Here is a 112,905-nt window from a genome sequence, read left to right on the forward strand (position 1 = left end):
ACCTCGTCAAAGCCTACCAGATCACCATGGGAGACAACCCGCTTGCCCTCGGCGGCTACATCGAGATCGAAGACGACGCAGGCAACCCGAAGACCGTCAACCTGACCCGTATCCATGTCGAGGAAGACCCCGGAAGACTTGTTCACATGGGCAACAAGGAACGCGGGCACTACACCCTTGTTGACTATAACAGATCCGGTATCCCCTTAATCGAAATGGTCACCGAGCCGGAGCTTTCCTCCCCCAAAGAAGCCCGCCGCCTCTTAAACAAACTGCGGGCAACCCTTGAATACCTCGATGTATTCGATCCCGAAAAGGAAGGTTCCATCCGTGTGGATGCAAACATCTCCATCAAAGGTCATGAGCGGGTCGAGATCAAAAACATCTCCTCCTACAAAGGTGTCGAAAAGGCACTGACCTTTGAGATCACCCGGCAGAAGAACCTCATCCGCCGCGGAGGAATCATCGTGCGCGAGACCCGCCACTTCCAGGAAGGAAAGGGAACCACCACCAGCGCACGGTCCAAGGAAACCGCAACCGACTACCGCTACTTCCCTGAACCGGATCTGCCGGTCATCCGTGTTGCGGATTGGGTCAAAGATATTGTCCTTCCCGAACTGCCGGATGCACGGCGCGACCGGTTTATGCAGCAGTACGGCATCGCCGTCAACCATGCAAGAACGCTTACCGGCGACCTCCGGCTTGCCGAGTTCTACGAAACCGTTGCGGACGTTGGTGCAGCCCTCGCCGCATCCTGGATTGCCGACATCCTGATTGGTGAACTCAACTACCGCGACATGAGCCTGAGCGCAGTTGCTGCCCATACACCGGAGTTCAAAGACCTCATCGTACTCGTCCGCGACAAAAAGATCACCGACAAGGCAGGAGTCGAAGTCCTCCGTGTCTGGCTTGACGACCTCCATGCAGGAGAAAAGAAGGAAACCCCGGCACAGATCGTCGAACGACTCGGTCTTGCCCGCGAGTCCGGCGAGTCCTTCCGCGGCATCGTCGAACATATCTTAGCTGCCAACCCGCAGGCGGTCGCCGACCACAAAGCCGGAAAGAAAGGTGCTCTTAACTTCATCGTCGGACAGGTCATGAAGGAAACCAAAGGCAAATCCGACCCGCGTGAAATCCACGCCATGATTGCAGAGCTTGTAGGGGAGTAACCATGCATCTTATCATCGCCGAAAAGAACATCGTCGCAGAACGCATCGCAGCATTTCTGGCAGGAAAACAGAAAGTGCACACCAAACGCGACGGCGCGGCAACCGAGTACACTTTTGGCGATACGGTGGTAATGGGTCTTCGCGGCCATGTGGTTGAACTTGACTTTACCAAAGGTTACAGCAACTGGCGAAGCGAAGAACACCCGCCGCGTTCCCTCATCAATGCCGATATCGAAAAGCATCCGACCGAAAAGAAGATCGTCGCTCTCATGCAGAAGCATGCGAAAAAAGCCGACCGCATTACTATCGCAACCGATTACGATACCGAAGGAGAACTCATCGGCATGGAAGCCTATGAGCTAGTCCGTGCCGTCAACCAGAAGGTGACGGTTGACCGTGCCCGGTTCTCGGCAATTACCAAAGATGAGATCACCAAAGCAATCGCCGATGCACAAGAGATCGACTTCAATCTTGCCGCAGCCGGTGAGACCCGGCAGGTCATCGATCTTGTCTGGGGAGCATCCTTAACCCGGTTCCTCTCCATCGCTGCCCACCGTGGTGCAGACAGTATTCTTTCCGTCGGCCGCGTGCAGAGCCCGACGCTCGCCATGATTGTTGATCGCGAAAAGGAGATAGAAGCCTTTGTTCCGGAAAAGTACTGGATGCTTACCCTCACCGCGAAGATTGCGGGTGAGGAGGTATCCGCCCGCCACGTCCACGGCCGGTTCACCGTGAAGGAAGAGGCTGACGCAGCCCTTGCCGGAACACGCGATCCGGTCACGGTGCGGGAAGTCATTACCGGCAAAAAGACCGACAAAGCCCCGACCCCGCTGGACACCACCGCCTTAATCGTCGGTGCGGGACGGCTTGGTCTCTCCGCCGCATCCGCGATGAACAAGGCAGAGGATCTCTACATGCGGGGATTCATCTCCTATCCCCGTACCGACAACACCGCGTATCCCAAAAGTCTCAATCTCCGCCAGCATCTCAAAATGTTTGCCGGCGGCGAGTTTGAACGCGATGCAAATCATGTGCTGGCAAACATGCGGGCAGTCCCAACCCGCGGCAAGAAGGAAACCACCGACCACCCGCCAATCTACCCGACCTCCAAAGGCACCCGTGCCGAGATCGGCGACGACGCCACATGGAAACTGTATGAGTTCATCGTCCGCCGGTTTTTTGCCACGCTTTCCCCCGACGCCGAGTGGAAGACGCTCAAGGTCAATCTGACCGCGGATACTGAGCCTTATACCATCACCGGCGGACGGCTGATTGTTCCCGGCTGGCGTACGGTGTACCCCTACAGCAAAGCCGAAGAAGCCATCCTGCCGGAGTTTGCGGTTGGTGACCGGCTCACCCTTACCGATAAAAACTGTGAGGAAAAAGAGACCCAGCCTCCGGCCCGCTACTCGCAGAGCAGACTCATCCAGAGAATGGAAGAGCTGGGTCTCGGCACCAAAAGTACGCGGCATGAGGTCATCAGCAAACTTATCGGCAGAAAGTACATCGAAGGAAACCCGATGAAGCCGACCATTGTCGGCCGTGCGGTTACTGAGTCACTGGAAAAGTTTGCGGATACCATCACCGCCCCCACGATGACCAAGACCCTCGAAGAGTCAATGGAGAACATCGCCGCGGGGACCAAGACCATGAACGCGGTGCTGACCGAGTCGAAGACCATGCTCTCCTCCATCTTCGATGATCTGGAGGAGAACAAGGAAGCGATCGGTCAGGACCTCATGGACCGCACGCGGGAGGAGCAGACGGTCGGTCAGTGTCCGGTCTGCGGTGCACCGCTCCGGATCCGGCGTGCCGGAAACTCCCAGTTCATCGGCTGTTCCGGCTACCCGAAGTGTACCTTCAATACCAGCCTTCCGCCGGCGACCTGGGGCAATGCAGTTAAAATGAATGAGGTCTGTCCCATCCATCAGCTCAACCATGTTCAGCTGCTCCGCAAAGGTGCTCCGGCCTGGAAGATCGGCTGTCCCCTTTGTTCCCACATCAAAACAAACGCCGAGGCGTTTAAGATGCTGCCCGGCATGACCGATGCAGGGATTGAGAGGCTGAACAGTGTCCACATCTATGCAATCTCCGAACTTGCCGGAATCTCCGCAGATGATCTGATGTTCCGGCTCAATACATCCCGGGATGAAGCGGATAAAATGATTCAGGATGCGGAAACGGTTCTGGGGCTGCTTCGCAAGAGAACCGAACTCAAGAAGTTCATCTCCTCGCATGTCGCGCCCCGCCGCGGACGCGGCCACTCCAAGGTCAGTGCCGCCTTCATCGGCAAGGGAATCGTGGACATTGCAAGTCTTGCCGGTGCAAAAAAGAGTGATGTGATGGCGGCCGGCCTCTCCGAGGCAGAGACCGACACGCTTCTTACGGAGGCAAAGCGCGTCGTCAATATCGCCACGATGAAACAGTACGGGGTGCCGGCCATTACCCTCAAGAAGTATGTTGCCGCCGGATATGAAGATCCGAAGGCCTTTGTTGCGGCGCACCCCGCAGGTCTTTCCCTTGCGACCGGTGCGTCGGTGACAACCGTCTGTAAGCATCAGAAGATGGTGGCAGAACAGATCGGTGCCGAGCCGCCGAAATCACTCAGCAAGGCAGCGTTTGATGACGGTATTGCAAGTCTGACACCGCTTGAGATTGAGCCGGAGCACCTGACCGCTCTTGCGTTTGCAGGAGTGTACAGCTGTACGCTTCTGAAGGGTGCTGCGGTTCAGACACTGTCGCGCCAGACCGGTATCGACAGGGAACAGCTGACCGAATACAAGAACAAAGCCAAAAAGGTGTGTGGAAAATGACGAACTGGAAAGAATGGAGACATATTACCAAACTCGATCCTGATAAGGTTCTGGGTGACGGTGCAATTGCAGAGATTGCAGCAAGCGGAACGGATGTTCTGATGCTGTCGGGAACACTGGATGTGACGCCGGAGAAACTTGCAGACCTCTACGATCAGGTACGCGACTCCGGTCTGCCGGTGGTTGTGGAACCGGCAGATCCGACCGGTGCACGGTTCGAGGGGATGGACCTGGTGTTTGTGCCGACGGTTTTTAATGCGGCCCACCCGATGTTTGTTACGGGTCTTCACAAGGAGTGGGTGCAGCACTTCCCGATTGTCTGGGACAAGGTAATCGGGGAGGCGTATGTGGTACTGAACCCTGCTTCGTCGGTCGGGAAACTGACGCATGCGAAGTGTGATCTCACTCCTGAGGAGGTCGCAGCCTATGCGGTTGTTGCGGAGAAGTACTACCGCATGCCGGTCTTCTACATTGAGTACAGCGGAACCTACGGAGATCCTGCGGTCACAAAGGCAGTCAGCGAGGCGGTGGACGATATTCAGATCTTCTACGGCGGAGGCATCAACAATGCCGAGAAGGCTGCGGAGATGGGACAGTATGCGGATGCGATTGTCGTGGGAAATGCGGTGTACGATGCAGGCCCTGCAATTCTCAAAGAGACGGTGAAGGCGGTCAGACGGTAAATGCCGCAGATCGATATCGTACTCGTTGAGCCGCTGTATGAGGGCAACATCGGGTTTGCCGCCCGGGTTATGAAGAACTTCGGGTTTCATAATATGGTTCTGGTCAACCCGCCGAAGATGACGGTGGAGGCAACCGCACGGGCGTCGCATGCGAAGGATGTTCTTGAGGCGGCGGAGGTTGTAACGCTTGATGAGGTGTTCGCCCGCAGCAATCTTGCGGTTGCAACGACCGGCGGTCTGTCGAAGTCGGTGTCAAACCCGATGCGGATGCCCTACTACTCACCGGCGGAGCTGCGGGAAATGATTCATGATGTGGACGGCCGTATCTCGATTCTGTTCGGGAGGGAGAACTGGGGCTTAAACAACGAGGAAATCCGCCGCTGCGATATTGTGGCAACGATTCCGACCTCACCCGAGTATCCGATTATGAACATCTCGCATGCGATCGGGGTGGTCTGCTATGAGCTTGCGCATCTGCCCCGGGGTGAGTATATGCTTGCCAGCCGGGTCGAGATGGATGCACTTTACGCGCACTTCGAGCGGTTCCTGGAAGGGATCGGTCATCCGGTGGAGAAGCGGGAGACCACGATTCTCCTTGCAAAGCGGGTTCTCGGGAGAACGAACCTGACGGTCCGCGAGGCGAGTACCATTCACGGGATTCTCCGCCGTACCGAGTGGCATCTGAAGCATCCGGGCGTGGCCTACGATGATAAGGGCCGCGAGTACTGGGACGGGGAAGAGTAAGTTTCCTTTTTTTGCAGGACGGCAACGTGCCTGCGTTCGTTTATTGACTGTTGTTGTTCGTCATCGCACATCCGTTCATCTGCAACCCGTCCAGAAACGAAAGACTCCGCTCCACGTCCTCAAACCGCATAACCTCCACAATCATCGTTGCAGACCCCGCCGCCGCAAGTACTGGAGCAAAATCAATCGTTCCCGATCCGCACGCCGCATGCTCATCCCACACCCCGCAGTTATCGTGCAGATGCAGATGATCCGGCCGCTTGGTAAGAAACGCTTTAAGTGTCCCCGTCAGATTTGCATGCCCCACATCCAGCACAAACGACAGACCGCACTCCCGGATACATGTAAGAAGATCCGGTGCCTGAAACCTGCAGCAGTCCCAGCTCCCGAGATTTTCCACCGCAAACCGGATGGAAAACTCCTCCTGCATCTCCCCGAGCTCTGCAAAACTCCGCAGCATTGCCGCAGTTGATGCATCCCACTCGTCCGGATACAGACAAAACCCCGGATGAATCACCAGTGTCTCCGCACCGATCCGATCTCCGGCTTCCGCAGTCTCGCGGATCACCGCAATACTTGCCCGCCGCATCGGCTCAAATGCAGATGCAATATTTCCGTCTCCCGTCGGTGCATGAATCGTGTACCGCAGATCAAACTCCCTGCAGGCATCCTCATACCCAAACAGCGAGTGCTGTGCATCGCACTGAATTTCCACCAGATCACATATCTCCGAAAGCCGCATCAGAGCATCCGCAAGCGGCTCTGCCATCAGACAGTTCGTCGAAACACCAAACCGCCTCATGGGAGAATCCGCCGCATCAGGTCCGCAGCCGAGACCACCGCAACCGCCCCGTCCCCGGCAAGCTCCGCAAAAAGAGCATCCGCCTCTCCTCCGGTATAATCCTCGCATCGTCCAAGGAAATACACCGGCACATCAGCACCCTTCAGGACCGACAGATTTGCCAGATTCCCCGAGCCGACCGGCATCCCCGCAACCACCACGGCATCCGCCTTCGCAACCAGACCACGCAGCTGTTCAACCGCTGCAGCTGACACCGCCGCAAACGGCGGCTCAACCACCGCTTCAATTCCGAGTGCCGCGGCTGCCGCCGCATCAGAATCATTCGCCGCAAGTACCCCCGCGGTAACCCGGCACCCGTGCAGAAGCAGCAGGTGATACAGCTCCGATCCGGACCCCCCGCCCGAGATCACATGTACCCGGACACCGTCTGCAACCGCCGCAACATCATACGCCGGAACCAGATACGGCTTCCCCGTCAGAGGATGCATATGTACCAGCATCCTCACCGAAAAACTCTCGGAGATCCGTTCCTCCGTCAGTACCTCCGCAGGAGTTCCCGCCGCCACGATCTGTCCTCCGCTCATCAGAATCAGCCGGTCACAGAAATAGGACGCAAGATTAAAATCATGAAACACCCCCACCACCGTAATCTTTGGTGTCAGCTCCTGAATCAGGCTCAGAATCTCCAGCTGATGATTAATATCAAGATGTGACGTCGGCTCATCCAGCAGCAGGATCTTCGGCTGCTGTGCAAGCGTCCGTGCAATCAGTACCCGCTGCCGCTCACCGCCCGACACCTCCGTAATCAGTTTATCCGCCAGATGCAGCGTATTCGTCCGCCGCATCGCCTCATCTGCAACCGACAGATCCACCTCTCCCAGAGGTGCAAGCCTCCCGATATGCGGATGGCGGCCCATCAGCACAATCTCGCGGACCGTAAACGGAAACGCAACATCCGTCTCCTGCCGTACGCATCCGAGGATCCGTGCAAGTTCCCGCGTATCATACGTCGCAACATCCAGCCCCTCAATCATCACCGCCCCTGCATCCGGTGCAAGAATTCGCGACAATGTCCGCAGAAACGTGGTCTTCCCGCACCCGTTCGGCCCGAGAATACCAATGAACCGTCCTTCCTCAACCGCAAGTGAAAGATCCCGGAGAACCGTATGGTCCCCGTAACTCACCGACAGCTGCTCCGCAGAAATCACCGGCGTCATACCTGAGTCCTCCTCCGCAGCAGGTAAATAAAGAACGGAGCACCCAGAAACGCGGTAATAATACCCACCGGAATCTCAACCGGCAGTGTCCGTGCAGCCGTATCCGCCCACATCAGAAGAATTGCACCTGCCATCATCGACGCGGGCAAAAGAATCCGGTGATCCGGTCCTGTCAGAATCCGCATAATATGGGGAATAATCAGACCCACAAACCCGATGCACCCCGCAATCGACACCGCAATACCGGTGATAAAGGAAGATACCAGCAAAAGAATCCGTTTCGTCTTCTCGATATTCACTCCCAGATGCACCGCCTCCTCTTCTCCCAAAGCCATCACATTCAGATCGCGGGAGAACACAAATACCACTACGCATGCTGCAGGAATCAAGAGACCCAGAATCACATCATCCCAGTACACATTCCAGAACCCGCCCATCATCCAGAACATAATCTGATGCAGGGAATTTCCCGAAATATACATGAGAAATGACAGCATCGCGGATAAAAACAGCGACACCGCAATACCCGACAAAAGCAGCGTCTCCACCGCCACCCGTCCGTGCCGGAGAGAGATAAGATACACCACAATCGTGGAAAGTGTCGCTCCGGCAAACGCAAGAACCGGCAGAAACAGTCCGCCGAGAAACACAATCGCAAACGCAGCGCCGAGTGCGCCTCCCGATGATGTCCCGATAATATAGGGATCCGCCATCGGATTACGGAACAGCCCCTGCATCGCACATCCCGCCGCAGCCAGCCCGAGCCCGACCAGCACCGCACCGCATACCCGGGGCAGCCGGACCTCAAACAGCAGCTTCTGAATCATCGCCGTATCAAAATTCCACAGCGACAGACCGGACACCCCGATACAGGTCGTAACAAAAATACTTACAATCAGCAGCAGCAAAAGAACCGGGAGAATGAGAACAGGACGACGCAACATAGATGTTGCTAACTATATTGTCTTATGTCAAATAAATTATATCTCCTGGAGTGCATCCCCGGCACACTCTGCAACCTTTGCCGAACGGGTAGTCAGAATAATATTTGTCCGTTTCCCTGCCTCCTGTACAATCTGCATCAGTGCCGCAATGTGGCTGTCATCAAGTGCTGTTTCAATATCGTCGATAACAACTGCTTCCGGCAGTTCCGGTGAAGAAAAGAGCACCGCATAGGCAAGCAGCCGCAGTGTTCCTTCAGAAAAATACTGGTAGGGAATAAGCATTGCCCGGCTCTTTGACTCCCACATCAGCCGGTTGTGGCCATCCTCGGTCACAATCGCAAACCGGACAAACTCCGGTTCAACCGCTGAAACAGCAGCTTCCACGGCAGAAAACGCCTCAGGCATACTCGCTGCAAACCGGAGAAGACATGCCTCCAGATTTCTGCCGGTCGGATACAGCCGTCTGCCTGTATCGTTTGTCTCCGGGTTTCGCATCGCGGACGGGACAAGATGACCGATCCACCAGCGGCTCATCTCCTGCATGATCCGGTACACATCGCGCGGTTCAGGCTCCACGGGGACCCCGAAGATGCTCTCCCGCTCGCCGGTCCGGACCTCGATCTTTTCCAGCTGCGTATCATCCTTTTGATCCTGAATTACCAGCTGCTCGCGGGCGAGGATCAGCCGCTCCGCATCCTTGGGATCCCGCACAAGAACCGCACGATACGATTCGCGGCCCCGCTCCACACAAAGAACAATTTCCCGGGTACACTCCGGTCCGAAATGAAACAGTGCCCCGCAGTTCCCGAACACCTCGGTCCAGTCGCCAAGGGAACGCCCTGCAACTGCCGACAACATCTCAAACGCCGTGGCAACCGAGGATTTTCCCGCACCATTCTTCCCGTAAAAGACCAGAAGACCTTGCACCGGCACCACATACCCGGCAAAATGCCGCAGCCCGGAAATAGAAACTTTGAGCATATTCTCCATCAATGCGAGGGATGGGATTCGAACCCATGAACTCCTTGAGACAGGGTCCTAAGCCCTGCGCCGTTAACCTGGCTTGGCAACCCTCGCGCCTTATTTAGCCCTATGCTCTTATTATGTGGAACGGATATATGATGAACTTTCTTGTACAGTGCCGCAAAATGTGCGGACCGGAACGACGTTTCTTCGTTTACATATCTGAACGTACAAAAAAGAAAAAAAATTAGATTGCTTTGATCTTATGCAGACTCGTAGAGCTGGCCAAAGAACCGTGCTTCCCAGATTAAGAACAGCGGAGCAAGGATCAGAAGCAGAATCCAGCCGATAATCGGAATGATCAAGAGAATACCCATGATAACACCAAGAACGATCATCAGCACAATCCAGGACAGGATATAGTGAATCCAACCGATCTTACCGACGATCTTAAAGATTTCGCCGAACTGGAATGCTGCACCAAGTTTCTCTTCCTTTGCAAACCGGACAATAGCCATTGTGGCCATAATACCAAAGATGATGGAAACAATCAGGGTAATGATCAGACCAATGATACTGACTCCCGTCACGGCTGCTGCTGCTGCATTGGGGTCCATCATGGCCATCGGATTCATCAGTGCGGCACCGCCGAAGATGAACAGGACAATCATCGGCACAATGCCATACACAATACCAATGATCCACATCAGGATACCATCGATCAGCATCTTAACCCATTCACCGAGTTTCGCCTCGCCGCCGCGGTACACGCGAACGGCGAAACCCATCAGAAGTATCCATCCGATGATCGGAATGATACACAGAATGATAAGAATAATCCAGTCAACCCAGTTGCCGACCAGACGCGTTTTGGCAAAGTCAAACGACTTGCCGATATTTTCGGTAATACCAATAGACATAAAGTTCCACCTCTTTTTGTGGATATAAATACATTTGCGTCTTTCCATATATAACTATCTCATAGTTTTGTCGGACAACGATTGAATTTCGGTCAGTTTCGTAAACAGATGAATTTTTTCGTGATTTTCCCATTCAGAAATATTGGGTCAAAAAATACCGGAAAACAGAACCATTTCAAAAAATCCCCAGAATATGAGGGAAAATTCGGCAATTGACAAACAACAATTCGTCCAAATGCCGGAAATGCGCGGAGGAAAAAATGGGTCCGGGAAAAAAGCCGCACGGACAGCGGTCCCTGACCTACGGATCTCCTGCACCGTTATGCGGACTCGTACACATTTGTGTAGTAGCGGGAAAACCCGGGTGCCGGGAACGGCGTCAGAAGTACCATAATCAGCCAGCCGATCTTACCAATCTTCGCGAAAATTGCACTAATCTGGAACACATCGCCAAAGATTATCTTTGCAGCAGCAGCGCAAACAGCATGCTGTCTATACCCGAAGATATGGACAGCGCCCGGATGGACAAAACACTGCGAAAGAAAAAAAGAGGATTACTCCTCTACAGCCGCAGGTGTGGATGCAGCAACCGCCGACTCATACAGATTGGCATAGAACTTTGCCTCCCAGATGGCCAGAAGCGGCGCAACAACGATTAACAGAACCCATCCGACCACCAGAATCACCAGCAGAATGGCATAGATAACCAGAAGGACAAGTCCGATAACAATAATATTGCCCAGATACCGCAGCCAGCCGATCGTTGCAATAACGTTGAGCAGCTCCTTTATCTGGAACGCAGCACCAACCCGCTGCTCCTTGGCAAACCGGATAAGTGCCATGATCAGCACCATGGAAGTGATCAGCAGGACAACTAACCGGATGACCATTGCTGCAAGAACAAACGCCGCATTATCCATAGGGCCGAACATCAGCAGAACAGAGATCACAATATACGGAATAAAGTACACAAGCGAGATGATCGTTGCCAGCAGACCATCAAGGAACATACTGCCCCAGGCACCAAGTTTCAGCTCGCCGCCGCGGTACACACGCAGGATAAAACCTGTCCACAGAATACTGAAGATGAGGGTAAGAACCGCACCGACCAGGAGAGCAGCCAGCGAGAATGCCCCTGCCAGTCCGGCAAACGGAATGCTCTCTGGGATTGCAGCCGATGCTCCCGGAACAATCGTCTCAATGGATGTTACCACAAACCCCATCAAGCCAAAGACCATCAGGGCAATACCTGCCAGCATCAGCAGGCTGATCGTGATCAGAATAATCCAGTCGCTGAAGGAGTGCAGTGCCTTATTTGCATAGTCATACGAACCGCGCAGGTTCTCTACAATACCAATAACCATATTTTTTCGTTCACCTCTTTTCAGATGGGGAATAGTGCGCCGCAAAAGTATATACAGATTGTGTAGTCAGTTAAAAAAAGATGGTTAATGCCGGAAATGGCGGGTGCCGGTAAAGACCATGGCAACACCCAGTTCATCGGCACGGGCAATAACCTCGGCATCGCGGATCGAACCTCCCGGCTGAATCAGGGCGGTTGCTCCGGCAGCTGCTGCAACCTCCAGCGTATCCGGGAACGGCAGGAACGCATCCGACGCCACAACCGTATCCTTCATCGTTCTGCCGAACTCCGCCGCCTTCATCACCGCAATCTTTGCAGAATCCACCCGGTTCATCTGACCGACGCCGATACCCACCAGCTCGGTCGCATTCGAGTACACAATCGCATTGCTCTTTGCATACTTCACAATCTTCCAGGCAAATCTCATCGCCGCAACCTCCGCCTCGGTCGGTGCACGCTTCGATACAACCGTCCAGCCCTCCTCATACTCCGGAGTTCTCTGCACCAGCACCCCGCCGTCGATCGTCCGCAGCTCATCTGCCGGAACCTCGGGCGGGAGAACCAGAAGCCGCATGTTCTCCTTCTTCTTCATAATCTCCCGTGCCTCCTCGGTAAAGGACGGGGCAATCAGCACCTCCACAAACGTGGAACAGATCTCCTCTGCAACATCTTTTCCGACCGGACTGTTCATTGCCACAACCGAACCGTACGCAGAAACCGGATCCACATCCCGCGCCTTAAGATACGACTCAAGCTGGGTCGCGCCCACCGCAACCCCGCAGGGATTGTTGTGCTTTACAATAACCGTTCCCGGAGACGGCAGCTCGCGGCAGAGACTGACAGCTGCATGCACATCCAGATAATTGTTGTAGGACATCTCCTTGCCCTGCAAAGCGGTCTGACCGGCAATACCGGACGTTCCATACACCGCAGCTTTCTGATGCGGATTCTCGCCGTACCGGAGGTGGCGGCCGTTGGCAAACTGCACCGTATAGGTTGACGGGAACTCAGAACCGATACCATTGAGATAGTTCGAGATTGCTGCATCATATGCCGCAGTCCGGGTAAAGGCCTTTGCGGCAAGACTCAGCTTCTGCTCATACGTGAATCCTCCGCCGTTGACCGCATCAATCACCATGGGGTAGTCGTCTGGGTCCACCACCACGGCGACATCCTTAAAGTTCTTGGACGCGGCGCGGATCATCGCCGGACCGCCGATGTCCACAAACTCGATCAGTTCGTCAAGCGGCAGATTCTTTTTTGACATCTCCTCAAACGGATACAGATTGACGCAGAGGATATCGATGCCTTCAATGCCATGCTCCTGCATGACCGCATCGTCCGTTCCGCGGCGGCCGAGAAGACCTCCGTGCACCTTCGGGTGCAGCGTCTTCACGCGGCCGTCCATCATCTCGGGAAAACCGGTGTACTCGGAGACATCCTTAACCGGGATTCCGGCGTCACGAAGAGTCTTTGCGGTTCCGCCGGAACTGAGAATGCCGATATTTTTTGCTGCCAGGGCTTTGGCAAGATCAATGATGCCGGTCTTGTCCCAGACCGACAGGAGTGCGAGAGTCATAACACATGTATATGGTTGGAAGAAGGTAATTAAGGGTTCGGGATATTTCTGTACCCCGTTTGACCGGAGTTGGGGATCGGATCACAACCCGTCCCGCAGTCCCTTGATCCTGTCCCGGAGTTCAATTGCCCGCTCGAAATCCAGTGAACCGGCAGCCGCCTTCATCTCCGCCTCAAGCTCGATGATGAGGTTTGGAATCTCCGACTTTGGCAGATGTTTGGTATCTTTGATATCAACTTCCTTCTCTCGTACCGGTTTTTTGATCGTCTTCGGGACAATCCCGTGTTCCGCATTAAACGCAATCTGCATCTCGCGTCTGCGGGAAGTCTCAGACATTGAAACCCGCATCGACTCGGTGATGTTGTCGGCGTAGAGGACAACGCGTGACTCGGCGTTCCGTGCTGCACGGCCGATGATCTGAATCAGACTGCGGGAGTCACGGAGGAATCCCTCTTTGTCGGCATCAAGAATACCAATGAACCCGACCTCCGGGATGTCAAGACCTTCCCGCAGCAGATTGATCCCGACCAGTACATCAAACAGACCAAGCCGCAGCTGGCGGATCAACTCGGTACGTTCCAGTGCCTGAATCTCCGAATGGAGATAGCGTGTCTTAATTCCCTGCTGTGCAAGATACTCGGTCAGCTCCTCGGCGAGTTTCTTGGTCAGGGTGGTAACAAGCGCCCGGTCACCGCGTTCAATCACCGCATGAATCTCTTTGATGATGTCGTCCGTCTGTCCTGCAATTGGTCTGACCTCCACAACCGGATCCACAAGACCGGTCGGCCGGATAATCTGTTCCACAACACCGTCCGAGTGGGATAGCTCGTACTCGCCCGGCGTTGCCGAGACGAAGATGACCTGATGCATGTACTTCTCAAACTCCGGGAACTTCAGGGGCCGGTTGTCAAACGCGCTCGGCAGCCGGAACCCGTACTCAACGAGGGACACCTTCCGGGAATGGTCGCCGTTGTACATGCCGCGTACCTGCGGCAGCGACTGGTGACTTTCATCGATGACCATGAGAAAATCATCGGGGAAGTAGTCCAGAAGACAGAACGGTTTTTCCCCTGCGGCACGGCCGTCAAAGTGACGCGAATAGTTTTCGATTCCCTTGCAGGACCCGGTCTCCTCAATCATCTCAAGATCATACTGTGTCCGCTGTTTTAAGCGGTGTGCGGAAAGGTCGTCGAGGTTTCCCTCGGCGAGCACGGAATCAAGTTCGGCACGAATTGAAGCAAGACTCCGCTGCATCTCCGACTCAGGCGTAACGAAGTGGCGGGCCGGATACACGTAGAAGTAGTCCAGCCGCTCCTTTTCTTTACCGGTGTTTTTGTCAACCTCTGCAATGCGGTCGATCTCATCTCCGAACATCTCAATTCTGATGATATCGTTGAAGTATCCCGGAATAATGTCGATGGTATCGCCCTTGACACGGAACCGTCCCGGCATCAGTTCAAGATCGTTTCTTTCAAAGAGGATGGCAAGCAGTTTTTCCATGATCTCACGGCGGGAGATCTGCTGACCGCACCGCAGTTCAAATCCGAGGTTGCGGAAGTTCTCCGGATTGCCGAGACCATAGATACAGGAAACTGAGGCAACGATGATGGTGTCGCGGTGCGAGAGAAGCGACGCCGTTGCCGCAAGCCGCATCATCTCGATCTTCGGATTGATCTGGGCATCCTTTTCGATGTACTGATCCTTTTTGGCGATGTAGGACTCCGGCTGATAGTAATCATAGTAGGAGATGAAGTACTCCACGTGATTGTTCGGGAAAAACTCCTTGAACTCATTGTAAAGCTGGGCAGCCAGGGTTTTATTGTGGGCGAGAACAAGCGTCGGCTTCTGAACGTTTTGAATAACATTTGCAATCGTAAAGGTCTTGCCCGACCCGGTCACGCCCAGAAGTGTCTGATACTGTTCGCCGTCTTCGACTCCTGCCGTCAGCTCGGCAATTGCCTCCGGCTGCGAACCACGCGGGGCAAAGGAGGAACTGAGTTCAAACGTTCCTGACATCAGTGGTAATGATGTTGGCGCGGGACGGTATTAGTGTGTGGGGATGCGGCATGCAGGGGGGAAGGACCGGTGTTGCAAAACTGCGGGGAGATACTTCTGCGGCTACTCCCGCCCCGTCGCAAAAAAGAAAAAATATTCAGAGCAGAGACACAAGATCCCGCAGAACCGCCTCGGGATCCTTTGCCTTCACCACACTTGACGCAAGAAGCACACCGTCGGCGCCAAGCGACACCGCGGTCTTCACACACTCGCCGGACTGAATCCCCGCACCGCACAGCACTTTCACATCCGGGTTAATCCGCTGCACCGCATCAACCGTTCCTTTGATAATTTCAGGATCTGCCTTTGCAACCGAGATGCCGGACCCGATCAGTTCCGGCGGCTCAACCGCGATATAGGTCGGGGCAAACGAAGCCGCGGCAGCAGACACTGCCACATTATTTGTACAGACCACCGACTCCAGATGATGGAACTTTGCCGCAGCAACCGTCGCCTCAATATCCGCGATCGACAGACGGCGCTCCGAGTGATTGATCAGCGCTCCCGTGCATCCTGCGGCGCGGACCGTAAACGCCGGGATGCGGCCGGTAAACGCGCCCTCAACCGGATCGATGTGCTGTGCATACACCGGAATTTCATAATGTCTGCAGAACGGATGCAGCTCGGTAAACTGCGGGGCAACACCGATGGTCACGCCCGACTCCTGCATCACAATCTCTGCCGCAGACCCGATCTGGCCCGCATTATTGCCTGCTCCTTCCCGGTACGACTTGAAATTAATAAGGATAAGTGGGGATGCCATGATCGATTCGTCCCGCTTACTTCCGTTTTACCTGCAGAACATCGCCGAGCGTTGTTGCCGCAACGCCCCCCTGTTGGAGCGCATCGGCATCTCCGCCGGTATCCAGAAGCTCAATGCCAAGCTCTGCTTCCAGCTTCTTCCGCTCCGCCTCGGTCGGTTCCCGCTCGCCGCGTTCCAGTTTCTTAATATCTCCTTCCTGCATCTTCAGAACAAAGGCAAGATCCTTCTGGGAAAAACCCTTGGCCTGACGCGCTGCCGCAATGCGCTTGGGGAAATCCTCAACAATGTCACCTTCCATATAATCAAACATATCCCGCTTGCGTGATGCAGCGGCTGCCGGGACCTGCGCAGATCCTTTGCGCACAATCGTCGGCCTGCCAAATCCCGCAGATGCAGGTCTTGGTGCCTGGACCTCTGTGCCGAGTTTGGCACATTTATCGCAAACCTTCATCGGCTTGGCACCTTCAATCTGCACCAGTCTTCCTTTTTTGGTGAGAGGTGCCCCACATAACTCACAGTATTCTGTTTGCATGATAAATTCGACCTACTCTATTTTTTGTTTCTACCACATTAACAATTCGGATATCGATACTTTTTGGAAAGAAATTATTCCGAACCGTAATAATCCGACACCCGTATGGGAAGCTATTTTACCCATATACACTGATATACCCGTAAGTTGCCATGTCAGAAACACCGGACATCATCTCACCATGTGCCGGAGAACCAAATTCCGTCGACACAATCGGGGAGAAAAACCCGCACCCAAAGGAAAACGAACTTGCTGTTCTCCGCAAGACAAACATTGCTCTTGAGAGCAGAAACTTTGAACTTCGCGAGCAGGTACGGCAGCTCCGGCTCCAGACCGCGGCAGCAGAATCACAGCGTGATCAGTACAAGCGCGAGATAAAGAAACTGCGCGATGAACTCAACGACTACCGCAGCCCGCCACTGGTTCTCGGAACGATCGAGTCGGTTATTGATGAGACGCATGTCGTGGTCCGAAGTACCACCGGCCCGCAGTTCCTTTCCCGGGTCAGTGAACATCTGGATCCAAAAGATATCATGCCCGGCACGCTTTGTGCCATGCATCTGCAGTCCTTCAGCATCGTGGATATTCTGCCGCCGAAGTACGACAGTCAGGTATCCGCAATGGAAGTCATGGACACACCGGACGTTACCTATGACGACATCGGCGGTCTTGAGGAACAGAAGCAGCTGCTCCGTGAATCGGTGGAACTGCCGCTCAAGTCCCCGCGTCTGTTTGAGACGGTCGGTATTGCCCCGCCCAAAGGCGTTCTGATGTTCGGCCCGCCCGGGACCGGCAAGACGCTTCTTGCAAAAGCGGTTGCGCATCATACGAAAGCCTCGTTTATTCATGTGGTCGGGTCAGAACTCGTCCAGAAGTACATCGGCGAAGGCGCACGGCTGGTACGCGAGCTGTTCCAGATGGCCCGGGAACGCTCACCGGCCATTATCTTCATCGATGAGATCGATGCCATCGGTGCGGCACGCGGAAACGACAGTTATTCTCCCGGTGACCATGAGGTCAGCAGAACACTCATGCAGCTGCTTGCCGAGCTGGACGGATTTGACAACCGCGGTGATGTGAAGGTTATCGGTGCAACCAACCGTCCTGACATCCTTGACAAAGCCCTGCTCCGTCCCGGACGATTTGACCGTATCATTGAGTTCCCGCTGCCGGATGAGGAGGGACGAAGAACGATTCTTGAGATTCACACAAGAAAGATGAATCTCCGGAAGACCGTGTCACTTGCAGAGATTGCAGGGGAGACTGAAGGCATGAACGGTTCGGAACTTATGGCGGTCTGTGTGGAGGCGGGAATGAACGCTATCCGCAAACGGCGGACGATGATTAACTCCGAGGACTTTGCCAAAGCACTTGCCGCAGTAAAGGCCGGACGAACCGGGATTGTGGTCCAGCAGCCGGACGCAATGTTCTCCTAATTTTTTTGCGGTGCACGATCGCTTCACCACGTACCCGCAGGCAGTTTTCCGAATATCTCTCTTCAGCACAGGTGCAACGCCGTTTGGGACAAAGTCTTGATACGTTACGATGACCTATAGGTATGCTATTATGATGCTGACTGATGAGGTGACTCCGGATGAGATTGGCGATAGTTGGGCGCCGGGTGTTTTCGGAGTACGAGGAGTTTCTTACTGGCCTCTTCACGCTCTTAATTAGTGTCAGTTTATCGTTTATTGCGGGAATTTATCTGGGTTCGGTGAATGAGGTTCTTCTGCTGATCCCAGGCTTGATGGTGCTGGTTACCCCGTCGATTAATATGCGCGGAGCGATAGCGGGCATTCTGACGTCGCGGTTGTCGTCGTCAATGCATCTTGGTGCGTTTGAGGTGCGGTTTTCGCGCGGGACGGATCTGGGGGATAACCTGCGTGCGTCGATTCTGCTGACGGTGATTATTTCGGTGCTTCTTGCGGTGTTCGGGAAGATCATCTGCGTTCTTACGGGGACGGAGGTTATCGGTCTTGTTGACATGGTGATCATTTCAGTTGTTTCCGGAACAATTGCGGGTCTGATTGTGACGATGATTGGTGTTGTGACGTCGATTGTGTGCTACCGCCGGAGCTGGAATCTGGATATGGTGGGTGCACCGGTGGTTACGACGTTCGGGGATATGATGACGCTGCCGTTTCTGGTGGTTACGGCGGTTCTGATGATGGGGGCGCCTATGGAGCTGAAGCTGGTTCTGGGTATTGTTGTGCTGGCGATGATTGTGTGGGCGGTTGTTTCGATGGGCCGGGCGACTGAGACAGTGCGGGATGTGCTGCGGGAGGGTGTGCCGTTGCTTGCGCCGCTGTCGCTTCTGGGGATTGTTGCGGGTGTGCTGTATACGGATGGTCTGGAGAGCCTGATTGCTGCGGCGGCAGTTCTGATTCTGATGGCGCCGTTTATGAACGGGTGCGGGTCAATTGGGGGTATTCTGACGTCACGGGTTGCAACGGAGATGCACATGGGTCTGGTGGATGCGGACTTAGTGCCGTCCCGGACGGTGCTGTGGCATTTTGTGGAGAATTATGTGTATGCTCTGTTGATTCTGCCGCTGATGGGGGTGGTGTCGCATTATGCTGCTGCTGCTATCGGGATTACGACGCCGGGTCTTCTGCCGATGGTGCTGCTGTCGGTTGTTGCGGGGGTGCTGGTGATTACGGTGATGAATCTCTTGGGGTATTATACGGCGGTGTTCAGTTACCGGATGGGGTATGATCCGGATAATTTCGGGGTGCCGGTGGTGACGAGTTCGATTGATCTGGTGGGGGCGACGGCACTGCTGCTGGTGATGATGGTGGTGGTGGGGTGATCCGGTATTGTATCTCGTCGGTTTTCTGAATCGCTTCGAAGAGTAGCACGAGTCAATACCAAGTTCACCCTTTTGTTACGGGTGTTTTTTTCTCAGGAGGATGCCGGCTGCGATCAGTGCGGGAAGCAGGCCGCTGATCGGAGACGGGGCCTGGGTCAGGGTAGGGATGGTGTCTGCGGCGGTGGTCTGCACTGTTGGTGAAATAGTGGCGGAGGCAGATACGGTCGGCAGGGTTGGTGAGGTGGCGGCTGCTGTTGCCGGGATGTTTGTGACGGACGGCTCGACTGGGGCCCAGCCGGCATAGAGTGTCATGTCGCCGGGGATTGGTGCGGAGAAGTTCCATCGTGTGGTGAGTGCGGTGTCTTTGTACCAGCCGAGGAAGACGGCGTCCGTTTTGACCGGGTTTGCGGGTTGGGTGATGCGGTCCCCGTAGGAGAGGCCGGTTTCCGGGTTGATACTGCTGCCGCCGTTGGTGTCGAAGAGGACGCGGAAGGCGTTGTCCATGTTGCCGCCGGAACTGCTGCTCTCGCCTGGTGTCTGTGTTGCGGTGGGTGCCTGGGTTACGGGGCGTGTCGGAGGTATGGTTGTTGGTTTTGTTGTGACTGTTGCTGTGGGTAGTGGGGTTGAAGTAATTTTAAATCGGGCGGTGATTGCTACGTCTTCTGCCGGCATGGTGTAGGTGGTGACCGGGCTGTCCGGGTTTTCGAAACTGCCGCTGCTGACGTTTGCGGTCCAGTTTTCAAATGTCTGCCCTGCTGGAACAATGGCGCTGACGGATACGTTTGTTCCCGTTGCATAGCTGCCGCTGCCGGTTCCACCGGTTACCGTGAGGTTGTATCCTCTGGTGAGTATGAGTGATTTGCTGGAGGAGTCATCCTGATAGGCGAGAGCGAAGCCGGGAAGGGAGGGGGAGAGCCTGAAATTGTTGAGGTCTGCGGCGGTTGCATCCTGAGGAAGTTGTACTATTTTTGTTCCGGGGGAGACAGCAAGATCAAGAGGGAGGGGAGGATGAATGTCTGTTTTATTTATATAGAGATCCTCTATATGGGATATGGTTGTCTGGTGGGGGCGGAAGGGAGTGATGTTTGCGACGTTTCCGGTAAATGCGGACGGGACGGTGATGTAGTTTGCATCTCCGCCGAAGAGCATGGTGGTGTCCGGGCCAATCTGTACATTGCCGGAGAGATTGAATGTGCCGAACAGGTAGCAGACTTCGCCGCCTTCCGTTGCTGCACTATTGCTGGTGATGGTACCTCCGGAGACTGCGGCATCGCCGAGGTTATACACGCCTCCGCCGTAATTTGCCGTGTTCTCGCTGATGGTTCCGCCGGTCATGGTGAAGGTGCCCGCGTTATAGACTCCGCCGCCGTAGTAACGTGCGTTGTTTTCGGTGATGGTTCCTCCTGACATGATGAAGGTGCTGCGGTCGTTATGTACGCCGCCGCCGCCGTAGTTGTCTGCATGGTTTGCGGTGATGATGCCGCCATCCATGGTGAAGGTGCCGCTGTTGTTGAGGTATATCATCGATGTGATACTGGCGGGAACACCGGTCCGGTTTCCGTCCAGAGTGAGGACGCCTGCGGTACCGTTGTTTTTGAGGGTGAGGTTTCCGCCGGTTACGAGGAACATGCCGTTGCCGCCGGTTTGTGCGCCGGTCCGGTAGATTTTGTGCGGGGCGGCATCGGTTGTGAGGGTGATATTCTGTTTTGCGGCAATGGTGAAGATGTCGGAGGTGTTTGATCCGACAGGGATGTCCTGGGTGATGAGAATGGTGCGGACGCTGCCGTCGGTGGGGGCCGTGGAAATGGCGGTGTGGAGTTCATCAAATGTGCCTGCGGTCAGGGTGTCTGCGGCCGCAGTTCCGGCGAGTGCGATGCAGAAGAGGAGAAGTATGGCGAGGGGAATGGTTCGTACCAGGCGCAGGTATTCTGCGGTTCCGTGATGCTCTGGTATGTGTGTTTGTCCGGTGCTGCGGGTATGATGGTTGTGTGGGAGATTCAGGGAGTTTTTTGGAGGATACATGGTTCTGTCTGAGGCAGAGTGTCTGCCGGATTTCCTGAGGATGTTTTGTACCGGCTGTTCTGCGGTGATAGTATGTTTTGTGTGAGGTCTGTTAAAGGTAGAGATAGTGCCAAAAATAGTTTGGAATGCCGATTGTCGTTTGTATATTAGTATTTTCTGTTTGTGACCAATCCGGGGATCTCATGCAATGATGTCGCGGTTTTTTCCCGGGAACTGTCGGTGTCTGTGGAGAAATTATTTTAAAATAATTTCTCCACAGACACCGACAGCTTTTGCCGCCGAAGAATCCCCGCACAAACCCGCCTGAAAAAATTATGCAAATGCCGGATAGACAACCTCTCCGGCGGACACGTTCAGACCAAACCGCGTATTGTACTCATCCAGCACGGCCCGGACACTCAGATGTGCCGCTGCCTCGGGATGCAGCATCTTTGCTACCGCCACCGCCCCGGCAAACGTCCGGGGGCCGTAGGCAATGTCGTTACGGATCATGTAGGTCCGGTTTTCGGAAACCGCATCCAGATGGGAAAATCCGCTCCTGCCGGTAAATGCGGCATACTGATCCGCGGCGTTCTCCATACTCTTCACCGAAAGCACCTTGATCATTACATCGGGATTTTCTGCAATCAGCCACTCAGGCGAGACCTTCGGGGATGTTGCGCCCATCTCCTGCGTGAGCACATTTCTGCCGCCGGCATGTTCTATCAGCAGATCCATGCCGGACCCCTTCGCCTGGCCGGAGTAGTCCGTGTATCCCTCGCAGTACACCGACGGAGAGAACGAGACAGGGGCAGTCGCGTTTGCCGCAGCATCCATCACACCATTGTAGAACGCAACAAACTCCTCCGCCTTTCCGGAGTTGCCGGTGAGGACGCCGAGCGCCGCAACATCCGCCGGCATCGTGGTCGGCTTATAGCAGTCAATGTAGCAGATGGGAATTCCTGCCGCTTCAATAGCATCGGCGTTCAGCGGTTTTGACGTGGAGAATGCAATCACCACATCCGGTGCCAGGGAACTGATCGTCTCGATGTCGGGAACATCCCATTTGCCGACGCTCACTGCATGCACAAAGAGAGGACCAAGCTCCGCGTGATCTGCAATCGACTGTGACACTCCGACCACCCTGTCTGCGGCACCCATAACATACAGCATCTCCGCAGCGTTTGAGTTCATCAGAACAATCCGTTCCGCCGGATGATCCAGCGTGAACGCATCACCGTTTGTCTGGGTGACCACCACCGCGCCCGCGGGAGCATCGGTTGTCACACAGCCTGCCGAACAGAGAACCGCGGCCACCGCAGCGAGGCAGAGAAGGAAAAGAAAAGATTGTTTCATCATTACACACTCTGACTAAACGTAGTCCGACACGCTATTTCAGTGTTACGATAGAGAAATCTTCTCACACATCGGACGGCGCATAGGAGAGAATAAATTTGCCGTGGGAGTTCTCCACAACCTCCGCACATACGCCGTACACATCCCGGACCGCATCCTCCGTCAGAACCTCTTCAGGTGTCCCGCAGGCGTGGATTCTACCGCATTTCAGCATCACCACTTTATCCGTATACCGCAGAGCCAGATTGAGATCATGCAGGGCGATAATCATACAGGAGTTTTCCTCATGGACAATTCGCTGCATCGTTGACACGGTCTCCAGCTGGTGACGGAGGTCAAGCGAACTCGTCGGCTCATCGAAAAGATAGAACGCCGGCTGTTGGGCAAGGGTTCGTGCGATGAACACCCGCTGCCGCTGACCGCCGGACAGTTCGTTCACGAACCGTCCGGCAAGATCCGTGACATGCATCGCTGCAAGACTTTTGTCCACCGCCGCAAGATCCTCATCGGTGACCGACCAGCTCATGTAGGGCCGCCGTCCGATCAGCACTGTGTCAAGCACCGTGGTGAATGGTGTGTAGTGGAAGTACTGCGGCACGTAACCGATCAGTTTTGCCCGGTCGATAGGATCAATTGCGGATGCATCAACTCCGTCGATCAGAACTTTTCCGGATGCGGGCGGGAGAATGTCGGCAATGGTTTTGATCAGCGTTGACTTGCCCGACCCGTTCGGCCCGAGCAGTGCAACGACCTCACCCGCATCCGCGGTGAAACTGATGTCGTGCAGAATCGGCACGCTGCTGTACTTCTGCGCAACAGCTTCCGTCTCAATTCTCATCCGAGATACCTCCCGTGTCCCCGCGTGATAAGGTAGAGGAAGAAGAGACCGCCGAGGATGTACATGATGACGCCGACCGGAATCTCAACCGGTGAGAAGAGGCTGCGGGCCGCTGTGTCGGAGACGAGGAGGATCAGTGCACCCATCACCGCGGAACAGGGAAGGAGGTACCGGTAATCGTTTCCCACAATCATTCGGCAAATATGCGGCGCCATGAGGCCGATGAACCCGATGACACCGGTAAATGCAAGACAGGCGGACGCAGCGAAGCTGACTATCATAAGCCCGTGTATCCGGAACCGGGGAACGTTGATGCCGAGATTTTTTGCGACATCATCGCCGCCGGAAAGTGTGTTGAGGTCCCATGCCCGCCGTTCGACCAGGAAAAAGCAGAGGAGCACAATCGGCAGAAGAACGATGACCGCCTGCCAGTTTGCGCCCCACATACCTCCCATGAGCCAGGTGACGATGTCGCGCAGAGCGTCGTCGTCGGAGATGTACTGGAGTGCAAGCAGGCCCGCCTGAAAGAGGTAGCCGATGACGACGCCTGCAAGGATCATGATGGCCTGTGAGGTCTGCTTTGTGCGGGAGATGAGATACACCAGAACAACACTCATCCAGCCGAACAGGAATGCAGAGAGGATCAAAAGGCCGGTGTCGAGGGAGAAGGTGATGCCTGCAACGGTTACGGCGCCGGCGAATGCGGCGCCGAAGAGGACCGGGCCGAGGACGATCATGAACGCGGCACCAAAGGATGCCGCAGACGACAGACCGAGGGTGAAAGGACTGACGAGCGGGTTGCGCAAAAGCCCCTGCATCACCGCCCCGGCAACGGCTAAGCTCACGCCGGCAAGAACGGCGAGCAGAATGCGGGGGAGCCGGTAGCCGGTGATGATGAATCCGGCGTTGGCCGTTGCGGGTGCGTCGATGAGGCCGGGCAGAACTGCGTGACCAAAAGCGGCGAGGACATCAGCTGGAGGAATGGCAACGGTACCGATACCGCAGGCAATGACTGCGGCGATGCAGAGCAGGAGGAGGAGTGCACCGAAGATGAGGAGCTTACGCTTCTGCGTGGTGCGGTACAACTCAGCGATCTTCTGTTCGGGCATAGATCACGTCCGCAGAAACATCGCCGCAAGCCGATCTTTCGTCAGCACGATCGTCGTCGGTCTGCCGTGCGGACACGTGTACGGCGACCGCGTTGCCATCAGCTGACGGAGCAGACGCTGCATCTGTTCCGTCGTCATCGGGGTTGCCCCTTTCACCACTGAACGGCAGGCCGCCGTCTTCAGCACGCGGTCAAGCACACTCTCCTCACCGCCGGAGGAACTTTTATCCAGCGCCCGGGCAATGATCTCGTGAATCACCGCCGGATCGCCGAGCGACGACGAGACCACCGGAACGGTACGCACCATCCAGATGTCCTTCCCGAACGGCTCAAGCGTGTAGCCTGCATCCGCAAGCACCGGGAGCAGGTCGGGAACTGCCGCCGCCTCTTTTTTCGTGAGCTTCAGCTGCACGGGAACGATCAGCTCCTGCCCGGCCAGCCCCCGTTCCTGCCGTGCAAGCAGGAGATCATACATCACCCGCTCGTGCGCTGCGTGCTGATCGACCACCACCAGATCGCCGGTCTCGTTCCGGGCAAGAATATACGTATCCGCAATCTGTCCAAGAACTTCGGGAACAAACTCCGTCGTCTCCGGCGGTTCAAAACTCTCTGTCCGCCGCAGCTGTTTGTCCGTCTGCCGGAGTGCCGCAGCCGCGGGAACCTTGGGGGAAACGGGGTCTTTCATCTGCGGAGATATCCGCCGCTCATACGGAGATGCCGCCTCCCCCAGAACCGAGAGCGGCAGCATTGCCGCTGTCGCTGCCGTTCCGGCTGACCCACTGCCGCCCGCATCCCGGGGAGGTTCCGGAATCTCTGTGCCTGCCGCAGCCGCAAACACCCGCGTCTCATGCAGGGCACAATATACCGCGTCCTGTACCCCCGTCTGCACGTCCCTCTCGCGGGACAGCCGCACCTCTTTTTTCGTCGGATGCACATTCACATCCACGTCAGCAGGGTTGATCTCCAGATCCAGAAATGCCGCAGGATACATCCCCTTCGGCAGAAGCGTACCGTATCCCTCCCGCACCGCCCACTGGAGCGGGCGTGATGTCACCTGCCGCCGGTTAATCGAAAGATAAAACCTGCTTGGTGTGCTTTTCATCTCACAGCCCGGACGGGTTACGAACCCGGCGACCTTCACAATCCCGTAGGTCCCCGCGACCGGCACCAGATCTCTGGCAAACGTCTGCCCGAACACCGCGGCGATCACATCCGTAAAATTGCCGTTGCCGTAGGTACGGAACCGCTCTTTTCCCTGATAGGACAGCACAAACGAAATCTCGCGGTGCGCCAGTGTCAGCCGCTCCACCATATCATAGATATGGGCAAGCTCGGTTGCGACCGTCTTCTGAAACTTCCTCCGGGCGGGCGTGTTGTAGAACAGTCCCTCAACGACCACACTCGTCCCTTCCGGCGCACCGGTTGCCGCATGCTCCACGAGCTCTCCGCCGTGAATCACTACGCGGGTCGCCTCCGGACGTTCAGAACCCCGCCTTTTGGTGGTCAGTGTCACCTGCGAAACCGCGGCAATGCTTGCCATTGCCTCGCCCCGGAACCCGAGCGTTCCAATAGCTGCAAGATCTTCAGGCCGGGAGATTTTGCTGGTTGCATGCTGGCGGAACGCAAGCAGTGCATCCTCATGTTCCATACCGCATCCGTCGTCTGTTACCGCAATGCGGGTCACGGCGGTTTTGTCCGCCGCAAGATCGATTCTGATACGGTTGGCCCCGGCATCAATCGCGTTTTCCACCAGCTCTTTTACCACCGATGCCGCCCGTTCCACCACCTCTCCTGCGGCGATGTGGCTGATTGTCTCCTCGTCAAGAACCGTGATTACGCCCATTACTTCCTCTCCAGCATCGACTTGAGTTCATTGATGAACATCAGTGCCTGCATCGGTGTCATCTCGTTGATGTTCGCCTCACGGACCCGTTCCTCAACCGCCGAGACTGCGGGCGTCAGCGGTTCGGACGCCGTGTCCACGAGAAGCATCTGCGTATAGTACTTTCTGCCGCCGGAACCTGCATCTTCGCGGAGAGCCTGATTCAAAATAGCTTCTGCACGGGTCAGGACTTTTTTCGGAACGCCCGCAATCCGCGCCACATGAATACCGTAACTCCGGTCAGTTGCGCCCGGAATCAGTTTCCGCAGGAACGTAATATCGTGCTGATCCTCTTTTACGGCGAAGTGATAGTTCTTCATGCGGCGGAACTCCTGTTCCATGCCGATAAGCTGGTGGAAGTGTGTGGCAAACAGTGTCCGGGGGCCCTTCGCCCCTTTTCCATGCAGATATTCCAGCACCGCCCGGGCAATGGAGTAACCGTCCACCGTACTTGTCCCGCGCCCGATCTCGTCCAGAAGAATCAGGCTTTTGTCGGTTGCGTTGTTGAGAATGTTGGCCAACTCCAGCATCTCCACCATGAACGTGCTCTGCCCGCCGGCAAGATCGTCGGATGCCCCGACCCGGGTAAAGATCCGATCCACAATACCTATCTTTGCATAGCGTGCCGGAACAAAACAGCCGATCTGCGCCATGATGCAGATTAAGGCAACACTTCGCATGTAGGTTGACTTTCCGGCCATGTTTGCACCGGTCAGGATCAGAATCTGATCGCCGGATGCGTTCATCTCGGTGTCGTTGGGGACATAACCGCCCGGAACCGAGTCTTCGACGATGGGGTGACGGCCGTCGCGGATGAGGAGTTCTTCTCCTGCGGAGAACGCAGGCCGTACATACCGGTTCGCCGATGCAAGTTCCGCAAACGCAATCAGCATATCAATGGTGCCGATCCCTTCCGCCGCCTCTTTGAGGTCGGGCACTGAGTCGCGCAGTGTTGCGAGCAGGGATTCGTAGAGCGCAACCTCAAGTGCAAGAATGCGGTCGTCCGCCTGTGCCATCAGCGCTTCGCGTTCGCGGAGTGCCGGAAGGGTAAACCGTTCGCCGTTTACGGTGGTCTGCTTGCGTTCGTATTCGGGCGGGACTTTGCCTGCGTTTGCCCTGGTTACTTCGATGTAGTAGCCGAAGACGTTGTTGTAGGCGATCTTCAGCGATTTGATGCCGGTCCGGTCCCGTTCGCTCTGCTGAAGTTCTGCGATCCAGTCCCGTCCGGTTGCAACCACCGTCCGGAGCTGGTCGAGGTCGGCGTTGTATCCCGAGCGGATTACATTGCCGTTGCGGTACACGACCGGCGGGTCGTCGATGAGTGCGGAGGTGATTAATCCGGCAACCTCGGTAAGGTCCGGGATACGGGCAAGCTGTTCTGCCAGCAGGCCTGAGGGTGTGCCTATCTCTTTTCCGATCTCCGGCAGCAGGGCAAGGCTTGCGGCAAGCGACAGAAGGTCGCGGGGAGACGCATTGCCGTAGGCAATGCGTCCTGCAATCCGCTCAATATCAGCGACTTTTGCAAGCACGCTGTCCAGTGTAGTACAGAGTACCGGCCGGTTGGTGAAATATTCCACGGCGTCCAGCCGCAGATTGATTGCGTCCGCGTCAAGCAGCGGCACGGTTACGGTATTTCGCAGGATCCGGCTGCCCATGGGGGTTTTGGTGCGGTTCAGGAACCCGAACAGGGTGGTATCATTCCGGTCTCCCCGCAGGGGAGACAGGATTTCCAGGTTGCGCAGGGTGATTGCATCCAGGACCATTGCGTCGCCCGCATGTCTGCGGGAAAAGCCGCTGATGTGGGGGAGCGCGGTCTTCTGGGTCTCCTTTGCATACCGGAGTGCGGCGGCGGCCGCACTGATGCAGAGCGGGGAGTCGGCGCAGTCGTAGCCGTCAAGCGATGCAACGCCGAAGGCGGTACAGAGCGCCGGTTCCCCGTCCGTGAAGAGATCGGCGCGTCCGGGGGTGATTACCCGGCCGCATCCGGCAAGGAAGCTGATGAGATCTGCCGGAATCTGCTGCGGCACTAAGATTTCTGCCGGGGTGTAGCGTTCTATCTCGGTTGCAAGCGAGGCGTTGTTCTCTTCGAGAGGAATTTCCTCGACGAAGAACTCGCCGGTGGTAATATCCAGAAACGCAAGACCTGCATGTGCCTTTGCGTCCACCGCAAGCGCGAGTAGGTAATGTGCCGCGCTGGTATCCACGATACCGGTATCGATTGCCGTTCCCGGCGTGACCACGCGGATAACATCCCGTTTCACACAGCCTTTTGCGGTTTTGGGATCTTCTATCTGTTCGCAGATGGCAACCTTGTAGCCTTTGCGAACCATCCGGGGGAGATAGAGATCAAGGGCGTGATAGGGAATGCCTGCGAGGGGAATCGGATTTCCTTCCGGGTCTTTGGACCGCGAGGTCTGGACGATGTCAAGTTCACGTGCACAGATTTCCGCGTCTTCCCAGAAGGTTTCGTAAAAGTCGCCCATCCGCATAAAGAGGATGCAGTCCGGGTACTGCTCCTTAAACATCCTGACCTGTTCCATTGCGGGAGTGAGTTTCTTCTGGGGGGTCATAGGTGAAAATATATTGGTTTCTTTGCTATTGAAGGGTTGTTTTTTGTGGGTGGTGCCGGGTGACGGGGCGAAGAAGATATGGGTGGTTTGGGGAGGGAAATATTCGGTGCAGGGCCATCATTGTTCCTGAGATACTGCAAGACTGTTGCGGAGAGATGAACCTGTGGATGTTGTGGGGGTTGATGACACTGACAGATACACCGAAAAATTCCAAAATATTAATAATATTTTCTTGGTTTCAGCTGTCATACTCCGGAACACTCACAAGAAAGGAGGGGGTCATCAGAGATCATTTCAGTTCAGGACATCATACCATCTGTGCCCGATACCGAATAAATCCGAGAGAAAGAAGATCATCTCGGATGTATACGAGGTATTTTTGGAGATGCTCAACTATTATAGTCGCCGGAAACACTCTGTTGGAATACCTCCTGAAATGCGTGGACATGCAAGGATGAGAATGAATTTGTGTTCATTCATGATGTCTTTCCCCCAGTATGGCTTGCTTATGCTTGCTTATATTTCTCGTCATTCCACTGTATGCACATATCCTCACAATATAATTCGTGAGAATCAGGGACAAGGTAAACATGAGGAGGATGTACATTTTGATCCGTATAACCGAATGACTTATAAAGATCTGCCACATTCTCTGAGAGGACGTATTTCTTTCCATCTCGAACCTCTTTGCCTGAGATTTCCTCACCGGCTTGGAAGATAAATGTCTGTTTTGCGAAGTTACCATGACTGTCAAATTTACCATCCCATTTACTGACTTGATCTCCTGGACGACCAAACACTAATGAAGTATCAGGAACATCAGTTACCCATGATATCCCCACAGATGACGTACTCAGTGAACATGACATCTGTGTTCCACTGCCGCTTCCTTGCGGCTGTTCATTGTTGGAATGTACGTATGGAATAGCCGGTGTCCAAGGAGTAGGGTGGTTGGCATCTATTTTAAGGGTGAACTGTATATTTTTGTAATCACTACTGCCGAGATATTTTCCCGGTGTCATTTTTAGATAACTCGTAGTAAAGAAATAATCTTTGTCAGGAATATCTTCTATACTATCCCAATACCACTTGGAGGTAAATTCGATCCTCCCGTATACCTCATTCGTTTTATCCGACTTGTAGGAGTAGTCTAGATATGACTCACCAATTAACTTCGGCGGTGAAATTGGTGGCATATCTGCTGCTAAGGCAACAAGGGATTCGCTCGCAGACTTTGTTTTTTCCTTCAATGTGGTGTTCACCCATTTGTTCAGGTTCTCTCTCGCTGCTGCATAAGCCGTGTTGCTTGCATCCGCGGAAACGGCAGACGCATACATCATGGTTTGTCCGGTGGGTAGAACCCGGAAAGCATAAGCAGCGAGTTTTTTACCCTCAGGTAGTTTCACACCCGGGATACCCACATACCCATCTGGTATTGGGGATGCAAATAATGCGTTCTCGGATACGGTCTTCCGTTGTGATAAGATATTGGACGACAGGAAAGAGTTGGGCAAGGCAACAGGTGCCACGCTATTTCCAAAGAGCGCGGTGTAGTTGCTCAGGGTGGCATTTGCTGTTTCGAACAGATCTTCTGGTGAGAGATCGGGGCCGAACGCAGTAATGGTAAAATCAGCGGGATCGTAGATGGCCCCTCTGTAAATCGTTCTCATTGAAGTCAGGGGGATGTCTCCATTCACTATGTCGTCATCAACCAAGCTGAGGACCGCATTGTCCTCTGCATCCTGAATCCAGACCTCTCCGCTACTGAACTCATCGTGGACATCGGCGGCAACAGGTGCGATACAGAAGACAGTGGCAAACACCACCGTCGCAAGCAAGACGGCAAAACAGGTATAACACCGGTTTTGTGTCTCACACTCTAATAATTTCATGTAGTTTACCTTTAGAATTGATAATGGATAATAGTGTTGATCATAGACTCACATGGTGCCGTATATTCTCGTTTTTTCACGGATTTTTCTAAAAATACCGCGGATAAAATACAATCAGATCGATTCCCTCTTCCAAAACCAAGACCGGAATTGAAAAAGGATACCCGCCTGATTGAGCGGGGATTTGACTACTACTAATTTTTTCCGGGGGACAACCACTCCCCTGCCGAAAAAGAATTTTTGTGATTTTTTCGTAGAAGAATTGCGCGGTGCAGAAGATACCACCCAACAGTACAACAGTGCTCCAAAAAGAAAATACACCGCGGAACTGCTATTCTGAAAAAAATCCATGCGGGCATCCCCCAGCCGGACGGGAGAAACCTCATCCAAGACCTCCGGCGACCTGTCCGTCAAACGGTCTCCCGCAGTTTCGGCATCTTCCCTCAGCCAGTCCCGGCATTTTTGTAACGTATCCGGCCCGTAATATCAGCAGTTCCCCGCACGCAGGGCACCGGGTTTGCGAGCCTGCGGCATGCATGATATTGCCGATATACGGATAAGCAAGTCCGTGTTCCTTTGCCTGGGCAAATATTCTGTCCAGTGTCTCCTTCGGTGTGGGCTGGGCATTTTCCATCCGGTACATCGGAGAAAACCGGGTAAAGTGATGCGGAACGAGATTTCCGAGATGCTCTGTTTCCCAGGAAAGCATTGCGTCAATCTCTTCGGCACTGTCGTTGTATCCGGGGATGACCAGCGTCACCAGCTCCAGATGCAGACCAAGTTCCTTTGCCCGGAGAATCGTGTCAAGCACCGGGGCAAGATGTGCACCGCAGACCGTTCGGTAGAACTCGTCGGTGAATGCCTTGAGATCAATGCGGATCGCTCCAAGATACGGTGCAAGTTCTGTAAGCGCCTCCTCACTCATATAGCCGTTTGTGATGAATGCCGAACCAAGTCCTGAATTATCTGCCAGCCGGAGAACGTCCAGCGCATACTCAAAGGAAAGGGTCGGTTCGTTGTAGGTAAAGGAGATACTCTTTGCCGGTGTCTTCTGGACTTCCTTCATCAGATCTTCCGGGGAGACTGCGGATGCAAACATGTCCCGCACCTGCGACAGCGTATAGTTCTGACAGTGGCGGCAGGTCAGATTGCAGCCGTAACTGCTGACGGAGAAGGTCTGGGTTCCCGGAAGGTAATGATAGAGCGGTTTTTTCTCAACGGGGTCAATCCCTGCGGCAGTAATCTTTCCGTAACTGTTTGCATACAGTATTCCGCAGATGTTTTCCCGCACTCCGCAAAATCCCCGATCACCATCGGCAATCCGGCAGTGACGCGGACAGAGACGACAGATGACCGCATCGTCTTCGGACGGCGAGAACAGCAGAGCTTTGTGCATACAGAAATAGTATGGGGAGAATCTATATCAAAGAGCGCATCGTAATACTCACCTATGAAAATTGCCTGCTGCGGGGTGGACTGTGATGCCTGCAAGTATCCTGACGGCTGTTCCGGCTGCCGTGAGGCTGCCGGAAAGCCCTTCTGGACAGCGTATGTGAACATCACCGTCTGTCCGGTCTATGACTGCTGTGTCCGTGAACGGGAGCGGTCTTCCTGTGGCGGTTGCCCGGAATATCCCTGCAAACACCATTTCGCCTATCCGGATCCGTTTATGAGCGAAGAGGAACAGAAGAAAACACAGGAAGAAAAAATGAAAGATCTGCGTGATGTGCAAAGGAGTGCCTGATGCCGGAGAAAAAAGAGATTAGTTTTCCGGTGTCTCCGCATTCGTTTCATCGAGAATACTATTCTCCGTTTCAATCCGGTTGCGGTAGGCGACCAGTGCTGCCGCGTACTCCTCGGACTCGTGGAAACCTTTGAGGAACTCGTCGGTTGTCTCACCGGTTGCAACACCGGCCTCTTCGGCAAGATCGGGGATGATCTCTGCTGCCTGCTCATCCACACTATTCTGGGAATCGATGGCAACATCCATGAGGGTATCAATCGCACTCTGATCCGCGAAGTACTTTCCCATTGATGTACAGTAATTCATCAGAATCTCTGCCGCCTGTTTTTCCTTCTTCAGTTCCTTCAGTGTTTTTTTGGCAGCCTTCGTCTGCTTTGCAAGTTTTTTGTGGGAGTCCGTTACCTTTTTCGCGTTTTTTCCCTTCAGTTTATTGTTGCCGCCGTTTGGGCTTTTTCCTTTGGCGGAGGAGGTTACAATAACAATTTTCTTCTCGCCGTTTAGTTTAATGACATTATTGTCGCCTTTTGATTTCTCTGAGGCCATGGAAGTACACAACTCCTTGTGTACTACTGCGTTGATTTTGTAATGATATTAGTCTTTAGGTGATACCCAAACTGTTCGGAATTTTCACATGAATTTTGCCGATTTTTCTCTATCCCTATGATATTTTTCTTCTTTCGCGTGATCGGTGTGGTTTTTTTCATTCCGCCCGCTCACCAGAAGACAGTTTCCGGAAAAAAGGGCTGAATACTTTTACGGTATCACAGTTACGCCCCTGAAAAAAATAAAAATTAATATTTGATCTTCTTGTACACCGGAGCACGGCTTTTTTCCTCGGCCTCTGTGTCCTGCCGCATCTTCCGTTCGATCCAGTCAAGTACATACCGCTGGACCAGCGGCCGGTAATAGATTCCCGTAAACGCCACAATCAGTCCTGCGAGTGTCAGCAGAATAATTGCCACAATTCCCTCGGTTGCGTTGAAGGGGAATGGTTCAACCGGTGAAATCGACAGGAAGTAGATTACCGCGCCGTACATAATCATACCGATTGCCACTACAAAGAACGGTACGACAAACATCCGGGCAAGCGCTTTTCGTTCGTTCTGTACATAGTCCGTGATTTTACCGGCGGCTGCAAGCAGACCTGCAGTCATCACCCAGATGATCGCGCCGTACAGGAATGTCATAATATTGTAGAGCAGTCCTGCATCGCCCGAGACCGGATAATAGGTGATGATGCTCATGAGACCTGCGATCACTCCGCAGATAACCAGAATACCGGCAATGATATAAGCAACAAACGACATCCTCCCTTTATGGAACGAGTCGACGAGACCGTAGTAGATATAGCCGATGTACTCGTCGAGATCGAATCCCTTTATCAGCAGGTATACGCCGATAATTCCGATTACAACCAGCATTGCCGGAATTTCGTCAGAGACAAGTGATGCAATCACATACAGGATCATCGCAAGTGCTATCGGCACCAGAACACTGCGGGCAATTTTCGGGTCGTTGAACAGCTTTTTGATGATATAGTATGTACCCTCGATGTTGGGCAGCTGCTTGATTACCACCCGCACCACCCCTGATATTTTCAGATGCGACTGGATAATCGGCAGAACAAACTCATCTTCCGCACCGTCCGAGATAAGGATACAGTTTTCCACTCCGGTATCGGCAATCACTTTCTCTAACAGCTCTGCAATCCGGCGGTCGCCTTCCAGCATATTCATATGGTTACCGCCGATTACCGCAACCTCGACATCCTCGCCTTTGCCAAAGAGATCATCGTAGGTTTTAATCGCCTGAAAAATCGCGTTTGTATCCGAGTCTTCCGGGTCTGCAATGCCGAGCCGTGTTGCTGCGTCCAGACAGGCCTCTCTTCCTACAACAGGACTGATTACTCCTGCTTTATATCCGATATCATCGTCACGATCAACGCTGAGAATCAGAGTCCGTCCGGCAGTCATTGACTATACGTTTGCGAGTTCCTCGATAATATACCTGTGGGCGCGGCAGGTATCTTCGGATAGCTATGCGGCATGCGGGTGTTTTTCTGGAAACTGTTTGTAGCCTGGTTCGTGGTGAGTATGGCCGCATTTGGCGTAACGCTGATCACAATGTTTCCGTGGTTTCAAAGCAAAACCAAAGAAAAAAGCGAACCCACTACCTGTTTCCAGAAAAAAATCCACGAAATACTTTCGCCACCATACACCCAGAGCCTCTGTGCTCTGCATACACAAAACAGAAAAAAATATGGAATTTAGATAAGCTTCGACCGCTGGAGCTTTAACAGATCCTCGGTCGTCAGCTTCTCGCCGCTCTTGAAAGCATTGAAGATGTTCTCTGCTTCCTTGCGTGCGGACTTGTTCTCCTTGACGGTCTTGACTTTCTTCTGCTTGGTGCGCATACCGGTCAGGACTTTGTCGTAGTCACGGAGGTTCTTCTGGCATTCAAGGAATGCCTTGTGCTCTGCATCTGCTGCTTCCTGAGCCTCGACAAACTGTTTGTGCTTTGCATCTGCACCTTCGCGCGACTTGTCGGCTTTCCGGTAGCACTCAACCATCAGGTCGTGGTGCTTCTGGGCAAGTTCTGCCTTCTCGGTCACATCTGCGTGGAGTGCGGATGCCTGCTTACGGAACTCGCGTGCCTCGATAAGGCGGCCGCGGACTTCCTTGTTCTGCTCGTGCTCAACTTCCTGCTCTTTGACTTCGGCACGGAGCTGCTTGATCTTGTCAACAAGCTCGCGCTCCTTTTCCGTTGTCATGACCTCAGTCTGCTGTCTCTCTTCAAGAGACTCAATCTGACGGAGGATGTCCTTTACGGATGCCTTCTTCTCATGGCTTGCAGCGGCTGCGCCGGAACCTGCATCGCCTCTGAGTGCGTCAATCTCCTCAAAGAGTGCATTTGCCTTGTCGTTTAACTCATTGCGCTGTTCTTTCAGAGTCTGGACGTCATTGTTGTACTGATCACGAAGTTCTTTGTTCTTCTGTGCATCCTCAACATACTGGCGGGTTGCATTGTTCAACTCGTTTCTCTCGCGTGCAAACTGGCTTGCCTGCGCGTTTAACTCGTTGCGTTTTGCTTTGTGTTCTTCGGACTCTTCAAGGAGTGTTTTTCTCTTTTCGACAAGATCTTCGGTCAACGTTCTTACCTATCCTGAGCAGTCGTCTGTCAGATCAGAGCGGGGAAAGACACACGGAAAAGGACACGGAAGCAAATACAAAACTGCATGAAGAATGACACAAAAACGAATCTAAAATTTCAAGCGAACGAATGGTATTCAACCTCCTGTACTTTCTGCCGTCTGCCTTTAGGTCTCTGCCCTGCAGATATACGACTTTCCTATAATAAATGGTGCTATGCTGATTTAAACATATCGAAGATCCGGGAGGTGTCCGTCCGGAGAAAAAACGAAAGACGCGGGTACCAACCCACTCGCGGGTTGGGGTTTTTCAGGGACGGACATGTGTGTGTATTTCCGGGTTCCGTCCCTGTGTGAATATATTCTATAGTATTCTATGTCCTTTCTTTGTATCCTCTGAGGATTTGTTCCGGGGGTATGTTTTGCGTGTGTGGTGTGGTTTTTTCCCGGAACACCTGTGTGGTGTAATGTATGAAACCTGATGTAATTATGGTTAGCAGTCTTACATAATCCAGTCAAAGCTTGAGCCGCTGCGGGCGGTTGCGGCGTTGCTGGAAGACTGGGTGGCTGGTGAGGAGGACTGGAATCCGTAGACGTTTGCGTCCGAGCGGGAAGACTTGGTTGCCGTGTTGACTGCATGGCCGCCGAGAATCTGCGGGCTCTGGATGCCGGTCATGATTGCCATAACGGAGACCTTGCCCTCGAAGTCCTTGCGGACACGTGCGCCCCAGATAACATCTGCGTGCGGGTCAAGTTCATACGTGAGCTGCTGGGCGATCTCTTCTGCATCGTGGAGCGTGAGATCGTTACCGCCGGTGATGTGGATCAGGCCGCCGGTTGCGCCTCTGAAGTCAATGTCAAGAAGCGGGTGTGCGAGGCAGTCACGGATAACGCTCTCTGCTTTGTTCTGCTGCTTGGACTCGCCGACCAGCATGACAGCAAGACCGCCCTTGCTCATAATTGCGCGGACATCTGCGTAGTCGATGTTGATTAAGGACGGTTCGGTGATGGTCTCGGAGATTCCTTTGACGGTCTCTGCGATGATCTGGTCCATGACAGAGAATGCCTGACCGAGCGGGAGGTTCGGGACAAAGTTCTTGAGTCTGTTGTTGTCAAGAACAATCACGGAGTCTGCTGCCTGGCGCATTGCCTCCAGACCGTCTTCGGCCTTGAGCATTCTTGCACGCTCAACCTGGAACGGATAGCTGACCATGGCAACAACGATTGCGCCGTGCTCTTTTGCGATCTGTGCAACAACCGGTGCGGATCCGGTACCGGTTCCGCCGCCCATGCCTGCGGTGACGAAGACAAGGTCTGCGTCCTTTAAGATCTCTTCCAGCGTCGGGCGGGCCATCTCGGCTGCACGGCGGCCGACGTCGGGGAATCCTCCGGCGCCCAGGCCCCGGGTCAGGGATTTTCCGATCAGGACACGTTTATCGGCCTGAATCATGTCAAGGTGCTGCTTGTCGGTGTTAATGGCGATCGTTTCCGATCCTGCAACCTTCATGTTGTGGAGACGGTTGATGGTGTTGTTTCCTGCGCCGCCGCATCCGACAATGACGATTCTTGGCTGTCCAAGCATGTCGTCATCGTCAACGATGGAGGTCTTCTGCATTCCCTTTTCAAGTTCTGAGTTTTTTAATGCCTCGTTAATGATGCTCTGCATTTTTCACACCCCAATAATTTTTAACTTTAGAGTCGTACGTCGAATGTGGATACTTGTTCACTTTCACGGATAATCCGCTCTGATCTTCCGGCGAGAAACTCTCTGACAGCATATCTGACGGCTTCTGACACGGTGGGAAACTCCCCAGTTTCCACGAGTTTCTCAAGCAGTTCGACCTGCTGCGGTGGTAGGCGGATGGTGATTCTGTCCATTGTAACTCCATTCAGACAATTGTCAGTCATTTGTCCGACATTTGTCTGACGTTTGTAAGACATTCGACTGACGTCCTAATTTGGACAAATCATAATTGAATTTCTTGGTATATATAGGTATGTGTAACGTTTCGTCCCGGATCCTTTCCATTCTGCACTTTATTTATGTCTGGGGTGTGAATAGTAGTGATCAGGAACAAGGCAGCATGGTAGGACATTTTCCGGAAAAAGCAGTTCACGGAGGAAAAGTGCAGGAGCTGCGGCGTATTTTCGGTCATGATTTTCTTGACGTAAGCGCAAGCATGAACCCCTTTGTACCGCAGGTTCGGGCTGACTTCTCCTGCGCGGATTTGTCCCGGTATCCTGACGACAGTTATACCGAACTGAAGGAGATTATTGCCTGCGTTTTTTCGCGCAACATCGATGAAATCTGTCTGGGGAACGGATCTGCAGAGCTGATACGGGTGTACTGCCACACCGTCCTTTCCCGGGGCGATACCGCGCAGATCGATCCCCCGACGTTTGCAGAGTACGGTCTTTCCGCAGAACTCGCCGGCGCTGCCGTGTTGCCGGGGACACGGCTCGGGGATCGTGTCCCCGCAGTCCGGTTCATCTGTAATCCGAACAACCCGACCGGGCATCTGCTTTCCCGCGACGTGATGCTTACCGAACTTGACCGGTGCACAAAAGCAGGTACGCAGCTGTTTGTGGATGAGGCATTTATGGATCTGTCCTGTCCGGAGGATTCTATCACCGATGTTTTATCCGACAATCTGTTTGTGATGCGGTCGCTGACGAAGTCGTTTGCCGTGCCGGGGATCCGGTTCGGGTTCGGGTTTGGGTCGCCGGATCTGATCGAACAGATAGAAACGGCACGAACCCCCTGGACGATCAATGCGTTTGCGGAGTATTATGCAAAACTTGCCTTTGCCCATTATCATGAACTGCGCGGTGCGGCAGAACGGATTGCCGCCGAACGGGAGTGGTACTATGCCCGGCTGGATGAACTCGGGCTGTCCTACGAACGATCAGCAGTCAATTATATCCTGATACACCTGAACCGCAGTGCGGCTGCATTTACCCGTGCGATGATTGATCAGGGGGTTTTGGTCCGGGACTGTACGTCGTTTGGTCTTCCGGAGTGTATCCGGGTGTCGGTGGAGACCCGCGAGAGAAACGTCCGGGTTCTGGAGGCCGTCGCTGCATGCTTGCGCTGATTCTTGCAGGCGGGGAAGGATCCCGTCTGCGGCTCGGGGAGAAAGCGCTGGTAATGGTACATGAGCGGCCGATGATTGCCTGGGTGCTGGATGCGTTTTGTGCTGCAGACTGTGAACCGGTGGTGGTGACATCATACAAAACGCCGTTTACGCGGAACTGGTGCCGGGCAAACGGGGTTGCATATCTGGATACGGCGGGAGCCGGGTATGTGGAGGATCTGACCGAGGCGGTGGAGGCGTGCGGAGTGGAAGGCCCGCTGTTTACATCCGCCGCGGATATTCCTTGTCTCACCCGCGATATTATCTGCCGCATCCGTGCAAACCACGAAGAGTCCGGCCTTCCGGCCTGTTCTGCGTGGGTGCCGGTAAGCAGGTGCGAGGCGTTCGGGATGCAGCCCCGCTACCGTGAGATGGTCTGCGGAGTTGCGGCAACACCGTGTGCAGTGAACATTCTGACGGGCAGTCTGATCGGGTCTGTGCAGGAAGAGTACTGCCTGCTGCTGGACGAACCGGGACTTGCATTCAATATCAATACCCGCGAGGAGTTGGCAGTGCTGGAACGCGAATTTGATTCGGTGCGAAAACACGTGTGACAACAGCATGGTCAGGAGAAGACATCCGGGCACCGGAGGTACATCTGCATTCCTTTTTTCATCCTGCCGGATTTCAAAAAAATTCACGGGTGTTCGTCTGGCAGTCCCCACACTGCATACGCAGTCACCACCCCGTCCGGTTCGGGAACTCCCTCCGGCAGACGGAGAACCTCTCCCTCTTCCGTGACACAAATACGGAAACGGGTCTCCCATGCGGGGGAAAGCGTTATCGAGCGGGAATCATAGGCTTCGCGTGCGAGGTTCTGGCTCAGATACACGCCATGTTCCGTATCCTCGATTAGCACTTCCTGCATATACCGCATGATATACCAGCGCAGTTCGCTCAGTAAGGCAAGCCCGCTGGAGACCGTCGATACCTCAACCGAGATACCTGCCTCCAGCTCTTTTGGATGATAAAAACGTAATATGTGGCGGCTGGTCTCCGAGTCGGACAGCGTCCGGTAGAGATCCACGCCCGGTTTTCCGATACAGATCAGCAGCATCTCAGAGATACATTATGTCTGCACGTTCATCATCTTTGTCCTGATGGCGGACTTTACGGATAGCGGCGATGAACCGGTCCTCGTTGATGACATCTGCTCCTTCACGGATGGCAAGCATTCCTGCTTCACGGCAGATAGCTTCAATTTCGGCGCCGGTCAGACCATCGGTCAGATGTACCAGTTCATCGTAGTCGATGCCGGACAGAGATCCGGCATCCGCCATCTTGTGCGTGTGCACGAGGAAGATCTGTTTTCTTGCCTCCGCATCCGGGGCCGGAATCCGGATCAGCCGGTCGAAGCGTCCGGGCCGGAGAAGCGCTGCATCCAGCATATCAGGCCGGTTGGTTGCGGCCATGATACGGATGTTTCCGCGGTTGTTGAACCCGTCCATCTCGGCAAGCAGCTGCATAAGTGTCCGCTGCACCTCCGCAGACCCTGACGTTCCGTCGTTGGTACGCATACTGCCGACCGCGTCGATTTCATCGATGAACACCACCACGCCGCCGTTAGCTGCCGCCATATCGCGTGCCATCTGGAACAGGTCGCGGACCAGCTGTGCTCCTTCACCGATGTACTTGTGCACCAGCTCGGAACCGGCCATCCGGAGGAACGGGACGCCTGCATTGTTGGCGACCGCCTTTGCGATCAGTGTCTTGCCGGTTCCCGGCGGTCCGTAGAGAAGAACACCTTTCGGCGGGACAACACCGAACCGCTCAAATGATTCTGGCCGGGTCAGCGGATACTCAACCGCTTCCCGCACCTCGACAATTTCATCCTTTAAACCGCCGATGTCTGCAAAGGTGATGGATGGTTTGGTATCCAGCTCCATTACCTTGACCCGTGAGTCAACAGTACTGCCGAGAACTTTCACAACCGAGAGCGTGTTGTTTACGGCAACCTTTGTTCCGGTTTTGACTTCTTTGTAGATCTCCTCGCTTGCGGAGGTGACATACTCCTGATTGTTACCCTGCTGGCGCAGATACAGTTCGCGTCCCGGAAGTTTTTCCAGGACCACTGCAACAAACAGCGGAAGACGTTTGAGCTGCGAGTTCTCCTTTTTCAGCTGTGCATTGTCCATCCGGATCTGGTTATTGTCGGTCCGCAGGGATTCATTTTCGGCACGTGTCGCACGAAGCTGTTTATTGAGGAACTCGGTCTCTTTACGAAGAAGCCGCGCTTCTTCTGAGATCTGGGCGTATTTTTCATTGAGGTCACTGTATTCCAAGGCCTCCGGAGAAATATCTGCAACTTTTGCCCCCTTCCGCGTAGTATTGGTATTGAGTGTGTGAACTTCTTCGTCCATATCTTAACTGTATAGTAGGATTGCGGCATTTATATTCTATCTGATTGAGGATGAGGAAACGCATTCCTCCGGTGCTGCACCTGTACCTGAGTATCCCGCGATTCGCAACTCAAAGATGTGCGAATCGCGGGTCTCAGGACATTACGGGCAATTGCCTGTTCCCCGGTATGCTGTCTGTATCCTATCTCTGCAAAATGAGTTTTTTACCGAACACTTTTGCAAACAGTACGGTTTCCGGCACAAGACTGGTTAGTTCCAGCGTGAGATCCGCACCTGCCGCGGGTACAACGTCCAGTACAACCGCGTCTCCTTTTTTATTGAGGTATCGGACATCTGCGACCGCATCTGCATGGCTGCGGTTCAGCAGTTCGGCGCACCGGAGAAACAGTGCCATGATACGCACGCGGTCGCGGTCCGCCGCGGTCAGACTCCCGAACTCTGAATCTTTTCTGCCGGGCAGTTTTTTGCGGTGATAACGGACAATTTTTGCGAGGATTAAAATCTCCCGCTGATCAAACCCGAGCAGTTCCGTATTGCGGATGATGTATTCGCCGTGCTGATGGTGGCCGACGAAGGAAAGGAAATCGCCTACGTCATGCAGCCATGCGGCCTGCGCGAGGAGTTCCCGTTCCCATGCGCCGTAATTGTGCAGACCGCATTCCTTTGCCGAGTCGAAAAGCCGGAGGGTAATCTCCTGTACTTTTTGCGCGTGTTTCTCTTCAAGGCGGCAGGAACGGCCGAGCTGGAGGATACTGGCCTCTTTTACCGGCATTCGTTCGGACTGCGGGGTTCCGGGCATTTCGGCAAGATAATCCATTAAAATGCCTTCCCGCAGACCCCGGTCGCTGATCTCGATCTCCGGGATTTTGAGGGTCTTCATGACGGCAAGAAGAATCGCAGCTCCGGCAAGAATGATGTCGGCTCGGTCAGGGTTGATTCCCGGAACCTTCCTTCGTTCTTCCAGAGAGAGGGAGCAGAGGTAGGGATAAAGATTTTCCAGATCAGAGAGCAGCAGTATCGGTTTTTTCGGTGTTTCTGCTGCGTGGTAGAGCTTCTGTGCAATCTCGGCAAGATTGATGGTTGTTCCCGAACTGCCGATACAGCGGGTGAACGGGAATGCGGATATCCGCTGGAGAATCGGCATTGCAACCGTCATGACGCGGTTCATCATTTTTGTCTGCCGCTTCGGGGGGAGAGCACCGGTAAATCCTTTTTTGATACACTGGCTGGTAACCCGGATGGCACCAAGCCGCATGCTTTCCAGTGCTGCATAGGTGTACTGGCCGCCGACGATCAGTTCCGTTGATCCTCCGCCAATGTCGATGAACAGAGCAGTTTCGTTTCCCAGGCTGATGCCTGCGGCAACACCGAGATGAATCAGACGTGCTTCTTCTTTGCCGCTGATGATCTGAATCTCAAGGCCGAGTTCTGATCCGATTTTGCCAACGATTTCCTGGGAGTTGACTGCTTCCCGCATGGCAGATGTTGCCATTGCCACAAACTCGGTGGCCCCGAGACTGCGGGAGAGATCCATGAACCGTTTCAGCACCCGCATCAGCCTCTCACCCGCATCCTCCTGGATTTTTCCTGCGGTGTACTCTCCTTCGCCGAGCCGGACAACGTCCTTTATCCGGGTGAGCATATGGTATGCACCGTTTTCCCCGATAGAGACAACCAGCAGCCGGGCAGAGTTCGTTCCGATATCGATGAATGCAACTATCTTTTCCTGGGTCATGTTTCTTCCTCAGCGGCAGTGACGGTTACCGTTGTCTGCATTGGCGGCAGTTCCGGAACTTCTCTGAGGTCTGCCGCTTCGTCAAAGTCCAGTCCCGCGGCAAACATTGCGGCGATCTCTTTGTGTTTCTTGAGATGCCGCAGGGTTTCTTCCAGATTGTAGGGCACACGGATGTGATGGAGAGAGAAGGGATCGCGGGTTGCAAGCAGATAGGATGCCCGCAGGTCTTTATCCCCTGACCTCCCTGCACCGCCGGTGTTTGCTATCCAGACGCCGTGAATTTTCCGGGCAAACGTGCAGTGGGTGTGGCCGCAGATGATGACATCTGCCTCTGCGTCAGCACACAGCCGTTCCAGTTCCGTTTCGGGCGTTTCGGCACAGACATTTTCCGGAAAGACCGGGTGATGCATGACGGCAAATCTCTGGTCCCCCCACGTGAACCGTATCTCGGCCGGCATGGCAAACAGGAGTGCCCGTCCTGTTCCGGAGAGTTTTTTCCAGGTCCTGCGGTGACTGGCGCACCGTTTTTTGTCCATTCCTTCCGGGCAGTTCTTTGTTCTGCCTACGGCAAGGACCGCTTCTTCTGCGTTGCCCCGGACTCCTGCAGCGTTGATTTTCTGCAGATATTCAAGGGTTTCTTCGGGGAAGGGGCCAAATCCTATTACATCGCCTGCATAAAGGAAGGTGGTACAGCCGCGGCTTTTTGCATCTTCGATGATTGCCAGGAGTGCCGGAAGGTTTGCATGCACATCGGCGAAAAAGGCAATTGCGGAGACGGAGTCCGGGACGGAGATGGTTTTCAGCCGGAGGTCATGAATCGGTTTTGTCAGGTTCTGTTCCAGTATGCTCCACATGCCCTCATTCTTTTTCCAGAAGAGGTTTGCGTCTCTGTGCAGTTCCGCACGTTTTGTTTTCCGGTCTTCTTCAAGCGCTGCAATACCCGGGCGGATCGTGTCCATGAAACCGGTGTTGCCAAAGTATGCGGTGCATGTTTCCTCTTCTTTGGCAAGGAACTCCGGGAGATACTCGGTCCAGACATCACAGTCATGCATGTCACCCAGGTAGTCCTGGAGTTCTTTTACCATTTTGATTGCGGGGGCGAGACCGTCGCCGTAGAGGCCGCGGTAGGTTTCCATGGTGTAACGGAGCTTTTTTGCGGTGATGCGCATCTCATGATGTGCGTTTTTGCGTTCCGGATCGGCAAGGGCAGCTGCGTACAGTTTTACCTGTTCGGCGGCGAGGCTGATTGCATGGTAGGCGGTGGTGTAGGAAGTTGTGGTGGTGGTTTCGGTCTTTTCGAGTTTGCCGCGGACGATGATCTCGACACAGGATTTTTGCAGTGCGGAAAGGGTTTTGGATTTTTCAAACCGTTCGACTGCGGCAATAACATCCGGCTGGAGTGCCGTTCTTTCCTGCATGAGACGCAGGGTCAGACATTCGATACCGGATCGAAGATCGGTGCCGGTGTTTTCCCGGGCGTGACTGCGGAGAGGTTCGGGGTCTGCGGTTTGTTCCGGGATTCCGGCAAAAAATCGTTTCAGACGGGTGAGGAGTCCGGATTTTTCTTCCGGGACGGAGGATTCGGGCGCGGGAAGGATCGGGAGGGATGCCGGCTGCTCCGCATCCGGCATCCGGAATTCTCCGGGGAGGAACCGTGGCGTTCCTTCCCTGAGGGGGACGCTTGGAATGGTTTGTGCGTAGTCTCTGAGAAATGCTATCTGGACGTCAAGGTCGCGGGCACGTCCGAGTGATCGCGTGATCTGTTTTATTTCAGTTTCCCAGCGCCGGTACTCTTTTTCCGGGAAGCATCCGGCGAAGAGCGGCAGAGCTGCCCGGAGTCTGCGGGATGCGACCCGCATGCGGTGGATGTACTCGATGTCGGTTCCTGCTTTAACGCCGGCACTTTCCCCTGCCATATCAGCGGCAAGCTGGGCAAGTACGGTTGCGCCGTAGAGCCGGTATCCGGGGTCTGTGTTAGTAGTCATGCCAGATTCCGCGATGTTCCATCATCCACATCTGGGAGTTGAGGGGTTCTTCGCCTTCTGCGGGGAGTACTTTTTCGTAGCTTCCGTCGATGTGGAGAATCTGTGCCTGAGCAGTGTCTTTGATGTGGGTTTCAAGGATGGTGTGGATGATCATGTCCCGGAGATGCGGGTCTTCCACCGGGAAGAGAATTTCAACCCGCCGCGAGAGGTTTCTTGGCATGAGGTCAGCGCTGCCGAGCAGGACTTCTTCGTTTCCTCCGTTGCGGAAGTAGTAGATGCGGGTGTGTTCGAGGAATCTGCCGACAATGGAGATGACACGGATGTTATCAGAGACGCCCGGAACTTCGGGCCGCAGGCAGCAGACACCGCGGACGACGAGGTCGATTTTAACACCTGCCTGACTTGCCCGGTAGAGGGCTGTGATGCATTCTTCATCTACAAGGGCGTTGAGTTTGAAGGCGAGGTAACCGTCGCCGTGGGTCTTCTGCCGTTCGATTTCGCGGTCGATTCTTGCAATGAGTTCCTTTCGCATGGTGCCCATAGTCCCGTGGGAGACGAGCAGTTTGCGGTAATCGGTCTTTTTGGAGTAGCCGGTTAAGGCGTTGAAGAGGTCGGCGATGTCTGCACCGATATCCGGGTCACAGGTGAACATGGAGAGGTCGGTGTAGATACGTGCGGTGGATGCGTTGTAGTTGCCGGTGCCCATGTGGGTGTAGGTTTTGAGTTTGTCCTGTTCGCGGCGGACGACCATACACATTTTTGCGTGGACTTTGAGGCCGACGATGCCGTAGATGACGTGAACTCCTGCACGTTCAAGTGACCGCGCCCATTCGATGTTGTTTTCTTCGTCGAATCGTGCTTTGAGTTCGACGAGGACAGTGACGGGTTTTCCTTCTTCGCGGGCTTCCATGAGGGCGTGGACGATCGGGGAGTTTTTGCCGGTGCGGTAGAGGGTCTGTTTAATTGCGAGGACGTTGGGGTCGTGGGCGGCCTGCTGCACGAATTCGACGACCGGGCCGAAGCTGTCGTAGGGGTGGTAGAGCAGGAGATCGTTCCGGGCAATTGCTGCAGGCAGGGATTCTTTGGCGAGGCATGCGGGAACAGAGGCTTTGAACGGTGTGTCTTTGAGGTCAGGCCGGTCAATGTCCATGAGTTCCATGAGATCGTTCATGCCGATGAGGCCGCTGGTGGATACGTAGACCTGCGTGGGCATGAGCCGGAGTTTTGCGGTGAGGAGGTCACGGATCCATTCCGGCATGGCGGCGTGTACTTCGAGGCGGGAGGGGATTCCTATCCGCCGCTGTTCAACGCTGGTTTCGATTGCGGTGAGGAGGTCGGATGCTTCGTCTTCTTCGATCTCCATATCGGCGTCACGGGTTACGCGGAAGATGTAGGTGTCTTTGACCTCCATTCCGGGGAAGAGTTTCTGGATGTTTGCGGCGACAAGGTCTTCCAGGACGACGTAGTGGTATTCGGAGCTTTTCGCGGGAGGGATCATCCGGTCGTTTCCGATGCGGATGAACCGGGGGAGGGTACCTTTGGGTACTTTGACCCGGGAGAAGACCTGGCCGCGGGTGGGGTGGTTGATGACGACGGCGAGGTTGATGGAGAGGTTGGAGATGAAGGGGAAGGGGTGGGAGCCGTCGAAGGTCATGGGGGTCAGTATGGGAAATATCTGGGTTTCAAAGTATTTTTGCAGATATTTCTGCATTTCGGGGCTGAGGTCTTTGCATTTGTGGATGTAGATACCTTCCTGTGCGAGGGCGGGTTTGAGGTCCTGGCTCCAGCAGCGGCAGGACTCGGCCTGGAGGGGGAGGAGGGTTCCGAGGATCTCCTGCATCTGCTCAGTGGGGGTCATGCCGTCCGGCGGGCGTTCGAGGACGCCGCCGCGGATCTGGCGCAGCAGACCGGAGACCCGGATCATCATGAACTCGTCGATGTTGTTTGCGAAGATGGAGAGGAATTTGACGCGTTCAAGGAGGGGGTGGCGGAGATTTGCGGCTTCTTCGAGGACGCGGCGGTTGAACTGAATGAGGGAGATTTCTCTGTTGATGTAGAGGGATTTGTCCGTGAGGCTGATCTGAGAACCGAACGGGTCGCGGATATCATCGGGGGTCATTTGTACGGGGTCTCCAAGGGGTTGTTATACGTGTATTTGGTTTCCATTGGTATCAGTCCTTTCTATAGAAACACTATAGAAAACCGGAACGGATGCTGTGACGAATGTGATGCCGAAAACGTATTGGGCAGGTCTTTTTCCGGAAACTGTTGTCTGGTTGGCGGGCGGGGGGAGAAAAAACCGCCACAGATTCTCACGGCAGAGCCGCCGCCAGGTCCCGGAATATACTACATCATCTCATACCATCACAGCCCGGAAAACCGGAAACGTATCATACTTCAGGAACACCTCCCCCGTGAACGTTACCTTAATAAATAATCCCTCCTCATTTTTATCCATGGGAAAAAAGATTGCTGAAATAGTCGAAACCATAGAATTTGTGGCAGACATTGAAGGAGCAAAGGACTGCCTCATGTCCCAGCAGGGTGAACTCTGGTTTAACATTGACGTCCCCAAAGGCCACGGCCTGAAAAACGGCGATAAAATTCGCGTAATCGTAGAGCGCGCTGATGAATAATGATGGATAAACAAGCAGGGCAGGCGGATACCAGAAAACGAATGGTACTGATCCTGACAGGAATCATTGCGGCTCTTGTCCTTGTAATTGTACTGACGATAGGAGCCATCGCAATCGACGCAGAAGACCCCGTATATATCAACGGAAAACTCGTTGCCGCATTCCAGTACACCGGCGACCCGCGGGACGTCTGGGTACAGTGCACCATCTCCCGCGTGGACGACATCTTCGCCGAAGAACAGATAGGCAATCTCCTGACAATCGCACCAACCTTCACCGCAGGCAGAAACATCTGCGAATTCCCGATAGAACTCGAACCGGGGACCTACAAAACACGTCTCTACGTCAGGGAACGCAACGAAGGTGCCGCACGGCTTGCCGCATTCATCAAAAACTTTGAGATAATATGATCCATATCTTCGACAATGCCCTTCTCTTCAACCCATGTACCGGAGAATGGCTGTTTACCTCTTTTTCCGTGAAAAACGGAGTTGTTACCGCAGTCGGCGCAAACCACAGCCTCACCGGCGACCGGATAACCGATCTTGGCGGTGCCCGGGTAATCCCGGGACTGATCGATACACACCTGCACATTGAAAGCACCTTCCTTGTACCGCAGGAATTCGGCAGGGTTGCCCTTTCGCACGGCGTCACCACCGCAATTGCCGACCCCCATGAAATCGCCAATGTCGCAGGACTCGCCGGAATTGACTTCATGATGCAGGACGCACAGCATGCACCAAACGACATTTTCTTTACCCTCCCCTCCTGCGTCCCGGCAACCGCCGATGATGTCGGCGGGGCAGTCATCACCGCAGCTGATCTCGCAAAATATACCGACAACCCCCGCATTCTCGGGCTCGGGGAAATGATGAACTTCCCGGGAGTTCTTGCCGGCGACCCCGAGACTCTTGCAAAACTCTCCCTGTTCCCACACGTTGACGGCCATGCTCCGGGGCTGACCGGGATCAGCCTCTGCCGCTACGTTGCCCACGGCATCAAAACAGATCACGAGTGTACTTCTGCGGAAGAAGCACGCGAAAAACTCCGGCGCGGCATGTATATCCTGCTGCGGGAAGGAGAAGCTGCTCGGGATGTGGCCGTCCTTTCCTCCATCGTCGACCCAAATACCGTCGCACACTGCTGTTTCTGCACAGACGATCGGCATGTGGACACCCTGGTACGCGAAGGCTCCATCGATCACTGCATCCGTGCTGCAATCAGCGCAGGCATGCCGGAAAATCTCGCACTCCGCATGGCAACACTCTCCGCCGCGGAATGCTTCGGTCTCACCGACAGAGGAGTTATCGCACCGGGCCGCGTCGCCGACTTCTGCATCCTCGCAGATACCGATACCTTCACCATACAACAGGTGTACAAAAACGGCATCCCCGCAGAAGAGATCCCCGCATCTGCGGTGCAGACACCCTGTCAGGTCCCGGAGTTCTCCTGCAGATTCCCGGCCAAACCCGATCTCGCCCTGCCAACAAAAGGGGTCGCCCGGGTCATCGGCATCATCCCAAGTGAAATCGTAACCCGGAACATCCCTGCCAAACCCGACGCGGACGGAGTACAGAAGATCATCTCTGTTGACCGGTATCATGCCGGCGGCTTTACCGTCGGCCTGGTAAAAGGATTTGAGATGCAGACCGGAGCTGCCGCCACCTCAATCGCCCATGACGCCCACAACATCATCGCAACCGGCAGAAGCGACGAAGAAATTCTCACAGCAGTCCGGGCAGTTGCCGATGCCGGCGGAGGGCTTGCAGTAGTTACCGGGAATGAAGTCACCCTCCTTTCCCTCCCCGTCGGCGGCCTCATGACCCGGGAATCTGCCGACGTAACAGTTAGACAGCTGGACAAACTATCCGCACATCTGAAACGTACCGGCGCATACAAACAGACCTTTGGCCACCTTTCCTTCCTGTCGCTTACCGTAATCCCACATCTGAAGATTACCCCGCGGGGCCTGTTCGATGTGGACGCATTTGAGATGGTCCCCCTGTTCCACTGATTTTTTTGACAGGAAAGAATATTGAGAAGAACAACAATACTGATAATTACGATGAAACGACAGCGGGATATTGCCATCATTCTGGCGGCGGCGTTTGTTCTCCTGCCGGTACTGGCAGGCGCTGCAGCGGCAGCGGAGCCGACCGCAACGGAAACACAGCGTTTCGTCCTGTTTCAAAGTCCCGAACTGTCAAACCACTACGGCTACATTACCGTAAACTCCGTGGACGTGAAACTGGAGGGAGTAAATGCTGTATATACGGTTAACTACTCAATTGACCCGTGGATTGCATTTCTGGTATTCCTGCTCGGCAAACAGGATCTGAAAAACCGGCTGCTGAAAATCATCAACCCCCCTGTCCCGACCAGCGGCCAGACGCAGGAGATCGTGTTCCAGTATGTGGATAACGAAAAAGCAATCATCTCGGTATCCAACGCTGCAATGAGCTACGGAGACAACACCTACTGGTATCCGGAACAGGAGTTTGCAGTCACGATTCCGCAGATTACATTTACGGCCTCGTTTACCAAAACCTACAACAACACCCGTGTGATTGAGCGGGGATTCGGCTACTATTAATCCCTTTTTTGCAAACGGGTATTGCCATGATGATCACCTCTAAACACTCTTCGATCAAATAACATTATCTATGCAGATGTTTCTTGACGGTTCCGGTCGTGACAGTCTTTCAGGAAGTACCCTTCCGGTCTATAATCCGGCAACAGGAACCGTGATCGATACTGTTCCCGCCGGAAACGCGGACGATGTCGCAGCAGCAGTTGCGGCAGCAGAAACCGCCCGGACAAAGTGGGCAGGAGTCAGTCAGGCGGATAAATCACGCATCCTGATAGCAGCAGGTGCGCTTATCAGGGAGGAAGCAAATACTCTGGCAACACTTCTGACCACGGAACAGGGAAAACCGTTCCGCGAAGCAAAGGACGAAATTCTGGGAACAGCCCACATTTTTGAGTACTACGCATCAATGACCGGAAGCATCAGAGGTGATGCCGCGGTTCTGCCGAAGTACGGATACATGAACGTGGTACGAAAGCCGCTCGGCATCTGCGGGGCAATTGTTCCCTGGAACATGCCCGCAATTATCTTCGGATGGAAAGCGGGTGCGGCTCTTGCCTGCGGAAATGCGGTCGTGGTAAAACCCTCGGAAACAGCACCTCTGACAGTTCTTCGTCTGGCGGAACTTCTGACTGCTGCCGGGGTTCCGGGCGGCGCACTGAACGTCGTTACCGGCAGCGGAGCGGTGGCCGGCAACGCAGTTGTGCGCAACGCAGACATCCGGCATGTATCCTTCACCGGCTCGGTTGCAACGGGGCGGGCGGTGTCTCTTGCGGCAGCACCGACCCTGAAAAAACTCACGCTGGAACTCGGCGGGAACGATGCTTTCATCGTGGCGGCGGATGCAGACCTTGATGCGGCGGTTGCAGGCGCAGTGCGGAACCGGTTCTACAACTGCGGACAGGTCTGCACCTCGGCAAAAAGAATTCTGGTGGATGCGGGCTGTGTCGATGAGTTCGTGAGAAAAGCAAAGGCTGCAATCGAAAAACTTGTCGTCGGCAACGGTCTTGAAAAAGTTAACATGGGACCACTGAACAATCCCGGACAGCGCGATGCAGTTGCATCAGCCGTTGACCGGATTGTACAGGAAGAGTGCGGCAGACTCATCTTCGGAGGAAAAAAACAGGAGGGTCCCGGAAATTTCTACGCGCCGACCCTTCTCTCCGATGTGTCGCCGGACGCGGTATCTGAAGAGATCTTCGGACCGGTCATGCCTGTGATACCGTTTGCAACGCTGGACGAAGCGGTCGAGATTGCAAACAGCACACCCTACGGACTTGGCGCGTCCATCTGGACGAAGAACATAACGACTGCCTGCACGGCAGCAGAACAGATACGATCCGGTGTGGTCTGGGTGAACCGGCATCTGATTCTGCCGCCGGAAATCCCGTTTGGCGGTACCGGAAATTCGGGATATGGACGGGAGAACGGACGCGAGTTCATCTATGAGTACACCGAGCCGAAGAGTATTCTCATCGGCCTCTGATTTTTTGGCAGAAAATTGAAACGGTGGATTTATATTGATATTGCTCTAATGTATTAGAGCACATAGGTGCGTTAGTCCCGGTAGGGTAGAGGATATCCTAGAAGCCTGCGGAGCTTTTGACCTGGGTTCAAGTCCCAGCCGGGACGTAGCTGTTTTTTTTGAATGATTGCATGATACCGATGTTTTGCAACTGACAGACATCTCTAAAAAAATAAAAAAGGTTCAGCTCTGGACAACCGTCCAGTTGCCAAGACCTGTCACGGTCACATAATAATACTGGGTCGAACCGATATCGATCGTTACCGTCTCATCAAACGCCCCGCGTTTGGAAAACACCTGCTCAACCTCGGCGCCGTGCAGGCTAATGTCAAGCGTGAACGTACGGGGGCCGTCAAAGGTCGCGTGGAAGGTTACCGGTCCTTTCTTCATCAGCACGCGGGGAAACTCCTGCGTCCCGTACCCTGCGGCGTTCAGTGTTCCCTCCTCCGTAATCCCGTCAGGAGAAAAGGTCGGCACGGGCGTTGCAGTTGGTACAGGAGTCGGCGCGGGTTCGGCAGGAGTGTCCGGCGAAACACAGCCGGCGGCTGCGACAGACAGTACTGCAACAACCAACAGGAGAACGATCATCGGAAATCTCATGAGAAAACAATTCTCGCTGGATACGGATAATTATTTGGATACCGTCACGGACACAGCCTTGGAAGAAAAGGACAATACAGCAGCAATCAGGCAGAACACCACACCGCAGGAGAACGACAGATGCATGGCCAAAAGAAATGCGTCCAGATTTCCTGCCATCTCGGTGGCGGTACCAAGAAAGATCGAGATAAAACAGGTTGCCAGTCCCATCGAAAGCACCATCCCCATCTGCCGCATCGTACCGATAATACTGTTCGCACTTCCGTACTCCCGGCGCTGTACCGAACCGAGGATCATATTATTGTTCGGCGAAGCAAACAGCGCCACGGCAAAACCCATCAGAACAAGGGTTGCAAGAAGCATCGGAAGGTCCAGCACAGCGCTGAGCTGCAGGAGGGCTGCAAGCCCTCCTGCCATCAGCAGCATACCGGCGGAAGTCAGGTACCGCGGCTCAATGGTATCCGAAATCCGGCCCGCAAGCGGTGAGAAGATCATCTGGGTAAACGGCATGGCAACCAGCACCATCCCGGCCTCCATCGGCGTAAGCATTCCCGCGAACTGTAAATACAGACTCAGAAAGAAACTGATCGCATACGTCGCCCCGAAGTTGATCACCGTTGCAAGGTTGCCCCGGGTAAACACACGGTTGCCGGAGAAGAGCCGCAGCGCAAACACCGGGTACTGCGTACGTTTTTCCACGAGAACAAACAGCGGAAGAACCACCACAACTCCTGCCGCAAGCAGCCCGATCGCCCAGAGTTCCGGCAGATTGATGAGGCCGAACACCAGCGCAGTAATAAGGAGCATATACACAAATGTTCCCGTATAATCATACGGTTCACCTGCATTTTCGCGGATGTCGTGCGAGATGGAAAACCATACCGCCGCAAACGTAAACACCGACAGCACCACAACAAAGTAGAAGATGCTCTCCCATCCAAGCATCTGCGTCAGAACCCCGCCGAGGATCGGCCCTGCGGTGAGTCCGAGAAACACCGCTGACACCGCATACCCGATAACCGCTCCCCGTTTCTGCGGCGGATACACCGCGGAAAGAAGTGCAATCGAGTTGCTCGTAATTGCCGCAACACCGACACCTTCCAGAATTCTGCAGAGAATTAAAACCTCAATCGAAGGGGAATGGGGCGCAAGAACCGAAGATACCGCAAGAAGAAAAATTCCTGTCAGAAATATTTTTTTCCGGCCCACAATATCCGCAACCCGTGCGGCCGGCACCATAAACATCACGGAGCTTATCAGATAGGCCGTGGAAAGCATCGCCAGCGACTCGGCGGTTGCAACATAAGCCGCACCAATAGCAGGAATTGCCACATTCACCATCGAACCGAGAAACGGACTGAGAAACGAAGCAAGGGCTGCGGCGACCAGCACCATACGCATCTCGCGTGTGGTATACTGGTATGCCGCTGTCATAGTTCTTTGTCGGTTGGGAACGGCAATAATGGTTATCTTTTTGCCGGAACCGCAGTCCAGCCGACAACTGCCCCGGCAAAGGACAGTACCGCACCAAGGGCAAACGTCAGGTGCATTGCGGCAACAAGACCGCCGGGATTACTGCCGAGTTCCGCCCCTGCCCCCGTGAAGAGGATGATGCAGCAGGTCGCAGCGGCCATGGAGATGACCATTCCCATCTGCCGCATGGTTGCCAGAATACTGTTTGCACTGCCGCTATCACGGCGGTCTACCGAACCGAGGACGAGATTGGTGTTCGGCGCACCAAACAGCGCAATACCGAACCCGATCACCGCGAGATTGAGAGTAATCGCGGCCGGGTTGTACTCGGTTCCAATGAACCCGAACATTGCCATGCCGATACCGGTTACTACAAGACCCGTGGTCATGAGAACTCTGCCGCCGATCGTATCCGAGAGTTTGCCGGCAACCGGGGAAAATATCATCTGCACCACCGGCATGGCGATCATCACAAAACCTGCTTCCATTGGTGTCAGGGCACCGATTACCTGCAGATACAGGCTCATGAAGAAACTGACCGCAAACGTTGCACCGTAGTTGATCATGGTTGTTATGTTGGCACGGGCAAACACGCGGTTTTCGGTGAAGAGACGGACGGGAAACACCGGATAACGGGTTTTTGCCTCAAAACTGATGAAGATCAGCAGAAGAACCACACCGAAGACGAGACCTGCGACGGCAAGCGGATCGGGCAGATTGATTAAACCAAACATTAGGAAGAGCACCATCACGCCGTAGAGCACCGATCCGCGAAGATCAAACGGCTGGCCGGGCGTGGTAAACAGTTCCGCACGGATCGAGAACCGGACCATCACGGCGGTTGCAAGACAGAGCAGCAGTACAAAGACGTAGATGCTCGGCCAACCGAGAACGGAGGTCAGCGCCCCGCCAATCAGCGGACCTGCGGTCAGGCCCAGATATACGCCCGCAACGGCAATACCGATGGCAGCCCCGCGCCGTGAGGGCGGATACACGATCGAGAGAAGTGCAATTGCGTTACTGATAACACAGGCAAATCCGATGCCTGCCACTACCTGACAGGCGAGCAACATCCCGATGGAGATTGAGAACGGGGCGGTAAACGCGGCAAGAGCGGCGAGGCAGAGACCACCCACGAACACTTTCCGCAGACCGAAGATGTCGGCGAGCCGCGCCGCAGGTACAAGAAACACGACGGAACTTATCAGGTACGCCGTGGAAAGCATGGCAAGTGTTTCTGCGGGGACGGCAAAACTTTCGCCGATGGCAGGAATTGCAATATTCACCATTGAGGTGTAGATGGGGGTTAAAAATGATGCAAGCGTTACCGCAAGAAGAATCACCAAAAGCTTGCGTCCGGTATAGATTTGATTGTTGTCCATCTGATCCCGTTTCCAACTGCACAGCCGCATGTCGCGGAAACTTTTCGTTTTGAAAAGGTTCCCTGGACCCGGCATCCGGTCTTACGGCCAGTGAGAGTGTTTGTATATCGCGGGATGCCCCGTCAGGGAATATGATCAGATGTTGATCCGCGATCGTATTTACTATGGATTACATGCTATAAATACATCAGGATGTTTCCACACCGCGGAGATAATGGGCGGCGGTGACTCCGCCGGACGCGATTTCCCGGATCTGATTCTTGAGTTCTTTTGGATTCTCCCCTTCCAGAGCCGCAGTGTAGAGGGAGATCATTCTGCGCACGTATTCCGGGGATCTGCCGCGGGCGTCAATGGAGATGACGGACACTCCGGAACGGGCGAGTGCTCCGATGTGCTCAATTAAGCAGATTTCTGCGGCGTTCAGGATATGACTGCAACAGTTTGGATCGGTTCTGACCCGGAAGATTCTGTCGGTTGCGTCTTTCAGTGCCCATGACTGGTTGCAGCTCCGGCAGCCGAGTGCGGTTGCGGGAATACAGTTGCGGGTAATCATGACCTCAAGACTTCCCTGCACGATGACCTCGGTCTTCGGCGGGCGGGTGTAGGCGGCAAGGTGTTCTATGAGGGATTTGATCTGTTTTCCGGAAAGTTCCGGCGAGAGACAGATCTGACGGCAGGTTTTGCCGTATACGATTGCCGAGCGGGCGTTGGTGATGTTGAGACCGGAACCTCCGTACTTGGGGATGCCTTTGATCTCTTCTGCGATGCCTGCACCGTCCACCATGATACCTGCGGCGGATGCGGGGAGTTTTGCAAGGGTTTTGGCAAGCTCTTCTTCATGCAGGATTCGCGGGAGTTTGTAGATGACCGGGGTGTCGTAAATTTCCTCGGTGCCTTCATAGACAACCTGCCCGGCACCGGCAGAGTGGGCGGCTTTGGCGGCGACGATGGAGTCGGTGTAAATCTGAATTACCGGTTCGGTCTGTTCGGGAACAGCAGTTCCTTTGGAAACGAACGGCCGGTGCGTCCGGACCGGAGGAGCGGTTACGGCGTCGCTGCATGCGGCAAGGAATCTGCGGCGGAGGTCGTTGATAGCTCCCATGGGAAGGAATTTCGTGCCGTCATAGTTCATGGAGATGCTGCGGATGACAAATGGGGTGCCGCCGGTTTTGCGGATCTGCGCTTCGAGGGCTTCGGCGGTGACGGGGCGGGTCTGCGCATCCTGCAGGGGTGTTTCACTGACAACGGCAGCTCCGTGACCGATGATTGCGAGGTGACCATTTTCGTTTACCCCGACGGTGATATCCAGCGGTATTTTTCCCTGTGGCTGACGGGAAAGGATGGCAGCTGCTTTTCGTTCGGTTTTCATTCTGCGGGTGATCCACAGTTCGCTGCCGACGAGGACTTCCTGCGGTGCGGGAATTTTGTAGGCGTCTCCTTCCGGGAAGAGGTAGGGTTCTTTGTTGAGGGCAAAACCTGTTTCGCGGCCTGCGAGCCGGAAGACGAGGCCGTCTCCGGTGTCAGGGATCGGGCCGTCGATTTTTACGATGACTTTGCCGCGCCGGTCGTCAACGCCGCTGACAACTCCTGCATAGACGCCACGGTTGTCAGGTTTTTTGGTGTTGATGAGCGTTGTGCCGCGATCGCCCATGAGGTAGCCTTTGGTGAATCCCCGGTTGAAGGCGAAAGCGAGATCTTCCATGGTTTCCTGTTCCGGTTCAAAGTCATTCCCTGCGGCAATGGTGTCAAGCGCACGGCGGTAGGCGTCGGTGACGATGGCGACGTATTCAGGGGTTTTCATGCGGCCTTCGATTTTGAGGGCAGCAACGGGGGCGGCGCAGAGTTCTTTGAGGTACGGATAGAGGCAGAGGTCGCGGGGCGAGAGGGGATAGTTTCCCTGAGTGGGGACGATGTCGCCGTCGGCAAGAAGGGTGTAGGGTTTTCTGCACGGCTGGGCACACATGCCCCGGTTGCCGCTCCTTCCGCCGATGACGGAGGAGAGGAGGCACTGGCCGGAGTAGGCGTAGCAGATTGCACCGTGACAGAAGACTTCAAGTTCTATGCCGTATTCTTTGGCAACCCCGCCGATTGCGGCAACGTCTTCGAGAGGGAGTTCACGGGCGAGGACGACACGGGAGATGCCGTGTTCGGCGGCAAACCGGATGCCTGCGGTGTTGTGGATGGTCATCTGGGTGGAAGCGTGAAGCGGCAGGTCGGGAACGACTTCACGGGCAATGCTGAGGATTCCCTGATCCTGTACAAGGACTGCATCAACGCCAGTTTCGGAGAGAAACGTTAGGTACTCGGCGATTCCCGGCAGCTCGTCATCGGTGGCGAGGGTGTTGACGGTGACATAGACTTTGACGCCGTTTGTATGGGCGTAGAGGACGGCCTGGCTGAGTTCGGCGCGGTCAAAGTTTGCGGCGTACCGGCGGGCACCGAAGGCTTTACCTCCGAGGTATACGGCATCGGCTCCTGCGGCAACGGCCGCTTTGAGTGCTTCGGGGGATCCGGCAGGTGCAAGGAGTTCGGGAACAGACGGCATAGGTGTGGGGTAATGTTGGTTGTACAAGAGGTTATAGGTTGAGGAGGAAACGGCGCTGCACCTTTATTCCTGATCATCCCGCGATTCGCACGGCAGACCCGTGCTCGCCGCTTCGCGGGAAAACACCGAACACGCTGAAATTTTCCCCATCACCCTCAGGAATAACGGTGCAAAACGGTAGTTCCGCGTATTTGATAATCCTCCGCACCAAATCAGTCAGGTACAATGGCAGACGTAGTTTTAATCTCCGGCAGTCCCCGTGCGAACGGAAACACCGAATACCTCCTCAACGTATGCAAAGAAGCAATCGAATCCGCCGGCCTCACCGCAAAAGTACTCACCCTCCGGGGAACCCCGATCCAGTCCTGTATCGCCTGCGGACAGTGCGGAAAACTGGGCCGATGCGCATTAAACGACGGACTCAATGATATGCTGCCCGACATCCGCGAAGCAGACGGCTTCATCGTCGGCGCCCCCGTATACTTCGGAACCGCCCGCGGCGACGTAATGAACCTCCTGCAGCGTGTCGGTATGGTTTCGCGTGCAAACGGCGGCTGGATGTCCGGCAAAGTCGGTGGCCCGGTCGTAGTAGCACGGCGCGGTGGTCAGACCGCAACATTACAGGAAATGCTGATGATGTACTTCATCTGCGGCATGACCGTCCCCGGCTCAACCTACTGGAACATTGCCTTTGGTCAGGCCCCCGGAACCGTTGCCGAAGACGAAGAAGGTATTGCAACCATGCGGACGTTTGCGGAGAACGTCGCATCTCTGATTCAGAAAATTCGCGGATAACCCCGCAGAAAAATATCCGCACCGCACCCGCGGGAACAGTATGTACGTAATAGAAAACAGAAAAAAAAGTCCGCGGGGTTTACCACCCCCCAGTACCTGCGCCGGGATCCCGGACTACTTCGTAAAATCCAGCCGGCTCCACCACTTCCCGGCCGGCTTCGCCGCCGACTTTTCCCCGGCCTCGCGGCTCTCCTCCAGATTAAGCATATGATGCATCACCCGCACCTCCTTTTTCACCTCATCCATACTGCGCAGAAGCATATCCACATTCTTCTGCATCCGCACAAACTCCTTGAAATCCCGTTTTGGCGCAGGCGGCATCTCCCCCTTCTGCTCCGCCAGAAACAGTCCCGACTCAATCAGCCGGAGCACCGCCTCATTGCGGTCAATGTCCTGTTTCTTCGCAAACAGATCGATACGCTCCGAAAGTTCGGGATCCAGCGTGAATGATAACCTGAGTGCCATCTCTACTCTTTAGATAGGTGCCAGTCCCTGATGTAGTTAACCGTTGTGAGGACGTTACTCTGCGATGCTGCAGTGTTGCTCACGCTGCCGGAACACAGCCCGTTGCGAGCGCAAGAATCTGCTCCACATCCAGGCACCCCTCCAGATGCCGGGCAAGGACTGCATACGGATCGCCCGCTTCGCTCACCGGCGTATAGGCAACCTTCTTCTGCTCCGCAAGATATCCTACCAGCGCATCAACCATCCCAGCGTTTGCAAACAGCCCGTGCATATACGTCCCGAAGATAAGCCCGCCCGCATCAACCGCTCCTTCATCCGCAAACGCCGTCCTGCCGGAAACCGTACTCAGTCCCGAATGAATCTCATACCCTGCCGCATCCTTCACCCGTGAAAGAACCGGCCCGAACCCGGACGACTCCCGCCTCACTTGCCGCGTAACCTTATCGTAACGATCAAACCGCGTCGTAACCGGCAAAAGTCCGAGACCCGCATACTCCGCAACCACATCCCCCTCAATCGCATTATCAATGATCGATTCGCCCAGCATCTGATACCCCCCGCAGACACCGATCACCGGCCGGTTCGTCTTCGCATACGCCCGCACCTGCTCTGCCGCCCCGGACGACCAGAGACACGCAAGATCACGCACCGTATTCTTCGTACCCGGAAGAATTACCGCATCGTAGGAATCAAGCTCCGTCCCCGGCAGTACATACTCAACCGACGCAGCCTCCTCAAGCAGCGAAAAATCCGTAAAATTTGCAATGTGCGGATAACGGATAACTGCAACCCGCACCTCCCGCACGGCCGGGACCTTATCACCGAGCGACAGCGAATCCTCCTCAGGAATCCCAAGCTTCAGCCAGGGCACCACCCCCAGAACCGGAACTCCCGTCAGCTCCTCAAGGATTCTTCTGCCTGACGCAAACAGCTCCGCATCCCCGCGGAACTTGTTGACCACAATTCCCTTCACCAGTGGTCGCACATCATCCGGCAGAAGTGCAATTGTACCATATACCTGCGCAAACACCCCGCCCCGTTCAATATCCGCAACAAGAATAATCGGAATCCTCAGCCGTTTTGCCAGCTGAATATTTGCAATATCGCGATCGTAGAGATTCACCTCGGCAGCACCCCCTGCCCCCTCCACGATAATATTTGTGTACTCGGTCTTCAGCCGGTCATAGGCTGCAACCGCCTCGTTCAGCAGAAACTCCGTCTCCTGATAATAGTCCCCGATCTTCGTATCCTTCCAGGGTTTACCGAGCAGTACAACCTGAGAAACCGAATTACCCTTTGGTTTGAGAAGAACCGGATTCATCTCCGCAACCGGCCGTGCCCGTGCAGCAAACGCCTGCGTTGCCTGGGCGATACCTATCTCTGCTCCCTCTTCAGTGATATAGGAGTTCAGGCTCATATTCTGCGCCTTAAACGGTGCAACCGGAATACCGCGATCGCTCAGTATCCGGCAGATACCGGCAGTAATGGAACTTTTCCCCGCATGAGAAGAAGTCCCGAGGACCATCAGAGACATGAAGTACCCGTATTGTTGTGTGGTAAAATAAGAATTGGGATTTGTGGTATCGACAGATTCCACCGGAATTATAAAGAAATCATCCGGATGGAAACCGGACGGCGGACAATTCCCTCAAAACTTTTGGCAACAATAAACTTCATTCCTTTCTCCGCCGAGATATCCACAAACCGCTGGTTCACCGTCTCATCAATGATAATACCGGCCAGATCTCCTTTCAGTTTCGGCAGAATATCACGTATCTCGGACAGCGAGTAGTCCCCGTAGATTGTTCCCTCACCGGTCAGCACCCGTGCCCGGCCAGTCTGGCGCATCCAATCGGCGTGTTCACTGATCGTCCGCGGCTCAGCAACCAGAACCGGCTGCTGTGTTTCTGCTGCTGCGGCAGTCTGCAGTGTCCCGGCCTCGGTGCGTTCCACCAGACCGGTAATGGTTGCAACCGCCGCAAGCGGAACCTCCTCCCCCTCCTTCGCCTCGGGAACCTCCGGTTCCGGAACCGGAATCACTGTGGATTTTCGGGTCCTTGTAGCCTTTACTGGTGCGGGAACCGGTATCTGCACCGGTTCGGGTACCGGCTCCGGTACTACTGAACCTCCCTCCGGAACAACTGCGGGAGCCGGTACTGCCGGCTCATCCAAAGGGACCGGTACCGGGATTACTGCTTCCGTCTCTACCGTAACCGTCTCCGCAGCCGCATCAGCGTGATTCAGCTCCTGCACCAGTTCCGCAATCTCTCCATCACGCATAATCTGCGCACGCAGAACATCTGCCGGAATCTTGTTCCGCAGGCATTTCACGATCTCCTTGCGGGACATATCCTCCACGCTTCTTCCGCGGGGAGAAAACGCCACATAATCAATATCTGCAACCTGCAGCAGCTCGCGGAGAATCAGATCTCCTCCCCGATCGCCGTCCACAAACACCGTGGCATTCTTTTTGACGCTGAGGTCTGCAACAATCTGGGGAACCTTCGTTCCCTCCACAGCAACAGTATTTTTGATACCGCACTTCAGCAGATTCAGAACATCCGCCCGTCCCTCAACAATAATAATGGCATCCGAATCCAGAACATTCGGACCGGCCGGAAGCCGCTCCTCGCCGACGGACGAAACCTTTTCCACGCGGATTGACTCACGGACTTCTGCGAGGATCTCGTTTGTTGAGATTCCCACATCATCAAAGGATTCAAGCAGCAACTCCTTTGCCCGGTCCACAATCTGCCGCCGCTTGATCGCCCGCAGGTCTTCGATTCCCTGCACTTTGATCATCGATACGCAGGGACCGACCCGCTCGATGGTCTCCAGAGATGCCGCAAGAATAGCCGTCTCCGCACGATCCAGAGAGGATGCGATGTAGAGTTCCCCGGATGTCTTTCCGTGTTTGCTGGTTATCTGCACATCAATGCGGCCGACTCTGCCGCTTCGCTGCAGGTCGCGCAAATCCAGATCTTCGCCTAATAATCCTTCGGTTTGGCCGAAAATAGCCCCGACTACGTCGGGTTTTTCGACCACCCCCTCTGTCTCGATATGAATATGAATAAGATACTTTGTAGTGTCAGGTGAGTACATGTAAGAAAGCCTCCATGGTTGGAATGGGTAATGTAATAGGTAACCATAGATAGATACCATATGTACTCTTTACGTTTATAAACTAACCGACCACAAAGTTTTAGGTATGGAAAAGGGGTTATCTCTGTATCGACGGGGCAGTTTTCGTAGATCGGGAGATTACCTTCTTATCAGAGTTGCGAATAATTTCAAGGGTAACCTCAGCATTTTCGGTGATTATTTGGTTCTTCAGGTCTAGCCATGCCCATTCCCCTGCCATCCATTCATAACCTCTAACTCCGGTCCCGCCAAGTGTCTCTACCCCATAATGATGAGTGGGAATGAATTCACTCCCCTGAAGTGTATTAATAATGATGTGCCGTTTGATTCCATTCACGTAGATTACGGCAGAATGGTCTGAAAGAATGATGGGATCGTACTCTTTGACCACATAGGAAAATCTGCCGTTTTTTCTCTCCACCACTGGCTTCTCCTCCCTTCCTTTATGGACAAGATAGAGACGACCAGCCAAGGTAATCTCTTTCTGTTCATTTTCGTGATGTATCTCTTGTATTGCGATAATTTCCGGAACCGGCTCATACGTGTCCATGGAAAAATTGATCATACCCATGCACAGCAGAAGAAGGATTGCAGCAATGAGTACAGTAAGCAGGACAAGAAGCACGGTTGCAATTGAGGGGGAAACTGCGCAATCCCGTCGCATCATAATACATGAAACTACTTATTTCATATCACATATTGTTTACGGTGACCGGATTGGTTTGCACTGACGGCTACCGTGGAGAGAAGAAGCGTGTCCCCCGTCGTTAACCGAGTCCATGCATCGGTGGCTGCTGCCGTCCCTTATGGATCTTTGACCGGACGGGGGGTGCCTGTAGCATGCCGTGTTGTCCCGTGGATCATCCGCCGCGACCGCGTATTCGTCACCCGGGGGCCTAACACATGCCGTATATCAGCACACCTCACTATACGGTCTCAACTGCAATAAATCCCGCACACCGGAAAAAAGAGGGGTCAGTGAGAATGGCAGACCACTGACAGCCGTTGGATTATTCGTCGTGACAGTGACAGTGTCTGTGGTGGTGCTCTTCTCCGTTGTGGCATCCGCAGGAACCGTTTCCGTGGTGATGATGATGGTGCTCACCATTTCCGTGATGATGACCGCAGTCCTCCTCACCCCGCGTGCAGGAGCTTTCTCCGGTGACGAGTGTGCCTGCCGCATACGCCGCTGCCGCTGCATCCACATCTCCCGACACCCCGCGTACAACCGTTATTTGACTCTCCGCAAAGAGTGCCAGTGCCCGCTGCCCGATACCTCCGGCAAGGACCGTGGTAATTCCCGCCTCTGCAAGAAGAACCGGCAATTTTCCCGGTTCATGATCGGGGTTTTCCAGATCCTCCAGCCGGGCTGCGTTCCCGTTCTCTATCTGAAAGACCGCGTAACTCTCGCAGTGGCCGAAGTGCGGAGAAACCAGCCCGCCGTCCCGGGCAATGGCAATCTTTTCCGTGTTGGAAGTTTCTGTTAATGTCATATATTACTCATATGCGCGAAAATATATAATTATTTCTATATTATTCAGGATAGACCCTCCCCTTCCACAGCAAAAAAAGAAAAGAGCTCAGGATTTTCCGGATCCTGCCAGCCAGAGCGGCCTGCCTTTGGCAAACTCGCCCCGGTACCAGACTGCCGTACCGCCGACGATCGTCGTCTCCGGAAACAGCCCGTTCATACCCTCATACGGCGTCCATCCGCATTTACTGTGCAGACTCTCCGCAGAAATTTTCACCGGCATATCCGCATATACCGCAAGATCCGCACGGCTGCCGACTGCAACTGCCGGTGCCGTCAGCCCGAAGATCCGGTACGGCCTGGTCACCGTCTTTTCCAGAACCGCAGCAAGAGAAATTCTTCCCAAAAAGACCTCATTCATCAGAAGCGGCAGCATCGTCTCAACACCCGGAACCCCGGACGGTGCCGACGCAAAATCCTGTGCCTTCTCCGGGTTCGTATGCGGTGCATGATCCGATGCAATCACCGGAATTGCCGCAAACATCCGCCACAGATCCATTCGCTCCGCCTTCGTCCGCAGCGGCGGGTTCATCCGGAACCGTGTATCGGCACAATCGTGTTCTTCCCACGAAAGAAACAGATGATGCGGCGCAACCTCAAACGTATTCCCCGGCCGCATCATCACGCGGGCAATCGACGCCGTCCCGCTCATGTGACAGTAATGCAGCCGTGCCCCCGCAGGAGCAAGGGAGTTCACCAGATCTACCGTAGCCGCCTCGCCGGAGACGGGACGCGCCGCAGCATGCCCGGCAAGCGTATGCACCTCGCCCGGCTTCACCTCCTCTGCATGCACAGTGGTAAGCGCCCCCTGACGCGCAAGGGTGGTCAGGGCCGAACGGATAACCTCCGGCGTCAGGGCAGAACCATAGCTGGACGGCGCTGCAAACATCTCGCCGAACGCAAGAGCACCCGCACGGTACAGCCCCGGCAGATCCGCAGACTCCGTCACCGACCCGTTGACGGCATAGTGACAGAAACTCTCCTCCTTTGCCCGCTGCACCCGTGCAGTAAAATTCTCCACGGTCTCCATCGGCGGAACCGTATTCGGCTGATCCACCACCGCCGCAACACCGCCTGCAACCGCTGCCTGTGTCCCGGTCGCCCAGTCCTCCTTTGCTGCCTGCGGTCCGTCCCGCATATGGACATGCACATCAATCGCTGCCGGAACACAGAGACGACCGCGGCAGTCGATCACCTGTCCGGCAGGACCGGAACTGCCGATATGCGTAATAACACCGTCTGTGATACTGATGTCCGCAACCCTGCCGTCCGGCAGGGTTGCGGATTTCAGAACCAGATCCGTCATCTCAGCAGACCCGCGGAACCGGATCACCCATCGGCGGCTCGATAAACCGCTCACCGCCGATACGCGTCCGCATCACCACGCCCGAGCCTTCCACGACCTCACCAATAACGGCCGCATTCTTTCCGAGCGGATGACTGCGCAGAGCCGCAAGCACCGCGTCCGCAGCCTCTGCCGCGATGCCCATCACACACTTACCCTCGTTTGCCACCTGCAGAGGATCAATTCCGAGAAGTCCGCCGGCTGACGCAACACTCTCGCGGATCGGCACCGATTCCTGATCCACCACTACCTTCACCCCGGCTTTGCGTGCCATCTCATTGATGCATGCCGCAAACCCGCCGCGGGTGGGATCCTTCATCGCATGGACTGCACCTTTCGGCGCTGCCCGGACCGCTCCGGCAATCATCGTATAGAGCGGCGCCACATCCGACTTCAGCTGATCGCCAAGATCAAAGCCCTCGCGGTGTGCAACAATCGCCAGTCCGTGATCTCCGAGCGTACCGGAAACAATGATCTTGTCGCCCGGTGCAAGCGCCTTGTCCCGGATCAGATACGAATCCTCATCGACAACACCGACCCCCGCCGTATTGATCACAATGCCGTCAAGGCTTCCCTTCTCCACAACTTTGGTATCACCGGTAATAATTGCAGCTCCGGCCTCACCGAGCGCCTCATCCATCGATGCCACGATCTTCTCAAGATCGGCGATGGGGAATCCTTCCTCAATCACCATTGCACAGGTTAACGCAACCGGCCGTGCGCCCATCACCGAGAGATCATTAATCGTTCCCGACACCGCAACCCGGCCGATATCGCCGCCCGGGAAAAAGATCGGCTTTACCACATGTGAGTCGGTCGTGAGAACGATCGTCTTTCCCCCGATCTCAAAGGTTGAACCATCGTCCAGCGACTCAAGACCGATCCCTCCTGCATTATTGTGTTTGAACGCGGTCAGCGTCACAAGAAGTTCTCCCATGACCTCGCCGCCCGCACCGTGCATCATATTGACTTCTGTATCCTTCTTCATCTTACTCCTCCGTATCAATCTCAATATTTTTCACTAAAATCTCGCGTCCCTGTACCAGATGCGGCAGTTTCCCGCAGTTCGGGCACACAAAAATCTCAGGGCCTGCATAGCCGCACTCACACTCGGCAATCGGCGGTACCGTAGTGAACACCAGTTTCGTCTCCGAAAACATGGGATCCTCGGTGACAAACGTTCCGAACATGAACTCCACCTGATCCGGGTTCACCATCGCCATCGATCCGACATCCACGTAGATAGTCCGGACCTTCACCGCACCATTGTCTTCGGCTGCACGTTTGGAGGTCGCATATATGTCATATGCGATTCCGGACTCATGCATGATTCTCTGGCCCCTCTTCCATTGCCTTATAGACTTCCTTGAAAAGTTCGCGGGTCTCCAGCCCCTCCTCACGGGAAAGACGCTGAATGGCAAAGCCTACGTGGACCAGCACAAACTCGCCGACCGCAACATCAACGAGATCGATTCTGACCTCCTGCTGAAGATCCCCGTAATCAACGAGCGCCACATTTCCATCGCGTATTTCAAGTATTTCTGCGGGAACTGCTATGCACATATATGGGTATATTGGTGAGGGAGAGTGATAAAGACAACGAAAAGAGATATACGCCGAGAGGGAGATTTGAACTCCCGAGGTGTTACCACCAGAGGCTTTCAAGGCCACCGCCTTTCCGGACTAGACTATCTCGGCATCAAAGTCCACACATAATATGCATGCTGCCTAAAAAAAGATTTGTGTTGGCTTATCTCCGGGAAAGGATGAGGGCAGCCGCTCCCAGAATACCAAGTACCGGCACAACAGCACCAACCGGGCTCTGGGTTGCGGAGGGACCTGCACCGGTACCGAAGCTGTCGGAAAGTTTGGGATCCTCGGCAAAGGAAACCACATTCTTTGCAGTAAGATAGACCGTTCCGCTTACACCTTCCTTGGTCGGATAGACTTTCAGGTGGACGGTTGCATCGCTTGCCGTGATGGTGATGGTCTCATCGGAGTTTTCATCCTTGTTGTTTACACGGGTGACCGACCCGCCGTTGACGGTGTACTCAATCGTCCAGTCGGTTCCGCGGAATGCAGTGATGGTTGCATCTCCGGTTCCGGTTTTCACCGCAAAGTATGCCGGCTTGTCAGATGATACTTCTGCATTTGCGGTCAGCGTCTTTCCGGCAGAAGTCGGGGTTGCGGTAGTGGTCGCAGAAGTGGTTGCGCTTCCGCTCATCAGCGTGTAGGTCAGAAGACCAATGTAGCCGTCTTTATCCTTGACAACGACCTGATAGACACCGGCACCCGTTGCCGGAAGCTTCTCGGAGAACTGGCCGTTTTCATCAGTTCCAACCCAGGTCGGGCCGTACACAACACGGCCGTCGGTGGTGGTTCCCTCATACATCGTCAGCTCCACACCTCTGCCGCCGGTTGCACTTGCTTTGCCGGAAACCTGCACCTCCTCGGTTGAGTACTGGACTCTGGGCGCGGTACTGGTCAGCTCTCCGGTCCGGTCAACGAGCTGGACGGTAAACCAGTTGCGTTTGCTGCCGAACGGGTAGTCTTTTGGTTCCTGAACGGTTACGGTGTACATCCCGCCGGCCAGTTCCCAAGTCTCAAAGGTAGTTCCGAAATGTCCGTCAGACTGAATAATAACTGATTTTGATTCAATAGAATTTCCACCGGATTTTGCGAGCACAATACGCATGGTGGCTCCGGCAGGGATATTGTCGGTTACACAATCAACAACAATCTGGGATCCCACTCCCATTTTTAACGTGGCGGTCTGACTGTCCGGCGTGATGAAGTCAAATGAGTATGCCGATACAGCTCCTGCAAAAGCCAGCAGGACAAGCAGACCGGCAGCGAGAAGGAGGATTCCTGTTTTTCTCGTACCGTTGTTCATAATCTACTTAGTTATTTTCTTTATAGATAGGCTTTGCCGTTGGGAACCAAACTAAGATAATGCCAGCAGTACCATGAGATAAGAGTCATGTCAGCACCAATAAAACCGCTTGCATCCTGGAAAGGGCAGGACAGATATTTTGGCGAAGTTCTGCCGTCCCTGACCGGTATTTTTCTTTCCGGCGGATGCAGCTGGAACCGCTGCCGAATGTGCGGCTACAAAAACGACCGGAACACCTGCGGCTCGCGTGAAGAACTCATCGCGCATATGAATGCCCAGATTTCCTGGATCGCGGAGAACTACGCTTCTGACGAGTACGGACTTGGCAAGATCTTTACCTCCGGCAGCGTGTTTGACCCTGTCGAAGTCCCCCGTGAGATACTGGACTCCTTTGGGCATCTGTTTGCCGGAAAACCCGTAATTGCCGAATCGCGCGCCGAATATGTGACCGAGGATGCCCTTTCACGGTTCCTGTCCACTCTGGATCAGGGACAACCCCATCCGCTGACCGTAGCCATGGGTCTGGAAACCACGAACGACGCCATTCGGGAAAAGTCGATTGACAAGGGATTTTCCTTTGCAGACTTTATCCGCGCCGCAGACATCTGTCATGCCGCGGGTGTCGGCGTGAAAGCGTATCTGATGATGAAACCGCTGTTCTTAACCGAGCGGGAAGCAATGGAGGATATGCAGAAATCCATTGCCGAGACTGCACCGTATGCGGATATGATCTCCATGAACCTGTGTACTGTCCAGGGAAGAACCGAGCTTGAACAGTACTGGCAGCGGGGATCGTTCCGCCCTCCGTATCTGTGGTCCGCGGTGAAGGTACTGCTGGACGCTGACACCAGCGTCGCCTGCGACCCGGTCGGCGGCGGATTCCGCCGCGGACCGCACAACTGCGGCACGTGCGACAAAGAGATTGTCGCCGCCATTAATGAGTACTCCCTCACCGCCGACAAGAGCGTTCTTCAGGCGGTTTGGGACGCGGGATGTTCCTGCAAAAAAGAATGGGAGTATGTTCTTGACAACGAAACGTCGTGGAACATGCCCCTAACCGAATAATTTTTTTTTCTTACGCCGACAGTTCCCGCAGCTCGGCGAGCAGCAGCGGCATAAACGTTCCCGCATCACTGACCATACCAATTGCCTGCGACGTCCCGCGGTCCATCAGCTTCGTCACCGACGCAGGATTAATATCCACACAGATCGTCTTCACATGCGAAGGAAGCAGATTCCCGACCGCAACAGAATGCAGAAGCGTTGCAACCATTAAAACCATGCCGAGTTCGGGGATATGTTTTCGCATGGCATCCTGTGCTTCGATAACATTCTGGATCACATCCGGCATCGGCCCGTCATCGCGGATGGACCCGGCAAGAACAAACGGCACATGATTCTTAATACACTCATACATAATACCGCTCTTCACGAGTCCGGTCTGCACCGCGGCATAGATTGATCCTGCATCCATGATCTTGTTGATCGTGTAAAGGTGATGACGGTGCCCGCCACTGACAAGTTCTCCGGTACGCAGATCCATCCCCAACGACGTCCCGAAGATACTGTACTCAAGATCATGTGTCGCAAGTGCGTTCCCGGCGAACAGCACATCGATGTACCCCTCGCGGATCATAGCCGCAACCGCATCTGCGGCGCCGGTATGAATAATTGCCGGACCCCCGACCAGCGCAACTTTTCTGCCGGACTCTTTGATCTGCAGAAGCTCCTTTGCAATCTGGCGGATCATCGTCTTGCTCGGCCGTTCGGAGGAAACATCTCCGCCCATAAACTCGAAAACACCGATCTCACGCGGACGCTCCGGGAAATCCACCCTGACCCCCTCCTCACCGACCACCACGAAATCGCCGGGAAGAAGTTTACCCTGCACCGCACAGGTCGCGGTATGACTCTTCGTATCAACACGGATCAGGGCGTCCATCTTCATATTGTCTACCGGAATCCACTCGCCTTCGTAGTGAATATAGGTCGGATGATTGGTAGTGGAGTAAAAACCCTCCGGCGCAACCTTTGCCTTGATGACATTCTGAAGTGTTACCTCCGCTTCGCCCGTGACCAGAACACCAAGCCTGCGCAGCTCACTGATGATCTGGGTGAGCTGTTCAGGTGTCTCTGCGGAGATCTGCATGCGTGCGTAACTCGGGTCGGTCTTCTGCCTGCCGAGGTTGAACTCCTCGGTCTCGAAATCTCCGTTGTACTCAACAACGCAGTCCATGACTTTGGCAAGAATTCCTGAGTCAACGATGTGGCCCCTTAGTTCGATCTCCCGCGAGAATTTCATGAATATATATGGAACGTAAAACGAGATGAATATCTCCCCCTCCGCCGGTCCACCAGTTTTCTTTTCTTCTTTGTGTCCCGCGCACAATCGTTGCAGAAAGTATATATGTTTTTATTATCCGGCAATTTTTATTCTGCATCTGTATGGGGATATTTTTGCATATGACCTGGATATGACTTTCAAAAATATCAGAAAAATTATCTCAGATACTTTCAGGATGCCCAATACTATTATATACGGAATAACCGGCACGTATCTAGTATGAAGCGAATGCTGATTGTTTTGATGCTGTGTGTTGCACTTCTGGCAGTTTCTGCCGGATGTGTAGGAACTCCCGCTCCGGCCGGCCCCGCCGCCGATCCGACCGCCCCAGCTCTTGGTGCTGTTCCTGTATCGTCCGAAGACGGCGTAACAGTGTATAAGAATCCCGACGGATCCTACTATGCCGAGGATAAAGACGGCACAAAAGTTCAGATGAACCCCGACAGTTCCTGGAGCGGCACATCCGGAGATGGCGATTCTGCTTCGATGGATAAAGACGGCAACTTCAACTATCAGGGTACTGACGGCTCCAGTGCGATCGGAAGCGCAACCGGCGGTCACGTTGAAGGTGACGGAGGCTCTCTCACCTACACCATTGACGCAAACGGCGTCGTCCATTACAAAATGGTTGAACCTGACGGAAAGGTAACCGAGTGGACCTCGGACGGATCCATCACCCAGTGAAGGATCCTGTTCCAAAAACTTTTGAAAAAATTATTTTTTTTAGAACTCTGCCGCACCGCGGAGCATCTTATCGATTGCCCGTGCCGCATCCTTTGCCGTACCCATCGCAAGAATCACGGTTGCAGCCCCGGTCGCCACGTCGCCGCCTGCATACACCTTCGGAATCGACGTCTGGCCGAGGCAGTTCACAGCCACACTCCCGTTCTTGTTGCGGGCAAGATCCGGCATCATCCGTAAGAGCAGCGGGTTTGGACCCTGGCCGATAGCCTCCACCACCACATCCGCCTCAACCGTGAAGTTGCTTCCCGCGATCGGCGCAAACGAACACCGGCCGTCATCGCCCGGACTGCCAAGCTCCATTTTAATCGCCTCAACACCGGCGACCGCCTTGTTTTCGCCTTCGATAAACCGCACCGGATTCGTACAGCACAGGAACTCAATACCCTCCTCTTTTGCATGCCGCACCTCATCCAGCCGTGCCGGCATATCCGCCTCACCACGGCGGTACATCAGGGTAACCGCAGCACCCATCCGGCGTGCCACCCGGGCTGCATCCATAGCAACATTTCCGCCGCCGATCACCACGACCTTCTTCCCTTTCTTTACCGGCGTATCCTTTTCCGGGAACCGGTTTGCACCCATCAGATTCACCCGGGTCAGGAACTCGTTTGCCGAGTAGATCCCGCAGAGATTCTCGCCCGGTAATCCCATGAAGTACGGAAGACCCGCACCCGTTCCGAGGAACACCGCATCGTAGCCGAGCAGCTCCGCAACCGGCACACTGCGGCCGACCACATGGTTTGTCTTAATCTCGGCACCGAGTTTTTTCACCTGCTCAATCTCCGTCTGGACAATATCTTTGGGAAGACGGAACGACGGAATACCATACATCAGCACACCGCCCGCCTCATGCAGGGACTCAAACACGGTTACGCTATGACCGAGCCGTGCCAGCTCCGCAGCCGCCGAAAGGCCGGCCGGACCGGACCCGACAACCGCGACCTTTTTTCCGGTTGCAGGAAGCCGCACGGGCGTCTCGATACCTTCCCGTCTCTCCCAGTCCGCGACGAACCGCTCAAGATGCCCGATCGAGATCGGCATATCCTTGTTCCCGAGCACACACTCGCCCTGACACTGCGTCTCCTGCGGACAGACCCGGCCGCAGATTGCGGGAAGCATATTATCCTTCTTGATAATCCGTGCCGCCTCGCGGAACTCGCCCATCTCACAGGCATGAATGAACGCCGGAATATCAATACCGACCGGACACCCGTTTACACACTTCGGCTTCTTGCACTGAATACAGCGTGCCGCCTCTGCCCGGACCTCTGCCTCCGTGAATCCGAGATCAACTTCACCGAAATCTGCAATCCGTTCCTTTGCATCTCTGTCCATTTACTCCACCTTCCTGCATCTGCACACATGGTGCTCCTCATGATACGCAACCGACTGCTTCTCCTCAGGCATATACATCCGCTGGCGTGCCAGCAGATCGTCCCAGTCAACCTGATGCGCGTCAAACTCCGGCCCGTCCACGCAGGCGAACTTCATCTCGCCGCCCACCACAACCCGGCAGGACCCGCACATACCAGTTCCGTCCACCATTACCGGGTTTAACGACACGTAGGTCTTGATGCCGTACGGCTTGGTGACGCCGCTTGTTACCTTCATCATCATACCGGGACCGATAATCCAGACTTTGTCGATCTTCCTGCCGCTCTCGCAGAGTGTCTGAAGCGGACCGCTGGCAAACCCTTTGATACCGTACGATCCGTCATCGGTCGTCACAAACAGCTCGTCGCAGATCTCCCGCATCTCATCCTCAAGAATCAGCAGGCTCTTGTTGCGTGCGCCGATAATCCCGATCACATAGTTTCCGGCATCCTTTGCCGCCTGGGCAATAATCGGCGTACAAGCAACACCGACTCCTCCGCCCACAATAACCACAGTCTCAGGACCTTTGGCAATATCGCTCGGCATTCCGAGAGGGCCGACCACATCCCGCAGACAGTCGCCTGCAGAAAGGGTGGAAAGAAGCTTCGTTGTCGTACCGATTGCCATAAACGAAATCCGGATCAGATCGCCATCAGTTCCGGAAATGGTCAGAGGAACACGTTCACCTGCGCCGTCGGGGTGAATAATACAAAACTGTCCTGCCTGTGCATTGCGTGCGACCTGCGGCGCACGAATCCACATCTCAAAAACCGCCTCGGACAAGGCGTGTGCTTTCACTATCTCGTACATTAGTATTTCACTCCGCTGTTCTGCCTTGAGAAATTGTGAGTACGTATTGGGTGGCTGACAACTTTAATCTGTGCCGGACGGGTAAACGGGACAGGGGAAAAACGAATACAAAAGGGTACCGCAGAAAATTGTTTGAAGCTCTCAGCCTCGTCTTTGCGGTAGAGTATATATTGGAAATGGACAATAGTTTGGCATTGGTGAAATCAGATACAAATGCCGGATGAGGTTATATCCATAGTGGCTGGTTTAGTGTATACGCATTAGCGAATCCAGGTCATTGTTACCTCCATCATTTTCTCCGAGAGGGTTGTTGTTCTTTTTTCATACATGGCATTGGAGTTCTTTCTGGGAAACTCCATACTATACTGGGTGCTTAGGTTGTCAAATACCTCCCCCGAAACTGTTTCGGAACTGTTCGGATGTCCCGAAACTTTCCTGTCTCCAAACCTTTTAGACCTCAGGGCTCGCACGTATTTTATCGTGAGCAGCAGAGATATTCCCGAGACCCCAGGCCCGCTTGAACTGGATCCCGATTTCACCGCTGAAGAGCATGCACAGTTTGAGCGGCTGGAACGCGAACACCCCTATGTTGAGATGCACGAGGAAAAGATTCCCGTCCCGCCTCGTCCGCAGGATGCCCGCGACGGAACGCATGATGTGCTGTTTCTGCTTCTGTTTATTATTCTCGCCGCCGTATTCCTGCTGATTATTCTGTTCGGGGGCGGTCTGCACTGAATGCGCTGCGGCTGTTTCTTTCCGCAGCGGAGAATGGTGACTACTCTGCGTGGAACTGCTGGTATGCTGCGTATCTCAAAGAGTCGGCAGAGGCGGTGATGATTCTTCCTGGTCAGGATTTTTCCGGCAGAAACTTTACCGGCGCATGCATGAAAAATTTTGATCTGACTGCATGCCGTTTTTCGGGGGCGGTTCTTGTGGATGCTGATCTTACCGGTGCAACGATGGATGATGCGGATTTCTCGGGTGCAATGCTGGCGTCTGCGAATCTTTCGGGTACGTTTGCCGCGTATGCAAACTTCCGTGATGCGGATCTTTCCTGCGCAAATCTTTCCGGCGGTGATTTTACTGCGGCTTCTTTTCGTTCCGCACGGCTTTGCCGCTGTTATGCCCAGCGTGCGGTGTTTACTGATGCGGATTTCCGTGATGCGGATCTTTGCGGGATGTATGCCCGGCTTGCTGCGTGTCGCGGGGCGGTGTTTGCCGGAGCGAATATATCCGGCGCAACTTTTCCGGAGTAGACGGTCGTGCTGTACCGGCAGTTCGTTTGCTGAGATGCTTGTTTATCATGGGTAGTGGGCTAGGAAGTGGCAAATGTATCTCCTGGAAATCCGGCGTTGCACCTAAATTCGTTTATTGCTTATGAATGATCGTTATTGATCGAATTTCAGCCCACAGAAAACACGAAACACACGGAAGCAAAAACATCACGGAACAGTTCGTGAACATCACAGAATCCTAAATTAATCTGTTTCCATGATTTTTTTGTATATTCCGTGATGTTGAAAATTTCTGCGTGTCCGGTGTTTTTCGTGGGATGATCAGGAATAAAGGTGCAACACCGGAAAAACCACAATCCTTAAATCAATAGAGACAGACATTACTTACGCAAAACATGCGGGGTCGTGGCCTAGTCCGGAATGGCGACGGGCTCCAGCGGTCTTAGCGTATGATGAACTATCGGGTCTACTGATTGATAGATGATGACCCGTTGGAGCGCTGATGCAGGTATCTGTTCTCCACCATGTTCGCTTGTCGGAGAGACCCGTCGATCGTGAGTTCAAATCTCACCGACCCCACGTTTTGAAACATCTTTTCTGTAAATATGTGTTCGGGATGCCGGTGGTATCGGTCTTTTCTGAAAAAATATTGGTAAAAAAGTATTATTCTGCCTTTTGAAAGACCATTACTGTGTATCCGCCGTTTTCGTCTTCAGCACGGCTGACTTCCGTAAATCCGAGATATCCCAGACGTTCGGAGAAACTGTCGGGTGTATTTTTCCCGGAGGTATATACTGCTGAGATGATAGTGGAGACGTTGTTCTTCAAAAACTCTGCCTCGTTTAACACCACATCAAACTCACTGCCGATGATGTTCATCACGAGCGTGATATTCCCGGCAAAGTTTGCGTCGGCCGCAATCTTCCGGATGGTTGTTGCGGGGACGGTTATGGTTTCCACGAAGGCTGAGTCCTCGGTGATACGGTTCTTCATAATGGAAGACTCGACAGACATGGTGACATTCTGTGTTCCGTACGCTACCGCTTTGGGTACAATGGTGTATCCTGCGAGGTTGTAGGATTTTGTTTTTTCCAGTGACGGCAGCAGATACGTGTTCGGTTCTACCGAGACCTGCTGGGCAGGGATGGCAAGCCGGTCATTGATGTAGGTAGAGAGCATGCCGATTCCGGCACCCACTTCGATTACCGGGTTTGTGGGGGACAGCCAGCTGTCCACGGCGTTTACCAGTTCCCGGTCAAAACTGTTTGGATCGAGCAGCAGATTCCAGATGAAGTTTGCATCCACGTAGTCCGGATCCATAAATATCAGGTTTTCCCTGATCATGGCCTGGTTGGGCGTTGGGTTTGCGACGCCGATACACCCGGCTGAGAGTGTTGCTGCAATGCAGATAAGGGTAAGCACTGCGGTGAGCCGGAGAGCTTTACCCGAAAACCCCATGATATTCATGGTTGTCTTGTTGGTGACAATGTGATATTTGGGTTTCGTATCAGATCATGATGTTTTGTTATCTCTATTTACTGCTGTATTTTTTGGTTTTTTGGGGTATTTCTCTTAGCGGTCTTTCTTTTTGCCGTTTGTATTACTCCGTTTCGCTGAGTATTTCTGAAACCCTCTCCCGCATTTCCGTGCCGACAACTTGATCGAGTGTTCGGCGACCTGCGCGGATCAGTGTTGCATACGCGCGTGCAAAAGCCTCATTGACCATGATCACGCCTCCGGGGTTTCTGGCGTGATTGCCTCGTAAACTGCGATCAGGGTTTCCGCCTGCATGATTTCCACTTCCTCACGGGTTGCGAGGAGTTTCTGATATTCCGGGTACGTGAGACGGGATTCATCGTAGGCATAATACTTCATCCCTGCTGGTGTTTCTTCGCCTGCCGGTGGCGTAACTTCCTGAATATTCGAAGGGATACGGACATAGGACTTGCCAAACGTGATCGTTGGCGGGGTTGCTGATGTGGTAAATACAGTTACCATAGTTATCCTTTTACGCGCCGTTCTGCTTGTATTTTATGGAACTCAGAAAGAACCGGTTGGATGGGTTGATAGTATTTGCGGCGGATCGTGCTGTCGTTTCCCCACATAGACCAACCCTTAAAGGAATTAACAGAACAGTATTGATTATACGTCAAATCCTCGCCGTATTTGCAATGTTTCCGAACATCTAAACACCGCCGCCGCAGGCGTTTAAAGGTCGATTTTCTGAGGATCACGTTTCCGGGGGTTGTACGATACCCGACAAAATCAAGTGGTCGGGCTTTAAGTGGGAAAATCTGCCAATTATCCTTAATCGACAGATGTAGGCGGGATGTGAGGTACCAGTCCGCCTGTCTGAACACGCGCCGGAGTTCGGCGGCGGACGATGCGAAAAATACCATGTCATCCATGTACCGGATGTAGTACCGTACTTTGAGGTACTCTTTGACGAAATGATCGAAATCTGAGAGATAGAGGTTGGCGGCGAGCTGTGAGAAATAATTCCCAATCGGTAAACCCTCGTCGGGTGGGACCGAATCTATGATGTTGTCAATGATCCGGAGAATCCGCTTATCCTTAATGAGGCGGCGGAACTGTCCTTTTATGATATCGTGATCGATGGAGGGAAAATAATGATGCACGTCGATTTTTAGACAGTATGCCGTGCCTGCGGGATCACTGTTGAGATACCGGCACACTTGCCGAAGGGCTGAATGTATACCGCGATCCTTGATCGTTGCGTGTGTGTCTGCGGTGAGATGCCGCATAACAACCGGCTCGACGACAAAACCTAATGCACGCTGGACAACACGATCCCGATATGGCAGGATGTAGATCAGGCGTTGCTTTCCTCGTTCTTCTATGGTTTTTGTTCGGTATTTTCCGGTCGTATATGTGCCGAATAGCAATTCTGTCTGTAATTCGGCGAGGTTTGCGTCTTTGTTTTCTTCAAATTTTGCGACCGCCCGATAATGATGTTTTCCTTTGCTGCTTTCAAGGTGTGCACGCTTAAGGTTCTCAAAATCGACGAAAAGAGGAAAGATATGATTTACTCGTTTCATTTTGTATGCCTAATGAAATAATCCGAACGTTCCGCCGCTGCGGGCTACTAATACGGATGGGGGTTTTAGGGGTGATTTTTGCCAAGGGGCATGGGCAAAGCGGATCGATGATATGATCATTAGGTGCGCCCCGATGTTGACGTTGGAATTGGACGGGGCATTGTTCAGATTGACAGTGAACACGCCGCACTTCGCGCCGTTATTCCAATTGCCGCCAACAATGCACGAACCGATCACGAAACGAGACCGGAGACCGCGCCGTCCGACCAACTACGGGGTAAGATCGTTTTGCCCTGTGATATTTTTCCGCCGAAGCCCTGTAACGGGCTTCGGCGGCTGGGCACGGGGTTAGGCCGCTGAGGCGGCCTCCCCCGTGCTCAAAATTTGCAGGCGCGCCCCGATGTAGACGTGGGAATAGGACGGGGCATCGTCCAGATCGACAGTGAACACGCCGCACTTCGCGCCGACAAACCAAACGCCGCCAACAATGCACGTGCGAAGTCCGGTTGACCACCAATAATTATCTGTGGCGTACGTTGACGAAGAACCGCCAACTACTGCGGGCATGAACGGCATGGGATCGGTTCCGACAAATGTCCTGATGTAACTGTTGGATGTGGTTGCCTGTCCTGATGCCGTAGTCCAATCTGCATCCGTGAAGGCTGGTGTTGCTACGTTCTGCGTGATGAAACGGGTATTCACGTGATTGATCCTGATTTTGTTAGATGCGTCCTGCATAATTCCCTGTAAGAAGTTCCAGACATTACCCCAACGGTTTTCCATGTAAAACAACCGTGTGCATGTTGTTTCTGATGTTGTGCCGTAAGCACCTCCTCCGGGTTGGGCGCGATAGGTTAGACCAATTGCGGCGCTGGCTGTGTTGTTGCTGGCAACAAAACCCTGTCCGATGGTCGCCTGTGCGTTGGTGTTCGCGTATGCAGCGAGATAGATCAGATTGATGAGGGTGTAGGTGTTCCACGTTTCAACGCTGTATCCCGTGCCTCCTGCGGCGGCTTGTGCCTGGAACGCATCATTTGTCTGTGATACTGTTGGTTTGGAAGTGGTTGAGTACCACGAATGCAGAACGCCGCCGGAGGTGTAGCCGTTGAACATCCCGACGAACACATACGGCATGATGGTGTTCTCATCGCCGAACCGGTGAGCAAAGGGCGTACTGCCGATGAATTGACCTTCGGAGAAGGCAATTTCGATCACAGTCTGTTGTGTGGTGGTGGTGATCCATTTGAGGGCGCGGATTGAAGATTTCCAGTACACTGTAGGGATTGCGACCATACAATCACCGTCTGCGCCGGTGAGGGTTGCCGCCGTGCCATCTGCCTTGTTGAAGATGTTTTCAGGGTCTAACCAATAATTGATCGCGCCGTTCTGGACGGTACACGGCTTGATTTTTTGGCCGATGAAGGTATCTCCCCAACTGTTCAGATTGGTTTTTGTGGCAGGGGTGAAATTTTCGTTTGCTCCTGCATAGGTGATGCATGCTGCCGGATCGTCTTCGGTTGGATCGATCCGGATCACATAAATTGGTTTGTCCGTGCCGGTGTATCCGCCGGTTGATACCGATTCGGAGATGCTTTGGAGGGCGGTATATACCGTTCCTGATGTGATATGATTGGCGGAGTTTTTGATCGGTGTTTCGTCGTAGGTGAGTAGTGGCTGTTTTCCTGCGAGGGCGGCATACACGCCGCCGGATGATACAGGTTTTGTGCTGTTTTCGGTTGGTTCTGCGTCCGGAATGGGGATTTCGATTTTCTTGTCATCCGCTCCCATTGCCTTTCTGAACCATTCGTCGGTGGTGGTGTTGGTTGTCATGGTTTAGATGATGTTGCAAAATATCCCGCGTAGGTCGCAAAGACCGGCGGGTTTTGTGGTGGTCGGTTTTGTCAGTACGATGATCGGAGTTGGTGTTGATGTAGATGTCGCGCCGCTGGCAGTGGTTACCTGCAGTGAGGCATAATATACACCTGTTGCGTTGTAGGTGTGGGTGGGGCTGGTGGTTGATGATCCTTCCCCCCAAATCCAGCGGCGCGATCTGATCGGATCGTCTGGGCTGGTGGTTGTGTCAGTGATGATGATTGTCAGGGGTGCGTATCCAATCGTTGCGGAGAATGTGCAGGATGTGGTTAGTATCATAAGATTTTCCTGCCTGTGTAGTTGCCGTTTACAATGATGCCGTTGTAGATGGCTTTGTTTACGGTCAATGCAGTGAGTGTTGCGGCCGAGGTTGTCGCTGTTTTTGCGTGGCCAGTCGGATAAGATACCGTGTAGGATACTGTGTATACGCCGGGGACTGCGTAGGTGTGCGTCTGTTTTTTGATGTTTTCGGCGGTGGTTGCGGTTAGGGTTGTTCCGTCGCCGAAGTCCCAAAATGCCTTATCCGGCTGTATGTCAGTGTTCACGGCGGTGTTGGTGATCGTGACTGATGCGCCGCTGGTGCTGGTAATTAAAACAGGATCGGCGTAGGTCGTCGCGCAGGCCGTGATGGTCAGGGTCTGTTCTGCGGTAAGCTGTTCGTCGTTATTTTTGACGGTGAACTTTGCCGTGTATGTCCCTGCATCAGTGTACAGATGCTGTGCAGTAATCGTGTTGCTATCCTCAAAGTGCGCCGTGTCGTTGCCGAAATCAAGATCAATAGTGTGATCTGCGGGGTTGCCGGGGGTGATGATGGTTGCGGTATAAATCACGGCGAGGGGGACGTATCCCGATACCGGCGTTGCTCTGAGTGCGATTACTGCGGGAGTTGGTGATTGTGCGGTAACTGTTACGGATGCGGTCTCTGTGGTACTGTTTGCGTCGGTTGCAGTTACGGTGATGGTGTATGTACCGGGTTCTGCATACGTGTGTGTCAGAGGGCTGGCGGTGGTTGTGGTTAGGGTTGTTCCGTCTCCGAAGCTGTAAGTGTAGGTGGTGGTGGTGATAGATGGTACTTCGCTGATGGCGATCACGGTTTGGAGGGGGTATAATCCCGCCTCCGGTGTTGCGGTGATGGTGAAGGTCATGGTTCAAAGATCAGGGTACATCCCCACTGCACGGCGTAGGTTGTGGTGTTCTGTGCAATAATGGTGATTTTTCCGAACAATTCACCGTTTGGCAAATCCTCCGTTCCGAATGCGTTTGTGTGTCTTCTCCACGGAACATCATTTTTCAAGATGGATACGATCACGCCTGCGGGGGCTGATACGGTATATCGTCTGAGTTTTTTGCTGATGTTGAGTTCCCGCGTGTATGTTGCACCGCTGGCAAGTTCTACGGTCGGTTCTGTCGGTGTGGGGTACTGAAAGCTGATATCTTCGGTCGTGCTGGCGAGCTTTGCGGTGAGCAGGCGGAGGTTTTGATCGATGTTTGCAAGGTAGGCGAGTTCTGCGTCTGTCATGATATCCTTTTTTGTGGACGGATGGTTTTTTCGATTGTCTCTACGCGGGATTCTACGTTTGTGATCCGGTTATCCTGCTGATCGATTTTCCGATAGAGGAGGGCGATTGTTCCGGCGAATCCTGCGGCGGTTTCGGCAAAGAGCATGATAAAGGATGTATCATCTAAGATCATCTGATCGCCTTCCTGATTGCGGGGAGTGCTACAACGAGGATCACGGTGATGAGGAGGAGGTACACGATCCCTTTTATGATGTTGCTGCCGCCGAGACCTCCCCCTCCTCCCCCGCCGCCGAGGTTGGATAGTCCGGCGGCGGCGGCGGTTGGGATTGCATATGCTCCTGCGGTTATTGCGCCGGTTGTGATCGTGGCTTGTCCCGCTCTTGATTTTGCAAATGTCGAGAGGATAGACTTAGTGGGAATTGCCATGTTTTTTCCCTCCGAGTACCTTTTTTCCGGTCTTCCAGAGGAGGGCGGCGGTTAATACAGCGCCAAGGGCGATCAGGGCGATCAGGATCGCCCGCTGGCCGGGATTGATAATTTCCGGTTCTGGATCGGTATAGGTTGATAATGGTTTTTCGTCCCATTTGCGGATGCGTGAGCGTCCGAGTTCGGTATCATGGGCGTAGTTTTGCCGGACTGTTGTCTGTGTGTTTCGGACGCCTACCGCGTCGAGGATGCGGTTTTTCTCTGCGGTGCTGAGGATTACCGGGTTGGTGTTGATGATCTTTGCAGATTCAAACACGGGACTGTAGAGCGATGATGAGAGTGTCATGTTTTTACCGTCGGTGCGTTTTTACGTGTGGTTTTTGTGCGTTTTGCGGGTGTTTTCTGATTGCGTTTCTTAAGGTGATTCCAAATGGCGCGGATGATGAGCAGGGCGATAATTGCAATGAGAAGGAAGATGGGGAGAGAGTATCCGTTTTCCTCCGCGTCGGTGATGATGCTGCCGAGGCCGGGGACGTCAGACAGGCCGTTGAGAAGGCCGCTGGCGGCGTCTTCTGCATCCTGCCAAGGTAAGATTTGCTCTCCGTCGTCACCGGAATTTTTCCCGTCACCGTCTCCGCCGCTGTTGCCGTTGTTTTCGTTGCCGCTGATAATCTGTGTGATAGTTTCTTTGAGTTTTTCTACTTCGTTGGATGCGGTCATGTATGCCGTCCCGGCTGCGCCTGCGAGTGCCCCCAGTCCGGCGGTGGTGAGTGTGCCGCCAAGGGTGCGCGTTGCTGATATTTTTGGGGTGTCGGGGGTGGATACCGGTGGTGATGGTGTTTTGTTTCCGGTGGTTGTTGTGCCGTTTTTTCCGGTTGTGGTTACGGTTGGCTTTGTTCCGGTTTTGGTGGTTGTTTTGCTGATGGTTACCGCGTAGGGGTTGCCGGTGGACTTTGATACAGATACGCCGCCGCTTTTCGAGAATGCGTATTGTAGATCTTCGATCGCGTTTTTCTTCGGGGTGTATACGGCTGTTCCTGCGTTGATGTTTGCGAGGTTCGGTTCACGTTTACGGTAGGTTTTTTCTAAGTCGCTGGGGTCGAGGGGATCGGTTTTTTTCGGGGTTTTGATGAGTGTTTTCAGTATGGACTTAAGCGGGATTGCCATGTTTTTTCCCTCCGTTGGTTTTTCTGAGTGTGTAGCCGAGGATTACGATCACAATACCGGCGATCAGAATTGGGATGATGTAGGATTGCGTTTTTGTGTCGCTGCCTATCATGATGTTGCCGCCGCTTGCTCCTGCTGTTTTTGTGTCGCTGTTGTCGCCGCCGGTTGCAATGGATGAGATGATATCGAGGAGGTCGGAGATAGGAGATTTGTCTGTTTCTGTGGTCGCGGTTGGTGCTGATGGGGTTGTAGTAGATGTCGGTACGTTGGTTGCCGTTGTTTTGCTGAGTGTGGTTGTTGTGTTGGTTGGGGTTGCGGCGAGGTCTCCGGTTGCCGGATTGATGTAATCCGATCCGGTGATGCGGTTCACAAGGTTGACGGCGCGATCCATGATTGAGGGCGTGCTGGCGGTGATCCAACCTTTTGAGATTGCGGTGTTCTGCACTCTGATCATTTCGTCCGGGGAAAGGTCGCGGCTGGTATATACGGTTGCGCCGGAAAGGCCGAGGGTGCGGAGTACCTGATCGTCCGGGGTATCCGTCCACGATGATCCATTCGGATCGGCGAGGCTTCCGCCGCGTGTTCCGCCGGTGTTTACGAAGGCGTAATAATCAGTATAGCCGTGAAATGCGGCATTTTGTCCGAGGTAACCGCCGGACGGCATTTTTACATCGGGATTCCCCATAAGTCCGGCGAACTGATTGTACACATCTGCGGCGGTGAAGTCGGCGGGTGTGCCGATGGTTGATGTTTCGGTTTCGTCCGGGGCGGCGAAGGATGATCCTAATTGTAAGGCTATGCCACTACCGATCATACCTGCTTTCAGGGCTTTTCCTGCGGCATATCCCGCACCGCCGGTAACGAGCCCTGCACCGATGCAGAGCGCATCACCGGCGGCGGCGAGCAGTTTATCATTGGTGATCTGGTCGCCGCGTCCGGTGATGAGGAGGTTTCCCACATCGATCAGATCGAGAGGGAGAGCGAGGTCGGCGACTGTTGCTACTCCGAAGGTAGATGCTGCTCCGGCGAGGTCGCCGGTTGCGTAGGCGTTGATGCCTGTCTGCTGCATGTCGTTCCGCCAAGAGATGATACCGTCCATAAAATTTTCATTTGTCCGGGCGGTCGGTTCTGTGGTGCGGGTGGGGGCGGTTGCGAGGAGACTGGATGCTGTGCCTGCGCTGACGAGGGTTGAGGCGGTGATTGCCTCGGCGGTGGTAAGATTTGGGATCGTCCTTGTCGTTGCCGTTGTTGCCGGGGTTGTAGTGGCTGGAAGGATTACAGGGGTTGCTGATTTTGCGGCGGGTGCGTTTACACTTGCGGCGGTGATTGTGGGTGTGGCTAAGGTTGTTTTTCCGCCGGTGCTGGTGGTGGTTGCGGTACTGCCGGATGATGCCGCATAGGTTTGTGCGGGTGATGTGGTACTCTTGCTGGTGTAGTTTCCAACATACTGATTATACGATGTTGAACTGCCGGAGCTTCCGCCGGAGCTACGAGAGGATGATCCGCTTGAGCTTGTGCCGGATGTGGTTTTCCCACCTGCTGAGGTGGTTGTTGCGCCGCCGTAACTTCCTTTTGAGGATGATCCGCTTGAGCTTGTGCCGGATGTGGTTTTCCCACCTGCTGAGGTGGTTGTTGCGCCGCCGTAACTTCCTTTTGAGGATGATCCGCTTGAGCTTGTGCCGGATACTGATGATGTTCGGGATGAGGATGTGCTGTTGTTACTGCCGGAACTTGATCCGCCGGAAAAGGCGGAGCTTACCGCGCTGGAAAAGGAAGAGACTGCGGAGCTTACCGCGCTGGAAATCGAGGAGAATAAACCCATAGATTGTACCTCCTGAAAAAGGGGGCTGGGTTAGAATCCCAGTGGTGTTTCAAGAATCGGTACTGTTCCTGCGTCGAATGCTGCCGTGTTGACAACATTCTCGACAAAGATGACCCGCATGGTGAAGGCCGTAGAGGTCTTTGCGGCGATCTTGAAATCGTCCACGCCAAAGCGCCAACCTTTCAGTCCGAGGCCGTCGGCTGCTACTTCATTGGCGAAGTCGATCATGAAGATGCCTGCGGGGCGTTCGGTCGAGGAGCAATCAACGAAGTAGTCTTTGTTCTGAGTTGCTCTCAGCTGTTTCGCAGATACGTTCATGATCTCCTGCCGGTTCGGGTTGGTTGCGATCAGGCCGATTGCGTCAGGGGTGATCTCCGGGGATGTTGCGCCGGTGGCGTAACAACAGATGATAGCACGGCGGATCAGAGTTCCGGTGGGAATGGCGAGGGCTTCGGTGAGGGCGGTATTTGCGCCTACCGCGGTGGAGAGGATGTAGACCTTCGGTTCCGCACTGCGTTCCGCGGATGATCCGTATTCGTTGGTGATTTCGTCTTTGCTTTCGATCACGCGGTCGCCGGTAGTTACGGTGACGGTTGCGGCGGTAAGATTGACGCCGTTTGTCGACGTTGTGCCTGCTTTTACGGTGTCGTTGAATCCAATTTCGAGGGTGACGTCCTGCTTAAGGACGGCGAGGAGGTCGCCTTCGTTGAGGATGAGCGAGAACTCTACGGTTTCACTGGCAGATGCGGCAATGGTTTTACTGCCGATCGACTTGATGACTGAACGGGATTTTGTTTCGTGTAGGCAGTTCATGATTGCAAGATCGAGGCCGTTCATAGCGTAGTTGCTGATGTTGTTGTTGGAGGTAACTTTTACCTCGCGAATGGCTGAGAGAATTTCCTGCGGGGTGAGGGTTACGGACGCTGAACCGTTGTTTTTGATCGTCATGCTGAAAAGCAGGTGAACGGTGTCAATGATGGTGTTGCGCCGGATACTGATCATCGGTTTAATGAGAGTGATCGTGTTTACGCTGGTGGTGAGTGTGTTGTACATTGTGTGCCTCCGGGGGGTTACTTCCGAGACATGGAGGATACGAGGGCGATACCGGCCATTGCGAGGATGCCGATGACCATTACAGGCACGGCGGCCTTTGCGTTGGAGGTGATGCTGTTTTTCACGGTGGTGATTGCGTCAGACATTTTTTTTTCATTCCTAAGACGCCCGGTTTTTGGGGTTGGTTGAGCGCCTTATGTGTTTGTATCCTTACAAAGGCTTTGATTTTATGGAACACAAAAAAGAGGGGTTGGGGGGTCAGACAAATATCTCAACGGCGTTGTACTTGAGGCTGAGATTGTGCATGTCCCGCATTGTTCCCGATGCCCGGATCAATCCGTAATCGATGAATACGGCGGCACTTTCATTTTCGTTGGCATAATCCCAACCGGTGGTAACTACATAGGAGAGTTTTTTCTGCCGTTCTATGTTTTCAATTTGATGTACGAGATCATCCCATTTAATAGTGGGTTTCGCTTTTGCAAGGATTTTGAATACCGTGTTTTTTGTTGCGGTGTCCATTGTGTAGGTTTTTTCAATTTCCGGAGTGGTTTCGAGTAATTTTTCCTGATCGGGGGTGAGTGGTTTTTCAGGATTCATCAGGTCGAGGAGGCTTTTTCCGGCGCTGAGTGCTTTGTTTGCGTCGCGGGTTTTGATGCCGGCGACAAGAGACATGATCGCGGCGATTGCTGTGAGGATCACGTCGGGGTTGAGTAAGCAGGTAATATCTACCATAGGAGATGTGTTTTTCCGGCAGCTACTTTGATTTTATGGAACATGAAAAGAGAGAGTGATCGTCCGGGGGAGGTGTTGATCGAAGTTGTGAGTGGGGGTGATGTGGAGTTGATCCCGTTCGTCCCGGACATTTATCTGTTTTTCTTGCCGATGCTTTGATTTTATGGAACACTGCCGAGGGCAAAGATCACTGCCGAACGAACGAGCGCGTTCATGCTTAGGGGCGTGTCCGGTGGTGGTTGGGTGTCCATGAGTTTTTGCCGATATGCAAGGAGGAGTTTTGTTGTTTCGGTGCTGATACTGATTTTATCGTAGAGTTTTCGTTTTTCGGTCATTTCGTGAAGATGAAAAGATTATGATTTCCGTCAAATAACCATACTTCGTGGCCGGGAGCGATACTTTTTATCAGGAATGGTTTTCCTGCAAGGCGATTTCTCGCCGCCTGTTCTGTCGAAAATACGCGGCTTGATATGCGTTTCACCTGTATCCGTCGTACTTCCGATCCACGGGTGGCAATGAGGTCGTCTGTTCCGTGCGGGTGCGCTGCGGGTTTGCGGATGGTATATCCTGCTTTGCGGAGGATGTCGGCGGCGCGGCGTTCGCCGGTGTTGCCGCGTGCGGTCTGTTTACCATAGGTTTTTTGCGGGCTGTTTTTCTGTGCTTTTGTTTTCATGGTATCATCCGAGGTGTTCGGTTCTGCGGGTTACTTCGGCGGCGTGGATGATGAGATACGGGCTCTGGGGGTTGGTTTGCCGATACATCAAAACATCGTGTAGTTGCAGGGCGTTGTTGAGTTCTTCAAAATTCGGGATTTCTTCTGCAAAATATTTCACGTCCTGATGGATGCGAAACCGCATGATGAAGGTGTATGTGCAGTTGTTCCAGAGGAGTTTTGGGAAGTCCTGAATCCGCTGGGTAATGCACCACAACCAGATTTTATACCCGCGGCCTTCGCGGCTGATGATTTCAAGCTCCTGACCGGCTTTGTTTGCGCCTTTGTTGTAGTGGTGCGCTTCTTCGGCTATGATGTGCCGAGGGCGTTTCAGAGAGAGGGCGGCGCGGATGATGGTTTTGTACTCTTCGATGAGGTCGTCGAGGGGGATATCCCCCGCGGGGATACAGATCAGATATGGGTACCGGGTGAGGAGTTTTTTGTATTCGTCGGTGCTTCGACGGTTACGGGGAAATACTCGATACAGGGTCAAATTTTTGAGGCGGTGTTTGCCTATCCATAATCCGAGATGGTTCTGCGATTTTGTGTCAAGGATGATGAATGGGTTGCCGCCTGCGTGGAGTACTTCAACCATTGCGCCGACGAGATAGGATTTTCCGCTGCCGGTTGGTGATGCGATTAGTACGTGGCCGGTGAGTGCTTCTTTGATGGTTTCTGCAAAGGTCATATTCCTACAATGCCGGTTTTGGGGTTCAGGGGGAGTTGTGCGATTACGTAGGTTGGGTCGTCTTCGTCGATGTATACGCCATCGTTGTTGGGTTCTGTGGGGGTGTTTGCCGCGGTTGGCATTTGCGGCACTTCTGCGGGTGTGTATGCTGGGGGTTGTGCGCTCTCTTCGGCTTCGCGGGCGCGGCGTTCTGCGGCGCGTTTCTGAATGATGCTGATCACGGTTGGGAGGAACACTACGCCGAGGGCGATCAGGGTTACGGGGATGAGGATCAGGGGGTTGTTTTCGTCTCCGTCGCCGCCGAAGTTTGGCGCAAATTTCCAAAGTACTTCGTTGGTTGCGTCGCGGGCGACGTCCTGATAGATTTCCTGATTTGGCGGTTCTATGCCGGATTTTTGGCTGATTGTTGTTGTGAGAGATACGGCGAGGTCAAGTAGAGGGATAAGCGGGTGTATTCCGTGTTCGGTGTTGTTGGTTTCTCCGATGGCGGGTTCGGTTTCCGCCGCTGGTGTTCCTGCGGTGATCACTGTTCCGGCTGCTATTTTTTCAGGGCTGGGGTTGCCGAAGATGCCGGTTGCGTCGTCTCCGTGTTCGATCATTCTGCGTTCCCTCCGCCGGTGATGATCTGTTCCTGTGCGGCGTTGATTGCGGCGATCTGGTCGTCGGTGAGGTTGTAGATGATTGCCTGTATGAGGTGGTTGCCGGATACTACGGAGATCACGCCGGTGTTTCCGGTTTCTTCGAGTTTTTTCTTTATTTCGCTGTTTTCGTATACATCGGCGAGGGCTGATGCTGCGCGGATCAGTGGTTCGGGTATCTGGCTTTTGAGGGCGTTTTCGAGGAAATTCATGATTTACAGTCCGGTGATTCTTGTTCGTGGGATTGGTGCTGGAGGTTGTGTTTGATCAGGGCGAGGTTGATCCACTGCCGGAGGTCTCCGGCGAAAGTACCAACTTGCACCGCCGATTGCCCCGACGGTGAGAATGATAAAAGCGATTGTGAGGTGGAGAGGTTTGATTACAGGAGGTGATTTTTCCGCCGTTTTTTTGGCTGTTTGGTGTGGAGGTGTGTTGATGATGGCAGTGAGTTCTGCCACCGGGTTTGTCTCCGGTTCGGCGGATGCAGTCGGTTTTGCTTCCGGGGTTGTCTCTGGTTCGGTGGGTGCGTCCCTGATTTCTACGTTGTAGCTCTTGCATTTTGCACAGCGCCGTTTGTGCGAGGTGGTTGAGGTATTGTACGGTTTCCATGTGTGTCCACAGTCGAGGCACACGGCGATTTTTGGCGGTGATTTCGATTCGGTCATAGTGTTTTTTCCTTCCTCCGGTTTTGTGCCGGGTTTGGGATATTATTGTGTGGGGTTGTCTTTGCCTATTAGGGGTTAGGGTGGTTTGGCGGGTGTTGTTCGGGGTTCGGGGGGTTTGATCCGCTTCGCTGTCTGATGCGGTTGCGGCGTTCCTGCCGTAGGCGTTTTTCTTCGGCGAGGATGCGATTGTACATGTTGTGGTCGGGGTCAGGAGGGGGGTTGGTTATGGGTTCGCGCTGCTGATTGGGGTTTTCGAGGTCTTCGAGTTCCGGCGGAGGTACATACCATATCTGCGGGGCGATGTTTCCGGGGTCGAGTGGGGGGTAGTTTTCGATGATCCCGTGATTGTTGGCGGGTGGTTGTTTTTCCGGTTTTAATCCGGCGCGGCGGCTGAGGTCGGCGCGGATTGCGGCGTTTTCGTGTCCTTGCGGGGCTGTTCCGATGTATTCGTAGGTGTCGGTGGGGGCGTGCTGGCGGCGGAATTGTTTTTGTCTGATTTCGTCTTCCACTGTGAGGTATCGGATGCTGTTTGATAGGGTGAAAAATCGTTTGTTCGTGACCCAGTATGCATAATGGCCGCTTTCGTCGTACAGGGCTTTGATGAGGTATTTTTTGAGGTAGTCGGTTGGGTTTCTGCCTTCGGTGTCTGCGGGTTTGTCAGTTTTCCATGTCCATTTTTCGCCGTCGTTGATTACGCTGTAGGCGTCGTGCATGAACCCCTGCCCGTATTTTGTCCCCCATTGTTCTGCAAAGTCGGAAAATGGGTATTTCCATTCATAATCAAACAGGATCACGTGATCATGGATCAGGCCGTTTTCCTGAAATTCTACGCATCGGATGTATGGGATACGGTATCCTACGCGATGGCATTCGGTTTCATACCATTTTCTAAAGGCGTTGCTTTCATGTCGGTTGGCGGCGTAAAGGTTGCCGCCGCGTCCGGTGGCGGTAAACCGGTGTACTTTGTCGATGTGGGGATCGGGGATTTTGCGGAGGATTTCTTTTCCTTCCGATTCCATCCAGATTAAGGGGTCGGTCGTAAAGGTTACGAATGATGCGATTTTATGTTTTTTGAGGCTGTTTTCTACGCCGGTGTTGTAGATGAGGATGAGTTGTTTTTTTCGGCTGTCGTCGGTGAAGCGGGTGGAGCAGGGTAAGGTGATGTATTCGCCGTTGCCGGTGAGATTCCGGAGGATGATTGATTTTGATTCGGTTTCCCGTTTCCATTCTTCGAAGATCAGTGTCATTCTGCGGATGTACTGCAAGAGTTCGGCGGGGAGTTTTCCGTTTTTGTCTCGGGTGAAGAGGTTATACTGATCTATGCTTTTCATGGTGCGGATCGCCTGCTGACGCCAAAAACCACAACGACCGGGGATTGCGTTGTAGTGGTCGAGCGGGTGAGATGGTTCTGCGGCGGTCAGCTGTTCCGCCCGGGCGACGGCGGTCTGTGTGCTGCATGGTTTGGTGTGCTGATCCAATCGGAGGGGTTTTTGAGGCGATACAAAAGATTTGGAGTTTTGCAGATCGTTTATCAAGCGGGGTTGTTTATGGGTGGGGGTGGTTTTGGCACGTACAAAAACGCCGGATTTTTGGATGAGGCCGGGGTATAGGCTGTGAAGATAGTTGGATAGTTTTTCGGCTGTTCCTGCCTTTACCCAACGATTCACGGCACGATAGGCGGAATAGTAGACCCAGTCTGCGGGTTTGCCGCGGCGTTTTGGGGCGTCCCATTCATCCCGGAGATAATCTACCACTACGTCGAGTTTTGCACCGGCGTTCACGAGGTCGGTAACGTCACATACCTTATCCCCACTGGTGATAAGGAAGGTTTGCGGCGGATAGCGTCCGCTATGGGTGAGGTTGCCGTGTGTTGTCATTGTACCGGGAAAAAGAGGTGAGGGTTTAGTGCGGTCTATGTGAGGTTGGGAGGGGGGCAGGTTATGCCGGGGTCAGGAAGTGGAGGAATACGGGTTGTTTGTGATATTCCCTCGTGAATTGGTATGTGTTCTGGATGTCGTATGCTTTGATCCAGAAATTGAACATTTCGTCTGGGTTTTTGAATCCTTCGAGTTCGTAGTATTCCTCAATTGCTTTTTTGAGGGTGGTTTTGACTACGGATAGAATTTTGAAAGTATATTCTTGTCCGCTTGTGCCGGAGATTGTGAAGGTGTCGCCGCACTCGCCGTGTTTGCTGCGGCGGGTCGTGCAGATTTTTTCACCTGCGATCATGGCGCGGGACATTTGGGGCTGGAAGTCGAGAGTGATTTCAGTCATGTATTTTTTTCCCGTGAGTATAATTTTCAAAGTCAACTGCCCAAAAGGAGTTTCTACGGTTTGCCCAACGGGCGAGACGTATTGTTTCCGGCGTTTTGCGATATTGCATCACAAAGGCGTTTGTTCCTAAACGTTTGAGAAGGTTGCAGCGATATATGTCTTCGGCTATGGTTGTATCAAATCCAACAAGTACGTAGAAATCAACATTACGCCTGATGTTGATTCCTGCGTCAACGAGGATGGATAATCCGGTTTCTACTGCCTGTTCGTAGGATAATGAATCAAAGGCGAAATGTAGCGTTGCTGCCCATTTTATGCGTGCGAGTTGTTCGGCGATTTCCGGAGTGATCAGGCGGATGTCCATACCCTGCGTGATGTTGAGTTTGATGTTGTGATCTATTGCCCAATCGGTCTGATCAAAAAACCAATCTTTTTTCGCGAGGATGTTGTTGTCGAGCAATACGGCGGTTTTGTGATCTGGATGGTGAAAGTCGCTGATATTCATCCATTTTTCCAATTTTCCCTCTTTTTCTGGGACGATGCAGAACGGACATTTTCGAATGCACCCGCGTGTAGTGAATCCGAGATCATACGGTGAGTTATACAGCGAGTAATCAGGCATGATTTTTTGTGCGGGGTTTGGTATTGTTGAGTGTAGATCAAATCCTGAACCTCCCTGTATGATGTCTGCCTGCGGGTAGAGTGTTGCTATCCCTACTGCTTGTGATTTGTTTTTTGAGAAGATCGTTGATATATATACTTTATCAGGGTTTTGTACATCAAATCCCACGATATCCCCACGTTGTTTATGATAGGCAGATATCTGCATCAATGCAAGATTGGGAATTGTTGAATCAACATCAACAAGTCGGATTTTCATGCCGCTGTGCCTCCATAGACATACTGCCGGTTGTTGACTTTTACAAATCCGGCGCGGCGGATTGCCGCAGATATGCGGACGCGGGTAAGGCACGGGTTTCTGCCGAACTTTGCGGGCATAATACCGAGTTCTCGGTATATGTCGGTTATTCTGATGTGCGGTGTTTTTTTTGCGGCGGCGAGTGCGGCGGATACGATGAGGTCGTCGGTGATGGTCATTATTCCCACCTCGTGTAAATAATGCCTAAACTCTCGAAGTTCTCACAGAATTTTGAGAATATATCTTGTTTGCGTGTGAGCAGTACAACCGCTGAGGGGAAACGTCCGGTTTGTTTGGTGTTTCCTGTTGTCGGGGATATGAAGGATATACGGCCTTTTACGGCACACCATGCGGGCGCATAGTCCGCCAATTTATGCCAATAGGTTGTTTCTGTTTTTGCGGGGATCAGTAGGATTGCGTTGGTTACATCCCGGTTGCGGAAGTGATAGATCATTTTGTCGATCCATTCCGGCAATTCTTCACCGTAAGGGGGGTTGAGAAAGATGTTTTCTGCGTTCCAGTTGTGGGCGAGGCCGTTGTCTGCGAGGCAGTAGTAGTTGCGGGCGGCTACGTTTGGTGATCCTATGGTGTTACAGCAGGGATCAAGGTCGGGCGTGCCGATTGTGGCGTAAACAGCGTCTAAAAGGTGTTTTGGGGTGTACCATTCCACATTTTCTTGTATTATCAGCGGGTCGCCGTTTATGTCGGTTTGCGTCATGGGCATACCTCCAAGTCGTGATCGGCTGCGTAGAGGTCGAGGGCCTCCTGCGCTTCTGCGGGCGTGTCAAACACCCTCATGTTGAGAGGGGGGAAACGGTAACAGAAGTCAGGGCGTGCGCTCTCTTCTTCGATGATGATATACTTCTTGTTGTGTCCTTCTTGTACGCGGACACGGTTTTTTTCGCGGCTGAGATATTCGGTCATGGTTACGATTGCCTGATGTCGAGTATGTGGCGGCTGGGGGATTTGATGAGTAGAAAAATCTGGTTCATGAGTGCTATACAGTGATCCCGCGTCCCTTCGGCGAGTATCCAAACTTCGGTGTCGGAGATGTCTCCCGCCTGCAATACGTAACAGTTGCGGTCTGTGTGATATCTGACGCCGATGGTTGCGGCGTGTGCGAGGTTGAAGAGGACGCTGGATATCTCGCCGGTTTCTGAGTTTGTGCATTCGATACAGAGATATTTCATGCCGCTGCCCCCCTGACAAGGATCAGTTTTCCTTCCCGCTCTTTTTGCCGGATGCGTGCGGCGTGGTTCGGGAACTCGTCTTTGTACCGGAGGTACGTACTTTCCGGCAGGAGGTAGGGATCGCCTGTTGTGCCGCTGCCGTGCAGGGTCATTTCCACTCACTACCGCGCGGGGTGCTGTGGTTTTCGCCGCATTGTCCGCAGGAATTGCCGGTGCGGGTGACTGTTCCGGGCACGAACTGCCAAGGTTTTGTTCCGGTTTTTGTCAGTTCTGTGGTACGGGTGGGGACGGGTTTTACAAAAGGGCCGGGTGTGGTGTCCGGGGCGAGGATAAACCAGTCTTCGGTTATGAGATCGGTCTGACTGGCGATCCACGGGACGAGCTGATCGTCTGCGGTCTTGATGTAGATGTAGGGCAGCGTCATTTTGTTGTGTGCGTCCGGGCACTGCATTGCAAGATACATCCCTTTGCCGTTCCAACCGGTACGGGTTACGCGGAATCCTGCTTTGAGGGCGACAAGCGCGGTGGAAAAACTACGGAGGTACGGATCGAGTGCTAATTCCTGCATATCAGATCATCCTCCTAAGGGCGACTTCTGTGGCGGCCTGCCTGCCGTCGGCGTCGATGATTTCTTCTGTTTTGGGTGTGAATACTGTTGTGCCTGCTTCCTGATACTGTTTGGTCGCGGTAATGGTGCAGGCGTTCTTTTCTGCGTCGATGATGTAACGGCTCATTCTTTATCCTCCTCGGTTCCGGGTGTCCAAGGGATGAGTGTCATACGGTGATCCCCGCTTCGAGTGCTTTTGTAATCAGGATACGTGCAGTCATTGCGGTACTGATGCCGCGTTGTTTGGCGAGTGTCTCAACCTGCGATGCCTGCGGATACGGTACGCGGACGCCAATTCTGAGAGCATTCGTCATACGGTGATCCCCGCTTCAAGTGCTTTTTCTACAAGTCTGCGTATAACGGAGGACGCAGAGCAATTCTTTTTTTCCGCAATTTCGACAATTAATCGCGCGGTTTTCTCGGTAAAGCGAGTATTAATACCGATGCTACAGGGTTCGTTTCCGATTGGCGGCCTTTTACGTCCGAAGTCTGGAGAGATGTCGCTGAGTGTTTTGATACCAGTTGGTGTCATACTATAGACATTAGTAAGACATCTATTTATATCTAACCAAATGATACCAAATGGTGCCTAATGTGTTAATATGGGTAAAGTTGGCAATATTGGATTATGTCACCCGAACAAAACCATGAGAGGAAATTTACTTGCCGATTGCCCGGGGAACTGATGGAGGAAATTGACAAATATTTAGAGGGTACAGGAATGCCCTTAATTGAGTTCATTCGCCGCGCTTGTCGTGAAAAGTTGAATCGTGAAGCAGGCGGGGCGGCTGAGGGTGTGCTCTCCAAAGAAGAGATCGAACAGCTGATCGATCAAAAAGTAAGAGAGATTTTTAAGGGGGGAGTGTGATGACTAATGCCGAAAGGGGATCGGAAAATTATTTTCCGCGAGGAGTTGTTGATAACAGAAGAGAACGTCAAACCACCGGTAAAAGAAATGTAGCAGTATGTCTTGGGTGTCTTAGAGCGTTGTATGAGAAAAATCGATGTGCTGTTGAAGATGATAAAAATGGGGTGTGGCGGGAATGTCATATCATCCCGGTTAAAGACGGTGGAGACAACACGTTAGAAAACTGTGGCATTCTTTGCATGAAATGTTATGCTGTTTTTTCAGATGAATCAAATGAAATTGACACGATTGAGAAATTAAGAGATTATAATAGGAAGGATTTCGAGAAGAGACTGAGGAAGGGAGTAATACCTCCAGAGATACCTCCGGGGAGTAAAAAGCCAATGCAGAAGTAGAATGTTAGAGGGGAAAAGTGAGGGAAGGTTTTTTTTCCCTCTTTCTGCGGTCAGTATTTTTTGTGAATATCGCCGATTGTTCCGAACGAGACGATATTCACTTCCTTTTTTTCCTTATCGATCTCATAAATTGCCGAGTAGGATCGCCCGATGTGTATGCGGTATCGGTTCTTGTATCCTTTCAGTTTTTCCTTATCCCCGCCGGTTCCGGGATAGGGGTTGATGGCAAGAAGGCTGAGAGTAGCAGAACATTGCAGATATTCCTCGTCGGAAAGATCGTTTAATGCCTTATCTGCTTTTTGATGAAGAAAGAGCTCAAACATTCCCTTTGCCTTTTGCTGCGGCGCGTCTTTCCATACTTTCACCCAGACTGATCCGGCATTCGGGATGTTCCTTCATCTCACGAGAACGCCGGTCAAGTTCTTCCTCGGTGATGTCGTCAATACACGGGATTGCCGCGCGTTGTTTCTTCTCCTCAAGCGCACTTACCGAGGCTGCAACTACATCCCCATATGTCTCATTCCCTTCGCGGAGGGCAACAATCCGCCGGTGAACATCGGCGGAGACGGTGACGGATTTTTTCTCCCTGTGCTCAATCGCCTGCATAGTAAATAATGCGGCGGATAGCATAAAAGAGTTTTTGGCAGGGGAAAAAAGGAGCGGATTATTTCCGCCGGTTTTGTTCAGGCAGTTGTCCGGTCTGCATTTTGACGCGGAGGACGCGGCGGATTTCTGCAATCAGTTCTTTTCTTGTCCATGTCATTTTCTTTGACATAGAAAGAAATAATTTTAAGGTTACGACTATCATTTTAATAAATTATAAATGTTTTTGTTATTCTCCTGCCTTTATGAACTCACGCATTGCCTCTATCTCCGCTCGCATCTTCATCATTTCGGCGGCAAGACTTGCGGTCGTGGCCTGCTGCTCGCGGAGTACATGAGCTGACTCTCCTTTCAGAATCGCATACTCCTCCGGTGCGAGGATAAATAAATGCGGCTCTGCGGCCTGATACGCTGATCTCAGTTGATCGGCTGCATAGCGTCGATAACTGCGGGAAAGTCCCTCATCGTGTCCGATCAGCTCGTTTACCACATTGATCGGGACGTACAGTTTCATTGTACTTTCGCACCATTTACGGAAACTGTGAAAACTGATCGTTGTCCGGCTGCTTTCCGTGTTCACCTCGTAGAGATTTGCCGCCTCGATTGCCCGCAGAAACTTTCTTCGTAGTGTATCATACGAAAAGGGAAAGATCAGATCATCATCCGCCTTCTTAGCAAGGCGTTTTAGGCAATACTGCGTTTTTAACATGGCGCGGTCAATATATGCATCCCGTACCTTCAACCACTCTGACAGGGACTTTTCCGCCTCTGATGAATAAAAATATGTGTGTGCTTTCCCGGCCTTCATCCTGTTTCGGGGGATGTGGATCGCGTTCGGCGCCCCGGGGCGGATGTCGGAAAACCGTGTGTTGAGAAGCTCATTGATCCGCATCCCGGACGAAGCAAGGATCAGGATCACCGTCTGCAAAAGAGTATCGGAGTGTGATAGAATGGATCGGATATTATCACGCGAAATTACCCGATCCTCGTGAACAGGGATAGCACGGGGGAGAATATTAGAAATAATGGCGGATTCCGCGGGACTGAAAACAATTCTGTTCCACCTTAACCAGTGAATTAGTGCATTAACCCTGTTTTTTATCGTGTTTGGCGTGAAATCAGTATACTTCACCAGATACACACAATAATCCCGCACCTGATCGAAATGATCCGTAGTCTCCCTAAGATACTGGATCGACACCCGATCAAGTTCTTCGCGGGTCTTTTGTACCGGGTTCAGATATTGAAAGAAGACGGCAAGACCATACAACGCGGCTTTTCGTGTATTGTCTGTTCTTTTAGTCTCGATATACTCGGAGACGGAATAATACGTATCCCCCATATATCAAGATAGATTTGATGAAAATATCACGTTGTCGCCTGCGTGACAATCATGGTTATGTTTCTTGATGTTGCTGGTATTTGTAACTGTTGTTGCGGAAAAAAATTATTCGAGGTATCCGGAGATTTCTCCGAGTATTTCGTCCATCAGCTGTTTTGCTTCGGCAGGGTCTTTGGATTCGGTGTACACCCGGACGAGCGGTTCCGTGCCGGAGGGCCGGATGAGTGCCCATGCCCCGCCGCGGGTGATGCGGATACCGTCGCGGGCGTCGATGGGGCAGTCGTTGAAGTATTCTTTCATGTGGGCGGTGATCTCTGCGGCACGGCTGGTCTTGCGTTTTTCCTGATACATGGTGAAGACGGGAAGTTCTGCGATGAGGGCGGAGAGCGGGACTGCCCGTTCGGCAACGAGGCTGAGCATGGTTGCGGCACTCATGCCGCCGTCACGGCAGAACTGATGTGCGGGATAGATGATACCGCCGTTTCCTTCACCACCGATAATGACCGGTTTTCCTTCTTTCATGAGGTTGCGCATGGTACGTGCGGCATAGATGCTGCCGACTACCGTATAGCTGGTGGTGCAGCCGTGACTGGCGGCGACCGCTTCCACAAGTCCTGAGGTACTGACCGGAGTTACGACGACACCTCCGGGATGCTTGCGGCAGAAGTAGGAGGTGACAAGACCGAGCGTGATGTTGCCGTCCATGAACCGTCCCTGTTCGTCAACGAAGATGGCGCGGTCTGCGTCGCCGTCATGGGCGACGCCGAACGCGGCACGGGTTTCGATGACTTTTGCGGAGAGGGGTGCGAGTCCTTCGGCGGTGGGTTCGGGCAGGCGTCCGGGGAAGGTTCCGTCGAAGGGTTCGTTGATAACGTGGACGGTTGCGCCGAGCCGCCGGAGGATTTCCGGGGGGGTTGCGGATGCAGGTCCGTTTCCGGGGGCGACGACGACGGTGAGACCGCGGCCGCAGTCTTTGGGGAACTGTGCAACGATTGCACTGATATAGAGTTCACGGGCTTCCGGTTCGGATGCTGCGCTGCCGAGTTTGTTCCAGGGGGCGGTGACAAACTTCTGGTGAATCATGGTCTGCTCAAGCTGAATGGTTCGTTCGTCACCCATTTCAGTGCCGTCTGCTTCGATGATTTTGATGCCGTTGTACTCGGGCGGGTTATGGGATGCGGTTATCATGACACCGCCGTCGAGGTGGTGGTCGAGTACGAGGTACTGGAGGCAGGGGGTGGGGACAATGTCGAAGTCGATGACGTTGCAGCCGCAGGAAAGGAGACCGGCACGGACGGCGGCGGCGAGGGCGGGGCCGGAGGTGCGGGTGTCACGGCCGAGACCGACGGTTTTTCCGGGGCCGAGCATGGTTGCGAATGCTTCTGCTATTTCCAGGGCGAGTTTCGGCGTCATGTCGATGCCGGTTACGCCGCGGACACCGTTGGTGCCGAAGTACTGTTTTTCAAGTTTTGTGAGTTCCATAACCAATGTTTCCGTGAAAGTAGTATTGGCGGGACGGGTGATTATAAATGTCGATAAAAGAGGATGGGGTTTATTCGTCGTCGTCGCTGTCTTCTTCATCGCCGTCGTCTTCGGTCCCGGATCCTTTGCGGGTGTTGAGGAGGACGTTTGCGGACTCGCCGAGTTTTCGCATGATCTCGGTGATTTTGTCTTCGATGTCGAGTTCGTCGTCGATGGCAAGTGAGGTTCCTTCGATCTCTAAGAGGAAACGGGCGATCTCGCTGGATTCAAAGAGGATGTCGTCGAGTTCATCGAGGGTGAAGAATCCGCACATGGCTCCGTAGAAGAAGGTGGCGCCGGATTTTCTGACCTTTCGTTTGAATGCGTTCCGCGCCTGGTTGACGGCCTGCGGGCTGTAGGGTTCTTCCATGAAGGGGACGAGTTCGGGGAGGTGCTGGCCGATGAAGGTCATCTCTGCGCCGTAGGGGGTTTTGAAGTCGGAACAGAGCCGGGCGATTGCCCATTCACGGGCGGTGATGTAGGTGCGTTTGCGCAGGAATACGTTGACTTTGCGGTAGGTTGCGCCGTCAACTTTTTTGAATTTCTGGTATTTGTTGATCTCTTCAGTCCGGTCGTCTTCGTCAGGAGTCAGCGGGTACGGGTCAGAGTCCATTGTGTTTGTATTGGGAGTTTATTGGTATTGAGGGTTTGGGGGGATGATTTCTGTCCAGATTTTTGTATAGCATCATGTGGTTTATTCCATGTGTTCGTACGGTTTTTCTCCTGTAGGGTTGCGGGCAAAAAACATTTCCGCCGTTTGGGGCAAAGCCCAAAACGGGTTAGGCACGCGGATGGGATGCGAAAAAAATCATCCCTTCCGATCACACATATCAGCATAAAAAAATTCTTTGGCTTTGTTCCAAACGTCTAAACCCGGTTAAGCGTGTCCAATCGAAGGAGGATTGGATTCTTCGGGATACGGGTATCTTTTGGTTGTGCTGAGGAACCAAAGCCCTGCTTTCCTCCCCCAAAAATGTTACAGCCCGCGTTCCGACAAAATCTTTGTAAATTTTTTCTCCGATAAAATCTCGTTTGTAACAAACTCTCCGTCATAAAACAGGCTGTAGGTGGTGGACGGTGCCGGAGCGTTCTGTGCCTCGGCAGCCGAGGTAAAGAGAACCGATCGGAACGCAACGTTCCGTTCCCGTGCGATCTTTTCGATCAGCGGCACATATTTTGCTGTGAACGGACACTGATGACTGTAGTACAGCACAAAGCCCTGTTCCTCCGTATGCGACTGTTTTGCCTGCGCCGCAAACTGCGGTTTTGGCGCGGACGCATCGAACGGCAGATAATACAGTACGTAATACGGGTTGGCGGTGTCTGCCGCTGAAAACCCTGCATGCCGGAGAAATTTCGGGTCTGCGAGGAAGGGCCGTTTCTTATCGCTTGCGAGTATCACCAGGCCGCGTTTTCCTTTCTCTTTGCTGTCCGCAATACATGCTGTCAGCAGTTGGGTTGCGTAGCCGTGGCCTGCGTACTGCCCGGCGACCCACAGGCAGTTGATGTACATATAGCCGTCTGCGGTAACCGGTGCCCAGGCATACTCCGCCGGAATATACTCGATAAAACATTTTCCGCGAACGTTTCCTTTCAGAAACACCAGCCCTTCATCCAGCCGGTCAGAAAGCCAGCGCTTCTTTGCCGCAACCTGGCAGTCGGTATTGTTTGAAATCGCGCAGCAGATGTGTTCAGCTGCCAGATTCTCTTTTGTTAGTCTCAGAAGATCCATATGCGCATCAGAGTATCAGCCTCAGTACGGCATAACTCTGCCGAACCCGGCTTGAAACCTCCCGAAAAACCGACCTTCATAGACGGCGTTTGAGCCGACTTCTCCGGGGTGCCGGGGTAATTCATCCTACCTGCGATCATGGTCTGCAAACTCTCGGTTTTTTCATGATCTCATGTCCCTTCCCGAAACGTGTCACGGATGGGTGTCTCCTTCTGCGGGCTGATACTTCATTCTCATAAATCCCGTCGTTTAGAGGTATTTTCTGATTTAAACTCGTTATATTGGGTTTTACCAACCCTCCAAAACCCCCAAAATATTGCGCATAATGTCTATTATGCGCAAACCTTATCTCCCCTGACCGCAAACAACCTGATCACGTGAATGTGTATGGCCCCGCCGAAACGAACCTTCCAGATCTGGATACCCCGCTACCTCAGCAGCATCGAGACAAAAAACTACTCGGAAAATACCATTGAAGCATACGGCAGAATCCTCAAACTCTTTGCCCGGTACAAAACCTATCTTGCCGAACACGATGGGGATACTCCGGAGAATACCGGGCTCCTTGCCGGTCTTAGTATGGGCGCGGATGTGGATGCGGATGCCTATGAGATCAGTGATTTTTTCACCATGATCCGCAATGAGCGCCATCTTAAACCGGCAAGTCTGCATCAGTACGACTCCGCTCTCAGCTCCTTTTACCGGCATCTGATTGCCCAGAATGTGGTTGAGGCAAACCCAATGAACCGTGTTGAACGGCCAAAGATCAAAGACCGCGAACTCAAGTATCTCCGGCATAAAGAGGTCATGGCCTTCATTGCATCTCTGGAACATCCGCGTGACGCCCTTCTCATCAGAACCATTTATGCGACCGGTATGCGTGTCTCCGAGCTCTGCGGTCTCTGTGCTGAACACATCAGTTTCGAGGAACAGACCATCCGCGTCCGGGGAAAAGGCGGAAAAATCCGCATCGTCTTCTGTGATCCGGACACGCTTTCCATGATACGGGAGCATCTCGACGGCCGGACCGAAGGTCCGGTCTTTCTCGGCAACCGGGGGCATGCCATCTCGCCCCGGACAGTGCAGCATATCTTCAATCTCTATGCCCCGCCGGGCATTACGCCGCATAAAATCCGGCACAGTTATGCAAGTGAGCTCTACAAACGCTCACACAATCTCCGGGTTGTGCAGGAAAATCTCGGCCATAACTCCATTCAGACCACGGAAATTTACATCCATACTGATCTTGACGAACGCAGAAGAGCGTATCAGGAGTACTTCCCGCTGGCAGCCGGCGGGGAGTGATCTCTTCTTTTTTCAGTCGAACCTCCTCTTTCATACATGGAATAAACCAAATGATGCTATATGATATTTTGATCCCGATCAGAAAGGAGATATCCGGTCACCGCAATACACAACAGCATGGAATTCTCTTCAGTGCTTCTTACCGCTGCGGAGCTCATGGCAGTTTCTGCCCGGACTGCTCCTAAGTCCAAAGGTTCTGATGTGATTGAGATCGCCATTCTCGGTCCCGATCAGCTCGAATCGCTTGCTGTGGAAATGGAGGAGATCTCAGCTTTGACCGGTATGAAATTCTATCTGCGTGATGCCGGAAACATCCGGCAGAGCGGGGCATGTCTGCTGATTGGTGCGGATGGCATGTCCACCCTCGGTCTCAACTGCGGTGCGTGCGGTCATGCGACCTGTGCCGAGATGAAGGCCTCTGTGGATATTGCTCCTGTGGATTCCCTCTACAAAGGCCCGGTCTGTGCTCTCCGGTCAACCGATCTCGGGATTGCGGTCGGGTCTGCGGTGAAGACGGCGTCTACGCTGAATATTGACAACCGGGTTATGTTCTCCGCCGGGACTGCGGCTCTGGCTCTCGGTCTTCTGCCGCATTCGACGATTGCGTTCGGGATTCCGTTGTCGGTCACGGGGAAAAGTCCGTATTTTGATCGGTGACTTCGTCTAAGAGAAAAAAGATGAGGGATGTTCATCTCATTTGAGATGCATCATCCTTACTGATCACTGTGTCATACAGCCCAATCTTTTCTTCGTATCTATGTCGGATAATTCCAGAGTAGGAGAGACTTGTATCCTCATATCGTTTGAATTTGTACACTGCATCGTTCATTAATGCACTATTAAAGAGATCCAGACTTACCAGAAGTTCAAAATCCGGGATGGTTAATCCGGTCACTTTTTTAAAAAGGTCAGGCTCGATCTGTGAGATAACATCACGCAATGCCAGTTCCCGGTAGTCTGTCAGATACATGAATACCGGAATCCGTGTGGCAAATTTGATAAGTTTTTCTTGAATCTGTTTTCGTAAATTCTTGATTTCCCTCTCTTCTTCCGTGAGTTCCTTCTTGGTTTTTTCAGATTTCTCCATGTTGTTTGCTTCTTGTTTTGCTTTTTTGAGGCTTTCAGATTTGTTAATGATCGTTTCAATATCTGTGTTGAGGCTTCTGAATCCTTCAATACTCATTAGGGCCGCCAATGCTGCTTCATTGTGAAGAAGGCGTTCCAACGTGGTATTGTCTACATTGACCAGGAGGGCACTTTCCCATCTTCGTGCAAGGAGTGTGGCTGTTGTTCCGCTCATTGCTAAATCGAGAACTCCTCCTGCATCAATTTCTTTCATGGGGCTTCCATCATAAGCGTAGATGGGGAGGAAATGGATAAATTCGGCGACTTTTTTCTCCGGATTCGATTCATCGATGTTGAGGCGGCAGCTGTAGTCTGCGATCTGGCGGAATGCTCGTTCCGGTGCAAAGTCGAAGACATAGCATTCTTGTTTGAGAATTTCCTGTTTGTTTGGGAACATGCCGTCGGGATTGTAAATTACCCAGGGAGATTGGACCCGAAATGCTGCTTGGAAGTAGGTTTCCGGGCTGGAAAGATTACGCAGCATGAAGATGCCTGTCCAGGGTTTAATTGTTATTCCAGTTGTGAGTTTTCCGCAGGTGAGTGTTATCGTTTTTGTTTCCAACGGATTTTCCATGGATTTTCTGACAGGTGAAAGGGCTTTTACACCAATGCCTGCTTTGGTTCCTGCTGCAACGTTGATGGTGTAATCATGATAAAATCTGTTGTGACGCTGTTTTAGAAGATTTCTCATTGCATAACAGGAGGAAACTGAGGGAAGAAACCAGATGGTGTGCGTTAGGATGTTGAGAAAACGTACATCTGCATAGGGTAATGGGGGTTTTTGAGAGCCGAGTTTGAGGTTATCTATGGTTGAGGGAAGATACTCTCCCCGAATGAGGTCTAGCCATTTCTGGACTTCGTCTTCATAGATGAAGCGTGCGGTATCTTCTTCTCCTTCTGTTGAAAAGAATACGTTTAGGTCAAACTCGTTGAATTCTCCCTGTAGTGCGATTTTGCGGATTTCTTCAGGTAATTGATAGGTCATTAAGACCATTTTCGGAAGTGCTGCATAGGGATTGTCGGCGCCGTTCCATTCTTCTTTTGCTTTTTGTTCATCCGAATATGTCCAGTTGTAAATCTGTTCTTCGATGAACTCTCCATTAGTTAATGCCCGAAACGGGGTTCCGGAGAGATAGAGGTAGTAATGTGTTTTGATGGGGAGGAGTTCTTCATCGAAGTAGTCCACTCCTTCACCAATCGCATACTTTTCTTCTCCTTTACTTTCGGATGCAAACAGATCCTGTGCTGTTTCCCGCCATGCTCCATAGTGGTATTCATCGAGGATGACCAGGTCCCATTCGATGGTGTGTACCCATGCATTTTTTGGTTTTATGCCGCCAAGTTCATTTTTCCCAAGATAATCCTGGAATGATCCAAAACATACTAGGGGTTTGTCTTTGTCCGCTTCTTCATAGGTTAGATCGGTTCGGGAGATGAACTGCCATCCGGCGAAATCAACATGTCGCAGAAGGTCATCTTTCCATGCGGATTGGACTGCGGGTTTGAAGGTGAGTACGAGAACACGGGTGAATTTCATGCGTTGTGCAAGCTGGTAGGCAGTGAATGTTTTGCCAAACCGCATTTTGGCATTCCATAAAAATTTGGGAGTCTTATCGGGATTTTCCAGTTTATACTCTGTATAATACTGGATGGTTTTTTGAATTGCCAGTTCCTGTTCCGGGCGCAGGGGGAAGTTGAGGTCACGGGTGGTTTCAAATTCTTTTCCTTCTTTTATGGCTAACCATGCACTGCGAACCTGTTTGACTTCACATTTGAACCATTCACTGTCTTTGTATCGGGATATTCCCTGTACGGTTTTAAGATGGTGATGGACATCGTAATCCATGAATGTTGATCCGTCATTGCGGATTGCGGGCTCTTCAAAGACAATGGTGTAGGGATGTTCTTCCGGTCTGTTGATGGGGTATTGCTGGGAGACACGTTTCCTCACGTCCACTGTGGTGTAGCCGATTTTCAGCCATCCGGGATATTTGCTGTCACTGTACGCATAGATGGAGGGATTCCGTTCCGGTCGGATGGGAAAGGTCGCATTCGCCATTGTTATGCAGTCTCCATGGGTTTAATCATCGATTCAATGAAAGCAATTTCTTCTTCTGTTAATCCATATTTGATATAGAGTTCTTCATCAGTCCAAGGTTTTGAGAAGTCTTGTTGTGGAACAAACTTGTAAACTCCTCTTGCTGCATTTTGGGAATTTTTCTTTTGTAAAACCAAAAATCTAAAGAATTTTGTTGAAATATATGATATTACATTTTCACATTCTGATTCATTTGAAAATGGACCAATAACTAGATAACTTTCGTTACATACAGTATTAGGAGCACCATAAAACGGTTTGGGTAAAATGGGGTGGGGGAAAGTATCACTGCCACTTCCTGCTTTTGCAATGTACACTTTATGCCAAGAAATCATTTCTTTCCCTCGGCATATCATATCTAGGGGGACATATGCTGTGGTTCCTCGTATCTCTCTATTGTTGCCACTGACGTATATTTTCAAATCACTTTCGCTTTTCTTTTCCTTATTGCCCTTAAATGTATTTGTCAGGCCAAATGGCAATCTGCTACTTATGATTTGTTCCATTGATGGTGATTTTACCTTATTTACTTTGTGCAGAATTCCAATCGCTTCGTTATATCGGATAAAGGTGTCACAATCTGGTTCAAGCAATGGTCTCTCCACAGGTCCGGAAACAACTCCTTCATTATGGGAATAAACTTTACACAAACCCCTATTTTCTCTATCCCAAAGGAAGTAAGAAATGCCTCCTTTAATTTGGACACCACTGAAACAGTCAGTAGCTTCAGGGTAGTCATGAAGTACTCGAATGCGATCATCATGGAGCATTTCATCACGGAATTCGTCCAATCCTTTTCCCCCAGTAAACCATCTTGAAGGAATAATCATTGTTAAATAACGAGGCTTCAGCTTTTTTGCTTGTTGTACAAATAACTGATAGATTGGTTTTGCACTCGCTCCATTTCCTCCACCATCGATTAATTGATATGGGGGATTACTCACGATCACGTCAAACTTCATTTGAAAGATTTCCTCTGGTGTTTTTGTGTGGATAAACTGATAGGCATATGATTCAAGCTCCTCTCCTCTCTCATACATCTTCTTGGGCGCTCCACAGAAGATGCATTTACCATTTTTCCACGTATGTTCTGTTCTCTCCAGTTTGATATTCCCGTCCTCTCCCTCAAAACAGGTACAGATGGAATACTGTCCGTTTGCAATCTTGGAACAGTACAGTGAACGGCGGGAGATCAATGCCGTCAGTTCGGTAATGGCAATGCCAAATATCTGATTTTTACAGATGTGGTTAACCCGTTCCTGTAAATCCGGAATCTCCTCTTCCAGTCCCACAAGCAGACGTGCCGCAATCTCACGGAGAAACACTCCGGTTTTTGTTGCCGGATCTAAAAATGTGGTCGTTTTATCATGCCAGATTTCTTCAGGGAGCAGATCGAGAATCTGATTTGCCAGTTTCGGTGGTGTGAATATCTCGTCATTGCTCAGGTTTGCAATACATGTTAGAACATCCGGGTTGTAACTTTTCACGGCTGTGCTCTCTTCACTCATAGGTGACCACTCCGGCAAAATCGGTCAGTGGAAACTCGGCAACGGGTGCAGGAATAAACGCCTGGCTTTCCCTATCATACTTGGCTTTCTCTGCAAAACAGGCAAGAGAGGTTTGTTTATTGTGCCCTGCCAAAATTTCATCGAATGCAAAGTCACGCCGTTTCACCTGCGTATCTGAAACAATTGCCCACTCTGAAAATACAATCGGCTCTCCGGCATTTGTTTTCAGTGTTAGCGCATCACCGCAGAGAATATTCTTCTGTAAAAGAAACCTGATCGCATCTCTGAATGTTTCCTGACAATTCTCCCCAAACAATTTGGAATACTCACAATCAAACCTCTCAAAAAGCCGTGCACGGCATTCCATAACATTATCCTCCAGAATGTCTATCCCATAGAGGCTGGATACTGCGATGAAAGCATACTTCTCATAATCACTTTGATTTTTCCGGTACCTTCTCAGGACAACTTTCAGTTTCCGGCAGAGAATTTCAATCAGAAAATTTCCGGTACCACAGGCAGGCTCAAGAAACCGTGAATCAATTCTTTCCGTCTCCTGAAGAACTAAATCCAGCATGGCATTCACCTCCCGCTCTGAGGTGAATACCTCTCCATGCTGCTCAACGCGACTCCGTGATCTGATCTGTCCGTCTGCTATCATTGATCGCCCCTCTCCTTTTGTATTTTATTTTATTTCTATTAATGATAATATCTTTCACCGTCATTTTTCTAGTTTTTAAACATGGCTATTTTAAACATTTTATGTTGTTTTTATTTCATTGAATTTTATTATATTTGTAATTATTTTGTTATTTTACACAGAATAATTATCAAGTTACGACACATACCTTAGAAATGACAAAAGACCTCAAAAAGGAAAAACCCAAAGGAACAAGCATACGTCTTCCCAATGATATCCTTTCCAAAGTAGAACAAATTCAACTACGGGAACGCACTGATCGAACGAGTGTCATCGTAAAAGCTGTTGAATACTGGGTGAGCGTCGACGGCAAAGCAACCTCTGACGGCGAATTTTTACAACGTCTGGATCAGATGGACACACGTATTGTAGAACTCACCTCTCTGGTGAAAGACTCTGAGGCTGAAATCATCCAGCTTCGTCAGACCATTGAAGACCTGAAAACACTCTCCATGAAACAAAACACCACCATTGACTTTCTCGTCGAAAAAATTCTTAACCGGAAATAACCTAACGTATCGTGTCCCTCTCCTTCCTTATTCTAAAAATAAAAAAATATCTCCAGTCCTCTTTTTCACTCCGCGTAATGACTCTGCATGAAAATACCACTGCTCCCACCCAACCCGAAACCATTATAATACCTCACGCATCACCTAACCTCGGTATAACCTATGACCATCATGAAGATTCGGGGTGGAGATCTCGATCTCGTCGAGTATGAGTTCAGCTCATTTTACCCGGGCGAATGCCTGCACACCGCAGACATCACCCTCGCCCATGAACCCTGCCCGACAGGAGACACCATAATAGCCCGTGCCCCCGCACGCATCCACCTCTCCGTACTTGACATGAACCGGTTCAGCCCCGGCACCCCCGGCGGCGGCGGACTCGGCTTTGCCATCCAGATCTACTGCGAAGCAGCCGTCTCCTGCACAGACCGTGACATCATCATCGACTCGCCCCGCAAACTTCTTATCGAACACCTCGCCGCCGCCTTCAAAGCAGTCACCGGCTACACCGGCGGCTTTCGCATCAAAGCCGAAGACCACGGCCGCGAACACGTAGGCCTCGGCTCAACCTGCACCATTGCAACCGCCGTCGTCACCGCCATGAACGAAGCAACCGGCTGCCCCTTAAGCGCCGAAGACGTTCGTATGGTCATCGGCCACAACTACGTCGAAGAAACCGACGAAGAAGGCAAAGTCGCATTCGGCTTCGAAACCGGCGTAGGATCCGCCGCCAGCATCTTCGGCGGCATGACCTTCGTCGGCGACCGGCTTACCCGCATCTACAGCCACCCCTTCGCCGAAGGAAAAAACGTCTTCATCGTCATCCCCAGAATTCACGCCGAAGACGACAACGCCGGCCTCGAAGAGTTCACCCTCCTCATGAACCGCGCCCGAACCCTCGACTACCGCGACCGTGAACTCAAAGCCTACCTCCTCATGATGGACATGATCCCCTCCCTCGCCCGGGGCAACCTCAAACGCATGGGCGACACCATGTGGGAGATCGAATTCCGCGGCTCAAAACGTGCCGAAGTCCAGCATCACACCTTCATCCTCTACAGCCACATGAACGCCCTGCGGCATGCAGGCCTCGAGTTCGTGGCCATGAGCTCGGTCGGCCCCTCCATCTGCATCGTCACCGAAAAATCGGCTGCCGAAGTGCAGCCGGTTCTTGCCCCGCTGGGTCTTGAAATCGCCGTCGAAACAAAAGTGGACAACACCGGAATCGTTGTCACCCGGACCTGATTTCCATGGCGTTCCTCTCCGCATGCAAACAGATGCTCCCGTATCTGGCCGTCTGCGGAGCCGCCTTTTACGGCCTTCCCCTTCTTGGGGAAGACACCGGCTATTTTATTGTCCTTCTCCTTATCATCCTGCCGCTGCTCTGCCTTACCGCCGGAATACTCTACGGCTACTTCTCCGGATTTCATCCGGCCTTGCCGCTGTTCGTAACCCTGCTCTTTCTGCCGACCGTATATCTCTACTACAACACCACCGCTCTCGCCTACGCATGTGCATTTCTCTTCATCACCTTCGTCGGCAACGGCGCCGGATGGTTTGCCGGACAATCGCGGCATTAATCATTTCCAAAAACCAATAGATTTCCATGCACTGTATTGTTACCGGCGGTGCCGGATTTATCGGCTCGCATCTCGTGGACCTCCTCCTCTCCCGGGGCGACTCAGTCACGGTTATCGACTCCATGGTCGCCGGCCGGATGATGAACCTCGAACACAATATCGGCGCTCTCGCATCCTTCCGGCACGCCGACCTCCTCGACGACGGCTGGCAGGACCTCTTTGCCGGAGCCGACCGCGTCTATCACATCGCCGCCGACCCGGACGTCCGCGGATCCGCCCGGAAATCATTTGAAGTGTACCAGAATAACGTGACCGCAACCGTTCGTGTCCTGGAAGCCATGAAAGAACACGGCGTCAAAGAGATCGTCTTCACCTCCACCTCTACCGTCTACGGCGAAGCAGCCGTCATCCCGACGCCGGAGAATTACGCCCCCATGGTGCCCATCTCCATCTACGGCGCAAGCAAACTCGCCTGCGAAGCCATGATCTCAGCGTATGCAGCAACCTACGGCATGAAAGCCTGGGTGTACCGGTTTGCAAACATTATCGGTTCCCGGAGCACCCACGGAGTGATTTATGATTTCGTGCAGAAGCTCCGGAAAGATCCCACACAGTTGGAAATCCTCGGTGACGGCCGGCAGAGCAAATCCTATCTGGCAGTGGAAAACTGCGTCGCAGCAATGGTCTACGCCCCAACCGTCTCGGACGGGACGTTTAATGTGTTTAATATCGGATCTGAAGACTGGGTGAGTGTCAGGCGGATTGCCGAACTCATCGTCGAAGAAATGGATCTGAAAAACGTCTCCTTCCACTTTACCGGCGGCGACCGCGGCTGGGTAGGCGACGTCCCCATGATGCGGCTTTCGGTGGAGAAGCTCAAGGCAACCGGATGGGAACCGGGCATCACCTCCGAAGAGAGTGTGCGGCGGGCAATCCGTGCAACCCTGGATGAATAAAAGATAAAATATTTTTTTCCCTTATTTCTGTGACGAACTCCGCTCCGCCCGCTTCTTCATCACCTGCAGCACGGCAAGGATTGCTGCGCCGAACAGACAGAAACCAAGGTGGAACGTCTCCCAGTTCATCGCCGGCAGAGGATCGGACAGCGTGGTAGACCCCAGAACAATTGCGTACAGCGACCCAATCAAAAGACCGACACAGAGATAGATCGTCTGCGACCGGTAACGAGCAAAACAGTGGCGGATCACCTTCGCACTGATGGCAAGCCCTGCGATCATGCCGAGACCGAACGCAATCAGCATGGGAATGTACGCAAACTCCCGGTGCAGCACCGCAGAGACCGCCGAGATGAGCGGAACGTAGAGGCCCATGATTAAAAGAAGCGTCGACCCGGAGATGCCGGGAAGCACGAGGGCTGAGACCGCGATGATTGCCGCAACGAAGAGGAACACCGCAAGACCAAGTGACCCGTCCGCCAGATCAATGCCGCTTCCGCCGCCGACTACCGGACTCAGGGACATCAGAACCGGCACGACCGCAATACCGACCGCCGTAATGATGAGATGCAGGTAATGCCCTTTGAGGTACTCCTTCTCCTCCAGAATTACAATCGGCACCGCAGCAAGCGTCAGCCCGATAAAGACCGAACTAATCTCATAAATATAGGTATGAAACAGCGTCGAGAGGATGAGAACACAGACCAGGAACCCTCCTACCCATCCGCATCCGAGCTTGAACAGGAAGGGAAATGCAGCTTTGCGTTCCGCATTCGTTCCGAGCAGGAAACAATGCACCGAGCTGATGAACTTTTCATAAAAGCCGAGAAGAAACGCAATCGTTCCGCCGGAAACTCCCGGCACACTGTCGGCAACCGCCATGGATATTCCGCGGAGGATATCGGTTATATGTTGTACTATTCTGTGCATGGGAGTTCCTGTTGTTGTCTGTAGTATCGGGCGGCAGAGGTAATTAAGGATGAGGAAAAATTTTCCCGGTCTCTGATAAATCCCTTTATCTCATCTACCGGCCCATACTATTACGGCAAAATATGAAATATCTTCTGATTCTTGGAGACGGTATGGCGGACGAACCGATTCCGGAGCTTGGCGGCAAAACTCCGCTTGAGGTTGCAAAGAAACCGAACATGGACCGCATCGCCCGCGAAGGAAGATGCGGCATGATGCGGACGGTTCCCGATTCCCAGGAACCCGGGTCGGATGTGGCCAACATGTCGATTCTGGGATACGATCCGGACAAATACTATACCAGTCGCGGTGCTCTGGAAGCGGTCAGCATGGGTGTTCCTTTCGGTCCGGCAGACCTTGCCTACCGCTGCAACTTTGTGACCATTGAAAACGGGAAAATGAAGGACTTTGCCGCAGGTCACATATCCAGTGAGGAAGGCAGACAGTTGTTTGCATCGTTACAGGAACGCCTCAAAGATTTCGGCGTGAAGCTGTATCCGGGTGTTTCCTACCGCAATGTGCTGATGCTCCCCAACGGCAAAGGGTCCGTGACCAAGGCTCCGCATGATATTGTGGGCGAGCTGATCGATCCGTATCTGCCGACCGGCGATGATGCAGCCGAGCTGCACCGGTATATGGTCATCTCCTACGATGTGTTTGCCAATCATCCGGTCAACAAGGCCCGGATAGCCGCAGGGAAAAACCCGGCAAACATGATCTGGCCGTGGAGCGGCGGGGCCAAACCGGCAATGCCCGCGTTTTCCGAGATGTTCGGCAAAAAAGGTGCGGTCATCTCCGCAGTAGATCTTCTCTTCGGTATCGCACGCTGTGCGGGAATGGATGTGGTGAAGGTTCCGGGTGCAACCGGCTATCTGGACACGGACTATCTGGGCAAGGCAAAGGCTGCGGTTGAGACGCTGAAGGGCGATGCGGACTTTGTGTACATGCATGTCGAGGCGACCGACGAGGCGGGACATCTCGGTTCGGTTGAGGAGAAGATTAAGGCAATCGAGCGGCTGGACGAGGCGGTCGGCTATATTCTGGATCACTTCGACGGCTGTGTGATGCTGATGCCGGATCATCCGACACCGATTGCAAAAAAGACCCATACCCGTGACCCCGTGCCGTTTGCGGTCCTTGGTCTTGAGGGGAAGGATGCGGTTTCGGTGTACACGGAGAAGGAGATCGCAGAAAAGGGATCGTACGGCATGGTTCGATCAGTGGATCTGCTGAAGATGATCTTTGCAGAGAACTAATTTTTCTCTTTTTTTCCATACCTGTCTGATTTTTCCGGCTGCGTCTGTTTTGCATCCGGTGTTTTTCCCGTATCATCATTGGGTACGGATTACTTTTATCCGGCATTATGTCCCATAGAAAAGGTACGTATGTATGAGGGAACAGAAGTGGGGATGAACAGCTGGATTATTTTCGGCATTGTTATCATTGGATGTCTTATCCTGATTGCGGTCATCTCCCGCATCGAAAAGAAGTACAACAAGCGGTTCGTCAGTTCGCGTCAGGAGATCATTCTGGAGAATGCAGGCGAGCGGGCACAGGAGGTCTTCGCCGAGGAAAAACCGCCGGAGTTCGTGGTCGGCCAGGTGTATCAGATGGAGGACGGTACGCTTGCGAAGTATGCCGCTGATGGAAAGTTCTACAAAATAAAGGTAAAGTGAGGGTCAGGATGAAAAAGGTGAAGATAACCGTACTGAAAACAACGTTTGACGAGGAGCTTGCCCGCGAGTACGGCGTTCCGGGACTTGGTGCCTGCCCCATGCTGAAGGCCGGACAGGTATTTTATGCCGACTATGCA

119 protein-coding genes and 4 tRNA genes (2 of these 123 only partly in view) are annotated in these 112,905 nt (G+C 53.2%); 32 read left to right on the forward strand and 91 right to left on the reverse strand.

The genetic code is table 11. The features are described from left to right. The 4 genes in view from gatB to O0S09_RS02800 are tightly spaced (at most 2 nt apart) and all read left to right on the forward strand, a layout consistent with a single transcriptional unit that may run on beyond the window. Nucleotides 1–1,169 carry the 3' portion of an Asp-tRNA(Asn)/Glu-tRNA(Gln) amidotransferase subunit GatB gene (gene gatB, locus O0S09_RS02785; protein ID WP_268922405.1) on the forward strand. Its footprint begins 265 nt before the window's first position, so only the last 1,169 of its 1,434 coding nucleotides appear in the window; its start codon lies beyond the left edge, outside the window; the stop codon is at nt 1,167–1,169. A 2-nt stretch (nt 1,170–1,171) separates the two neighbouring features. Continuing rightward, on the forward strand, nt 1,172–3,982 hold the full coding sequence (locus tag O0S09_RS02790) for a DNA topoisomerase I (RefSeq protein WP_268922406.1): 2,811 nt from the start codon (nt 1,172–1,174) through the stop codon (nt 3,980–3,982). Further along, a complete protein-coding gene (locus O0S09_RS02795; protein WP_268922407.1) occupies nt 3,979–4,665 on the forward strand; it encodes a phosphoglycerol geranylgeranyltransferase in 687 nt (228 codons plus the stop codon). Before O0S09_RS02790 ends, O0S09_RS02795 begins: the two co-directional genes overlap by 4 nt. Then, entirely contained in the window at nt 4,666–5,409 is a 744-nt protein-coding gene (locus O0S09_RS02800; RefSeq protein WP_268922408.1) for an RNA methyltransferase, read from the forward strand. Nucleotides 5,410–5,449: 40 nt separating this feature from the next. On the opposite strand, the gene O0S09_RS02805 is transcribed toward O0S09_RS02800, so the two are convergent. The 12 genes from O0S09_RS02805 to O0S09_RS02860 form a co-directional block, all read right to left on the reverse strand. Further along, nucleotides 5,450–6,211: a sugar phosphate isomerase/epimerase family protein gene (locus tag O0S09_RS02805; protein ID WP_268922409.1), complete on the reverse strand. Its 762-nt coding sequence runs from the start codon at nt 6,209–6,211 to the stop codon at nt 5,450–5,452. Further along, nucleotides 6,208–7,428 carry an ABC transporter ATP-binding protein gene (locus O0S09_RS02810; protein WP_268922410.1) on the reverse strand — a complete coding sequence of 407 codons (1,221 nt, stop codon included), beginning with the start codon at nt 7,426–7,428 and terminating at the stop codon, nt 6,208–6,210. The genes O0S09_RS02805 and O0S09_RS02810 overlap by 4 nt, the downstream gene beginning before the upstream one ends. Then, complete coding sequence (locus O0S09_RS02815; protein ID WP_268922411.1) at nt 7,425–8,372, reverse strand: FecCD family ABC transporter permease; 948 nt, start codon at nt 8,370–8,372, stop codon at nt 7,425–7,427. Before O0S09_RS02815 ends, O0S09_RS02810 begins: the two co-directional genes overlap by 4 nt. Before the next feature lie 36 nt (nt 8,373–8,408). Further along, complete coding sequence (locus tag O0S09_RS02820) at nt 8,409–9,353, reverse strand: AAA family ATPase (RefSeq protein WP_268922412.1); 945 nt, start codon at nt 9,351–9,353, stop codon at nt 8,409–8,411. A gap of 12 nt (nt 9,354–9,365) precedes the next feature. Further along, nucleotides 9,366–9,449, reverse strand: a tRNA-Leu gene (locus O0S09_RS02825). Between the two features lie 149 nt (nt 9,450–9,598). Next, nucleotides 9,599–10,255 carry a DUF4013 domain-containing protein gene (locus O0S09_RS02830; protein ID WP_268922413.1) on the reverse strand — a complete coding sequence of 219 codons (657 nt, stop codon included), beginning with the start codon at nt 10,253–10,255 and terminating at the stop codon, nt 9,599–9,601. Nucleotides 10,256–10,575: 320 nt separating this feature from the next. Beyond that, the gene (locus O0S09_RS02835; RefSeq protein WP_268922414.1) at nt 10,576–10,701 is read right to left on the reverse strand and encodes a hypothetical protein; all 126 of its coding nucleotides are present in this window, start codon (nt 10,699–10,701) and stop codon (nt 10,576–10,578) included. Between the two features lie 108 nt (nt 10,702–10,809). Then, nucleotides 10,810–11,619, reverse strand: a complete 810-nt coding sequence (locus O0S09_RS02840; RefSeq protein WP_268922415.1) for a DUF4013 domain-containing protein — start codon at nt 11,617–11,619, stop codon at nt 10,810–10,812. A gap of 84 nt (nt 11,620–11,703) precedes the next feature. Next, nucleotides 11,704–13,197 (reverse strand): bifunctional phosphoribosylaminoimidazolecarboxamide formyltransferase/IMP cyclohydrolase, encoded by a 1,494-nt coding sequence (purH, locus tag O0S09_RS02845; RefSeq protein WP_268922416.1) that lies wholly within the window; start codon nt 13,195–13,197, stop codon nt 11,704–11,706. An 81-nt stretch (nt 13,198–13,278) separates the two neighbouring features. Beyond that, nucleotides 13,279–15,213 (reverse strand): excinuclease ABC subunit UvrB, encoded by a 1,935-nt coding sequence (uvrB, locus tag O0S09_RS02850; protein ID WP_268922417.1) that lies wholly within the window; start codon nt 15,211–15,213, stop codon nt 13,279–13,281. A gap of 136 nt (nt 15,214–15,349) precedes the next feature. After that, nucleotides 15,350–16,015, reverse strand: coding sequence for a triose-phosphate isomerase (tpiA, locus tag O0S09_RS02855; protein ID WP_268922418.1), 666 nt, complete (start codon nt 16,013–16,015; stop codon nt 15,350–15,352). 16 nt (nt 16,016–16,031) lie between these two features. Continuing rightward, entirely contained in the window at nt 16,032–16,547 is a 516-nt protein-coding gene (locus O0S09_RS02860) for a multiprotein bridging factor aMBF1 (RefSeq protein WP_268922419.1), read from the reverse strand. Between the two features lie 152 nt (nt 16,548–16,699). Between O0S09_RS02860 and O0S09_RS02865 the strand changes: the two genes are divergently transcribed. Together O0S09_RS02865 and O0S09_RS02870 are read left to right on the forward strand one after the other, a co-directional pair. Then, entirely contained in the window at nt 16,700–17,983 is a 1,284-nt protein-coding gene (locus O0S09_RS02865; protein ID WP_268922420.1) for a proteasome-activating nucleotidase, read from the forward strand. 158 nt (nt 17,984–18,141) lie between these two features. Further along, a complete protein-coding gene (locus O0S09_RS02870) occupies nt 18,142–19,356 on the forward strand; it encodes a magnesium transporter (protein WP_268922421.1) in 1,215 nt (404 codons plus the stop codon). 75 nt (nt 19,357–19,431) lie between these two features. Here O0S09_RS02870 and O0S09_RS02875 read toward each other — a convergent pair whose 3' ends face one another. From O0S09_RS02875 to amrS, 8 genes are all read right to left on the reverse strand, one after another. Beyond that, on the reverse strand, nt 19,432–21,378 hold the full coding sequence (locus tag O0S09_RS02875) for an InlB B-repeat-containing protein (RefSeq protein WP_268922422.1): 1,947 nt from the start codon (nt 21,376–21,378) through the stop codon (nt 19,432–19,434). A gap of 312 nt (nt 21,379–21,690) precedes the next feature. After that, a complete protein-coding gene (locus O0S09_RS02880; RefSeq protein ID WP_268922423.1) occupies nt 21,691–22,716 on the reverse strand; it encodes an ABC transporter substrate-binding protein in 1,026 nt (341 codons plus the stop codon). A gap of 61 nt (nt 22,717–22,777) precedes the next feature. Further along, complete coding sequence (locus O0S09_RS02885; protein ID WP_268922424.1) at nt 22,778–23,551, reverse strand: ABC transporter ATP-binding protein; 774 nt, start codon at nt 23,549–23,551, stop codon at nt 22,778–22,780. Further along, nucleotides 23,548–24,660 carry a FecCD family ABC transporter permease gene (locus O0S09_RS02890; protein ID WP_268922425.1) on the reverse strand — a complete coding sequence of 371 codons (1,113 nt, stop codon included), beginning with the start codon at nt 24,658–24,660 and terminating at the stop codon, nt 23,548–23,550. Before O0S09_RS02890 ends, O0S09_RS02885 begins: the two co-directional genes overlap by 4 nt. Before the next feature lie 3 nt (nt 24,661–24,663). Then, nucleotides 24,664–26,502 carry a DNA mismatch repair endonuclease MutL gene (gene mutL, locus O0S09_RS02895; RefSeq protein ID WP_268922426.1) on the reverse strand — a complete coding sequence of 613 codons (1,839 nt, stop codon included), beginning with the start codon at nt 26,500–26,502 and terminating at the stop codon, nt 24,664–24,666. Then, nucleotides 26,502–29,111: a DNA mismatch repair protein MutS gene (gene mutS, locus O0S09_RS02900; RefSeq protein ID WP_268922427.1), complete on the reverse strand. Its 2,610-nt coding sequence runs from the start codon at nt 29,109–29,111 to the stop codon at nt 26,502–26,504. The genes mutL and mutS overlap by 1 nt, the downstream gene beginning before the upstream one ends. 506 nt (nt 29,112–29,617) lie before the next feature. Then, nucleotides 29,618–31,003, reverse strand: a complete 1,386-nt coding sequence (locus tag O0S09_RS02905) for a hypothetical protein (protein WP_268922428.1) — start codon at nt 31,001–31,003, stop codon at nt 29,618–29,620. Between the two features lie 382 nt (nt 31,004–31,385). Further along, complete coding sequence (gene amrS, locus O0S09_RS02910; RefSeq protein WP_268922429.1) at nt 31,386–32,399, reverse strand: AmmeMemoRadiSam system radical SAM enzyme; 1,014 nt, start codon at nt 32,397–32,399, stop codon at nt 31,386–31,388. 54 nt (nt 32,400–32,453) lie between these two features. On the opposite strand from amrS, the gene O0S09_RS02915 reads away from it, so the two are divergent. Then, the gene (locus tag O0S09_RS02915) at nt 32,454–32,747 is read left to right on the forward strand and encodes a DUF3795 domain-containing protein (protein ID WP_268922430.1); all 294 of its coding nucleotides are present in this window, start codon (nt 32,454–32,456) and stop codon (nt 32,745–32,747) included. Between the two features lie 18 nt (nt 32,748–32,765). Here the strand turns inward: O0S09_RS02915 and O0S09_RS02920 are convergent, their stop codons facing one another. The 5 genes from O0S09_RS02920 to O0S09_RS02940 all read right to left on the reverse strand — a co-directional run bounded on the left by O0S09_RS02920 (nt 32,766) and on the right by O0S09_RS02940 (nt 37,773). Next, entirely contained in the window at nt 32,766–33,290 is a 525-nt protein-coding gene (locus O0S09_RS02920) for a hypothetical protein (protein ID WP_268922431.1), read from the reverse strand. A 248-nt stretch (nt 33,291–33,538) separates the two neighbouring features. Further along, on the reverse strand, nt 33,539–34,720 hold the full coding sequence (locus O0S09_RS02925; RefSeq protein ID WP_268922432.1) for a DUF373 family protein: 1,182 nt from the start codon (nt 34,718–34,720) through the stop codon (nt 33,539–33,541). A 293-nt stretch (nt 34,721–35,013) separates the two neighbouring features. Beyond that, entirely contained in the window at nt 35,014–35,895 is an 882-nt protein-coding gene (locus tag O0S09_RS02930) for a coiled-coil protein (RefSeq protein WP_268922433.1), read from the reverse strand. 502 nt (nt 35,896–36,397) lie between these two features. Further along, nucleotides 36,398–37,561, reverse strand: a complete 1,164-nt coding sequence (gene ftsZ / locus O0S09_RS02935; RefSeq protein WP_268922434.1) for a cell division protein FtsZ — start codon at nt 37,559–37,561, stop codon at nt 36,398–36,400. Nucleotides 37,562–37,587: 26 nt separating this feature from the next. Beyond that, nucleotides 37,588–37,773: a ribbon-helix-helix domain-containing protein gene (locus O0S09_RS02940; RefSeq protein ID WP_268922435.1), complete on the reverse strand. Its 186-nt coding sequence runs from the start codon at nt 37,771–37,773 to the stop codon at nt 37,588–37,590. A 206-nt stretch (nt 37,774–37,979) separates the two neighbouring features. On the opposite strand from O0S09_RS02940, the gene O0S09_RS02945 reads away from it, so the two are divergent. Beyond that, nucleotides 37,980–38,990 carry a pyridoxal phosphate-dependent aminotransferase gene (locus tag O0S09_RS02945; RefSeq protein WP_268922436.1) on the forward strand — a complete coding sequence of 337 codons (1,011 nt, stop codon included), beginning with the start codon at nt 37,980–37,982 and terminating at the stop codon, nt 38,988–38,990. Continuing rightward, nucleotides 38,978–39,583: an NTP transferase domain-containing protein gene (locus O0S09_RS02950; protein WP_268922437.1), complete on the forward strand. Its 606-nt coding sequence runs from the start codon at nt 38,978–38,980 to the stop codon at nt 39,581–39,583. Before O0S09_RS02945 ends, O0S09_RS02950 begins: the two co-directional genes overlap by 13 nt. 83 nt (nt 39,584–39,666) lie before the next feature. Here the strand turns inward: O0S09_RS02950 and O0S09_RS02955 are convergent, their stop codons facing one another. The 5 genes from O0S09_RS02955 to ppk1 all read right to left on the reverse strand — a co-directional run bounded on the left by O0S09_RS02955 (nt 39,667) and on the right by ppk1 (nt 47,228). Next, the gene (locus tag O0S09_RS02955; RefSeq protein WP_268922438.1) at nt 39,667–40,086 is read right to left on the reverse strand and encodes a DUF5804 family protein; all 420 of its coding nucleotides are present in this window, start codon (nt 40,084–40,086) and stop codon (nt 39,667–39,669) included. Between the two features lies 1 nt (nt 40,087). Next, complete coding sequence (locus tag O0S09_RS02960) at nt 40,088–41,389, reverse strand: proteasome-activating nucleotidase (protein WP_268922439.1); 1,302 nt, start codon at nt 41,387–41,389, stop codon at nt 40,088–40,090. A 181-nt stretch (nt 41,390–41,570) separates the two neighbouring features. Continuing rightward, nucleotides 41,571–43,124, reverse strand: a complete 1,554-nt coding sequence (locus O0S09_RS02965; RefSeq protein ID WP_268922440.1) for a Ppx/GppA phosphatase family protein — start codon at nt 43,122–43,124, stop codon at nt 41,571–41,573. Continuing rightward, nucleotides 43,121–45,109 (reverse strand): CHAD domain-containing protein, encoded by a 1,989-nt coding sequence (locus tag O0S09_RS02970; RefSeq protein WP_268922441.1) that lies wholly within the window; start codon nt 45,107–45,109, stop codon nt 43,121–43,123. Before O0S09_RS02970 ends, O0S09_RS02965 begins: the two co-directional genes overlap by 4 nt. Then, nucleotides 45,099–47,228 carry a polyphosphate kinase 1 gene (gene ppk1, locus O0S09_RS02975; RefSeq protein ID WP_268922442.1) on the reverse strand — a complete coding sequence of 710 codons (2,130 nt, stop codon included), beginning with the start codon at nt 47,226–47,228 and terminating at the stop codon, nt 45,099–45,101. Before ppk1 ends, O0S09_RS02970 begins: the two co-directional genes overlap by 11 nt. 109 nt (nt 47,229–47,337) lie before the next feature. On the opposite strand from ppk1, the gene O0S09_RS10020 reads away from it, so the two are divergent. The 6 genes from O0S09_RS10020 (at nt 47,338) to O0S09_RS03005 (ending at nt 51,964) form a co-directional block, all read left to right on the forward strand. Next, complete coding sequence (locus O0S09_RS10020) at nt 47,338–47,745, forward strand: hypothetical protein (protein ID WP_425438232.1); 408 nt, start codon at nt 47,338–47,340, stop codon at nt 47,743–47,745. Then, complete coding sequence (locus O0S09_RS02985; protein WP_268922444.1) at nt 47,745–48,155, forward strand: hypothetical protein; 411 nt, start codon at nt 47,745–47,747, stop codon at nt 48,153–48,155. The genes O0S09_RS10020 and O0S09_RS02985 overlap by 1 nt, the downstream gene beginning before the upstream one ends. Further along, nucleotides 48,152–49,759: an adenine deaminase gene (ade, locus tag O0S09_RS02990; protein ID WP_268922445.1), complete on the forward strand. Its 1,608-nt coding sequence runs from the start codon at nt 48,152–48,154 to the stop codon at nt 49,757–49,759. The genes O0S09_RS02985 and ade overlap by 4 nt, the downstream gene beginning before the upstream one ends. A gap of 51 nt (nt 49,760–49,810) precedes the next feature. Further along, on the forward strand, nt 49,811–50,338 hold the full coding sequence (locus O0S09_RS02995) for a hypothetical protein (protein WP_268922446.1): 528 nt from the start codon (nt 49,811–49,813) through the stop codon (nt 50,336–50,338). Between the two features lie 70 nt (nt 50,339–50,408). Then, the gene (locus tag O0S09_RS03000; protein WP_268922447.1) at nt 50,409–51,818 is read left to right on the forward strand and encodes an aldehyde dehydrogenase family protein; all 1,410 of its coding nucleotides are present in this window, start codon (nt 50,409–50,411) and stop codon (nt 51,816–51,818) included. Between the two features lie 74 nt (nt 51,819–51,892). Further along, nucleotides 51,893–51,964, forward strand: a tRNA-Arg gene (locus O0S09_RS03005). A 76-nt stretch (nt 51,965–52,040) separates the two neighbouring features. Here the strand turns inward: O0S09_RS03005 and O0S09_RS03010 are convergent. The 4 genes from O0S09_RS03010 to O0S09_RS03025 form a co-directional block, all read right to left on the reverse strand. After that, nucleotides 52,041–52,457: a hypothetical protein gene (locus O0S09_RS03010; RefSeq protein WP_268922449.1), complete on the reverse strand. Its 417-nt coding sequence runs from the start codon at nt 52,455–52,457 to the stop codon at nt 52,041–52,043. A 30-nt stretch (nt 52,458–52,487) separates the two neighbouring features. Beyond that, a complete protein-coding gene (locus O0S09_RS03015; protein WP_268922450.1) occupies nt 52,488–53,891 on the reverse strand; it encodes an MFS transporter in 1,404 nt (467 codons plus the stop codon). 32 nt (nt 53,892–53,923) lie between these two features. After that, nucleotides 53,924–55,312: an MFS transporter gene (locus O0S09_RS03020; protein ID WP_268922451.1), complete on the reverse strand. Its 1,389-nt coding sequence runs from the start codon at nt 55,310–55,312 to the stop codon at nt 53,924–53,926. A gap of 187 nt (nt 55,313–55,499) precedes the next feature. After that, nucleotides 55,500–57,857 (reverse strand): U32 family peptidase, encoded by a 2,358-nt coding sequence (locus O0S09_RS03025; protein WP_268922453.1) that lies wholly within the window; start codon nt 57,855–57,857, stop codon nt 55,500–55,502. 225 nt (nt 57,858–58,082) lie between these two features. On the opposite strand from O0S09_RS03025, the gene O0S09_RS03030 reads away from it, so the two are divergent. After that, entirely contained in the window at nt 58,083–58,652 is a 570-nt protein-coding gene (locus O0S09_RS03030; RefSeq protein WP_268922454.1) for a flavodoxin family protein, read from the forward strand. Nucleotides 58,653–58,766: 114 nt separating this feature from the next. Here the strand turns inward: O0S09_RS03030 and O0S09_RS03035 are convergent, their stop codons facing one another. From O0S09_RS03035 to O0S09_RS03085, 11 genes are all read right to left on the reverse strand, one after another. Continuing rightward, nucleotides 58,767–59,117 (reverse strand): type II secretion system protein E, encoded by a 351-nt coding sequence (locus O0S09_RS03035; protein ID WP_268922455.1) that lies wholly within the window; start codon nt 59,115–59,117, stop codon nt 58,767–58,769. 79 nt (nt 59,118–59,196) lie between these two features. Then, entirely contained in the window at nt 59,197–60,651 is a 1,455-nt protein-coding gene (locus tag O0S09_RS03040; RefSeq protein ID WP_268922456.1) for a cobyric acid synthase, read from the reverse strand. A gap of 68 nt (nt 60,652–60,719) precedes the next feature. After that, on the reverse strand, nt 60,720–62,219 hold the full coding sequence (gene dnaG / locus O0S09_RS03045; RefSeq protein WP_268922457.1) for a DNA primase DnaG: 1,500 nt from the start codon (nt 62,217–62,219) through the stop codon (nt 60,720–60,722). Between the two features lie 118 nt (nt 62,220–62,337). After that, the gene (locus tag O0S09_RS03050) at nt 62,338–62,883 is read right to left on the reverse strand and encodes a hypothetical protein (protein WP_268922458.1); all 546 of its coding nucleotides are present in this window, start codon (nt 62,881–62,883) and stop codon (nt 62,338–62,340) included. 385 nt (nt 62,884–63,268) lie between these two features. After that, nucleotides 63,269–63,751 carry a NifB/NifX family molybdenum-iron cluster-binding protein gene (locus O0S09_RS03055; RefSeq protein ID WP_268922460.1) on the reverse strand — a complete coding sequence of 161 codons (483 nt, stop codon included), beginning with the start codon at nt 63,749–63,751 and terminating at the stop codon, nt 63,269–63,271. A gap of 87 nt (nt 63,752–63,838) precedes the next feature. Beyond that, the gene (pyrC, locus tag O0S09_RS03060) at nt 63,839–65,095 is read right to left on the reverse strand and encodes a dihydroorotase (protein ID WP_268922461.1); all 1,257 of its coding nucleotides are present in this window, start codon (nt 65,093–65,095) and stop codon (nt 63,839–63,841) included. Nucleotide 65,096: 1 nt separating this feature from the next. Then, entirely contained in the window at nt 65,097–66,122 is a 1,026-nt protein-coding gene (hypE, locus tag O0S09_RS03065) for a hydrogenase expression/formation protein HypE (protein ID WP_268922462.1), read from the reverse strand. Nucleotide 66,123: 1 nt separating this feature from the next. Further along, entirely contained in the window at nt 66,124–66,462 is a 339-nt protein-coding gene (locus tag O0S09_RS03070) for a hydrogenase maturation nickel metallochaperone HypA/HybF (RefSeq protein WP_268922463.1), read from the reverse strand. Next, a complete protein-coding gene (locus O0S09_RS03075; protein ID WP_268922465.1) occupies nt 66,455–66,697 on the reverse strand; it encodes a HypC/HybG/HupF family hydrogenase formation chaperone in 243 nt (80 codons plus the stop codon). Before O0S09_RS03075 ends, O0S09_RS03070 begins: the two co-directional genes overlap by 8 nt. 51 nt (nt 66,698–66,748) lie before the next feature. After that, nucleotides 66,749–66,832, reverse strand: a tRNA-Ser gene (locus O0S09_RS03080). A gap of 52 nt (nt 66,833–66,884) precedes the next feature. Further along, nucleotides 66,885–68,027: a hypothetical protein gene (locus O0S09_RS03085; protein ID WP_268922466.1), complete on the reverse strand. Its 1,143-nt coding sequence runs from the start codon at nt 68,025–68,027 to the stop codon at nt 66,885–66,887. 87 nt (nt 68,028–68,114) lie between these two features. Here O0S09_RS03085 and O0S09_RS03090 point away from each other — a divergent pair, with 87 nt between their 5' ends. Then, on the forward strand, nt 68,115–69,092 hold the full coding sequence (locus O0S09_RS03090) for an archaeosine biosynthesis radical SAM protein RaSEA (protein WP_268922467.1): 978 nt from the start codon (nt 68,115–68,117) through the stop codon (nt 69,090–69,092). Between the two features lie 10 nt (nt 69,093–69,102). Here O0S09_RS03090 and O0S09_RS03095 read toward each other — a convergent pair whose 3' ends face one another. Further along, the gene (locus O0S09_RS03095; protein ID WP_268922468.1) at nt 69,103–70,329 is read right to left on the reverse strand and encodes an ornithine cyclodeaminase, nickel-pincer nucleotide-dependent; all 1,227 of its coding nucleotides are present in this window, start codon (nt 70,327–70,329) and stop codon (nt 69,103–69,105) included. Nucleotides 70,330–70,590: 261 nt separating this feature from the next. Here O0S09_RS03095 and O0S09_RS03100 point away from each other — a divergent pair, with 261 nt between their 5' ends. Beyond that, entirely contained in the window at nt 70,591–71,055 is a 465-nt protein-coding gene (locus tag O0S09_RS03100; protein WP_268922469.1) for a hypothetical protein, read from the forward strand. Nucleotides 71,056–71,094: 39 nt separating this feature from the next. Here O0S09_RS03100 and gltA read toward each other — a convergent pair whose 3' ends face one another. After that, nucleotides 71,095–72,450: an NADPH-dependent glutamate synthase gene (gltA, locus tag O0S09_RS03105; RefSeq protein WP_268922470.1), complete on the reverse strand. Its 1,356-nt coding sequence runs from the start codon at nt 72,448–72,450 to the stop codon at nt 71,095–71,097. Next, nucleotides 72,451–73,299 carry a sulfide/dihydroorotate dehydrogenase-like FAD/NAD-binding protein gene (locus O0S09_RS03110; RefSeq protein ID WP_268922471.1) on the reverse strand — a complete coding sequence of 283 codons (849 nt, stop codon included), beginning with the start codon at nt 73,297–73,299 and terminating at the stop codon, nt 72,451–72,453. A gap of 480 nt (nt 73,300–73,779) precedes the next feature. Here O0S09_RS03110 and O0S09_RS03115 point away from each other — a divergent pair, with 480 nt between their 5' ends. The 3 genes from O0S09_RS03115 to O0S09_RS03125 all read left to right on the forward strand — a co-directional run bounded on the left by O0S09_RS03115 (nt 73,780) and on the right by O0S09_RS03125 (nt 75,113). Next, on the forward strand, nt 73,780–74,034 hold the full coding sequence (locus O0S09_RS03115) for a hypothetical protein (protein ID WP_268922472.1): 255 nt from the start codon (nt 73,780–73,782) through the stop codon (nt 74,032–74,034). Nucleotides 74,035–74,132: 98 nt separating this feature from the next. Continuing rightward, nucleotides 74,133–74,555 (forward strand): pentapeptide repeat-containing protein, encoded by a 423-nt coding sequence (locus O0S09_RS03120; protein WP_268922473.1) that lies wholly within the window; start codon nt 74,133–74,135, stop codon nt 74,553–74,555. 378 nt (nt 74,556–74,933) lie between these two features. Next, nucleotides 74,934–75,113, forward strand: a tRNA-Trp gene (locus O0S09_RS03125). Nucleotides 75,114–75,197: 84 nt separating this feature from the next. Here the strand turns inward: O0S09_RS03125 and O0S09_RS03130 are convergent. From O0S09_RS03130 to O0S09_RS03285, 33 genes are all read right to left on the reverse strand, one after another. Continuing rightward, nucleotides 75,198–76,001 carry a class I SAM-dependent methyltransferase gene (locus O0S09_RS03130; RefSeq protein ID WP_268922474.1) on the reverse strand — a complete coding sequence of 268 codons (804 nt, stop codon included), beginning with the start codon at nt 75,999–76,001 and terminating at the stop codon, nt 75,198–75,200. A 133-nt stretch (nt 76,002–76,134) separates the two neighbouring features. Further along, the gene (locus O0S09_RS10025; RefSeq protein ID WP_425438233.1) at nt 76,135–76,260 is read right to left on the reverse strand and encodes a CD1375 family protein; all 126 of its coding nucleotides are present in this window, start codon (nt 76,258–76,260) and stop codon (nt 76,135–76,137) included. A 2-nt stretch (nt 76,261–76,262) separates the two neighbouring features. Then, complete coding sequence (locus O0S09_RS03135) at nt 76,263–76,532, reverse strand: hypothetical protein (RefSeq protein WP_268922476.1); 270 nt, start codon at nt 76,530–76,532, stop codon at nt 76,263–76,265. A 2-nt stretch (nt 76,533–76,534) separates the two neighbouring features. Continuing rightward, nucleotides 76,535–77,593: a reverse transcriptase/maturase family protein gene (locus tag O0S09_RS03140; RefSeq protein WP_268922477.1), complete on the reverse strand. Its 1,059-nt coding sequence runs from the start codon at nt 77,591–77,593 to the stop codon at nt 76,535–76,537. Nucleotides 77,594–77,941: 348 nt separating this feature from the next. Beyond that, nucleotides 77,942–79,423, reverse strand: a complete 1,482-nt coding sequence (locus tag O0S09_RS03145; RefSeq protein WP_268922478.1) for a hypothetical protein — start codon at nt 79,421–79,423, stop codon at nt 77,942–77,944. Between the two features lie 3 nt (nt 79,424–79,426). Next, entirely contained in the window at nt 79,427–79,744 is a 318-nt protein-coding gene (locus O0S09_RS03150) for a PKD domain-containing protein (protein ID WP_268922479.1), read from the reverse strand. Beyond that, the gene (locus tag O0S09_RS03155) at nt 79,741–80,610 is read right to left on the reverse strand and encodes a PKD domain-containing protein (protein WP_268922480.1); all 870 of its coding nucleotides are present in this window, start codon (nt 80,608–80,610) and stop codon (nt 79,741–79,743) included. Before O0S09_RS03155 ends, O0S09_RS03150 begins: the two co-directional genes overlap by 4 nt. Continuing rightward, nucleotides 80,607–80,984, reverse strand: coding sequence for a hypothetical protein (locus O0S09_RS03160; protein ID WP_268922481.1), 378 nt, complete (start codon nt 80,982–80,984; stop codon nt 80,607–80,609). Before O0S09_RS03160 ends, O0S09_RS03155 begins: the two co-directional genes overlap by 4 nt. Beyond that, nucleotides 80,981–81,157, reverse strand: coding sequence for a hypothetical protein (locus O0S09_RS03165; RefSeq protein WP_268922482.1), 177 nt, complete (start codon nt 81,155–81,157; stop codon nt 80,981–80,983). Before O0S09_RS03165 ends, O0S09_RS03160 begins: the two co-directional genes overlap by 4 nt. Next, entirely contained in the window at nt 81,154–81,411 is a 258-nt protein-coding gene (locus O0S09_RS03170; protein WP_268922483.1) for a hypothetical protein, read from the reverse strand. Before O0S09_RS03170 ends, O0S09_RS03165 begins: the two co-directional genes overlap by 4 nt. Further along, the gene (locus O0S09_RS03175) at nt 81,395–81,757 is read right to left on the reverse strand and encodes a hypothetical protein (protein ID WP_268922484.1); all 363 of its coding nucleotides are present in this window, start codon (nt 81,755–81,757) and stop codon (nt 81,395–81,397) included. The genes O0S09_RS03170 and O0S09_RS03175 overlap by 17 nt, the downstream gene beginning before the upstream one ends. Then, a complete protein-coding gene (locus O0S09_RS03180) occupies nt 81,754–82,578 on the reverse strand; it encodes a hypothetical protein (protein WP_268922485.1) in 825 nt (274 codons plus the stop codon). The genes O0S09_RS03175 and O0S09_RS03180 overlap by 4 nt, the downstream gene beginning before the upstream one ends. Then, nucleotides 82,562–84,400, reverse strand: coding sequence for a hypothetical protein (locus tag O0S09_RS03185; RefSeq protein WP_268922486.1), 1,839 nt, complete (start codon nt 84,398–84,400; stop codon nt 82,562–82,564). Before O0S09_RS03185 ends, O0S09_RS03180 begins: the two co-directional genes overlap by 17 nt. Before the next feature lie 30 nt (nt 84,401–84,430). Continuing rightward, nucleotides 84,431–85,453 (reverse strand): hypothetical protein, encoded by a 1,023-nt coding sequence (locus O0S09_RS03190; RefSeq protein WP_268922487.1) that lies wholly within the window; start codon nt 85,451–85,453, stop codon nt 84,431–84,433. A 17-nt stretch (nt 85,454–85,470) separates the two neighbouring features. After that, nucleotides 85,471–85,599 carry a hypothetical protein gene (locus tag O0S09_RS03195; RefSeq protein ID WP_268922488.1) on the reverse strand — a complete coding sequence of 43 codons (129 nt, stop codon included), beginning with the start codon at nt 85,597–85,599 and terminating at the stop codon, nt 85,471–85,473. Between the two features lie 112 nt (nt 85,600–85,711). Further along, complete coding sequence (locus tag O0S09_RS03200) at nt 85,712–86,188, reverse strand: hypothetical protein (protein ID WP_268922489.1); 477 nt, start codon at nt 86,186–86,188, stop codon at nt 85,712–85,714. Nucleotides 86,189–86,349: 161 nt separating this feature from the next. Beyond that, nucleotides 86,350–86,523 carry a hypothetical protein gene (locus O0S09_RS03205; protein WP_268922490.1) on the reverse strand — a complete coding sequence of 58 codons (174 nt, stop codon included), beginning with the start codon at nt 86,521–86,523 and terminating at the stop codon, nt 86,350–86,352. Beyond that, nucleotides 86,520–86,861 (reverse strand): hypothetical protein, encoded by a 342-nt coding sequence (locus tag O0S09_RS03210; RefSeq protein WP_268922491.1) that lies wholly within the window; start codon nt 86,859–86,861, stop codon nt 86,520–86,522. Before O0S09_RS03210 ends, O0S09_RS03205 begins: the two co-directional genes overlap by 4 nt. 4 nt (nt 86,862–86,865) lie before the next feature. Next, entirely contained in the window at nt 86,866–87,588 is a 723-nt protein-coding gene (locus O0S09_RS03215) for a type IV secretory system conjugative DNA transfer family protein (protein ID WP_268922492.1), read from the reverse strand. Continuing rightward, the gene (locus O0S09_RS03220) at nt 87,585–88,187 is read right to left on the reverse strand and encodes a hypothetical protein (RefSeq protein WP_268922493.1); all 603 of its coding nucleotides are present in this window, start codon (nt 88,185–88,187) and stop codon (nt 87,585–87,587) included. Before O0S09_RS03220 ends, O0S09_RS03215 begins: the two co-directional genes overlap by 4 nt. Continuing rightward, nucleotides 88,184–88,438: a hypothetical protein gene (locus tag O0S09_RS03225; RefSeq protein WP_268922494.1), complete on the reverse strand. Its 255-nt coding sequence runs from the start codon at nt 88,436–88,438 to the stop codon at nt 88,184–88,186. Before O0S09_RS03225 ends, O0S09_RS03220 begins: the two co-directional genes overlap by 4 nt. A gap of 3 nt (nt 88,439–88,441) precedes the next feature. Continuing rightward, nucleotides 88,442–88,891: a hypothetical protein gene (locus O0S09_RS03230; RefSeq protein ID WP_268922495.1), complete on the reverse strand. Its 450-nt coding sequence runs from the start codon at nt 88,889–88,891 to the stop codon at nt 88,442–88,444. A gap of 68 nt (nt 88,892–88,959) precedes the next feature. Further along, nucleotides 88,960–90,768: a rolling circle replication-associated protein gene (locus O0S09_RS03235; RefSeq protein WP_268922496.1), complete on the reverse strand. Its 1,809-nt coding sequence runs from the start codon at nt 90,766–90,768 to the stop codon at nt 88,960–88,962. Nucleotides 90,769–90,829: 61 nt separating this feature from the next. Further along, entirely contained in the window at nt 90,830–91,165 is a 336-nt protein-coding gene (locus tag O0S09_RS03240) for an ASCH domain-containing protein (RefSeq protein WP_268922497.1), read from the reverse strand. Then, nucleotides 91,158–92,045, reverse strand: coding sequence for a radical SAM protein (locus O0S09_RS03245; protein WP_268922498.1), 888 nt, complete (start codon nt 92,043–92,045; stop codon nt 91,158–91,160). Before O0S09_RS03245 ends, O0S09_RS03240 begins: the two co-directional genes overlap by 8 nt. After that, nucleotides 92,042–92,263 (reverse strand): hypothetical protein, encoded by a 222-nt coding sequence (locus tag O0S09_RS03250; protein WP_268922499.1) that lies wholly within the window; start codon nt 92,261–92,263, stop codon nt 92,042–92,044. Before O0S09_RS03250 ends, O0S09_RS03245 begins: the two co-directional genes overlap by 4 nt. Beyond that, nucleotides 92,263–92,802 (reverse strand): DNA N-6-adenine-methyltransferase, encoded by a 540-nt coding sequence (locus O0S09_RS03255; RefSeq protein WP_268922500.1) that lies wholly within the window; start codon nt 92,800–92,802, stop codon nt 92,263–92,265. Before O0S09_RS03255 ends, O0S09_RS03250 begins: the two co-directional genes overlap by 1 nt. Further along, nucleotides 92,799–93,008, reverse strand: a complete 210-nt coding sequence (locus O0S09_RS03260; RefSeq protein WP_268922501.1) for a hypothetical protein — start codon at nt 93,006–93,008, stop codon at nt 92,799–92,801. Before O0S09_RS03260 ends, O0S09_RS03255 begins: the two co-directional genes overlap by 4 nt. A 2-nt stretch (nt 93,009–93,010) precedes the next feature. Further along, nucleotides 93,011–93,274, reverse strand: coding sequence for a hypothetical protein (locus O0S09_RS03265; protein ID WP_268922502.1), 264 nt, complete (start codon nt 93,272–93,274; stop codon nt 93,011–93,013). Next, nucleotides 93,271–93,426 carry a hypothetical protein gene (locus O0S09_RS03270; protein WP_268922503.1) on the reverse strand — a complete coding sequence of 52 codons (156 nt, stop codon included), beginning with the start codon at nt 93,424–93,426 and terminating at the stop codon, nt 93,271–93,273. The genes O0S09_RS03265 and O0S09_RS03270 overlap by 4 nt, the downstream gene beginning before the upstream one ends. Further along, a complete protein-coding gene (locus O0S09_RS03275; protein ID WP_268922504.1) occupies nt 93,423–93,842 on the reverse strand; it encodes a DUF2829 domain-containing protein in 420 nt (139 codons plus the stop codon). The genes O0S09_RS03270 and O0S09_RS03275 overlap by 4 nt, the downstream gene beginning before the upstream one ends. Nucleotide 93,843: 1 nt before the next feature. Then, the gene (locus O0S09_RS03280) at nt 93,844–94,008 is read right to left on the reverse strand and encodes a hypothetical protein (RefSeq protein ID WP_268922505.1); all 165 of its coding nucleotides are present in this window, start codon (nt 94,006–94,008) and stop codon (nt 93,844–93,846) included. A 40-nt stretch (nt 94,009–94,048) separates the two neighbouring features. Beyond that, nucleotides 94,049–94,195 carry a hypothetical protein gene (locus O0S09_RS03285; protein ID WP_268922506.1) on the reverse strand — a complete coding sequence of 49 codons (147 nt, stop codon included), beginning with the start codon at nt 94,193–94,195 and terminating at the stop codon, nt 94,049–94,051. A gap of 314 nt (nt 94,196–94,509) precedes the next feature. On the opposite strand from O0S09_RS03285, the gene O0S09_RS03290 reads away from it, so the two are divergent. After that, on the forward strand, nt 94,510–94,749 hold the full coding sequence (locus O0S09_RS03290) for a ribbon-helix-helix domain-containing protein (protein WP_268922507.1): 240 nt from the start codon (nt 94,510–94,512) through the stop codon (nt 94,747–94,749). Further along, entirely contained in the window at nt 94,749–95,144 is a 396-nt protein-coding gene (locus O0S09_RS03295) for an HNH endonuclease signature motif containing protein (protein WP_268922508.1), read from the forward strand. Before O0S09_RS03290 ends, O0S09_RS03295 begins: the two co-directional genes overlap by 1 nt. Before the next feature lie 50 nt (nt 95,145–95,194). Here O0S09_RS03295 and O0S09_RS03300 read toward each other — a convergent pair whose 3' ends face one another. The 6 genes from O0S09_RS03300 to O0S09_RS03325 form a co-directional block, all read right to left on the reverse strand. Continuing rightward, entirely contained in the window at nt 95,195–95,467 is a 273-nt protein-coding gene (locus tag O0S09_RS03300; RefSeq protein ID WP_268922509.1) for a type II toxin-antitoxin system RelE family toxin, read from the reverse strand. Then, the gene (locus tag O0S09_RS03305; protein ID WP_268922510.1) at nt 95,460–95,750 is read right to left on the reverse strand and encodes a hypothetical protein; all 291 of its coding nucleotides are present in this window, start codon (nt 95,748–95,750) and stop codon (nt 95,460–95,462) included. Before O0S09_RS03305 ends, O0S09_RS03300 begins: the two co-directional genes overlap by 8 nt. A 226-nt stretch (nt 95,751–95,976) precedes the next feature. After that, nucleotides 95,977–97,089, reverse strand: a complete 1,113-nt coding sequence (locus tag O0S09_RS03310; RefSeq protein WP_268922511.1) for a tyrosine-type recombinase/integrase — start codon at nt 97,087–97,089, stop codon at nt 95,977–95,979. A gap of 105 nt (nt 97,090–97,194) precedes the next feature. Then, nucleotides 97,195–98,571, reverse strand: coding sequence for a phosphoglucosamine mutase (gene glmM, locus O0S09_RS03315; RefSeq protein ID WP_268922512.1), 1,377 nt, complete (start codon nt 98,569–98,571; stop codon nt 97,195–97,197). A 70-nt stretch (nt 98,572–98,641) separates the two neighbouring features. Next, complete coding sequence (locus O0S09_RS03320) at nt 98,642–99,223, reverse strand: DUF5806 family protein (protein WP_268922513.1); 582 nt, start codon at nt 99,221–99,223, stop codon at nt 98,642–98,644. A 363-nt stretch (nt 99,224–99,586) separates the two neighbouring features. Continuing rightward, nucleotides 99,587–100,342, reverse strand: a complete 756-nt coding sequence (locus O0S09_RS03325) for a GNAT family N-acetyltransferase (RefSeq protein WP_268922514.1) — start codon at nt 100,340–100,342, stop codon at nt 99,587–99,589. Nucleotides 100,343–100,729: 387 nt separating this feature from the next. Here O0S09_RS03325 and xerA point away from each other — a divergent pair, with 387 nt between their 5' ends. Both xerA and O0S09_RS03335 read left to right on the forward strand, forming a co-directional pair. Next, nucleotides 100,730–101,647 carry a site-specific tyrosine recombinase/integron integrase gene (gene xerA, locus O0S09_RS03330; RefSeq protein ID WP_268922515.1) on the forward strand — a complete coding sequence of 306 codons (918 nt, stop codon included), beginning with the start codon at nt 100,730–100,732 and terminating at the stop codon, nt 101,645–101,647. Nucleotides 101,648–101,764: 117 nt separating this feature from the next. Further along, on the forward strand, nt 101,765–102,304 hold the full coding sequence (locus O0S09_RS03335; protein WP_268922516.1) for a ferredoxin domain-containing protein: 540 nt from the start codon (nt 101,765–101,767) through the stop codon (nt 102,302–102,304). Between the two features lie 31 nt (nt 102,305–102,335). On the opposite strand, the gene O0S09_RS03340 is transcribed toward O0S09_RS03335, so the two are convergent. The 3 genes from O0S09_RS03340 to O0S09_RS03350 are packed head-to-tail and all read right to left on the reverse strand — an operon-like array spanning nt 102,336 to nt 106,964. Next, nucleotides 102,336–104,831 carry a GIY-YIG nuclease family protein gene (locus O0S09_RS03340; protein WP_268922517.1) on the reverse strand — a complete coding sequence of 832 codons (2,496 nt, stop codon included), beginning with the start codon at nt 104,829–104,831 and terminating at the stop codon, nt 102,336–102,338. Nucleotides 104,832–104,833: 2 nt separating this feature from the next. Next, nucleotides 104,834–106,378, reverse strand: coding sequence for an Eco57I restriction-modification methylase domain-containing protein (locus O0S09_RS03345; protein ID WP_268922518.1), 1,545 nt, complete (start codon nt 106,376–106,378; stop codon nt 104,834–104,836). Continuing rightward, the gene (locus tag O0S09_RS03350) at nt 106,371–106,964 is read right to left on the reverse strand and encodes a hypothetical protein (RefSeq protein ID WP_268922519.1); all 594 of its coding nucleotides are present in this window, start codon (nt 106,962–106,964) and stop codon (nt 106,371–106,373) included. Before O0S09_RS03350 ends, O0S09_RS03345 begins: the two co-directional genes overlap by 8 nt. Before the next feature lie 269 nt (nt 106,965–107,233). Between O0S09_RS03350 and O0S09_RS03355 the strand changes: the two genes are divergently transcribed. The 4 genes from O0S09_RS03355 (at nt 107,234) to O0S09_RS03370 (ending at nt 110,123) form a co-directional block, all read left to right on the forward strand. Then, nucleotides 107,234–107,587 (forward strand): hypothetical protein, encoded by a 354-nt coding sequence (locus O0S09_RS03355; protein ID WP_268922520.1) that lies wholly within the window; start codon nt 107,234–107,236, stop codon nt 107,585–107,587. A 162-nt stretch (nt 107,588–107,749) separates the two neighbouring features. Beyond that, nucleotides 107,750–108,832 (forward strand): GHMP family kinase ATP-binding protein, encoded by a 1,083-nt coding sequence (locus O0S09_RS03360; protein WP_268922521.1) that lies wholly within the window; start codon nt 107,750–107,752, stop codon nt 108,830–108,832. A gap of 32 nt (nt 108,833–108,864) precedes the next feature. Next, a complete protein-coding gene (locus tag O0S09_RS03365; RefSeq protein WP_268922522.1) occupies nt 108,865–109,167 on the forward strand; it encodes a hypothetical protein in 303 nt (100 codons plus the stop codon). 26 nt (nt 109,168–109,193) lie between these two features. Beyond that, nucleotides 109,194–110,123, forward strand: coding sequence for an NAD-dependent epimerase/dehydratase family protein (locus O0S09_RS03370; RefSeq protein ID WP_268922523.1), 930 nt, complete (start codon nt 109,194–109,196; stop codon nt 110,121–110,123). A 21-nt stretch (nt 110,124–110,144) separates the two neighbouring features. Here the strand turns inward: O0S09_RS03370 and O0S09_RS03375 are convergent, their stop codons facing one another. Then, nucleotides 110,145–111,005: a DUF368 domain-containing protein gene (locus O0S09_RS03375; RefSeq protein WP_268922524.1), complete on the reverse strand. Its 861-nt coding sequence runs from the start codon at nt 111,003–111,005 to the stop codon at nt 110,145–110,147. A 170-nt stretch (nt 111,006–111,175) separates the two neighbouring features. Between O0S09_RS03375 and O0S09_RS03380 the strand changes: the two genes are divergently transcribed. From O0S09_RS03380 to O0S09_RS03390, 3 genes are all read left to right on the forward strand, one after another. Beyond that, complete coding sequence (locus tag O0S09_RS03380) at nt 111,176–112,348, forward strand: cofactor-independent phosphoglycerate mutase (RefSeq protein WP_268922525.1); 1,173 nt, start codon at nt 111,176–111,178, stop codon at nt 112,346–112,348. A gap of 129 nt (nt 112,349–112,477) precedes the next feature. Beyond that, complete coding sequence (locus O0S09_RS03385; RefSeq protein WP_268922526.1) at nt 112,478–112,768, forward strand: hypothetical protein; 291 nt, start codon at nt 112,478–112,480, stop codon at nt 112,766–112,768. Between the two features lie 8 nt (nt 112,769–112,776). Then, on the forward strand, nt 112,777–112,905 hold the 5' portion of the coding sequence (locus O0S09_RS03390; RefSeq protein WP_268922527.1) for a TIGR04076 family protein. 216 nt of this gene lie beyond the right edge of the window; 129 of the gene's 345 nt are visible here — the first part of the coding sequence; its start codon is at nt 112,777–112,779; the stop codon falls past the right edge of the window.

Origin of the sequence: Methanocorpusculum vombati, assembly GCF_026891935.1 — an archaeon.
Taxonomy (GTDB): Archaea; Halobacteriota; Methanomicrobia; order Methanomicrobiales; family Methanocorpusculaceae; genus Methanocorpusculum; species Methanocorpusculum vombati.

Bases quoted from the DNA above. Each gene is read 5' to 3' on its own strand.
- O0S09_RS02790 (WP_268922406.1), top strand. From the start codon at position 1,172: ATGCATCTTATCATCGCCGAAAAGAACATCGTCGCAGAACGCATCGCA.
- O0S09_RS02795 (WP_268922407.1), top strand. From the start codon at position 3,979: ATGACGAACTGGAAAGAATGGAGACATATTACCAAACTCGATCCTGAT.
- O0S09_RS02800 (WP_268922408.1), top strand. From the start codon at position 4,666: ATGCCGCAGATCGATATCGTACTCGTTGAGCCGCTGTATGAGGGCAAC.
- O0S09_RS02805 (WP_268922409.1), bottom strand. From the start codon at position 6,211: ATGAGGCGGTTTGGTGTTTCGACGAACTGTCTGATGGCAGAGCCGCTT.
- O0S09_RS02810 (WP_268922410.1), bottom strand. From the start codon at position 7,428: ATGACGCCGGTGATTTCTGCGGAGCAGCTGTCGGTGAGTTACGGGGAC.
- O0S09_RS02815 (WP_268922411.1), bottom strand. From the start codon at position 8,372: ATGTTGCGTCGTCCTGTTCTCATTCTCCCGGTTCTTTTGCTGCTGCTG.
- O0S09_RS02820 (WP_268922412.1), bottom strand. From the start codon at position 9,353: ATGCTCAAAGTTTCTATTTCCGGGCTGCGGCATTTTGCCGGGTATGTG.
- O0S09_RS02830 (WP_268922413.1), bottom strand. From the start codon at position 10,255: ATGTCTATTGGTATTACCGAAAATATCGGCAAGTCGTTTGACTTTGCC.
- O0S09_RS02840 (WP_268922415.1), bottom strand. From the start codon at position 11,619: ATGGTTATTGGTATTGTAGAGAACCTGCGCGGTTCGTATGACTATGCA.
- purH (WP_268922416.1), bottom strand. From the start codon at position 13,197: ATGACTCTCGCACTCCTGTCGGTCTGGGACAAGACCGGCATCATTGAT.
- uvrB (WP_268922417.1), bottom strand. From the start codon at position 15,213: ATGTCAGGAACGTTTGAACTCAGTTCCTCCTTTGCCCCGCGTGGTTCG.
- tpiA (WP_268922418.1), bottom strand. From the start codon at position 16,015: ATGGCATCCCCACTTATCCTTATTAATTTCAAGTCGTACCGGGAAGGA.
- O0S09_RS02860 (WP_268922419.1), bottom strand. From the start codon at position 16,547: ATGCAAACAGAATACTGTGAGTTATGTGGGGCACCTCTCACCAAAAAA.
- O0S09_RS02865 (WP_268922420.1), top strand. From the start codon at position 16,700: ATGTCAGAAACACCGGACATCATCTCACCATGTGCCGGAGAACCAAAT.
- O0S09_RS02870 (WP_268922421.1), top strand. From the start codon at position 18,142: ATGAGATTGGCGATAGTTGGGCGCCGGGTGTTTTCGGAGTACGAGGAG.
- O0S09_RS02875 (WP_268922422.1), bottom strand. From the start codon at position 21,378: ATGTATCCTCCAAAAAACTCCCTGAATCTCCCACACAACCATCATACC.
- O0S09_RS02880 (WP_268922423.1), bottom strand. From the start codon at position 22,716: ATGATGAAACAATCTTTTCTTTTCCTTCTCTGCCTCGCTGCGGTGGCC.
- O0S09_RS02885 (WP_268922424.1), bottom strand. From the start codon at position 23,551: ATGAGAATTGAGACGGAAGCTGTTGCGCAGAAGTACAGCAGCGTGCCG.
- O0S09_RS02890 (WP_268922425.1), bottom strand. From the start codon at position 24,660: ATGCCCGAACAGAAGATCGCTGAGTTGTACCGCACCACGCAGAAGCGT.
- mutL (WP_268922426.1), bottom strand. From the start codon at position 26,502: ATGGGCGTAATCACGGTTCTTGACGAGGAGACAATCAGCCACATCGCC.
- mutS (WP_268922427.1), bottom strand. From the start codon at position 29,111: ATGACCCCCCAGAAGAAACTCACTCCCGCAATGGAACAGGTCAGGATG.
- O0S09_RS02905 (WP_268922428.1), bottom strand. From the start codon at position 31,003: ATGAAATTATTAGAGTGTGAGACACAAAACCGGTGTTATACCTGTTTT.
- amrS (WP_268922429.1), bottom strand. From the start codon at position 32,399: ATGCACAAAGCTCTGCTGTTCTCGCCGTCCGAAGACGATGCGGTCATC.
- O0S09_RS02915 (WP_268922430.1), top strand. From the start codon at position 32,454: ATGAAAATTGCCTGCTGCGGGGTGGACTGTGATGCCTGCAAGTATCCT.
- O0S09_RS02920 (WP_268922431.1), bottom strand. From the start codon at position 33,290: ATGGCCTCAGAGAAATCAAAAGGCGACAATAATGTCATTAAACTAAAC.
- O0S09_RS02925 (WP_268922432.1), bottom strand. From the start codon at position 34,720: ATGACTGCCGGACGGACTCTGATTCTCAGCGTTGATCGTGACGATGAT.
- ftsZ (WP_268922434.1), bottom strand. From the start codon at position 37,561: ATGCAGAGCATCATTAACGAGGCATTAAAAAACTCAGAACTTGAAAAG.
- O0S09_RS02940 (WP_268922435.1), bottom strand. From the start codon at position 37,773: ATGGACAGAATCACCATCCGCCTACCACCGCAGCAGGTCGAACTGCTT.
- O0S09_RS02945 (WP_268922436.1), top strand. From the start codon at position 37,980: ATGGTAGGACATTTTCCGGAAAAAGCAGTTCACGGAGGAAAAGTGCAG.
- O0S09_RS02950 (WP_268922437.1), top strand. From the start codon at position 38,978: ATGCTTGCGCTGATTCTTGCAGGCGGGGAAGGATCCCGTCTGCGGCTC.
- O0S09_RS02955 (WP_268922438.1), bottom strand. From the start codon at position 40,086: ATGCTGCTGATCTGTATCGGAAAACCGGGCGTGGATCTCTACCGGACG.
- O0S09_RS02960 (WP_268922439.1), bottom strand. From the start codon at position 41,389: ATGGACGAAGAAGTTCACACACTCAATACCAATACTACGCGGAAGGGG.
- O0S09_RS02965 (WP_268922440.1), bottom strand. From the start codon at position 43,124: ATGACCCAGGAAAAGATAGTTGCATTCATCGATATCGGAACGAACTCT.
- O0S09_RS02970 (WP_268922441.1), bottom strand. From the start codon at position 45,109: ATGACTACTAACACAGACCCCGGATACCGGCTCTACGGCGCAACCGTA.
- ppk1 (WP_268922442.1), bottom strand. From the start codon at position 47,228: ATGACCCCCGATGATATCCGCGACCCGTTCGGTTCTCAGATCAGCCTC.
- O0S09_RS10020 (WP_425438232.1), top strand. From the start codon at position 47,338: ATGCCGAAAACGTATTGGGCAGGTCTTTTTCCGGAAACTGTTGTCTGG.
- O0S09_RS02985 (WP_268922444.1), top strand. From the start codon at position 47,745: ATGATGGATAAACAAGCAGGGCAGGCGGATACCAGAAAACGAATGGTA.
- ade (WP_268922445.1), top strand. From the start codon at position 48,152: ATGATCCATATCTTCGACAATGCCCTTCTCTTCAACCCATGTACCGGA.
- O0S09_RS02995 (WP_268922446.1), top strand. From the start codon at position 49,811: ATGAAACGACAGCGGGATATTGCCATCATTCTGGCGGCGGCGTTTGTT.
- O0S09_RS03000 (WP_268922447.1), top strand. From the start codon at position 50,409: ATGCAGATGTTTCTTGACGGTTCCGGTCGTGACAGTCTTTCAGGAAGT.
- O0S09_RS03010 (WP_268922449.1), bottom strand. From the start codon at position 52,457: ATGAGATTTCCGATGATCGTTCTCCTGTTGGTTGTTGCAGTACTGTCT.
- O0S09_RS03015 (WP_268922450.1), bottom strand. From the start codon at position 53,891: ATGACAGCGGCATACCAGTATACCACACGCGAGATGCGTATGGTGCTG.
- O0S09_RS03020 (WP_268922451.1), bottom strand. From the start codon at position 55,312: ATGGACAACAATCAAATCTATACCGGACGCAAGCTTTTGGTGATTCTT.
- O0S09_RS03025 (WP_268922453.1), bottom strand. From the start codon at position 57,857: ATGCCGTCTGTTCCCGAACTCCTTGCACCTGCCGGATCCCCCGAAGCA.
- O0S09_RS03030 (WP_268922454.1), top strand. From the start codon at position 58,083: ATGGCAGACGTAGTTTTAATCTCCGGCAGTCCCCGTGCGAACGGAAAC.
- O0S09_RS03035 (WP_268922455.1), bottom strand. From the start codon at position 59,117: ATGGCACTCAGGTTATCATTCACGCTGGATCCCGAACTTTCGGAGCGT.
- O0S09_RS03040 (WP_268922456.1), bottom strand. From the start codon at position 60,651: ATGTCTCTGATGGTCCTCGGGACTTCTTCTCATGCGGGGAAAAGTTCC.
- dnaG (WP_268922457.1), bottom strand. From the start codon at position 62,219: ATGTACTCACCTGACACTACAAAGTATCTTATTCATATTCATATCGAG.
- O0S09_RS03055 (WP_268922460.1), bottom strand. From the start codon at position 63,751: ATGACATTAACAGAAACTTCCAACACGGAAAAGATTGCCATTGCCCGG.
- pyrC (WP_268922461.1), bottom strand. From the start codon at position 65,095: ATGACGGATCTGGTTCTGAAATCCGCAACCCTGCCGGACGGCAGGGTT.
- hypE (WP_268922462.1), bottom strand. From the start codon at position 66,122: ATGAAGAAGGATACAGAAGTCAATATGATGCACGGTGCGGGCGGCGAG.
- O0S09_RS03070 (WP_268922463.1), bottom strand. From the start codon at position 66,462: ATGCATGAGTCCGGAATCGCATATGACATATATGCGACCTCCAAACGT.
- O0S09_RS03075 (WP_268922465.1), bottom strand. From the start codon at position 66,697: ATGTGCATAGCAGTTCCCGCAGAAATACTTGAAATACGCGATGGAAAT.
- O0S09_RS03085 (WP_268922466.1), bottom strand. From the start codon at position 68,027: ATGAACAACGGTACGAGAAAAACAGGAATCCTCCTTCTCGCTGCCGGT.
- O0S09_RS03090 (WP_268922467.1), top strand. From the start codon at position 68,115: ATGTCAGCACCAATAAAACCGCTTGCATCCTGGAAAGGGCAGGACAGA.
- O0S09_RS03095 (WP_268922468.1), bottom strand. From the start codon at position 70,329: ATGAAATTCTCGCGGGAGATCGAACTAAGGGGCCACATCGTTGACTCA.
- O0S09_RS03100 (WP_268922469.1), top strand. From the start codon at position 70,591: ATGAAGCGAATGCTGATTGTTTTGATGCTGTGTGTTGCACTTCTGGCA.
- gltA (WP_268922470.1), bottom strand. From the start codon at position 72,450: ATGGACAGAGATGCAAAGGAACGGATTGCAGATTTCGGTGAAGTTGAT.
- O0S09_RS03110 (WP_268922471.1), bottom strand. From the start codon at position 73,299: ATGTACGAGATAGTGAAAGCACACGCCTTGTCCGAGGCGGTTTTTGAG.
- O0S09_RS03120 (WP_268922473.1), top strand. From the start codon at position 74,133: ATGATTCTTCCTGGTCAGGATTTTTCCGGCAGAAACTTTACCGGCGCA.
- O0S09_RS03130 (WP_268922474.1), bottom strand. From the start codon at position 76,001: ATGAATATCATGGGGTTTTCGGGTAAAGCTCTCCGGCTCACCGCAGTG.
- O0S09_RS10025 (WP_425438233.1), bottom strand. From the start codon at position 76,260: ATGGTCAATGAGGCTTTTGCACGCGCGTATGCAACACTGATCCGCGCA.
- O0S09_RS03135 (WP_268922476.1), bottom strand. From the start codon at position 76,532: ATGGTAACTGTATTTACCACATCAGCAACCCCGCCAACGATCACGTTT.
- O0S09_RS03140 (WP_268922477.1), bottom strand. From the start codon at position 77,593: ATGAAACGAGTAAATCATATCTTTCCTCTTTTCGTCGATTTTGAGAAC.
- O0S09_RS03145 (WP_268922478.1), bottom strand. From the start codon at position 79,423: ATGACAACCAACACCACCACCGACGAATGGTTCAGAAAGGCAATGGGA.
- O0S09_RS03150 (WP_268922479.1), bottom strand. From the start codon at position 79,744: ATGATACTAACCACATCCTGCACATTCTCCGCAACGATTGGATACGCA.
- O0S09_RS03155 (WP_268922480.1), bottom strand. From the start codon at position 80,610: ATGACCTTCACCATCACCGCAACACCGGAGGCGGGATTATACCCCCTC.
- O0S09_RS03160 (WP_268922481.1), bottom strand. From the start codon at position 80,984: ATGACAGACGCAGAACTCGCCTACCTTGCAAACATCGATCAAAACCTC.
- O0S09_RS03165 (WP_268922482.1), bottom strand. From the start codon at position 81,157: ATGATCTTAGATGATACATCCTTTATCATGCTCTTTGCCGAAACCGCC.
- O0S09_RS03170 (WP_268922483.1), bottom strand. From the start codon at position 81,411: ATGGCAATTCCCACTAAGTCTATCCTCTCGACATTTGCAAAATCAAGA.
- O0S09_RS03175 (WP_268922484.1), bottom strand. From the start codon at position 81,757: ATGACACTCTCATCATCGCTCTACAGTCCCGTGTTTGAATCTGCAAAG.
- O0S09_RS03180 (WP_268922485.1), bottom strand. From the start codon at position 82,578: ATGGCAATCCCGCTTAAGTCCATACTGAAAACACTCATCAAAACCCCG.
- O0S09_RS03185 (WP_268922486.1), bottom strand. From the start codon at position 84,400: ATGGGTTTATTCTCCTCGATTTCCAGCGCGGTAAGCTCCGCAGTCTCT.
- O0S09_RS03190 (WP_268922487.1), bottom strand. From the start codon at position 85,453: ATGTACAACACACTCACCACCAGCGTAAACACGATCACTCTCATTAAA.
- O0S09_RS03195 (WP_268922488.1), bottom strand. From the start codon at position 85,599: ATGTCTGACGCAATCACCACCGTGAAAAACAGCATCACCTCCAACGCA.
- O0S09_RS03200 (WP_268922489.1), bottom strand. From the start codon at position 86,188: ATGGTAGATATTACCTGCTTACTCAACCCCGACGTGATCCTCACAGCA.
- O0S09_RS03205 (WP_268922490.1), bottom strand. From the start codon at position 86,523: ATGACCGAAAAACGAAAACTCTACGATAAAATCAGTATCAGCACCGAA.
- O0S09_RS03210 (WP_268922491.1), bottom strand. From the start codon at position 86,861: ATGAAAACAAAAGCACAGAAAAACAGCCCGCAAAAAACCTATGGTAAA.
- O0S09_RS03215 (WP_268922492.1), bottom strand. From the start codon at position 87,588: ATGACCTTTGCAGAAACCATCAAAGAAGCACTCACCGGCCACGTACTA.
- O0S09_RS03220 (WP_268922493.1), bottom strand. From the start codon at position 88,187: ATGATCGAACACGGAGACGACGCAACCGGCATCTTCGGCAACCCCAGC.
- O0S09_RS03225 (WP_268922494.1), bottom strand. From the start codon at position 88,438: ATGAATTTCCTCGAAAACGCCCTCAAAAGCCAGATACCCGAACCACTG.
- O0S09_RS03230 (WP_268922495.1), bottom strand. From the start codon at position 88,891: ATGACCGAATCGAAATCACCGCCAAAAATCGCCGTGTGCCTCGACTGT.
- O0S09_RS03235 (WP_268922496.1), bottom strand. From the start codon at position 90,768: ATGACAACACACGGCAACCTCACCCATAGCGGACGCTATCCGCCGCAA.
- O0S09_RS03240 (WP_268922497.1), bottom strand. From the start codon at position 91,165: ATGACTGAAATCACTCTCGACTTCCAGCCCCAAATGTCCCGCGCCATG.
- O0S09_RS03245 (WP_268922498.1), bottom strand. From the start codon at position 92,045: ATGAAAATCCGACTTGTTGATGTTGATTCAACAATTCCCAATCTTGCA.
- O0S09_RS03250 (WP_268922499.1), bottom strand. From the start codon at position 92,263: ATGACCATCACCGACGACCTCATCGTATCCGCCGCACTCGCCGCCGCA.
- O0S09_RS03255 (WP_268922500.1), bottom strand. From the start codon at position 92,802: ATGACGCAAACCGACATAAACGGCGACCCGCTGATAATACAAGAAAAT.
- O0S09_RS03260 (WP_268922501.1), bottom strand. From the start codon at position 93,008: ATGACCGAATATCTCAGCCGCGAAAAAAACCGTGTCCGCGTACAAGAA.
- O0S09_RS03265 (WP_268922502.1), bottom strand. From the start codon at position 93,274: ATGAAATATCTCTGTATCGAATGCACAAACTCAGAAACCGGCGAGATA.
- O0S09_RS03270 (WP_268922503.1), bottom strand. From the start codon at position 93,426: ATGACCCTGCACGGCAGCGGCACAACAGGCGATCCCTACCTCCTGCCG.
- O0S09_RS03275 (WP_268922504.1), bottom strand. From the start codon at position 93,842: ATGCAGGAATTAGCACTCGATCCGTACCTCCGTAGTTTTTCCACCGCG.
- O0S09_RS03280 (WP_268922505.1), bottom strand. From the start codon at position 94,008: ATGAGCCGTTACATCATCGACGCAGAAAAGAACGCCTGCACCATTACC.
- O0S09_RS03285 (WP_268922506.1), bottom strand. From the start codon at position 94,195: ATGACGAATGCTCTCAGAATTGGCGTCCGCGTACCGTATCCGCAGGCA.
- O0S09_RS03290 (WP_268922507.1), top strand. From the start codon at position 94,510: ATGTCACCCGAACAAAACCATGAGAGGAAATTTACTTGCCGATTGCCC.
- O0S09_RS03295 (WP_268922508.1), top strand. From the start codon at position 94,749: ATGACTAATGCCGAAAGGGGATCGGAAAATTATTTTCCGCGAGGAGTT.
- O0S09_RS03300 (WP_268922509.1), bottom strand. From the start codon at position 95,467: ATGTTTGAGCTCTTTCTTCATCAAAAAGCAGATAAGGCATTAAACGAT.
- O0S09_RS03305 (WP_268922510.1), bottom strand. From the start codon at position 95,750: ATGCAGGCGATTGAGCACAGGGAGAAAAAATCCGTCACCGTCTCCGCC.
- O0S09_RS03310 (WP_268922511.1), bottom strand. From the start codon at position 97,089: ATGGGGGATACGTATTATTCCGTCTCCGAGTATATCGAGACTAAAAGA.
- glmM (WP_268922512.1), bottom strand. From the start codon at position 98,571: ATGGAACTCACAAAACTTGAAAAACAGTACTTCGGCACCAACGGTGTC.
- O0S09_RS03320 (WP_268922513.1), bottom strand. From the start codon at position 99,223: ATGGACTCTGACCCGTACCCGCTGACTCCTGACGAAGACGACCGGACT.
- O0S09_RS03325 (WP_268922514.1), bottom strand. From the start codon at position 100,342: ATGGATCTTCTGAGACTAACAAAAGAGAATCTGGCAGCTGAACACATC.
- xerA (WP_268922515.1), top strand. From the start codon at position 100,730: ATGGCCCCGCCGAAACGAACCTTCCAGATCTGGATACCCCGCTACCTC.
- O0S09_RS03335 (WP_268922516.1), top strand. From the start codon at position 101,765: ATGGAATTCTCTTCAGTGCTTCTTACCGCTGCGGAGCTCATGGCAGTT.
- O0S09_RS03340 (WP_268922517.1), bottom strand. From the start codon at position 104,831: ATGGCGAATGCGACCTTTCCCATCCGACCGGAACGGAATCCCTCCATC.
- O0S09_RS03345 (WP_268922518.1), bottom strand. From the start codon at position 106,378: ATGAGTGAAGAGAGCACAGCCGTGAAAAGTTACAACCCGGATGTTCTA.
- O0S09_RS03355 (WP_268922520.1), top strand. From the start codon at position 107,234: ATGACAAAAGACCTCAAAAAGGAAAAACCCAAAGGAACAAGCATACGT.
- O0S09_RS03360 (WP_268922521.1), top strand. From the start codon at position 107,750: ATGACCATCATGAAGATTCGGGGTGGAGATCTCGATCTCGTCGAGTAT.
- O0S09_RS03365 (WP_268922522.1), top strand. From the start codon at position 108,865: ATGCTCCCGTATCTGGCCGTCTGCGGAGCCGCCTTTTACGGCCTTCCC.
- O0S09_RS03370 (WP_268922523.1), top strand. From the start codon at position 109,194: ATGCACTGTATTGTTACCGGCGGTGCCGGATTTATCGGCTCGCATCTC.
- O0S09_RS03375 (WP_268922524.1), bottom strand. From the start codon at position 111,005: ATGGCGGTTGCCGACAGTGTGCCGGGAGTTTCCGGCGGAACGATTGCG.
- O0S09_RS03380 (WP_268922525.1), top strand. From the start codon at position 111,176: ATGAAATATCTTCTGATTCTTGGAGACGGTATGGCGGACGAACCGATT.
- O0S09_RS03385 (WP_268922526.1), top strand. From the start codon at position 112,478: ATGTATGAGGGAACAGAAGTGGGGATGAACAGCTGGATTATTTTCGGC.